At 53.2% G+C, this 112,560-nt stretch carries 116 protein-coding genes and 2 pseudogenes (1 of these 118 only partly in view); 62 read left to right on the top strand and 56 right to left on the bottom strand.

Annotated elements, in window-relative coordinates:
• From PU624_RS00590 to PU624_RS00580, 3 genes are all read right to left on the bottom strand, one after another.
• Positions 1-10, bottom strand: the 5' end (the start) of a protein-coding gene (locus PU624_RS00590) for a RipA family octameric membrane protein (RefSeq protein ID WP_283544945.1). It extends 677 nt beyond the left edge of the window; the window shows 10 of its 687 coding nt (coding positions 1-10); the start codon lies at positions 8-10; the stop codon falls past the left edge of the window.
• Positions 11-103: 93 nt separating this feature from the next.
• The gene (locus PU624_RS00585; RefSeq protein WP_283544944.1) at positions 104-259 is read right to left on the bottom strand and encodes a hypothetical protein; all 156 of its coding nucleotides are present in this window, start codon (positions 257-259) and stop codon (positions 104-106) included.
• A gap of 89 nt (positions 260-348) precedes the next feature.
• Entirely contained in the window at positions 349-573 is a 225-nt protein-coding gene (locus PU624_RS00580; RefSeq protein ID WP_283544943.1) for a hypothetical protein, read from the bottom strand.
• A gap of 231 nt (positions 574-804) precedes the next feature.
• On the opposite strand from PU624_RS00580, the gene PU624_RS00575 reads away from it, so the two are divergent.
• Both PU624_RS00575 and PU624_RS00570 read left to right on the top strand, forming a co-directional pair.
• Complete coding sequence (locus PU624_RS00575) at positions 805-1,113, top strand: hypothetical protein (RefSeq protein ID WP_283544942.1); 309 nt, start codon at positions 805-807, stop codon at positions 1,111-1,113.
• A 182-nt stretch (positions 1,114-1,295) separates the two neighbouring features.
• Positions 1,296-2,399, top strand: a complete 1,104-nt coding sequence (locus PU624_RS00570; RefSeq protein WP_283544941.1) for a diguanylate cyclase — start codon at positions 1,296-1,298, stop codon at positions 2,397-2,399.
• Positions 2,400-2,426: 27 nt separating this feature from the next.
• On the opposite strand, the gene map is transcribed toward PU624_RS00570, so the two are convergent.
• Together map and PU624_RS00560 are read right to left on the bottom strand one after the other, a co-directional pair.
• Positions 2,427-3,212 carry a type I methionyl aminopeptidase gene (gene map / locus PU624_RS00565; RefSeq protein ID WP_283544940.1) on the bottom strand — a complete coding sequence of 262 codons (786 nt, stop codon included), beginning with the start codon at positions 3,210-3,212 and terminating at the stop codon, positions 2,427-2,429.
• Entirely contained in the window at positions 3,209-3,454 is a 246-nt protein-coding gene (locus tag PU624_RS00560; RefSeq protein ID WP_283544939.1) for a ParD-like family protein, read from the bottom strand. The genes map and PU624_RS00560 overlap by 4 nt, the downstream gene beginning before the upstream one ends.
• 324 nt (positions 3,455-3,778) lie before the next feature.
• Between PU624_RS00560 and PU624_RS00555 the strand changes: the two genes are divergently transcribed.
• Complete coding sequence (locus PU624_RS00555) at positions 3,779-4,798, top strand: alpha/beta hydrolase (RefSeq protein ID WP_283544938.1); 1,020 nt, start codon at positions 3,779-3,781, stop codon at positions 4,796-4,798.
• Between the two features lie 226 nt (positions 4,799-5,024).
• Here PU624_RS00555 and PU624_RS00550 read toward each other — a convergent pair.
• Positions 5,025-5,921 (bottom strand): annotated as a pseudogene (locus tag PU624_RS00550) (LysR family transcriptional regulator).
• 100 nt (positions 5,922-6,021) lie between these two features.
• On the opposite strand from PU624_RS00550, the gene PU624_RS00545 reads away from it, so the two are divergent.
• The 6 genes from PU624_RS00545 (at position 6,022) to PU624_RS00520 (ending at position 10,996) form a co-directional block, all read left to right on the top strand.
• Positions 6,022-6,852 (top strand): SDR family oxidoreductase, encoded by an 831-nt coding sequence (locus PU624_RS00545; protein ID WP_283545170.1) that lies wholly within the window; start codon positions 6,022-6,024, stop codon positions 6,850-6,852.
• Positions 6,853-7,092: 240 nt separating this feature from the next.
• On the top strand, positions 7,093-8,136 hold the full coding sequence (locus PU624_RS00540) for a catalase family peroxidase (protein ID WP_283544937.1): 1,044 nt from the start codon (positions 7,093-7,095) through the stop codon (positions 8,134-8,136).
• On the top strand, positions 8,136-8,711 hold the full coding sequence (locus tag PU624_RS00535; protein WP_283544936.1) for a cytochrome b: 576 nt from the start codon (positions 8,136-8,138) through the stop codon (positions 8,709-8,711). The genes PU624_RS00540 and PU624_RS00535 overlap by 1 nt, the downstream gene beginning before the upstream one ends.
• A 55-nt stretch (positions 8,712-8,766) precedes the next feature.
• Positions 8,767-9,357 carry a TetR/AcrR family transcriptional regulator gene (locus PU624_RS00530; RefSeq protein ID WP_283544935.1) on the top strand — a complete coding sequence of 197 codons (591 nt, stop codon included), beginning with the start codon at positions 8,767-8,769 and terminating at the stop codon, positions 9,355-9,357.
• Between the two features lie 197 nt (positions 9,358-9,554).
• Positions 9,555-10,238, top strand: a complete 684-nt coding sequence (locus tag PU624_RS00525) for a hypothetical protein (RefSeq protein WP_283544934.1) — start codon at positions 9,555-9,557, stop codon at positions 10,236-10,238.
• 182 nt (positions 10,239-10,420) lie between these two features.
• Positions 10,421-10,996 carry a DUF308 domain-containing protein gene (locus tag PU624_RS00520; RefSeq protein ID WP_283544933.1) on the top strand — a complete coding sequence of 192 codons (576 nt, stop codon included), beginning with the start codon at positions 10,421-10,423 and terminating at the stop codon, positions 10,994-10,996.
• 113 nt (positions 10,997-11,109) lie between these two features.
• Here the strand turns inward: PU624_RS00520 and PU624_RS00515 are convergent, their stop codons facing one another.
• On the bottom strand, positions 11,110-11,958 hold the full coding sequence (locus PU624_RS00515) for a LysR family transcriptional regulator (RefSeq protein ID WP_283544932.1): 849 nt from the start codon (positions 11,956-11,958) through the stop codon (positions 11,110-11,112).
• Between the two features lie 129 nt (positions 11,959-12,087).
• Here PU624_RS00515 and PU624_RS00510 point away from each other — a divergent pair.
• Together PU624_RS00510 and PU624_RS00505 are read left to right on the top strand one after the other, a co-directional pair.
• A pseudogene (locus tag PU624_RS00510) lies at positions 12,088-12,834 on the top strand (SDR family NAD(P)-dependent oxidoreductase).
• 114 nt (positions 12,835-12,948) lie between these two features.
• Positions 12,949-14,406, top strand: a complete 1,458-nt coding sequence (locus PU624_RS00505; RefSeq protein WP_283544931.1) for an MFS transporter — start codon at positions 12,949-12,951, stop codon at positions 14,404-14,406.
• Positions 14,407-14,598: 192 nt separating this feature from the next.
• On the opposite strand, the gene PU624_RS00500 is transcribed toward PU624_RS00505, so the two are convergent.
• Positions 14,599-15,432 (bottom strand): oxidoreductase, encoded by an 834-nt coding sequence (locus PU624_RS00500; protein ID WP_283544930.1) that lies wholly within the window; start codon positions 15,430-15,432, stop codon positions 14,599-14,601.
• Positions 15,433-15,536: 104 nt separating this feature from the next.
• On the opposite strand from PU624_RS00500, the gene PU624_RS00495 reads away from it, so the two are divergent.
• Positions 15,537-16,457 (top strand): AraC family transcriptional regulator, encoded by a 921-nt coding sequence (locus PU624_RS00495; protein WP_283544929.1) that lies wholly within the window; start codon positions 15,537-15,539, stop codon positions 16,455-16,457.
• Positions 16,458-16,545: 88 nt separating this feature from the next.
• Here PU624_RS00495 and PU624_RS00490 read toward each other — a convergent pair whose 3' ends face one another.
• A complete protein-coding gene (locus tag PU624_RS00490) occupies positions 16,546-16,953 on the bottom strand; it encodes a VOC family protein (protein WP_283544928.1) in 408 nt (135 codons plus the stop codon).
• Positions 16,954-17,323: 370 nt separating this feature from the next.
• On the opposite strand from PU624_RS00490, the gene PU624_RS00485 reads away from it, so the two are divergent.
• Both PU624_RS00485 and PU624_RS00480 read left to right on the top strand, forming a co-directional pair.
• A complete protein-coding gene (locus PU624_RS00485; protein ID WP_235765159.1) occupies positions 17,324-17,794 on the top strand; it encodes a GNAT family N-acetyltransferase in 471 nt (156 codons plus the stop codon).
• Positions 17,795-17,989: 195 nt separating this feature from the next.
• A complete protein-coding gene (locus tag PU624_RS00480) occupies positions 17,990-18,508 on the top strand; it encodes a GNAT family N-acetyltransferase (protein WP_283544927.1) in 519 nt (172 codons plus the stop codon).
• A gap of 104 nt (positions 18,509-18,612) precedes the next feature.
• Here PU624_RS00480 and PU624_RS00475 read toward each other — a convergent pair whose 3' ends face one another.
• Positions 18,613-19,017: a tautomerase family protein gene (locus tag PU624_RS00475; protein WP_283544926.1), complete on the bottom strand. Its 405-nt coding sequence runs from the start codon at positions 19,015-19,017 to the stop codon at positions 18,613-18,615.
• 370 nt (positions 19,018-19,387) lie between these two features.
• Here PU624_RS00475 and PU624_RS00470 point away from each other — a divergent pair, with 370 nt between their 5' ends.
• From PU624_RS00470 to PU624_RS00460, 3 genes are all read left to right on the top strand, one after another.
• Positions 19,388-19,636, top strand: coding sequence for a hypothetical protein (locus tag PU624_RS00470; protein WP_283544925.1), 249 nt, complete (start codon positions 19,388-19,390; stop codon positions 19,634-19,636).
• A 353-nt stretch (positions 19,637-19,989) separates the two neighbouring features.
• Complete coding sequence (locus PU624_RS00465) at positions 19,990-21,534, top strand: methyl-accepting chemotaxis protein (RefSeq protein WP_283544924.1); 1,545 nt, start codon at positions 19,990-19,992, stop codon at positions 21,532-21,534.
• Positions 21,531-21,851 (top strand): hypothetical protein, encoded by a 321-nt coding sequence (locus PU624_RS00460; RefSeq protein WP_283544923.1) that lies wholly within the window; start codon positions 21,531-21,533, stop codon positions 21,849-21,851. Before PU624_RS00465 ends, PU624_RS00460 begins: the two co-directional genes overlap by 4 nt.
• A 58-nt stretch (positions 21,852-21,909) precedes the next feature.
• Here the strand turns inward: PU624_RS00460 and PU624_RS00455 are convergent, their stop codons facing one another.
• Positions 21,910-22,902 (bottom strand): threonine ammonia-lyase, encoded by a 993-nt coding sequence (locus PU624_RS00455; RefSeq protein ID WP_283544922.1) that lies wholly within the window; start codon positions 22,900-22,902, stop codon positions 21,910-21,912.
• 52 nt (positions 22,903-22,954) lie between these two features.
• Here PU624_RS00455 and PU624_RS00450 point away from each other — a divergent pair, with 52 nt between their 5' ends.
• From PU624_RS00450 to PU624_RS00440, 3 genes are all read left to right on the top strand, one after another.
• Positions 22,955-23,293, top strand: a complete 339-nt coding sequence (locus PU624_RS00450) for an ArsR/SmtB family transcription factor (RefSeq protein ID WP_283544921.1) — start codon at positions 22,955-22,957, stop codon at positions 23,291-23,293.
• Positions 23,294-23,753: 460 nt separating this feature from the next.
• Positions 23,754-24,293: a hypothetical protein gene (locus PU624_RS00445; protein WP_283544920.1), complete on the top strand. Its 540-nt coding sequence runs from the start codon at positions 23,754-23,756 to the stop codon at positions 24,291-24,293.
• Positions 24,274-24,681 (top strand): hypothetical protein, encoded by a 408-nt coding sequence (locus tag PU624_RS00440; protein ID WP_283544919.1) that lies wholly within the window; start codon positions 24,274-24,276, stop codon positions 24,679-24,681. The genes PU624_RS00445 and PU624_RS00440 overlap by 20 nt, the downstream gene beginning before the upstream one ends.
• Before the next feature lie 284 nt (positions 24,682-24,965).
• Here PU624_RS00440 and PU624_RS00435 read toward each other — a convergent pair whose 3' ends face one another.
• On the bottom strand, positions 24,966-25,256 hold the full coding sequence (locus PU624_RS00435; RefSeq protein WP_136198939.1) for a Bor family protein: 291 nt from the start codon (positions 25,254-25,256) through the stop codon (positions 24,966-24,968).
• 458 nt (positions 25,257-25,714) lie between these two features.
• Positions 25,715-26,452: a metallophosphoesterase gene (locus PU624_RS00430; protein WP_283544918.1), complete on the bottom strand. Its 738-nt coding sequence runs from the start codon at positions 26,450-26,452 to the stop codon at positions 25,715-25,717.
• A 414-nt stretch (positions 26,453-26,866) separates the two neighbouring features.
• On the opposite strand from PU624_RS00430, the gene PU624_RS00425 reads away from it, so the two are divergent.
• Together PU624_RS00425 and umuC are read left to right on the top strand one after the other, a co-directional pair.
• The gene (locus PU624_RS00425; protein ID WP_283544917.1) at positions 26,867-27,244 is read left to right on the top strand and encodes a S24 family peptidase; all 378 of its coding nucleotides are present in this window, start codon (positions 26,867-26,869) and stop codon (positions 27,242-27,244) included.
• Between the two features lie 2 nt (positions 27,245-27,246).
• A complete protein-coding gene (umuC, locus tag PU624_RS00420) occupies positions 27,247-28,509 on the top strand; it encodes a translesion error-prone DNA polymerase V subunit UmuC (RefSeq protein ID WP_283544916.1) in 1,263 nt (420 codons plus the stop codon).
• Between the two features lie 11 nt (positions 28,510-28,520).
• On the opposite strand, the gene PU624_RS00415 is transcribed toward umuC, so the two are convergent.
• The 12 genes from PU624_RS00415 to PU624_RS00360 all read right to left on the bottom strand — a co-directional run bounded on the left by PU624_RS00415 (position 28,521) and on the right by PU624_RS00360 (position 40,394).
• Positions 28,521-29,045, bottom strand: coding sequence for a YagU family protein (locus tag PU624_RS00415; RefSeq protein WP_283544915.1), 525 nt, complete (start codon positions 29,043-29,045; stop codon positions 28,521-28,523).
• A 36-nt stretch (positions 29,046-29,081) separates the two neighbouring features.
• Positions 29,082-29,780, bottom strand: coding sequence for an L-ribulose-5-phosphate 4-epimerase (gene araD / locus PU624_RS00410; protein WP_283544914.1), 699 nt, complete (start codon positions 29,778-29,780; stop codon positions 29,082-29,084).
• Complete coding sequence (locus PU624_RS00405) at positions 29,777-30,637, bottom strand: L-ribulose-5-phosphate 3-epimerase (protein WP_283544913.1); 861 nt, start codon at positions 30,635-30,637, stop codon at positions 29,777-29,779. Before PU624_RS00405 ends, araD begins: the two co-directional genes overlap by 4 nt.
• On the bottom strand, positions 30,634-31,290 hold the full coding sequence (gene ulaD, locus PU624_RS00400; RefSeq protein ID WP_283544912.1) for a 3-keto-L-gulonate-6-phosphate decarboxylase UlaD: 657 nt from the start codon (positions 31,288-31,290) through the stop codon (positions 30,634-30,636). Before ulaD ends, PU624_RS00405 begins: the two co-directional genes overlap by 4 nt.
• Positions 31,287-32,768 carry an FGGY-family carbohydrate kinase gene (locus tag PU624_RS00395; RefSeq protein WP_283544911.1) on the bottom strand — a complete coding sequence of 494 codons (1,482 nt, stop codon included), beginning with the start codon at positions 32,766-32,768 and terminating at the stop codon, positions 31,287-31,289. The genes ulaD and PU624_RS00395 overlap by 4 nt, the downstream gene beginning before the upstream one ends.
• The gene (locus PU624_RS00390) at positions 32,765-34,060 is read right to left on the bottom strand and encodes an MFS transporter (RefSeq protein WP_283544910.1); all 1,296 of its coding nucleotides are present in this window, start codon (positions 34,058-34,060) and stop codon (positions 32,765-32,767) included. Before PU624_RS00390 ends, PU624_RS00395 begins: the two co-directional genes overlap by 4 nt.
• Entirely contained in the window at positions 34,057-34,542 is a 486-nt protein-coding gene (locus PU624_RS00385) for a NanQ anomerase/TabA/YiaL family protein (RefSeq protein ID WP_283545169.1), read from the bottom strand. The genes PU624_RS00390 and PU624_RS00385 overlap by 4 nt, the downstream gene beginning before the upstream one ends.
• A 10-nt stretch (positions 34,543-34,552) precedes the next feature.
• The gene (gene yiaK, locus PU624_RS00380) at positions 34,553-35,551 is read right to left on the bottom strand and encodes a 3-dehydro-L-gulonate 2-dehydrogenase (protein ID WP_283544909.1); all 999 of its coding nucleotides are present in this window, start codon (positions 35,549-35,551) and stop codon (positions 34,553-34,555) included.
• 251 nt (positions 35,552-35,802) lie between these two features.
• Complete coding sequence (locus PU624_RS00375) at positions 35,803-36,633, bottom strand: SMP-30/gluconolactonase/LRE family protein (RefSeq protein ID WP_283544908.1); 831 nt, start codon at positions 36,631-36,633, stop codon at positions 35,803-35,805.
• Positions 36,634-36,647: 14 nt separating this feature from the next.
• Complete coding sequence (locus PU624_RS00370; RefSeq protein ID WP_283544907.1) at positions 36,648-37,748, bottom strand: ABC transporter substrate-binding protein; 1,101 nt, start codon at positions 37,746-37,748, stop codon at positions 36,648-36,650.
• The gene (locus tag PU624_RS00365; protein WP_283544906.1) at positions 37,745-38,845 is read right to left on the bottom strand and encodes an ABC transporter permease; all 1,101 of its coding nucleotides are present in this window, start codon (positions 38,843-38,845) and stop codon (positions 37,745-37,747) included. Before PU624_RS00365 ends, PU624_RS00370 begins: the two co-directional genes overlap by 4 nt.
• 22 nt (positions 38,846-38,867) lie before the next feature.
• Positions 38,868-40,394, bottom strand: a complete 1,527-nt coding sequence (locus PU624_RS00360; protein ID WP_283544905.1) for a sugar ABC transporter ATP-binding protein — start codon at positions 40,392-40,394, stop codon at positions 38,868-38,870.
• A 319-nt stretch (positions 40,395-40,713) separates the two neighbouring features.
• On the opposite strand from PU624_RS00360, the gene PU624_RS00355 reads away from it, so the two are divergent.
• From PU624_RS00355 to PU624_RS00335, 5 genes are all read left to right on the top strand, one after another.
• Entirely contained in the window at positions 40,714-41,526 is an 813-nt protein-coding gene (locus PU624_RS00355; protein ID WP_283544904.1) for an IclR family transcriptional regulator, read from the top strand.
• Between the two features lie 366 nt (positions 41,527-41,892).
• Positions 41,893-43,041, top strand: coding sequence for an efflux RND transporter periplasmic adaptor subunit (locus tag PU624_RS00350; protein ID WP_283544903.1), 1,149 nt, complete (start codon positions 41,893-41,895; stop codon positions 43,039-43,041).
• A gap of 1 nt (position 43,042) precedes the next feature.
• A complete protein-coding gene (locus tag PU624_RS00345; RefSeq protein ID WP_283544902.1) occupies positions 43,043-46,204 on the top strand; it encodes an efflux RND transporter permease subunit in 3,162 nt (1,053 codons plus the stop codon).
• A complete protein-coding gene (locus PU624_RS00340; RefSeq protein ID WP_283544901.1) occupies positions 46,204-47,637 on the top strand; it encodes an efflux transporter outer membrane subunit in 1,434 nt (477 codons plus the stop codon). Before PU624_RS00345 ends, PU624_RS00340 begins: the two co-directional genes overlap by 1 nt.
• A gap of 213 nt (positions 47,638-47,850) precedes the next feature.
• Entirely contained in the window at positions 47,851-48,432 is a 582-nt protein-coding gene (locus PU624_RS00335; protein WP_283544900.1) for a TetR/AcrR family transcriptional regulator, read from the top strand.
• A gap of 1 nt (position 48,433) precedes the next feature.
• On the opposite strand, the gene PU624_RS00330 is transcribed toward PU624_RS00335, so the two are convergent.
• Together PU624_RS00330 and PU624_RS00325 are read right to left on the bottom strand one after the other, a co-directional pair.
• Positions 48,434-48,997 carry a TetR/AcrR family transcriptional regulator gene (locus PU624_RS00330; protein WP_283544899.1) on the bottom strand — a complete coding sequence of 188 codons (564 nt, stop codon included), beginning with the start codon at positions 48,995-48,997 and terminating at the stop codon, positions 48,434-48,436.
• Positions 48,998-49,156: 159 nt separating this feature from the next.
• Positions 49,157-49,405, bottom strand: a complete 249-nt coding sequence (locus PU624_RS00325) for a hypothetical protein (protein WP_283544898.1) — start codon at positions 49,403-49,405, stop codon at positions 49,157-49,159.
• Positions 49,406-49,919: 514 nt separating this feature from the next.
• Here PU624_RS00325 and PU624_RS00320 point away from each other — a divergent pair.
• The gene (locus PU624_RS00320; protein ID WP_283544897.1) at positions 49,920-50,456 is read left to right on the top strand and encodes a GNAT family N-acetyltransferase; all 537 of its coding nucleotides are present in this window, start codon (positions 49,920-49,922) and stop codon (positions 50,454-50,456) included.
• A gap of 16 nt (positions 50,457-50,472) precedes the next feature.
• Here the strand turns inward: PU624_RS00320 and PU624_RS00315 are convergent, their stop codons facing one another.
• A complete protein-coding gene (locus PU624_RS00315) occupies positions 50,473-51,639 on the bottom strand; it encodes an EAL domain-containing protein (RefSeq protein WP_283544896.1) in 1,167 nt (388 codons plus the stop codon).
• A 606-nt stretch (positions 51,640-52,245) separates the two neighbouring features.
• Here PU624_RS00315 and PU624_RS00310 point away from each other — a divergent pair.
• Positions 52,246-53,196: a D-2-hydroxyacid dehydrogenase family protein gene (locus PU624_RS00310; RefSeq protein WP_283544895.1), complete on the top strand. Its 951-nt coding sequence runs from the start codon at positions 52,246-52,248 to the stop codon at positions 53,194-53,196.
• A 136-nt stretch (positions 53,197-53,332) separates the two neighbouring features.
• Positions 53,333-54,016, top strand: coding sequence for an O-methyltransferase (locus PU624_RS00305; protein WP_283544894.1), 684 nt, complete (start codon positions 53,333-53,335; stop codon positions 54,014-54,016).
• 190 nt (positions 54,017-54,206) lie between these two features.
• On the opposite strand, the gene PU624_RS00300 is transcribed toward PU624_RS00305, so the two are convergent.
• Positions 54,207-55,562, bottom strand: a complete 1,356-nt coding sequence (locus tag PU624_RS00300; protein ID WP_283544893.1) for an MFS transporter — start codon at positions 55,560-55,562, stop codon at positions 54,207-54,209.
• A 38-nt stretch (positions 55,563-55,600) separates the two neighbouring features.
• Positions 55,601-56,533 carry an SMP-30/gluconolactonase/LRE family protein gene (locus PU624_RS00295; protein ID WP_283544892.1) on the bottom strand — a complete coding sequence of 311 codons (933 nt, stop codon included), beginning with the start codon at positions 56,531-56,533 and terminating at the stop codon, positions 55,601-55,603.
• Positions 56,534-56,871: 338 nt separating this feature from the next.
• On the opposite strand from PU624_RS00295, the gene PU624_RS00290 reads away from it, so the two are divergent.
• A complete protein-coding gene (locus PU624_RS00290) occupies positions 56,872-57,189 on the top strand; it encodes an ArsR/SmtB family transcription factor (RefSeq protein WP_283544891.1) in 318 nt (105 codons plus the stop codon).
• Positions 57,186-57,713 (top strand): rhodanese family protein, encoded by a 528-nt coding sequence (locus PU624_RS00285; protein WP_283544890.1) that lies wholly within the window; start codon positions 57,186-57,188, stop codon positions 57,711-57,713. The genes PU624_RS00290 and PU624_RS00285 overlap by 4 nt, the downstream gene beginning before the upstream one ends.
• Before the next feature lie 127 nt (positions 57,714-57,840).
• Here PU624_RS00285 and PU624_RS00280 read toward each other — a convergent pair whose 3' ends face one another.
• Positions 57,841-58,710 (bottom strand): EamA family transporter, encoded by an 870-nt coding sequence (locus tag PU624_RS00280; RefSeq protein WP_283545168.1) that lies wholly within the window; start codon positions 58,708-58,710, stop codon positions 57,841-57,843.
• A 68-nt stretch (positions 58,711-58,778) separates the two neighbouring features.
• Here PU624_RS00280 and PU624_RS00275 point away from each other — a divergent pair, with 68 nt between their 5' ends.
• Positions 58,779-59,300 carry a MarR family winged helix-turn-helix transcriptional regulator gene (locus PU624_RS00275; RefSeq protein WP_283544889.1) on the top strand — a complete coding sequence of 174 codons (522 nt, stop codon included), beginning with the start codon at positions 58,779-58,781 and terminating at the stop codon, positions 59,298-59,300.
• A gap of 22 nt (positions 59,301-59,322) precedes the next feature.
• On the opposite strand, the gene PU624_RS00270 is transcribed toward PU624_RS00275, so the two are convergent.
• On the bottom strand, positions 59,323-59,841 hold the full coding sequence (locus PU624_RS00270; RefSeq protein WP_283544888.1) for a GrpB family protein: 519 nt from the start codon (positions 59,839-59,841) through the stop codon (positions 59,323-59,325).
• Positions 59,842-60,204: 363 nt separating this feature from the next.
• Here PU624_RS00270 and PU624_RS00265 point away from each other — a divergent pair, with 363 nt between their 5' ends.
• The 6 genes from PU624_RS00265 to PU624_RS00240 all read left to right on the top strand — a co-directional run bounded on the left by PU624_RS00265 (position 60,205) and on the right by PU624_RS00240 (position 64,996).
• Positions 60,205-60,765 carry a fasciclin domain-containing protein gene (locus PU624_RS00265; protein ID WP_090965204.1) on the top strand — a complete coding sequence of 187 codons (561 nt, stop codon included), beginning with the start codon at positions 60,205-60,207 and terminating at the stop codon, positions 60,763-60,765.
• A gap of 61 nt (positions 60,766-60,826) precedes the next feature.
• The gene (locus PU624_RS00260) at positions 60,827-61,375 is read left to right on the top strand and encodes a sigma-70 family RNA polymerase sigma factor (RefSeq protein ID WP_283544887.1); all 549 of its coding nucleotides are present in this window, start codon (positions 60,827-60,829) and stop codon (positions 61,373-61,375) included.
• Positions 61,372-62,049 carry an anti-sigma factor gene (locus PU624_RS00255; RefSeq protein ID WP_283544886.1) on the top strand — a complete coding sequence of 226 codons (678 nt, stop codon included), beginning with the start codon at positions 61,372-61,374 and terminating at the stop codon, positions 62,047-62,049. Before PU624_RS00260 ends, PU624_RS00255 begins: the two co-directional genes overlap by 4 nt.
• 115 nt (positions 62,050-62,164) lie before the next feature.
• The gene (locus tag PU624_RS00250; RefSeq protein ID WP_283544885.1) at positions 62,165-62,605 is read left to right on the top strand and encodes a GNAT family N-acetyltransferase; all 441 of its coding nucleotides are present in this window, start codon (positions 62,165-62,167) and stop codon (positions 62,603-62,605) included.
• 302 nt (positions 62,606-62,907) lie between these two features.
• Positions 62,908-63,456 (top strand): GNAT family N-acetyltransferase, encoded by a 549-nt coding sequence (locus PU624_RS00245; RefSeq protein ID WP_283544884.1) that lies wholly within the window; start codon positions 62,908-62,910, stop codon positions 63,454-63,456.
• A gap of 115 nt (positions 63,457-63,571) precedes the next feature.
• The gene (locus PU624_RS00240; RefSeq protein ID WP_283544883.1) at positions 63,572-64,996 is read left to right on the top strand and encodes an alpha,alpha-trehalose-phosphate synthase (UDP-forming); all 1,425 of its coding nucleotides are present in this window, start codon (positions 63,572-63,574) and stop codon (positions 64,994-64,996) included.
• A gap of 61 nt (positions 64,997-65,057) precedes the next feature.
• On the opposite strand, the gene PU624_RS00235 is transcribed toward PU624_RS00240, so the two are convergent.
• Positions 65,058-65,513 (bottom strand): MarR family winged helix-turn-helix transcriptional regulator, encoded by a 456-nt coding sequence (locus PU624_RS00235; RefSeq protein ID WP_283544882.1) that lies wholly within the window; start codon positions 65,511-65,513, stop codon positions 65,058-65,060.
• A gap of 76 nt (positions 65,514-65,589) precedes the next feature.
• On the opposite strand from PU624_RS00235, the gene PU624_RS00230 reads away from it, so the two are divergent.
• Positions 65,590-66,669, top strand: coding sequence for an FAD-dependent oxidoreductase (locus PU624_RS00230; protein WP_283544881.1), 1,080 nt, complete (start codon positions 65,590-65,592; stop codon positions 66,667-66,669).
• A 604-nt stretch (positions 66,670-67,273) separates the two neighbouring features.
• On the opposite strand, the gene PU624_RS00225 is transcribed toward PU624_RS00230, so the two are convergent.
• Positions 67,274-68,749 (bottom strand): FAD-dependent monooxygenase, encoded by a 1,476-nt coding sequence (locus PU624_RS00225; protein WP_283544880.1) that lies wholly within the window; start codon positions 68,747-68,749, stop codon positions 67,274-67,276.
• Between the two features lie 90 nt (positions 68,750-68,839).
• Here PU624_RS00225 and PU624_RS00220 point away from each other — a divergent pair, with 90 nt between their 5' ends.
• Positions 68,840-69,400: a TetR family transcriptional regulator gene (locus PU624_RS00220; protein ID WP_283544879.1), complete on the top strand. Its 561-nt coding sequence runs from the start codon at positions 68,840-68,842 to the stop codon at positions 69,398-69,400.
• Between the two features lie 150 nt (positions 69,401-69,550).
• On the opposite strand, the gene PU624_RS00215 is transcribed toward PU624_RS00220, so the two are convergent.
• Positions 69,551-70,270 carry a helix-turn-helix transcriptional regulator gene (locus tag PU624_RS00215; RefSeq protein WP_349372152.1) on the bottom strand — a complete coding sequence of 240 codons (720 nt, stop codon included), beginning with the start codon at positions 70,268-70,270 and terminating at the stop codon, positions 69,551-69,553.
• 69 nt (positions 70,271-70,339) lie between these two features.
• On the opposite strand from PU624_RS00215, the gene PU624_RS00210 reads away from it, so the two are divergent.
• Positions 70,340-70,738, top strand: a complete 399-nt coding sequence (locus PU624_RS00210; RefSeq protein WP_283544878.1) for a VOC family protein — start codon at positions 70,340-70,342, stop codon at positions 70,736-70,738.
• A 176-nt stretch (positions 70,739-70,914) separates the two neighbouring features.
• On the opposite strand, the gene bla is transcribed toward PU624_RS00210, so the two are convergent.
• The gene (gene bla / locus PU624_RS00205; protein ID WP_283545166.1) at positions 70,915-71,793 is read right to left on the bottom strand and encodes a class A beta-lactamase; all 879 of its coding nucleotides are present in this window, start codon (positions 71,791-71,793) and stop codon (positions 70,915-70,917) included.
• A 164-nt stretch (positions 71,794-71,957) separates the two neighbouring features.
• On the opposite strand from bla, the gene PU624_RS00200 reads away from it, so the two are divergent.
• On the top strand, positions 71,958-72,827 hold the full coding sequence (locus PU624_RS00200) for a LysR substrate-binding domain-containing protein (RefSeq protein WP_283544877.1): 870 nt from the start codon (positions 71,958-71,960) through the stop codon (positions 72,825-72,827).
• 5 nt (positions 72,828-72,832) lie between these two features.
• Here the strand turns inward: PU624_RS00200 and PU624_RS00195 are convergent, their stop codons facing one another.
• Complete coding sequence (locus PU624_RS00195) at positions 72,833-73,759, bottom strand: LysR family transcriptional regulator (protein WP_283544876.1); 927 nt, start codon at positions 73,757-73,759, stop codon at positions 72,833-72,835.
• Between the two features lie 81 nt (positions 73,760-73,840).
• Here PU624_RS00195 and PU624_RS00190 point away from each other — a divergent pair, with 81 nt between their 5' ends.
• Together PU624_RS00190 and PU624_RS00185 are read left to right on the top strand one after the other, a co-directional pair.
• Complete coding sequence (locus tag PU624_RS00190; RefSeq protein ID WP_283545165.1) at positions 73,841-74,794, top strand: MBL fold metallo-hydrolase; 954 nt, start codon at positions 73,841-73,843, stop codon at positions 74,792-74,794.
• A gap of 280 nt (positions 74,795-75,074) precedes the next feature.
• Entirely contained in the window at positions 75,075-76,316 is a 1,242-nt protein-coding gene (locus tag PU624_RS00185) for an MFS transporter (protein WP_283544875.1), read from the top strand.
• 104 nt (positions 76,317-76,420) lie between these two features.
• Here PU624_RS00185 and PU624_RS00180 read toward each other — a convergent pair whose 3' ends face one another.
• Positions 76,421-77,632, bottom strand: coding sequence for an MFS transporter (locus tag PU624_RS00180; protein WP_283544874.1), 1,212 nt, complete (start codon positions 77,630-77,632; stop codon positions 76,421-76,423).
• A gap of 177 nt (positions 77,633-77,809) precedes the next feature.
• Here PU624_RS00180 and PU624_RS00175 point away from each other — a divergent pair, with 177 nt between their 5' ends.
• Positions 77,810-78,430, top strand: coding sequence for a TetR/AcrR family transcriptional regulator (locus PU624_RS00175; protein ID WP_283544873.1), 621 nt, complete (start codon positions 77,810-77,812; stop codon positions 78,428-78,430).
• A gap of 153 nt (positions 78,431-78,583) precedes the next feature.
• Here the strand turns inward: PU624_RS00175 and PU624_RS00170 are convergent, their stop codons facing one another.
• Both PU624_RS00170 and PU624_RS00165 read right to left on the bottom strand, forming a co-directional pair.
• On the bottom strand, positions 78,584-78,931 hold the full coding sequence (locus PU624_RS00170) for a hypothetical protein (protein ID WP_283544872.1): 348 nt from the start codon (positions 78,929-78,931) through the stop codon (positions 78,584-78,586).
• Positions 78,932-79,386: 455 nt separating this feature from the next.
• Entirely contained in the window at positions 79,387-79,893 is a 507-nt protein-coding gene (locus PU624_RS00165; protein WP_283544871.1) for a GNAT family N-acetyltransferase, read from the bottom strand.
• Positions 79,894-80,055: 162 nt separating this feature from the next.
• Between PU624_RS00165 and cybB the strand changes: the two genes are divergently transcribed.
• Both cybB and PU624_RS00155 read left to right on the top strand, forming a co-directional pair.
• Positions 80,056-80,580 carry a cytochrome b561 gene (gene cybB, locus PU624_RS00160; RefSeq protein WP_283544870.1) on the top strand — a complete coding sequence of 175 codons (525 nt, stop codon included), beginning with the start codon at positions 80,056-80,058 and terminating at the stop codon, positions 80,578-80,580.
• A gap of 82 nt (positions 80,581-80,662) precedes the next feature.
• Positions 80,663-81,013: a DUF3147 family protein gene (locus PU624_RS00155; protein ID WP_283544869.1), complete on the top strand. Its 351-nt coding sequence runs from the start codon at positions 80,663-80,665 to the stop codon at positions 81,011-81,013.
• A gap of 77 nt (positions 81,014-81,090) precedes the next feature.
• On the opposite strand, the gene PU624_RS00150 is transcribed toward PU624_RS00155, so the two are convergent.
• Entirely contained in the window at positions 81,091-81,579 is a 489-nt protein-coding gene (locus PU624_RS00150) for a DinB family protein (protein WP_283544868.1), read from the bottom strand.
• A gap of 61 nt (positions 81,580-81,640) precedes the next feature.
• On the opposite strand from PU624_RS00150, the gene PU624_RS00145 reads away from it, so the two are divergent.
• The 4 genes from PU624_RS00145 to fetB all read left to right on the top strand — a co-directional run bounded on the left by PU624_RS00145 (position 81,641) and on the right by fetB (position 84,599).
• Complete coding sequence (locus PU624_RS00145; protein ID WP_283544867.1) at positions 81,641-82,300, top strand: DUF1345 domain-containing protein; 660 nt, start codon at positions 81,641-81,643, stop codon at positions 82,298-82,300.
• A 190-nt stretch (positions 82,301-82,490) separates the two neighbouring features.
• The gene (locus tag PU624_RS00140) at positions 82,491-82,979 is read left to right on the top strand and encodes a hypothetical protein (RefSeq protein ID WP_283544866.1); all 489 of its coding nucleotides are present in this window, start codon (positions 82,491-82,493) and stop codon (positions 82,977-82,979) included.
• A 185-nt stretch (positions 82,980-83,164) separates the two neighbouring features.
• A complete protein-coding gene (gene fetA / locus PU624_RS00135; protein ID WP_283544865.1) occupies positions 83,165-83,833 on the top strand; it encodes an iron efflux ABC transporter ATP-binding subunit FetA in 669 nt (222 codons plus the stop codon).
• Complete coding sequence (gene fetB, locus PU624_RS00130) at positions 83,820-84,599, top strand: iron efflux ABC transporter permease subunit FetB (RefSeq protein ID WP_283544864.1); 780 nt, start codon at positions 83,820-83,822, stop codon at positions 84,597-84,599. The genes fetA and fetB overlap by 14 nt, the downstream gene beginning before the upstream one ends.
• A 209-nt stretch (positions 84,600-84,808) precedes the next feature.
• On the opposite strand, the gene PU624_RS00125 is transcribed toward fetB, so the two are convergent.
• On the bottom strand, positions 84,809-85,015 hold the full coding sequence (locus PU624_RS00125) for a hypothetical protein (protein WP_283544863.1): 207 nt from the start codon (positions 85,013-85,015) through the stop codon (positions 84,809-84,811).
• A 402-nt stretch (positions 85,016-85,417) separates the two neighbouring features.
• Between PU624_RS00125 and PU624_RS00120 the strand changes: the two genes are divergently transcribed.
• The 3 genes from PU624_RS00120 to PU624_RS00110 all read left to right on the top strand — a co-directional run bounded on the left by PU624_RS00120 (position 85,418) and on the right by PU624_RS00110 (position 88,971).
• The gene (locus tag PU624_RS00120) at positions 85,418-85,633 is read left to right on the top strand and encodes a YdgH/BhsA/McbA-like domain containing protein (RefSeq protein WP_283544862.1); all 216 of its coding nucleotides are present in this window, start codon (positions 85,418-85,420) and stop codon (positions 85,631-85,633) included.
• Between the two features lie 253 nt (positions 85,634-85,886).
• A complete protein-coding gene (locus tag PU624_RS00115) occupies positions 85,887-87,623 on the top strand; it encodes an ABC transporter permease (RefSeq protein ID WP_283544861.1) in 1,737 nt (578 codons plus the stop codon).
• Positions 87,624-87,633: 10 nt separating this feature from the next.
• The gene (locus PU624_RS00110) at positions 87,634-88,971 is read left to right on the top strand and encodes an ABC transporter ATP-binding protein (protein WP_283544860.1); all 1,338 of its coding nucleotides are present in this window, start codon (positions 87,634-87,636) and stop codon (positions 88,969-88,971) included.
• Between the two features lie 82 nt (positions 88,972-89,053).
• On the opposite strand, the gene PU624_RS00105 is transcribed toward PU624_RS00110, so the two are convergent.
• Positions 89,054-89,557, bottom strand: a complete 504-nt coding sequence (locus tag PU624_RS00105; RefSeq protein ID WP_283544859.1) for a hypothetical protein — start codon at positions 89,555-89,557, stop codon at positions 89,054-89,056.
• Positions 89,558-89,800: 243 nt separating this feature from the next.
• Between PU624_RS00105 and PU624_RS00100 the strand changes: the two genes are divergently transcribed.
• From PU624_RS00100 to PU624_RS00085, 4 genes are all read left to right on the top strand, one after another.
• Complete coding sequence (locus tag PU624_RS00100) at positions 89,801-90,112, top strand: hypothetical protein (protein WP_283544858.1); 312 nt, start codon at positions 89,801-89,803, stop codon at positions 90,110-90,112.
• Between the two features lie 160 nt (positions 90,113-90,272).
• Positions 90,273-90,911, top strand: a complete 639-nt coding sequence (locus PU624_RS00095) for a TetR/AcrR family transcriptional regulator (protein ID WP_283544857.1) — start codon at positions 90,273-90,275, stop codon at positions 90,909-90,911.
• The gene (locus PU624_RS00090; protein ID WP_283544856.1) at positions 90,908-91,090 is read left to right on the top strand and encodes a hypothetical protein; all 183 of its coding nucleotides are present in this window, start codon (positions 90,908-90,910) and stop codon (positions 91,088-91,090) included. The genes PU624_RS00095 and PU624_RS00090 overlap by 4 nt, the downstream gene beginning before the upstream one ends.
• Positions 91,091-91,285: 195 nt before the next feature.
• Entirely contained in the window at positions 91,286-91,549 is a 264-nt protein-coding gene (locus PU624_RS00085; RefSeq protein WP_502921567.1) for a hypothetical protein, read from the top strand.
• A gap of 188 nt (positions 91,550-91,737) precedes the next feature.
• On the opposite strand, the gene PU624_RS00080 is transcribed toward PU624_RS00085, so the two are convergent.
• The 6 genes from PU624_RS00080 to PU624_RS00055 all read right to left on the bottom strand — a co-directional run bounded on the left by PU624_RS00080 (position 91,738) and on the right by PU624_RS00055 (position 99,444).
• Positions 91,738-91,968: a hypothetical protein gene (locus PU624_RS00080; protein ID WP_090965277.1), complete on the bottom strand. Its 231-nt coding sequence runs from the start codon at positions 91,966-91,968 to the stop codon at positions 91,738-91,740.
• Positions 91,969-92,178: 210 nt separating this feature from the next.
• Positions 92,179-93,255, bottom strand: a complete 1,077-nt coding sequence (locus tag PU624_RS00075) for an ATP-binding protein (protein WP_283544854.1) — start codon at positions 93,253-93,255, stop codon at positions 92,179-92,181.
• Entirely contained in the window at positions 93,252-93,947 is a 696-nt protein-coding gene (locus PU624_RS00070; protein ID WP_283544853.1) for a response regulator, read from the bottom strand. The genes PU624_RS00075 and PU624_RS00070 overlap by 4 nt, the downstream gene beginning before the upstream one ends.
• A 188-nt stretch (positions 93,948-94,135) precedes the next feature.
• Positions 94,136-97,231: a multidrug efflux RND transporter permease subunit gene (locus PU624_RS00065; RefSeq protein WP_283544852.1), complete on the bottom strand. Its 3,096-nt coding sequence runs from the start codon at positions 97,229-97,231 to the stop codon at positions 94,136-94,138.
• A gap of 1 nt (position 97,232) precedes the next feature.
• The gene (locus tag PU624_RS00060; RefSeq protein ID WP_283544851.1) at positions 97,233-98,393 is read right to left on the bottom strand and encodes an efflux RND transporter periplasmic adaptor subunit; all 1,161 of its coding nucleotides are present in this window, start codon (positions 98,391-98,393) and stop codon (positions 97,233-97,235) included.
• Between the two features lie 160 nt (positions 98,394-98,553).
• Complete coding sequence (locus PU624_RS00055) at positions 98,554-99,444, bottom strand: GNAT family N-acetyltransferase (protein ID WP_283544850.1); 891 nt, start codon at positions 99,442-99,444, stop codon at positions 98,554-98,556.
• 600 nt (positions 99,445-100,044) lie between these two features.
• On the opposite strand from PU624_RS00055, the gene PU624_RS00050 reads away from it, so the two are divergent.
• The 3 genes from PU624_RS00050 to fhuE all read left to right on the top strand — a co-directional run bounded on the left by PU624_RS00050 (position 100,045) and on the right by fhuE (position 104,972).
• Positions 100,045-101,154 (top strand): SDR family oxidoreductase, encoded by a 1,110-nt coding sequence (locus tag PU624_RS00050; RefSeq protein ID WP_283544849.1) that lies wholly within the window; start codon positions 100,045-100,047, stop codon positions 101,152-101,154.
• A 194-nt stretch (positions 101,155-101,348) separates the two neighbouring features.
• On the top strand, positions 101,349-102,455 hold the full coding sequence (locus PU624_RS00045; RefSeq protein WP_283544848.1) for a tyrosine-type recombinase/integrase: 1,107 nt from the start codon (positions 101,349-101,351) through the stop codon (positions 102,453-102,455).
• A 294-nt stretch (positions 102,456-102,749) separates the two neighbouring features.
• Complete coding sequence (fhuE, locus tag PU624_RS00040) at positions 102,750-104,972, top strand: ferric-rhodotorulic acid/ferric-coprogen receptor FhuE (RefSeq protein WP_283544847.1); 2,223 nt, start codon at positions 102,750-102,752, stop codon at positions 104,970-104,972.
• 52 nt (positions 104,973-105,024) lie between these two features.
• Here the strand turns inward: fhuE and PU624_RS00035 are convergent, their stop codons facing one another.
• Genes PU624_RS00035 through PU624_RS00005 form a run of 7 tightly spaced genes read right to left on the bottom strand, consistent with a single transcriptional unit; the run spans position 105,025 to position 112,560 of the window.
• Positions 105,025-105,891, bottom strand: a complete 867-nt coding sequence (locus PU624_RS00035) for a VOC family protein (protein ID WP_283544846.1) — start codon at positions 105,889-105,891, stop codon at positions 105,025-105,027.
• Positions 105,892-105,911: 20 nt separating this feature from the next.
• Positions 105,912-107,051 (bottom strand): amidohydrolase, encoded by a 1,140-nt coding sequence (locus tag PU624_RS00030; protein ID WP_283544845.1) that lies wholly within the window; start codon positions 107,049-107,051, stop codon positions 105,912-105,914.
• Positions 107,052-107,062: 11 nt separating this feature from the next.
• On the bottom strand, positions 107,063-108,154 hold the full coding sequence (locus PU624_RS00025; RefSeq protein WP_283544844.1) for an alkylhydroperoxidase domain protein: 1,092 nt from the start codon (positions 108,152-108,154) through the stop codon (positions 107,063-107,065).
• On the bottom strand, positions 108,151-109,158 hold the full coding sequence (locus tag PU624_RS00020; RefSeq protein WP_283544843.1) for a putative FMN-dependent luciferase-like monooxygenase: 1,008 nt from the start codon (positions 109,156-109,158) through the stop codon (positions 108,151-108,153). Before PU624_RS00020 ends, PU624_RS00025 begins: the two co-directional genes overlap by 4 nt.
• Positions 109,155-110,774: a dipeptide ABC transporter ATP-binding protein gene (locus PU624_RS00015; protein ID WP_283544842.1), complete on the bottom strand. Its 1,620-nt coding sequence runs from the start codon at positions 110,772-110,774 to the stop codon at positions 109,155-109,157. The genes PU624_RS00020 and PU624_RS00015 overlap by 4 nt, the downstream gene beginning before the upstream one ends.
• On the bottom strand, positions 110,771-111,622 hold the full coding sequence (locus PU624_RS00010; RefSeq protein WP_283544841.1) for an ABC transporter permease: 852 nt from the start codon (positions 111,620-111,622) through the stop codon (positions 110,771-110,773). The genes PU624_RS00015 and PU624_RS00010 overlap by 4 nt, the downstream gene beginning before the upstream one ends.
• The gene (locus tag PU624_RS00005; RefSeq protein WP_283544840.1) at positions 111,619-112,560 is read right to left on the bottom strand and encodes an ABC transporter permease; all 942 of its coding nucleotides are present in this window, start codon (positions 112,558-112,560) and stop codon (positions 111,619-111,621) included. Before PU624_RS00005 ends, PU624_RS00010 begins: the two co-directional genes overlap by 4 nt.

Here is a 112,560-nt window from a genome sequence, read left to right as displayed (position 1 = left end):
TGATTTTCATCAGAAACCTGTGTTCGGGGAATTTTCTTTATTCTAATCAGCGCGGGATGAATTAACAGTAACTTTGGCGTTGAACCGGCTGCACGACACTGGCTTACCGGGACAGGAGACTTAACAGATTGCTTACCACTGAATCCGTTGCAAACGACTGTGCGGCAGTCTCTTCATCGCGACGCAGCTGCTGATAGCGCAGCAGGGCAGCATCCGCGTTATCGGCGTGCACCACGTCCCAGACCTTCTCAAAGCTCATGGACGTTAACGCGTCCTGCTGGCACTGCCGCGCAACGTTCACGGCCCTGAATTCATGAGCCTTCTTAAACACGCAATAGTCTGGCATGGTTATTTCTCCGCAGGATTGTCCAGCGCTTTAAACTGCTTAATGGCTTCATTGATATTATTGGTATCCACGGTCGCGATGCAGCGATCACCGTTGAAAACATCATAGCGGGCGTTGTGCAGCTGAAACAGCAGGTCTCTGCCGCGAAAGTGTATACGTTTCTGTTTAACGCCAATCCCATGCCGCCGTAATAATGCCTGTGACAGGCGATCGGTCTCTTTTATCATTCCTTCAGCTCCTCGGCAGTACGTGGTCACTGCCAGTAAACCTGATGAACATTAGTTTTATATTAAGAGATAACCCTGTTTTTAGCAGGGCTTAAGCGTGAGTTTCAGAGGATTTACCGGCCGTCCGGGGCGGGCAGATTCATCAGGCCAACTGATTAATGCCATTCGGTGCATTAACGGACCGCAAATGCGGTACACTTGCGCGGATAACTCGCCACAGGACACGCCGCTATGAACGATAAAAAGATGATTTCCATTGATCAGTTCAACGCTGATGAACGACTGGCCGTCGAGCAAACCTACAAGGGTCTGGCAGAGAAGTACCGTCAGCGAACCGGTAAAGCGCCCGACAGTAAGAAAGAGAAAGAATTTAATAGTGAAGCGCGTCAGATCGTTATGACCAGTAAAATGGAGAAGGAAAGAGCGCTGGCAGAGAAGGCGAAGAAAAAACCGCTGCGTAAAAAGAAGCCTTCTTCACTGACCGCCAGTGAAGTGAGTGATTTCAACTGGTCGGCATCGATTGTCAAAGGCCGCAGATAATCTCCAGATGCGCGCTGTCATTGCGCGCAACCCCTCTCACTCAGCTATCATTGGCTGAGCCATTTCTGCTTCAATAGCCAAAGAAAACATTAGTTACGCAATAAGAATATTCTGCAAATAATTCACCCTGTTTCATCATTTGCCGATAAACTGCCCTAACCCGTGGCTGCTTCAGTGTGCCTATGAATTATTACACTCCCGATGATGTTCAACTGAAGCGCCGATCGAAGCGATTTGTGCGCCGCATGTTTATGATGCGCCAGCTCGGTACCTTTCTCTGTTTTCTGCCGATTCTGTCGGTTCTGATGGAGATGGGCAAAAGCCCGGCGCTCTGCGCGCTGTTATTTACTAATGCCTTTGCCTGGCCCTATGCAGCCTACAGACTGGCATTGCGATCGCGTGACCCCACCGGTTTTGAACGCAAGAATCTGACGCTGGATGCCGCTTTTGGCGGCTTCTGGGTTGCCTCGATGGCGCTCAGTCCACTTCCCTCGATCATTATTATGGCGGTGCTGATCTCCGACCGTTACTCAGCGGGTGGCTGGGTTCAGCTGAAGTCTGCGCTGCAGGCCTTTTTGCTGGCCTTTATGCTGTTCTGGTTAGCGGAAAGGGCGCCCGTATTGCTGACTTTCAGTACCCGCACTGTGTGGCTCACCCTGCCGCTTGCCAGCGTCTATCTGCTGGCATTAAGTATCGTTTCCCACAATCTGACCCTGAGTCTGCGCAATAAAAATCGCGAGCTGGAACGCATTGCGCTGATGGATCCCGGTCTGAAAATCCCCAATCGTCGTCTCTTTGAGCGGCGGCTTGAAAGTGAGTTTTTGCGGACGCAGCGAGGCGAGGGTAAAGCCTGGCTGATGCTGCTGGATGTCGATCACTTCAAACAGGTTAACGACACGTTCGGGCATGAAGCGGGCGACTTTTTGCTGGCAGAGATCTCCGCACTGCTGCGTGACAGCGTCGGCCTGAAAGATATCCCCGCGCGTTTTGGCGGTGACGAGTTGTGTGTGATTGTGCGGGATGCGGATGAAACCAGCATTCTGCTGCTGGCAGAGCAGATCAAACAGGGGATTGCCCTGCTGCGGCTGCCAGCGTCATCCACTTTCCAGTGCTCGGTCAGTATCGGGATTGCACCGGCAAGTGATGCAGCATCGATTCATGAGTGGCTGAGATGCGCCGATGAGGCGCTTTATCAGGTCAAACGCGCCGGACGTAACGACGTTCAGGTGTGGCATGCCGGTACGCTGGAAACGCTGAGTGAAGTCAGGAGCAGGCAGAGAATGTAGCCTGAGACCGTATCTCAGGCTAAGGGGTTAAATCGCCGGGTAGTCGCCAGTGCCATCAGGCCACGGCGTCAGCAGATCAAAACCATTTTCGGTGACGGCGACGGTATGTTCCCATTGCGCCGAGAGCGAGCGATCTTTGGTGACGACCGTCCAGCCATCTGACAGGACGCTGGTTCCCGCTTTACCGGCATTAATCATCGGTTCGATGGTGAAAATCATCCCCGCCTTCAGCGGCATCCCTTCGCCCGGCGTACCGTAGTGCAGTACCTGAGGATCGGTGTGGTAAATCTCACCGACGCCGTGACCGCAATATTCACGAACCACCGAGAAACCCGCGCCTTCCGCTACGCGCTGAATAGCCGCGCCCACGTCGCCCAGTGTCGCGCCAGGACGGACGGTTTTGATCCCTGCAACCATCGACTGGTAGGTAATCTCAACCAGACGTTTGGCGCGTACCGACGGCGTGCCGACAAAATACATCCGGCTGGTATCGCCGTACCAGCCATCTTTGATGATCGCGACATCGATATTAACGATATCGCCATCCTTGAGTTTTTTGCTGGCCGGAATCCCGTGGCACACCACGTGATTGACCGAGGTGCAGGTGGTGCGGGTATAGCCGTGATAGCCGATGTTGGCGGGCGTCACCTTGAGCTCATTCACAATGAAGTCATGGCAGATATCATCCAGCTCTTCAGTTGTAATGCCGGGACGGACGTGCGGTGTGATCATCGCCAGCACCTGAGCCGCAGCCTGTCCGGCTGCCCGCGCCTTTTCAATCTCCGCTGCGGTATGAATTTTAACGGTGTTCATGACACGTCTCCTTGTGTAGTGAGGCTCTCTTTAGGGAGCATAGTGCGAATATCAGCGCTGCCTTCCAGTTCGAGCCGGATCAGCATCTGCGCCAGTTGGTGTTGGGTTTGCTGTGGATAGAGTTCAGCCAGCATGCCAAGTTTCAGCCAGTGTTCTGCCTGTGCGTTGATGGAGCGGCTCATCGCCTGACTGGCGATGCGCAGATTCTCATGCATCAGGTCGGAAATTTTTACGATACCCATGTGAGCCTTATATGAAACGTATGCGTTTTGTATATAGGTTAACGCCAGCGGGAAGTTTTGCAAGAGGAAAAACCTGCCTGCCCGCATTTTCACCACGCAGACGGCCCTGATACACGCGCAAATGCCTCACTACAGATTCGAAGATCCTTTAAATCATTGGCCGGTTAAGCCCTGCGTAGAGGCAGTCCGTGAGCGGGCTCCAAAAGAATCCATGACGATATATTAAATAGTTCGCTATTTAATAGTTTACAACTCGACTTTAAACAGGCATCTTAGCCAAACTAAATAGCGCGCTACCTAATAGCAAACACAAGGAAATCGATCATGAATGTGAAACTCACCGCGGGTGCTTTACTGTTAGCCAGCCAGATGACGTCAGCATGGGCCAGCCCTGCCGAAAACGCACCAGCGCCCACCGCTGGCGTGGCGTCGTTTCTTAACGCGCTGAACGGTAGCGGCGGAAAGCCGATGGAAACCTTATCCCCGGCAGAAGCCCGCGCGGTGCTGACCGGCGCGCAGAAGGGGGCCGTATTGCCGCCTGCCCAGGTCTCTGAAAAAGTCATTACGGCTCTGGGTAAACCGCTCACGTTGACGATAGTCAAACCTGCCAATGCCTCAGGCGTATTGCCGGTATTTATGTTTTTCCATGGCGGTGGCTGGGTGCTCGGTGACTTTCCTACTCATGAACGTCTGGTGCGCGATCTGGTTAATGAATCCGGCGCAGCGGCGGTATTTGTAAACTACGCACCTTCACCGGAAGCCCGTTATCCGGTCGCCATTCATCAGGCTTATGAGGCAACAAAATGGGTGGCCGAACACGGCGCTGATATTGGCGTGGATGGTAAACGCCTGGCACTGGTGGGGAACAGCGTGGGCGGGAATATGGTTGCCGCTGTCGCGCTGCAGGCCAGACAACACAAAACTCCGGCGATTCGCTACGACGTCATGCTGTGGCCGGTCACCGATGCCCGCTTTGATGATGCTTCTTATCAGCAATTCGCCAGTGGTCATTTCCTGACCCGAAACATGATGAAGTGGTTCTGGGATAACTACACGACCTCAGAAAATGATCGTAATAACATTCTGGCGTCTCCGCTGCGTGCAACCCAAGCCGAGCTGGCCGGGTTACCGCCAACGCTGATTCAGACTGCCGAGCTTGATGTCCTGCGCGATGAGGGTGAAGCATTTGGCCGTAAACTGGACACCGCCGGTGTGCCGGTCACCGTCACCCGCTATAACGGCATGATTCACGACTTTGGTCTGCTGAATGCCCTGAGTCACGAGCCTGCGGTGCGCACGGCCATCGGCCAGGCGTCTGAAGAGCTGAAGAAACATCTTCAGTAAACACCGCCCGACCTGCCTGATAAATGGAGAGTTCTGCTCCTGTTTCAGGCCGAAATGATGTGAACAAAATCAGCCAGGCAGGATCGGCTGATTTTTGCCGTAAGCGCCGTCCTGCCTCATCCTCCTTATATTTCAGCGGAAGACAGTCGGGCATAAAGCGAGAGGTTCAGCGCGCGCGGTGATCCCGATCATCTCCTGCTGCTGTTTATCGGGTAACTGGATTTGCTCAGTCGCGCGTAGTCGCCTTGATCGTGTCAACAAACAACCGTAACGCGACGGGCATATGACGGTGTTGCGAAAAATAGAGCGCAATACCCTGCGAAGCGATTGTCCACTCCTCCAGCAACGTCACCAGCCGCCGGGCCGCCAGACCGGACTGCGCATAGCACTCCGGCACATAGGCCACGCCTGAACCGGACATGGCTGCTTCTGCCATCAACGCACCACTATCGAGCGTCAGGCTGCCGGGCACATCCAGCGCAAACTGCTGCTCATTTTGCTCATATTCCCAGTGATACCGTTTACCGCCCGGCAGACGATGGCGTATGCAGATGTGCTGCATGAGATCCTGTGGATGCCGTATGGCGGGGTGTGAAGCCACGTAATCAGGCGATGCCACCGTCACAAAGCGCAACGGCCCGCTCAGAGCGATGGCCACCATATCTTTGGGCACATCTTCAGACAGCCTTATGCCTGCATCAAATCCCTGTTCAACAATATCCACCAGCTGACCCTGCGCGACTAAATCAATTTCAATGCCGGGATAGTGCCGGATAAATGTCGGCAGAATTTTTTCCAGCAGAAGGCTGATAGCGGCATCACTGGCGCTGATACGCAGCGTTCCATAGGGTTGGTGATTACTCGCGGTGACATCATTCAGCAACTCGTCCATATGAGTCAGCAGCGGCGTCATGCGGGCAATCAGCATTTACCCCGTTTCCGTCAGCGCCACGCTGCGTGTTGTCCGATGGAAAAGCCGCACGCCAAGCGCCGTCTCAAGACCTTTAATCGTGTGGCTGAGCGTTGAACGTTTAAGGCCGAGCACATCCGCCGCGCGGCGAAAACTGCGCTGGTCCGCAACCATTTTCACCGCCAGAAGTTCATTCCAGGACGGGCGTTTCATTGTTTAAAATTTCCCACCATCTCATGCCGGTTTGGGGAGATTATGCCATCAATCATCTGTTTTATGATGAACGCCGGTTCACTAAACAGAGAGAAAAATGATGAAAACCTGGCTTATTACCGGTGCATCCAGTGGCCTGGGTCGCCTGATGTGTGAAAGTCTGCTGGCGCGTGGCGATCGGGTCGTCGCCAGTGTCCGGCGTAAACACGCACTGGATGATATGCGCGCGCAATATGGCGACAATCTGCAGCTTATCGTGCTGGATATCAGCGAGACGGCGAGGATCAAACCTGCCATCGACTCGGCATTTGCCCGCGCGGGGCGGATTGATGTTGTGGTGAGTAACGCAGCATATGGCCTGTTTGGCGCAGCGGAAGAGTTGAGCGATGCACAAATTGAACGCCAGATTGCCACTAATCTCACCGGATCAATTCAGCTGATTCGCGCAGTCATCCCGTTTTTGCGGGAGCAGGGCGGCGGTCGCATTGTGCAGGTCTCTTCAGAAGGTGGCCAGATTGCCTATCCCGATTTCAGTCTGTATCACGCCACGAAATGGGGAATCGAAGGGTTTGTCGAAGCGGTCAGACAGGAAGTTGCGGATTTTGGCATCGACTTTTTGCTGGTGGAGCCAGGGCCAACGGCGACCCAGTTTGGTGCGGGCCTGGATATTGCGGATGCCTTACCCGTTTACCGCGAAACCGCTGCAGGAAAAATGCGGGCCGCACTGATGAGTGGGGACTTTGAGATTAAAGGTGATGCGCAAAAATGCGTGTCGGCGATGATCGCGGCGGCTGATGCTGACAGTATGCCCCTGCGATTGCCGCTGGGCAGCACGGCCTATGACCATATCGAAACGGCGCTGAACACGCGACTGGACGCACTGCGGGCGATGAAATCTGTGGCATACGGAGCAGACAGACAGGAGGAATAAATGGAGTAGTGTGGTGTTAGCGGCCACAGAGTAACGGGAGTATCCGCTTCAGATGAGAGGCGGACATCTGTTAAAGCGCACAGCAGGTTAAAAAAAGCAGAATCATTCTTTGACACATCGGCCTACCTACTAGTAGATTCATTGAGAGCGCTAAATCTATCCCGAATGTCATCCGGTTATCACACGCAAAGGGTGACGGGATGCACGTTGACTTCAGCTTCTGCAAGGGTGAGTGTATTGATGAATAAACCTTCTCTTACTGCACGTCAGACAATCCTGCGACTGGCGCTTATTGCAGGGGTCCCATTGCTGCTGACCGTCCTGATCCTGTGGGCAGGTGGGTGGCTGGAGACCAGTCGGCTGACGTCGGACAAACTGGTGACGGCGTTAGAAAAATCTGGCGGTCACCATCCGGGTTATCGCCGTAATCATGCTAAAGGCGTCTGTATCCTGGGCGATTTTTCTGCCAACGGTACTGCCAGTAGCCTGTCACGCGCGGCGCTGTTCGCCCCTGGCGTTACGCCGGCGGTGGGCCGTTTCGCTATCGCAGGCGGCAATCCAAATGCACCTGATTATGCGGTACCGGTTCGCAGTATGGCGCTGGCGTTTTATCAGAAAAATGGTGAGCAGTGGCGCACCGGCATGAATGCGATGCCGTTTTTCCCTGTGCAAAGTGTTCAGGGCTTTTACGCGCTCCAGACCGCCACGCTGCCGGATGCAAAAACCGGTAAACCTGACCCCGCCAGGATGCAGGCTTTTGTACGGCAGCATCCGGAGATCAAACCCTTCTTCGCCTGGGCAAAGCAGTATGTGCCCGCTTCCAGCTGGACCCGCGATCGATTTAACAGCCTTAACGCCTTTAATTTCATTGACTCCGAAGGTCACCCACACCTGGTGCGCTGGAGTATGGTGCCGCATGCTGACTATCAGCCGATGGATGAAAAAGAGAAAGAGGACACTGATTTCCTGCAACGCGATCTGCAGCAGCGGCTGGCGCAGGGGCCGCAGAAATGGGACCTGATTATTACCGTCGCTGGCGCGCGTGACAAAAGTAATGACGCAACGATTGACTGGCCTGCCGATCGTCAGAAGATCAATGCCGGAACGCTGACCATTACTAAAATGACGCCACAGCAGCAGGGTGCCTGTAACGACATTAATTATGACCCGCTGATATTACCGGATGGCATTACCGCATCGGACGATCCGCTTCTGAATGCCCGTTCATCCGCTTACGCCAAATCTTATAATGCACGCACCCATGAACAGGCAGGGGCTCACTGATGAAAAAGATCACCACTTTTCACCCGGCACTGCGCGTCATTCACTGGCTGATGGCGGCGGCGATTATGGCCATGCTGTTCATTGGCGTCGCGATGGTAGCCACGGTTTCGTCATTGCACGGCTTGCTGGTGGCCATTCATAAGCCGCTGGGTCTGATGATTTTAGTGCTGGTCATTGTGCGGCTCTGGCTGCGCTTCACCACCGCTACGCCAGCACTGCCGGCCACGCTGCCTGCCTGGCAGAAGTTGTCAGCACTTCTCTCACACTGGGCACTGTATGCCATGATGCTGGCTCAGCCGCTCATCGGCTGGGCGATGCTGTCGGCGGCCGGCTATCCCGTCACGCTGGGTCATCTGGTGCTGCCGCCCATTGTTCCGGTCAGCAACGACGCCTTTGTGGTTTTGCGGCCGCTTCACAGCTGGGTGGCTCTGGCGCTGTTCATGACCGTCATGCTGCATCTGGCCGCAGCGTTGTTCCACGCGTTGATTCTGCGCGATGGTGTCTTCAGGAGTATGGCGGGTTCACCTGAACGCCCCGCGCCAGGTGCGCTTGACAACCCGGCTGACGGTCAGTAGGTTCAGGGCCGTTTACAGATTTGCCGTTATTTTATCGTCGCTGCCGGGAGCATGCATGAGTACAGAACGTTCACAGAAAGCCGAAGAAATTATGCATCACACCCGTGGGTTGCTCACCTCTGGGGGTTACAACAGCTTCAGCTATGCCGATTTAGCGGAGCGGGTGCAGATTCGCAAATCCAGTATTCACCATCATTTCCCGGGTAAAGCGGATCTGGTTCAGGCGGTCGTAAGTGATTATCGTCAGCAGGCACGCGCAGGAATGGCGGCCACCAGCCAGCACTTCGCCGGTGATGCACTGGGCGAAATTAACAGCTATGTAAACTTCTGGGCGACCTGCATAAAAGAGAACAATTCGCCTTTCTGTATTTGCGTGATGCTGGCTGTTGAACTGCCGGTATTACCCAAAGAAGTGGCTCAGGAAGTCAGGGGTCATTTTTCCGATCTCACTGACTGGCTCACTGACGTGCTGGACAGGGGCGAGAAGAGCGGCGTATTTTTCCTGCGGGAAAGTGCCGCTACAGAGGCAAAATCACTAATGGCAACGGTGCATGGTGCGATTATTTCTGCGCGTGCTTTTAATAACGCTGACGTCTTCCTGCAAATTGTCGAACCGGTCATCGGGAGATTATTAAAAACCCGCTAAGGCCTTAAAGATATAAAGTCGCTATCAGGCGACGTTTAATTGTTGCCTGATTCGATATTCTTCCTGCCTTTAATGATATTGAATGTGCAATGGTTATGTGGCAGGGCTGTAAATTCGCCCGAAGAAAGTTAACTATTCAGAAAATACCTTAATTAAAGCTATTTCACTGCACTTGTATTCAGACGGAGAGGTTATATATGACGACTATTCGTGCTCTGCCTTCTATATCAGACCTGACAGCATTAAATAGTGGAAGGATAAATTATCGATCCCCGGATCCCATTGCCTCTGGTTTTCAGTCCCGGTTACAGAATCAGATCAGGCTTTCACGCTCTGATGCCTTAAATCAGCCAGCCGTTCAAAAGCCGCTTATCAGTATGTCACCACGCCGGGCAGACATCGACTCAATGCTCGCTCAGTTGCTCGCCAGCAAAAAAATGTTATTACAGCCAGCCCGGTCCGTTCCTGTTTCAGGAAAAACAGTCAGGGTAGACGTAGCACAATGCAATATGACTGATAACGCGCACGTTGAAACGTCTGATATCAGTCATGCAGAGTATGGTCATGAACCTGCCGTGGGTTTATGTGAAAAAGCACACAAAAAACACCCTGAATTAAGATCTGATCCTTACTGTTATTCTCTTGTTTCCGATTTTCCAGTTACCTGCCCGCAACCCGCTGTGGTTTTGGCTCCCTTAACCAGCATTTATATCTGGATCGCACCTGAACTCGTCCGGGCGCCCGTACCCTATAACCGTGGCCAGCCTCTGCGGATACGCAGACTTCGTCCGTTAAACAAAATGGGTTACCGGCAATCGGGCCAGCATCAGAACCGGGAGCGCTACCTCAAAGACTCAGGAGATAGTAACCGATTCTTTTAACTTCACTGTAGTCCGGTCTGCTCAGGCTCTGTTGCCGGAGACCATGATTTCCAGAAATAAATACCTCTGATTATAAAGAACATGCATTGATTTAATTCTCTGACTGAATGCGTGCGGCCTTTAATCAGGCGGCTAACCCCATCTTAACGTTTTGTGAAATGAATATTAATCCGGAGAGTGAAATGCAAACCAACACATTAAAAGCCCACAGTCAAAATCAATGGCTGCAGTCTTATTATTATATCCGTGCAGCTGTATCTGTTATCTGGATTGCACTTGCGATATTCACTGGCAGGCATAATCCCGTTATTGGCGCGGTTCTGCTTGTTCTCTATCCCGCCTGGGACGCGCTCGCTAATTATCTCGATGCCAGCAAATCAGGCGGACTGGCTGTAAATCCTCCTCAAAGATTCAACTTCATCGTTAGCCTGATTGTCGCGGCGGCGATTATATGGGCGCTTACCGTCAGTATGAATGCCACCATAAAAGTCTTTGGGGTATGGGCCATATTTTCTGGTGTGCTGCAGCTTTCGGCTTCCATTCGTCGCTGGAAACACTCCAGTGGACAATGGGCAATGATTTTAAGTGGCGCGCAATCTGCATTAGCAGATCTGTTTATGTTTAAACAGGCAAGTGGTGATATGGCTCTGGATGTCACCACGGTTGCACCCTATGCGGCTTTTGGCGTCTTCTATTTTCTGATTTCAGCCATCACGCTGACTATTAAGAATGGTCGTAAAAACAGGGTTGCCTGCTGATCCATAAAATAACGATGTGACGGTCACTTTAACGGAAGGATCAGATGACGTTAATCACCGGCACCTGACCTCATCAGGCAGGCTGGTTATGGTCAGTCTGTCCTGCCAGGCGCTCAGGACAGCATCGTATCTGCGATATCCAGCAGGGCGCGCAGGCGATCCATATGGCGGAGATCCTGATGGTAGCCGACCCAGATATCCCGTGAAGGCGGAAAATCGGGCGTTGCAATGCGCTGCAGACCCGGTGTGGCATCACCCAGCGGTTGCGGCAGTACGGCAACGCCCATCCCACGCTGGCACATCTGCGCCTGAACGGCCCGGCTCGTGCTTTTAAAGGCCGGTCGCGACTGCGGAAACCGTTCCAGAAGCCAGGAGACATCAGGAAAGTGTGACTGTCCGGTATTCATCAGAATCAGCCCCACCGAAGAGGGCGCTGTCAGCAGCGCCTGAGCCGTTTCTGGCGTCCCGTAAAGTGCGTAGGGCACACTCATCAGACGGCGCTGGACAATATCCGGATCGGTGAAAGGGACGATACGAAACGCGATATCGGCATCACGGCGCGACAGATCGAGTAGCCGGAAACTGGCAATGACCTCCGGCACAATGGCCGGATGACGGCGCGCCAGTTCACCCAGCACGGGGGCCAGCACAGTGTTGGTAAACCATTCTGCGGCTGATATTCGCAATATCCCTTCTAACCGGTCGTGATTACCCGCCAGCCGACGCTCCATTGCCAGCGCGGAATTTTCCATCGCTTCTGCCAGCTTCATGACCCCATCACCGGCATCTGTCAGCACCAGACCGTCCTTTGTGCGCCGGAACAGCGACTGCTGCGCCTCATCCTCAAGCGCTTTGATGCGGCGTCCGACCGTCGGATGACTCACGCCCAGACTCAACGCTGCCTTGCCGAACGAGCCGTTTCGGATGACGGCAAGAAATACCTGAACATCTCCCCACTCCATACCCAGCACCCGCCGTTCAAAAATGAACACCCAATATACAAAAGTGTCAGTTCTCAAACAACTTTGCAGGTATCACCATAGCTTTTCCCATCCCGTCGCTTCAGGCGGCCATTACAGGAAGCTGAGTTTATGAACAGACTCGAAGGCAAAGTTGCCCTCGTCACCGGGGCGTCAAAAAGTATCGGCGCGGGGATAGCCCGACAGCTTGCCGCTGACGGTGCAGACGTTGTCATTAATTACGTCTCAGACAGAAACGGTGCTGAGAAGGTGGTTGCGGAGATTGAAGCCGCCGGTGGAAAGGCGATAGCCGTTGCGGCGGATGTCACCCGCCAGCCAGAGGTTGAGACGCTTATCAACACCACCCTCGAATTTTTCGGGCGGCTGGACATTGTGGTGAACAATGCCGGGGTTTATCAGTTCGCCAGCATCGAGGAGAGCACTGAGACGCTCTACCGCAGGCAGTTCGATATTAATGTTCTGGGGCCGCTACTGGTCAGCGCCGCAGCCGTGCCGCACCTGGGTAAAGGTAGCAGCATTATCAACATCAGTTCGTTCGTCACCCGCGTCTTTATTGCTGAGAGCGCCATCTACAGCGGGGCCAAAGGCGCGATTGACGCCATTACCGGTGTGCTTTCAAAAGAGCTGGGCCCACGGGGGATTCGTGTTAATGCGGTCAATCCCGGCCTGATCGAGACCGAAGGAAGCCATCGCGCAGGCGCGATGAACTCAGACTTCCAGAGATGGAATGAAGAGCAGACGCCGCTCGGCCGTATTGGTCAGGTATAGGATGTGGCACCGATTGTCTCCTTTCTCGCCTCAGACGAGGCTGCCTGGATCACTGGTGAGGTGATTCTCGCCTCTGGCGGGATGCGCTGACCGGTTCGTCGTGTCGTTTCTGCCGGGCGGCGGCCCCGTTCTGTCAGGTTACCTGCACATTCTGTGATTACCATTCGCCCTTTATCGGGGGCGACGTTCCATAAGGAGTGACCTATGTCGGCACTTAGCATCCCGCAAGCCGAGCCACATCGCTGGGCGATGTTTGTCATTTTACTGGTCGGGGCATTTTTGCCGCCGCTCGATTTCTTTATCGTCAACGTGGCCTTGCCTGCTATTCAGCAAGACCTCAGCACCTCTTCCTCTGCGGAACAGCTGGTGATTTCATCCTATGCTGCTGTTTATGCCGTGACGTTAATTACCGGCGGCCGGCTGGGAGATATTTATGGTCGCGGGAAGATGTTCTTTCTCGGGCTGATGGGTTTTGCTGCAGCATCCTTGCTGTGCGGTTTTGCCTGGTCACCCTGGGCACTGATTGCCGGACGCATCTTACAGGGCGCGACGGCCGCCATTATGGCTCCCCAGGCACTGGCTTCCGTACAGGCCATTTTTCCTGAAGCGGAGAGACCGTTAGCGCTCAGTATCTATGGTGCCGTGTTTGGTCTGGCCTCGGTGATCGGACAGGTGCTGGGCGGTATTCTGATTTCTGCCGATCTGTTTCATCTGGGCTGGCGGGCTATTTTTCTCGTTAACCTGCCGGTGGCGCTGCTGGTCATTCTTTTTGGCCTGCCGCTGCTGAAAGAGACACGGGCGCGGGCGGCGCAGCGGCTTGACCCTGTCGGCACACTGCTGGCCACATTAACGCTGAGCACGCTGATTGTACCGCTGATCGAAGGCCGTGAAGCGGGATGGCCCTGGTGGACGTGGATGTGGTTTCTGATTTTCCCGCTGCTGGCCACGCTGTTATGGCGCTATGAGCAGCGGCTCAGTCACAAGGGGGGATCACCACTACTTAATCCGGACGTTTTACGTGCACCGGGGCTGGGCCAGGGACTGGTCATTGTTTTACTGTTTTATTCTATCGGCGCGTTCTTTATGCTGTTTTCTGTCTATCTGCAGGGTGCCTTACATTTAAACGCGCTGAGTGCAGGCACGGTTTTCCTGCCCTTTGGCGTTGGTTTTCTGATCGGTCCGTTACTGACACCCTGGCTGAGGCGATTTACCGGTAATTACCTGAGCGCAATCGGGATGGGATGCGAAACCGCAGGCCTGGCAGGCCTGGGATGGTTGATTGCCACCACGCTGACGGGCAGTCAGCCCGCTATGCTGCCGCTCGCCCCGCTTCTTTTTGTGACCGGGCTGGGTCAGGGACTGGCGATGCCAACCCTGGTGCGGATGGTAACCGGCCAGGTTGCGCCACAATTTTCAGGGATGATCGCTGGCGTAACCAGCGCCGCCTTACAAATCAGCACTGCGCTAAGCGTCGCCCTTATTGGCGGTATTTTCTACAGCATGCTGGATAACGGTCACAGCAGTGAAGCGATCACTCATGCCTTTATCATCGCGCTTCTGACGATGGCCGCTTGCCTGGCTATCGGGGCAGCGCTGAGTATCCGGCTCATCCGTCGCGCCTCCGTTCGCTCAGCGAACCCGGCCCGCTTCTCCCACCGGTAATACAACACGCTCAGCTGGCTGCGACATCCCGAAGGATGCGGCAGCCAGCTGATAACCCGTTAATGTTCAACTGGATGGTGCCCGACCTCTGAATCCAAATCTGCTCCATTCTCCTGTCCGGAACGCCAGAGAAAATGGCCGTTGGTGTCAACGGCCATCCCCGGTCAGGCTGTTTGTTCGGACGCAAACGGTTCAGTCATCGGTTGAACGGGTAAGATTTTCCCACTGATCGATCTCCTGACTCATGGCTGCCAGTTTTTGACGAACCAGGCCCAGGGCATCACTGCCTAACAACAGATGCGCGGGTGGATTCGGGTTTTCCAGCAACGCCAGCATGGCCTGAGCCGCCTTTGTGGGATTGCCGGGTTGTTTCCCGCTTTTTTCCTCCCGGGCCTGACGAATAGGTTCGAACAGGGTGTCATAGTCCGCAATAGTGCGGGCGCTGCGTACCATTGAACGTCCCGCCCAGTCAGTGCGGAATGAGCCGGGTGCCACGGCAGTGACGTGTATGCCGAACGGAGCCAGCTCTTTGCCGAGCGTTTCTGAAATGCCCTCAAGCGCAAACTTACTGCCGCAGTAGTAGCTGATGCCGGGCAGGGTAATAAATCCCCCCATCGACGTAATATTGATGATATGCCCGCGACGGCGTTCACGCATACCCGGCAGGACCGCTTTGATCATTGCCACTGCGCCAAAAACGTTCACGTCAAACTGATGGCGCATCTCTGCCAGAGAGGACTCTTCCAGAATCCCTTCATGGCCGTAACCGGCATTGTTCACCAGCACATCAATCTGACCGACCGTGGACTCAATCTCCCTGATGACCTCTTCAATACGCTCAAAGTCCGTGACATCCAGCAGGCGGCCCACGGCACGCTCTGCATTGAGCGCTTCAAAAGCCTGCAGTGCTTCGCGGTTTCGCACGGTACCGATGACCCGGTGCCCGGCATGGAGGGCTTCACGCGCCAGTGCCAGACCAAAGCCACTGCTGACGCCAGTAATTAAGATTGTTTTAACAGATGACATAAAAGAACTCCCATGAACCGTAGAGATTGCATGGTATTCTCAATGCTGTTGTGTTTTTAGGCCGTATCTTCTCGTTTTCTTGCCTGATCTTATGAGGTGCCGTAATGACCGGAATGATTGCCCTGATCAAAGCCCTGGCGCCGCATGAGGGATACAACCTGACGGCGTTACCCGGTGTGCGGATTCTGCGCGCCGATCGTCCTCTTGCCAGAACACCGGTGCTTTATGATCCGGGCATCGTGATTGTCTGTCAGGGCAGCAAACGGGGTTACTTCGGCCAGCAGACCTACTTATATGATGAACAGCACTACCTGGCGGTCTCGGTTCCTGTGCCGTTTACTATGGAAACCGACGCGTCCGCGGAGCATCCTCTGCTGGCTATTTATATGCATCTGGATTTTCAGCTTGCCGCTGAACTTATCCTGCAGATCGATCAGCATGATGTTTCACATTCTCCCGCCGCGCCGCAGAGTATGATGTCGAGTCAGATGGACGACACAGTAAAGGGAGCGGTGCTGGGTTTGCTTGAAGCCCTGAACAGTCCGCTTGAAACTGCGATACTCGGACATGCGCGGCTGCGCGAACTTTATTTTCGTGTGCTGACGGGTGAACAGGGCAACGCCATGCGTGCCGCGCTGGGCCTGCAGGGACAGTTCAGTAAAATAGGGAAAGTGGTAAAGCACATCCACGCCACCTATGCGCAGCCATTAACGCTGACGCAACTGGCTGGCGAAGCGGGCATGAGCGTCCCGACCTTTCATCTTCATTTCAAATCCATCATCAGGATGCCGCCGATGCAATATGTGAAATCGGTGCGCCTGCATCAGGCGCGCATGCTGATGGTTCGCCAGCAGATGACCGCTGCAGCAGCAGGCTACGCTGTGGGCTATGAGAGCGCATCGCAGTTTAATCGTGAGTTTAAACGTCTGTTTGGTTTGCCCCCGGCGGAGGAGATCAAACGCATGCAGCGTCATTTCTCTGTTCCGCCCGTGCAGGAATCCCCGGTCTTTGTTTCATCGCATTGAGGGTTGTAAGCTGGAAACGCAGAATTCAGGGTTAAGTTTGTAGCCGCTGAAAATCCTGAGATTTCACCAGTCAGGTGACATTTACTCCCTAATCTGCTTCGGGAGAATAATGCTGACAAACGCATGCCAGCTTATGTCCGTCAGGATCCCGCACATAGGCTACATAAAAGTCAGGACCGTAAGCGGTTCGTGTGCCTGGGGCGCCTTCATTCACTCCTCCCGCAAGGAGGCCAGCTGCATGGAAGCGTCTGACGAGTTCCGCACTATCGGCTTTGAGTGCGAACAGGGTCCCGTTTCCTGCTGTCGCGGGATGACCGTCAAAGGTAGGGCAAATACAGAAGCTGAACCCCTCGTCCGGATTATTTTCATCTCCCCACATGACCCAGCTCTCTGTCCAGGCTGGCAGTCGTGAATATCCCAGAACGGTCAATACAGCGTCATAAAACTCCACGGAGCGCTTAAAGTCGTTTGTCCCAATCGTGATATAAGCCAGCACCTGATGACATCCTCTCTGCCGTTTATCTGAACAGATATTATACCGGTCAGTGCAGCAATGCGTTACTTACCCTGATGCGCCCGTTACCTGAACGTCCGCTATTGTGCAAAAACTACGAAAGTCCGCTTTGTGCCAGAAGCAGACGTTTCTAACGTCTGCATGCTCTAATCCTTGAATAATAGATTTCACTGCATATTAATGCAGACGCCCCGAAGTCATCAGGCGTGTTTCTCAGGGTTGGGACAGGGGAATATGCCGGAAACGGCCCGCCCGCGCAAGAAACGCGCTGAGGGCCTCTGTGGGGGTGCGGCCAAGAGATGTTATGGTAAATCTTAGTGGCTAGCAGTTACAGGACAAACAAGGAGAAGCTATGAAGGTCAGACTCGCAACACCAGTTGAGGCGGAAGAGTGTTGGCACATCAGGAACCAGGCTATTCGCCATGGATGCAAGTGCAGTTACGATGCTGCGGTTATTGACGCGTGGACGCCAGCAGCAATGCCCGAAGGTTACAGGAGAGTTATCGCAGCAAATCCTTTTTTCGTCGTTGATGGTCCTGATAACAGACCGGTGGCGACAGGTTTCTTGGATCTTTCTGCAGGAAGCGTTGAGGCTATTTTCACTTTGCCAGAGCACCTCGGCAAAGGTTTTGGCGGACTGATTATTGATGCTATCAAAGAGGAAGCGCGTAGACAGGGGTTTGAGAAATTAACTTTATCCTCAACGCCTAATGCACAATCTTTCTATGAAAAACATGGATTTACTCTCGTCAAAGAAAGCCTCTATCCATCAGCGCTTACCCAGACGGATCTGCGTTGTATGGATATGGTTAGTAAGTTATAGAAGCAATCCCGCTGTCGCAGGCAAAAGCGATAGCGGTTCGCCGCCGGGATGTTATGTCTAATGTGGCAAACTCCACGGTCGCCATCATTTTAACGTCCGCTTTGTGCCAGAAGCGGACACTGTTTACATCGTGCCAGGGTGATTTATGTGAAGAAGTAAGCGAAAGTAATGCCTTTAGGTAAAAAGGAGTGTCGGATGAACTTAGAAACTGCGCGTTTAAGGCTTGAGCCCTTTCATGACTCACACTATGAAGGCTTAAGGGTAATGGAAACCGATTCCGGCGTGATGCGGTATATCAGCAACGGCATTGTTAAAACACCAGAAGAGACCTGGGAAAGTATCAGGCGTATTCAGGCAAGATGGCAGAAATATGGATTTTCGTGGTGGGCTATTAAAGAGAAGGCGTCCGGTGCCGTGGTTGGGGCAGCATGCCTCCAGTACCTGGCAAACGTTGAAGGTGCCCCCTTAGAGATTGGCTGGCGACTCGTCCCGGAACACAATGGCAAAGGCTATGCAACAGAAGCGGCTAAAGCGATTATTGATTTCGCAGCAGAGCAGATAGGCGCGACCTATTTAGTGGCGGTTGCCGACCCTGAAAATGCGGCTTCTCAACGAGTGATGCAGCGATTAGGCATGACTTACAAAGCAATAGAACAGCATTATGATGTGCCTTGCGTAGTTTATGAACTTAGCATTCAGCCCGCTCAATTATAATGAGAATATGAACACAGGGTCCGCTTTATGCCAGAAGCGGACATTGCTTCTTAAGTCCACAATCAAAATGTGCCACATTAACGGTGATAGAAAAGAAATTTTGGTTAGTAAAACTCATCTTTATGCTGATATCTGTATTCTTGCGTTATCCCTGTGTATCCATATGAAGCAGCTTTACAATCAATAACATGCACATTTGACTGAGGATGTAGGTTACCAATAGCTTGTTCCATAGCGTTGTAAATTGATTTTTGATACGCTGATTTCTGATCTTTGCTACAAGTTTCATCCACGACAGTAACTTCAAGTCTAAACGAATTTTTCCCCCATTCAGCCAGACTCTTGCCATCAATAAACCAGTCATCATTGTCCACATGTCTTACTATGACCATGGTTTCGAAGCTGTTTTTCTTCAATATCTCGCATGTGATTTGAGTAGCTAAAAGTACACACTTTTTGGTTAATTTTTGATCCTTGCAACCAGACAATGTGAGCGTTATTCCAGGCATAATGATTCCTAAATTGTTTGATTCTTAGCTTGATTAATAAACGTGTTGCCGAATTTTTTGAACGATACGAGATGACTAAGATGGCATAATCGAAAACGTGAGGGCAACTTACGTCCGCTTCTCGCTCAAAGCGGACGTTGTGCCGCCAGGCTAACAAGTCTGACAAAATGCTGAAAAGTTAGCTGCAGAACTCCTTATCTCACCATCCAGTCTCACCCTGAATGATTTTCTGCTGAATATTTCTTAACTCATCAAACAGCTCGTCCAGAGTTTTGCTGGGTATGCCCACTGCGAAAATCATCTCTTCAGGTATGCCTGCATTTCAGCTTTCACCGGTCCGATCCGCTTTGATGAGAAGGATGATTACCCTGTGTTCATCCTGACCAATGCTACCTACGCGATTGATGAATCCTCCCAGCTCAACCTGCTTCAGCAGGTGGCTGATTGTATCCTGGCGCTGGCCCAAATCGGACACCATGATACCGCCTTGTTTCAACGGAGTCAGAAGCGTCAGATGCTGCGCAAAGGTCAGTCCGGGCAGTTTCAGGTGCGGCTGATCCAGCTCATGGGATGGGAAATGGTTAACCTCGTCAATGGCCCCCGAAAAGAGAAAAACTGATACAGGGTTTTGGCCGCACAAACCTGCACTTCGCATGCGACAAACAAAATACATCGACAGCAATTAAATTGCGCACAATTTATTTTTGGCTGAGTCTGGAGTTTTCAGCTGTTGCCGCCGATATTCCTCACACTGATATAAAACCGGGAAAAATGATAAAGGTTCGACGCGACTGGCCAAGGTTTGATTAACAGATCATCCGGTTAGCGAAAGGGCTTTTAGCATGCGGGAAACGCAGTCAGACACCCAACAGAATCATTTGCCTGTCGGGGAGGCGCAGCAGCAGGCCTGACTGAACATCGCAATGCCTTTACCCGAATACACACAGCAGCATTACTGCATAACGAGAAAATATGAAAATATCTACCCAACTGATCGCAGGCTTTGGCCTGCTTATCCTCCTGTTTGTTATCTGCACCGGGACTGCATTGCATGCACTGAACCGGGCCCGTACAGGTATGGACGTTATCGTAAACGTCAAAATGAAAAAGTATCAGATTGCAGAAGATATGCTCGGTGAAATAAGACAGATGGCCATCGATGTGAGAACACTGGGACTGCTGACCGATCCTGGCGCAATGAAACCGGTATCAGAGCGCATGAAGGAAACCCAGGCGCAGTTTACTGCCAACCGTCAGGCCCTGGGTAACCTGCTGGAGAAGGACTCACTTCCGGCCGGTCGCACAGCATTTAAAAGGCTGACTGACACGGAAACATCCTTTTTTGCTACCTTCGCCAGGGCCAGCCAGCTCGGTCTGGCCAACCGTGATAAAGAATTTTTTGAGTGTCTCACAAAAGAAGTACAGCCCATTCAGGACACAATGCTGAGTGATCTGCTGGTCGTGACCGGAATACAACAGAAAACCAGTACTTCTGAGGTGGCGAAGAACAGTGCTTCAGTATCGCAGTCATCTCTCATCCTGATGTTACTGGCTGGCGCATCCATTATTGTCAGCGTTGTTGCCTGTGCTGTCGTTATCAGGGTGCTGATGCGCCAGCTGGGTGGTGAACCCGCGCAGGCTCAGGCGCTGGCATCGGCCATTGCGGCAGGTGACCTGACAACTCCAGTGATACTTCGCCAAAACGACTCAACCAGCCTGCTGGCCTCCCTTGACGGCATGCAGGCAAACCTGCGCGGTCTGGTGTCACAAATCAAGGATACCTCTGCCTCCGTTGCGCTGGCCGCCGACGAAATCTCACAGGGTAACACCGAGCTGTCTTCACGCACCGAGCAGCAGGCTGCCGCCCTGCAGGAAACTGCTGCCAGTATGGAGCAGCTTTCAGCCACCGTAAAAAGTAACGCCGCCGGCGCCCGGCAGACGGCTGAGTCGGCACGCGAAACGGCGCAACTGGCCCGCAGCGGTGAGTCTGACGTAAAACATATGTCAGACACCATGCATGATATCTCCGTGAGTGCCACGAAGGTGCGTGACATCACCTCAGTTATCGAGAGCATCGCGTTCCAGACAAACATCCTGGCGCTGAATGCAGCAGTTGAAGCTGCTCGTGCGGGTGAGGAGGGGCGCGGCTTTGCCGTGGTCGCCGGTGAGGTCAGAACGCTGGCGCAGCGCAGCGCTACGGCCGCGAAGGACATCAAGACATTGATTGAGCAGGCCGTTACACAGGTAGAAAGCGGCGTCACGGTGGCATCATCAACCGGACAGAGCATCCTGAAAATTGTGGGTATGGTCGGTGAACTGGCCGAATCGATGGACGAGATTTCCCTGGCCTCCTCTGAGCAGATGCAGGGCATTTCGCAGGTGAGCATTGCCGTGAGCCAGATGGACGGCGTGACGCAGAACAACGCAGCGCTGGTTGAAGAGTCGTCTTCCGCTTCGCAGTCGCTTTCAGAGCAGGCCCATGCCCTGCGAACCATGGTGGGAACATTTAAAGTATGAGTCACGACGCAGACAGCGAGCAGAATTCAGTGGAAATGTATAAGACACTTCACGCCCTGAAGGAGGGCGTGGATTTCATGGTAAACCAGCTGATTCGGGGTAGTTACCTGACGACCTCCACTTTTGCCAACAATCTGGTTCATCTGAACAGGGCCTTTGAACCCGTGCAGGCGCTGATGGCGGTGCCCGGCGTCATGGCCATGCTCCTTCGGGAAGACGTCCTGCTTGCCGCCGACCTGATTGCCACCGGCCGGGCAATTGCAATGATGAATAATTTTCTGGTCTGCGTAATCGGTCAGAAGGCTGAAGGACTGTAGATGGAAACCGGGACAATGGTTTAAGCAGGTTTCCTGCTTGAATCTTCGCTGCGTGTCGTCAGAGTGTGGCCTCATTCACTAATTTCAGATAACGGTAACCCGATATATTTCTGCCGCTCACTACGCAGACGACCTTACGTCCGCTCAGTTCTTTTGCATAAAGAAGGACTGCCGCAATTGCAGGTGCTCCCGAAGGTTCAATGACATGGCTGTGCTGATTAAGCATCAACAGCATCGCTGCTTTGATTCCGGCTTCTGAAACAAGGAGAACACGATCAACGCGGTCGCGTACCAGGGGCCAGGTCATGGCTTCAGGCTCAATATAGCCACTGATGCCTTCGGCGATTGACGGGGATAATTCAACCGGGATCGTTTCGCCAGTCTCTTTCCAGTGTGCAAAGGTCGGGCTGGCTTCACTTTGTATGGCCCACACTTCGGCTGCAGGGTTGATAGCTTTGACGGCCGTCGCAATACCTGACGCCAGCCCGCCGCCGCCAATATTCACGAGAATGACCTCAGCGTCTGCCCAGTCTTCCATTATTTCCAGACCGACGGTGCCGGCTCCGGCTATCATCTGCTCATTATCGTAAGCAGAGACAAATGTTGCACCAGACTCCTCTGCGGCCACAATCGCGGCCTGTCTTGCCTCTTCAATATTTTCAAAAAACGTAACCTGAGCACCATAGCTTTTCATTGTGGAGACCTTAATAGGGTCTGCTGAACAGGGTAGAAATATGGACACCGGTACGCCTGCTGCGTGACCCGCGCAGGCAAGCCCCAGTCCATGATTTCCCGCCGTCGGGGCAATGACACCGGCAATGCGCTGGTCTGCGTCGAGACTGGCCACGACGTTTGCAGCCCCCCTCAGTTTGAAGCTGCCCGTATGCTGAAGATTCTCCATCTTGAGCCTGACCTCTGCTCCGGTAAGAACAGACAGTGCTTGCGAAGGTTCCAGCGGGGTTCTGCAAACCGTTGTTTTGATGCGCGCGGAGGCAGAATAAATCGCCTTGAGCGTGACACTGTCCATTGGTCTTTGAGTGTGGTTTGTCATAATATGTCTTCAGAATTCATATAGGAAAATAACTATATAGGAGATTGGCTATATGGACAATCCTGAGACATCAATGGCTGACCTTTTCCGCGCCCTCGGCAATGAGCACCGGCTCGTGATGGTGGGGTGGCTTTCCGATCCCAGGTCACATTTTCCGGAACAGCAGGATGGCGATCTGGTTGAGGATGGGGTGTGTGTCGGGTTTATCACCGAAAAGATTGGTCTCAGTCAGCCGACCGTGACAGGCCATCTTCAGATTCTGGCTAAGGCCGGTATAGTGACATCGAAACGTATCAAGAACTGGGTGTTCTATAAACTCGACCGTCAGCGGATGGATGAAGCAATCGCAATGCTGTCGGGATATGGGAAGCTTGAGACGGGTTCACATTAACAGGCCATACCCGGGCAGAATATGCATAACGAAGGAAGCAAAACCGGTAAGCATGTACATTTGGTTGATGGTGTCCCCGCCCTTCAGATGGATATAGTAAATCAACATTATCTGTCGTCATCTTATGCAAAAGTGCATTTTAAACTTCAGAACCCCCCCTGGCTGGCAACCATCCTGTAGGTCAGGGGGGGTTCCTTATAGCAGGCATTTACCTGCGTGCCATTCTGCTTTGGGTCAGAAGCGGACGCTGCTAACTTCATGTTAAGTTGAAGTGCGGGAAACAGGTCACCTCGAACAGCCCACAGCGCAAGATGTCTCTTTGCTTCCGGATCGGTTCTCTTTGGCAAAAGATTGAAAGCCTGAGGCTCAGATAACATAAAAAGCAATAGGCAGAAACAATTAAAACATTGGCTGTTTTTGCCGATAGTTCCAGTTAAATTAATCCCGGGTTTCTAATATAATGAAAAAATATTTATCTTTTACTATCCTGAGTATCTCTTTATTAAGTGGCTGCTCAGCCTTTAATTATTCCGCGCCGCTTTATAAAGACCCCGTCGGTGAAAAAAGCAATCTGGCTCGAATCCGTTTTGTTGGGAATGTAACCGGCACATCGATATCGACCAAAGAGAACAGGGAATATCAACAGTTAGTGCCGCATACTTCATTTGGTTATTATAATGACACCCGAGATATTGGTATGCCTAAGATAAGTTATCGCCAGGATGATTATAAGAATTATTATTTTGAAGTGTATGCAAAACCAGGTCAGACTATTTTCCATATTCTCACAGACAATACCGATCAGGGAAGTTGCTCAATGTCAGCGTTAGTTAATCTTGAGGCTGGAAAAGATTACGACGTGAATTTTGATGCCCATGAACAGTTTACTAAATGTGTTTTCCACTTTAGTGAAATTGTAACCGATCCAGCTACAGGAGTGAAAATCCTTAAAGCTACACCGTTTAAAAAGGAGGATTACTTTGCAACTGAATTCAATTAAAGTAATCATTTATACTTTAATGCTGGCTTTATCTTTCGTGCAGGGCTGTATGTCTGGAGGCGTGCGCTCACATAATCTTCCGGAGACATTTTCTGAAAAAAAACCTCTTAGCAGTTGGTTAATTGCTGGAAAAACAACTAAACGGGAAGTCCTGAACCGTTTTGGGCCACCCAATTATCCTGAAAACTTCAGTGAAGCCCTGAGCTGGCATTATATCTGGAGTCAACAAAGCAGACTCGTAATAGTTCCGCTTTCGCCGAAAATACTCGGTCATGAACAAATGCTTACTTTATCTTTTACCGAGGATGGTCATCTGATTAATTATAAACTTGATGAGCAGAGCCCTCATCTTCAGAAAGGTGATGATCCTAAAGGGGTATTTTTTTAAACACCCCAACTAAAGGCGTCTCCATCATAGCAATTGACCTGCTACCCTCTACTTGATGCAACGCGGACTTACTGATGTCCGCTTATCGCTCAAAGCGGACTGACATGCCTCAACAGCTTACCACTGCTTTTACCAGGCTGGACGACGTTGCATGAACTCGTTTCGGGTAATGTCGTCAGCTGACAAGCCGCGCAGCGCTGCGACAGCAGAATTTGATAGTTACAATAGACTAATGCGATTTAATAACAGGCAGGATTAGGCCGGCGAACCGGCCTGAGGCATTATCAGATGGCGCAATAAACGCGCGCTTCACGTGGCGTGTAGATACCAAACGTCACCACGCTCAGTAAGCCATTAACAAACGTCTGCTGCACTTCAACCCGACTCACTTTTTCCGGGCCGCCGCACACCTGCGCCGCATCAATGCTCTTACGCTGACCGATACCTGAAACAAAGAACGGCTGGCTGGTGGTTTTCGTCGCCGCGCCAACCTGATTCTGTTTCATTACGAAAGTCTGCTGCGCACAGCCGGTTAAACTCAGAGCTAATAACGCCGCAACACAAAGCTTGTTCATAAATATCCTTATCTAAAGAAATGAAAAAAATAAATGCTGAGTGTAATCATCACTCAGCCAGCAATCAGGTTATCGGCAGCGAAAGCGGAAACATGAGAAAGATTTTTAAGTACGCCTGACGGATACGCTTTGTTGAATAGTACAGCAATAAAAAAAGCCCCTGCACAGCAGGAGCTTTTTATGTTTACCGCAGCGTTTCCGCTTAGCGAGTCAAAGCGCCGAAGAATTCTTTGACGCCATCGAGAAGGCTTTTGAATGCCTGTTCTTTTCGCCCGCCGCACCACCAAAGCTCTATCCCAGCTCACGCAGCAGCGACTTATGCTTCTCGCTCATAGCGGTCCCTGGCCTGCCGTCAGTCCGCTTTGTGCGAGAAGCGGACATCGCTCCCGCAACATTATTAGTTAATCACAGCGGACATCGCCGTTTTCTATGAGGTCTATGCGTTTTCTGAACGTCAGCTAGAGGCAAACGTAATGACTGGTAAGAGAGTTACTGACGTAGCGGTGAATCATCAACGCTGGCGGGTCATTTGCAGGAGGGGCGTTAACTGTTCCAAACCAGACAGGATTTGCCGGGCAGACGGAGCCACAAATGTAGGCAGGTATGCCCGCAAACGTACCAGCTATTGATCTGTGGACATGGCCTGTAGAAATGGCGAGTAATCTGGCCGGGGCGCGTCTAATCAAATCTTCCATCTCAGATAGACCTCTGCACATTGTTTCGTCCAGCGTTGGTATGCCAGATGCAAATACGTGATGGTGCAGGAACAGTAATGACGGAGGGCTGTCTGTGTCGCTAAGTTGATTATCCAGCCATTTCAGATGGTCAGTCACACTGCCGTAATCTTTATAATCAATCGTCGAATCCAGACCAATCAGACGAATACCACCCATGTTATGGGTAAAGTGCAGGGCTTCTTCCTGGGCATCGTACGCCCACCTGTTCTCATCCCAAACAGAACGCATCAGACTTCGGTCGTCTGAATTACCTGGCAGGATCAAAGAAGGGTAATTTTGCTGATTCAGGCGGTCAGCTATGTGTTTATAACCTTCCTGCCAATGCCCATCCGTAAGATCGCCAGTAATTATCAGTACGTCCGGTTGCAAATGCGTAAGCCAATTTAGTACCTGGTCGAACCGCAACAGATGATCATTTTCGGTTGATGCGTGAATATCTGAAACCTGTGCTATCAGCATAAAGACCTCATACGATTACTGTTGAGAACAAGGCGGTTATTGATGGCCATGAATCCGGTTTTAAATTTCATGTTTTTAACCACTATGACAGCAATGGATAGATTAATTAAGATCAGTAATTCAATGGTTATGGTGAATCAGGCTGGCAGCAAAGACGGTCGGAAATTCACAATGAATCGTTAAGTTCAATTCCGACTGCTCATAGCGAATGTTAGCAGGGATGTGTAAGGCCTGCTCTTCGCCCATAGCAGACCTCGCACGATCCCAATATCCGCTTTGCCCCTGAAGCGAGCTTTGCACCCGTAACAACGTATACTGATATCAGGCATAACAAATCTGTCTGCGTTCCAGATACGCAGGCTTCACAAGATTCACTTCTTCAGGCTCAAAAGCTGGTCAGAATGGAGCATTTCAATGGCTTTTCAGAGTCCCGCCCAGAACTACACCGAAACGCGCCTGAACCTGGGCGATCTGGTGCATCTGTCGCCATATTCCACCTATCTGATGCGCAGCGAATGCAACTGTCCGGCAGCCGGAATTGTTAAAGGGTCCGTGCTGGCGATCGATCGGGCGCTGACGCCAGTACACGGCCAGCTTATCGTTGCGGAGTTCGACGGGGAGCTGACGCTGAGACGCCTGCTGCTCAATCCGGTTCCCGCCCTGCAGGCGCTGGACGCGGACGAGACGGTCACGCTGCTTGATGTGAACCAGACGCTTCCCGTGTGGGGTGTTGTAGCATACGCCCTCACGGATGTCGCAGGCGTGGGGTTCAACGGCCCGGCAGGAGAATAGCCATGTTTGCGCTGGCCGATGCCAATAACTTTTACGCCTCCTGTGAAACCGTATTCAGGCCCGACCTGCGCGGTAAACCCATTGTCGTGGTGTCGAACAACGACGGCTGCGTCATCGCGCGTTCAGCGGAGGCAAAGCGCATGGGCATCAAAATGGCCGCGCCGCTGTTTAAAAATGAGCGCTTCTTCCGGGAGAACGGCGTGCACGTATTCAGCTCCAACTATGAACTTTACGGCGACATGTCGGCACGCATGATGGCCATCCTGGGCGAGATGGCCGCAGGACAGGAAGTCTATTCCATCGATGAGTCATTTCTGGACGTTACCGGCATTGGCAATCTAATCCCGCTTGAGACGTTCGGACAGCAGATGCGCGAGCGCATCCGGCGCGAAACCGGGCTGATCATTGGCGTGGGATTCGCGCCGACTAAAACGCTGGCCAAACTTGCCAACCACGCGGCGAAGAAGTGGACACAGACGAACGGCGTCGTGGACCTGTCAGACAGAAACCGGCAGCGAAAACTGCTGCACCTGACCGATGTCAGTGATATCTGGGGGATTGGTCATCGCATAAGTAAGCGCCTGAATCAGCTGGGCATAACTACCGCCCTGCAGCTGGCGGACAGCAACGTCAGCATGATACGAAAAAGCTTCGATGTGATTGTCGAGCGCACGGCACGTGAACTGAATGGCGAGTCCTGCCTTGCCCTTGAGGATGCGCCGCCACCGAAGCAGCAGATAGTGGTAAGCCGAAGCTTTGGCCAGCGAATTACACAACCGGAAGAGATGCAGCAGGCCATCGTGACGTATGCCACGCGGGCGGCGGAAAAACTCAGGGAGCAAGACTCGCGCTGCCGCCATATCAGCGTCTCAGTCGCCACCGGCAGGCAAAGCGATGCGCCGCAGTATTCGAATACGGCATCCTGTCTCTGCGACTATCCGACCAATGATACGCGGGACATTATTGAATCAGCGCTTCGTGGTCTTGGCACGGTCTGGCGGGAGGGCTTCCGGTATGCCAAAGCAGGGGTGATGCTGGGGGATTTTTACCCGTCAGGCATGACGCAGTTCGACCTGTTCAGCGAGCAGCAGCCGCGCGCGAACGCAGACGCGTTAATGGCTGCCCTGGACGGTATTAATCGCTCAGGTAAAGTAAAAGTCTGGTTTGCGGGGCAGGGAGATCGCGACAGTTCATGGCAGATGAAACGTGAAATGCTGTCGCCTCGTTACACCACGAGATTAAAAGATATCCCGGTCATAAAGTGAGCGCACCACGATTACGGCCAGTCAGCCTGCCGTGAACGCACCTGCTCGCAGAGGGCACGTCTGAACATCTCAATCGTCCACATCCAGAGAATATGCCCCAGGGTTTCCGACACGACTTCCGCTACCGGCAGGTGCCATAACGCGGGTGCCCAGCCGTTGATCGGCAGAATCACGCCGTGAAAGGCCAGCGTGATAACGATGGCGAACGCGACGCCCTGCCCCAGGGTGATAGCAGGAACGATCTCTGCGAGTGCGCAATAAAGCAGCGCGAAGAAAATCGAGAACAGGTGATGTACACCGGCAACGCCCCAGTTCACTACATGACCGGAGTAATGATAAACCATGCTGCTGACATTGAACCCCATATCCTGCAGCATCTCAGCTGGTGGGATTGCCCTGTCAGGCGTTCTGGGCGGCAGGGGATTTTCGGTTCCCCACTTAACAAAACTGGCGACATTACCGCCGCAAAACCCCGCCCACAGCGCCAGACCATAACGCCGGTCGGCGGGGGACGTGAGATGTAAGAACCCTTTCATAGAAAACGCCCCCTGCTGAGTCTGATAAAAACGTGCCTACTGCCCGTAATAGGCATTCGCCCCATGCTTTCTGAGAAAGTGCTTGTCCAGCAACGGCTGCTGCATCCGGGTGATGTCGGGGGAGAGCTGACGGGAGAAAATCCCCATATAGGCAATCTCCTCCAGCACCACTGCATTGTGCACTGCGCTGTCGGCGTCTTTGCCCCAGGCAAACGGTCCGTGAGCGTTTACCAGTACGGCGGGAATGGAGGCCGGACTGATCCCCCGCGAACGGAAGGTTTCAATAATCACTTCGCCTGTATTGTGTTCATAATCCTGAGCGATCTCGGCTTCGGTCATTAGTCGGGTACAGGGGATTGTGCCGTAAAAGTAGTCGGCATGGGTGGTGCCCCAGGCGGGGATGTCCTGACCCGCCTGCGCCCAGATGGTGGCGTGGCGCGAATGGGTATGCACAATACCGCCGATATCCTCAAAGGCGCGGTAGAGCGCCAGGTGCGTGGCGGTATCCGATGAGGGCTTTTTGCTGCCTTCCACCACGCGTCCGCCTTCCAGTTCCACGACGACAATGTCGTCCACCGTCATACCGTCGTACTCCACGCCAGACGGTTTAATGGCGATCAGTCCCTGCACGCGATCAACGGCGCTGACGTTGCCCCAGGTAAACGTCACCAGCTTATGGCGCGGCAGTGCCAGGTTAGCGGCCAGCACCTGCTCTTTCATTGCTTTTATGCTCATATCAAACCTCCTTCCTGCATTTTCTGTTCAATCCAGCGCCGGGCGAGAACGATTTCGGCAACCGGTTCTTCGGCTTTCTCCGTCCACATTTCAATCAGGAACGACCCGCGATAGTTCAGTGCTTTGAGGGTGCGGAATACGCCGACAAAGTCCACGCAGCCCTGACCAAAGGGCACATCACGAAACTGTCCGGGTGAGCTTGCGGTCACGGGTTGCGTATCTTTCAGATGAATAGCGGCGATGCGGTCAATGCCGAGAGTCAGTTCTGCGGTCACATCGTTGCCCCAGGCGCTGAGATTGCCGACATCCGGATAGACGGAAAACCACGGTGAAGCCTGCTGCTGCTCCCAGACCTTCCATTTGCTGATCGCATTCATAAACTCGGTGTCCATGATCTCAACTGCCAGCATCACCTGGGCTGCCGCGGCCCGCTGAACTGCGCGCGACAGCCCTTCCGCAAAGCGCGCCACGGTACTTTCATCGTGGGGTTCGTAATAGACGTCGTAACCCGCAAGCTGAATCGTGCGGATCCCGACATCCTTTGCCAGCTGAATAGCCCGATCGATCAGATCGTCTGCGCGCTGGCGAATGGCCGGATCGTGACTGCCAAAGGGAAAACGGCGATGTCCCGACAGGCACATGGAGGGAATGGTGACGCCGGTTTCAATCGTGGCGTTCACCAGCGACATGCGCTGCTCTTTACTCCAGTTCAGGCGCGCCAGGCGTGCGTCGGTTTCATCCACCGACATTTCCACAAAATCGAAACCACAGGCTTTTGCCAGCGCCAGTCGCTCAGGCCAGGTGAGGTTAGCGGGCAGGGCTTTCTCGTAAATTCCTAACGGATGCTGGTGTTTCATACGGTTCCCCAGATGCTGGCAATGGCCTGATGAAATTCTGCTGCGCGCTGGATGCCGCTGGCGGGATCGCTGAGGGCGCGTCCGGCGATAAACGCCTTAACGTCAACGTCTTTGAATTGTGAGAGGTCCTGCGGCGTAATCCCGCCGGTGATAGAGAGGGCGAAACCCATATCTGACAAGGCCTTCATGGTGTCCAGATCGTGCTGATTCCACTGCTGCCCGCTGGCCTGCGCATCCCGGCCACGGTGATAAATAGCCTGTTTCAGCCCCAGCTGCCGCCATTGGCGGGCATCTTCCAGCGTCCAGTTGCCAAACAGTTCGATCTGAATATCCCCCTCGTGCTGCTGCGCGACGTCCAGCGCACTGGCAAAGGTCGCCAGCGGGGCGGCACAGATCACCGTCATCCAGCTTGCGCCCGCCGTAAAAGCCATGTCGGCCAGCGTGCCGCCGGCATCCGCCACTTTGTAGTCAGCCACCAGCGTTTTCTCGGGATGCTGGTGGCGCAGACGACGCACGGCTTCCACCCCGCAGCTCAGGCACAGCAGGGTACCGGCTTCAATGATATCCACATGCGTGTGAAGCTGTTGGGCGGTGCTCAGCGCCGCATCCAGCTCGGTGTGATCCAGCGCCAGCTGGAGTAAGGGCAGGCTCATGAGGTGGCTCCTTGTGCGTCACTCAGGACGCGGATCAGATGCTGATAACGCTGATACTTCTGCTGATAACGGGCATGTCTGGTGCTGTCTGGCTGCCAGGTCACGATATCCGGCGCAAGAGCCTGCTGCGCCTGATGCAGCGAGGCGTAAGCGCCGGTGCCGGTAAGCGCCACCAGTGCCGCCCCCAGACAGCCGCTTTCGCTGATCTGTGGCACTTCAACCGTCAGGCCGCTGGCATCGGCGAACATCTGCATCCAGGGCGCAGAGCGCGTGGGGCCACCGCTCAGACGCAGGGCGGTGACCTCGGGAAAGCGTTGCAGAATGCGGTTCAGATGCGTCAGGTGAGAAAACACCACACCTTCATAGATGGCCTGCACCAGATGGGCGCGCGTATGACCCGCCTGCAGGCCAAAGAAGCTGCCGTGCAGATCGGCGCCTGCGTTGGTGCCGTATAAGAAGGGCAGAAACAGCAGCGCGGTGCTGGCGGGTTCCAGATCGGTGACCCACTGATTCAGCAGGCGATAGTCGCTGATGCCCCACAGTTCACAGAACCACTCCAGGTTGGCCGCCGAGGTCGGGCTGGCTTCATGGATCAGATACTGGCCTTCGATGGCATAGCGGCCATAAACGTAGGGATAGTCCGCTTCATCGCTGATGCAGTCGGTAATGCCGCTGGTCACAGACCAGGTACCCATCACCGCGTTCAGACGCGTTGCGTCATTCAACCCCGCACACAGGGCAGTGGACATCACGTCAAACAGACCACCGACTACGGGCGTGCCGGGCAGCAAACCGCAAGCGGCAGCAGCCTGCGCGGTCACATAGCCGGCAATCTGCGTCGAGCCGATGATTGGGGGCAGTGCAGGCACGATTTCGCTGATATCCAGCCTCTCTGCCAGCGCGGGCGACCAGTCGGCAGCCTGCATGTCGTAAAGATTGGATTCGGAGATATTGGTTTCTTCGCAGGCCAGCTCACCGGTCAGACAGAAACGCAGATAGTCGTGGGCCATCAGCACGCTGCCAATTGCGGCATAGCGCTGCGGCTGATGCAGCTTCAGCCAGCGCAGGAGTGAAACCGGATGGCCGGTCCACAGCGTCTGTCGGGTCAGCGGGTAAAGCTGCTGTGGCATGCCTTCCCGCTGCCACTGCTGCACCAGGCTCAGGGCGCGACGATCGGATGATAAAATGCCATTTCCCAGCGGGTTACGATCTTTATCCAGCAGGAACAGCCCTTTGCCCTGCGCAGAGATGCCTAACCCTGTGACGTCGGCGGCATCCAGACCGCTGCTGGTCAGCACCTCGCGAATCACTGCCGCCGCCTGTTGCCACAGTAGCGCCATATCACGTTCGGCATAACCCGGCTCTGGCACGAGCACCGGCAGGTTTTGCCGCGCCACGGCCAGCTCGCGACCCTGCATATCGTACAATCCGGCTTTAATGAAGGTGCCGCCGCAATCCAGTCCCAGCCAGTGTTTCATAAGGCCTCCCGTCTGGCAGAGTCACAACGGGCAGGCAGCGTCATGGCCAGCACCGCAGCCAGCGCCAGCGAAATAGCCAGGCTGTAAACCCCGGCATCTTTGCTGTAAAACGCAATCAGCATGCCGACCATATAAGGCCCGCAGAAGCCGCCCAGGTTGCCCAGCGCGTTGATCAGACCACGCGCTCCGCCTGCGACCTCGGCATTGAACAGGCGCGGCGGAATACTCCAGAACACGCCCGCCGCAGACTGAATAAAGACGCCACAGCCTACCAGCGCGGCATAGGACCACCAGATATGCGCTTTCAGCAACACGGAGAGCGCCATGCACAGCGCAAAGCCAGCCAGCGGCAGCGCCACAAACAGCTTGCGCCGTCCGGTCGCATCCGACAGAACCGAAAACAGAAACATGCCAAAGATCGCGCCAACGTAAGGAAGAATGGCCAGCATACCGACCTGTTCGACATTGCCGTGCGTCAGCTCTTTCAGGATGGTCGGCAGCCACAGGGTGTAGCCGTAAATGCCCGTCTGGTAGAAGAAATTCACCAGGATCAGCCGCCACATCACGGGCTCGCGCATGACCCGACGCAGAGAGGCATTTCGCACGTTCTGCCCTTTGATCATCAGCTGCTCGTTATGCAGCGTCGTGATGAGGTACTGCTTCTCAGCGGGAGAGATCCAGTTCGCTTCCTGCGGCCGGTTACTGATGGTGAAATGCCACAGCGCCATGACCACCAGCGATAAAGCGCCTTCCACGTAAAACAGCATGCGCCAGTCCCAGTGGGTAATGATCCAGCCGGAGAGCGGCGCGGTAATGATCCCGGCGATGGGTACAAACATGATCACAATGGCATTGGCCCGGCCGCGCTCGGCATCCGGGAACCAGTTGCCAATCATGGTCAGCACCACTGGCAGCATGCCGCCTTCGGCGATACCCAACGCGAAGCGCAGCGCCAGCAGCTGATACTGACTGGTGGCCAGACCGGTGAGCATCGAGATGATCGCCCAGGCCAGCAGCGACCAGCCGATAAAACGTTTGCCGTTGCCATAGACGGCCAGCTTGCCGCCCGGCACCTGCAGGAACAGATAACCAATGAAGAAAATGCCGCCCGCCAGTCCGGCCATGGAGGCGCTGATACCCAGTTCGGCATCCATGCCACCTGGCATGGCAAAGGCAATATTGACCCGATCCATATAAGAAATGATGCAGGTGATGAGGATGGGCGGAATGATCCGTAACCAGCGCAGGGAAGGGATCTTCTCACGATTAACGGCGGTCGATGTCAGACTCATGGCGTCCTCCTTGCCTGAACCAGGTCGCGGGTGGGGATCTTAATCACCACTTTGCGAATCGGCCCCGGCGTACCCACCGCGCAGTTCGGGCGATGAATATCCTGCGGAAAAAACACGGCGAAGGTGCCTGGCAGCATGCGCACCAGGGTCTCCTCCGGCGCGTGCTGGTAGAAGATGATGTCGCGTTCGCTGTCGTAAGGCTGATGCACCGGTAAATCCAGCGGCTGCGTGACAACGCCGATCACTTCTTCGCCAGCCACCAGATACTGCACATCGATATGCAGGCGATGCGCTTCCGGGAAGTTCTCCTCCAGCCTGGCGGTGTGCAGATCCAGCACCTGCAGGGTCCAGCCCGTTTCGCTGTCCTGATAGCGTCCCGCCGCCATGTTGGTCAGATCGTGGCGATGGAGGCAGGCGAGCGCCTGTGCTATCGCCGGGGGATAGTGACGCGGGTCGGTGTTCGCAATATGTCCGGTGATCATCATTTTCTCCTTACAGCGCCTGAATGCGCGCCCAGATACGTTCATCCACAGGAATGCCAAGACGCTGGTTCTCAGCTCGCAGCGGTGGAAACTTATCGCCGGGCAGCCGAATTGCCTGCTCGCTGTCAGCACGTTCCGCGTTGATAACGGATGCACGGATGCGGTCGAGTTTGTGCTGGCGAGTGTCGCCATCAATCAGCTTGTCTACATCAATCGCGATAAAGACCTGGGAGATGCCGAATTCATCGCCGTTGTCGTGGGTGACTTCGGTGACGGAGGCGCCGTTGGAGAGAAGGGTGGCCAGCATGTCGAGCACCACCGACAGCGCGGAGCCTTTCCAGTAACCCATGGGTAAGATGCGGCGGTTTTGCTCAAGCGTGGCCGGGTCGCGGGTGTAGTGACCGTCATCATCAAACCCGCCATCGACCGGCAGACTTTTACCGGCCAGACGATTCACTTCCAGCATCCCGTAGGAGAACATCGACATCGACATATCCACCATGGTGATCGGCTCACCCGGCACGGCGATGATCAGCGGGTTAGTCCCGATAGCGCCGCTTTTCGCGCCCCAGGGCGGCATCACGGCAATTGAATTCGTCCAGCAAATGCCCACAAACCCTTTTTCCGCCGCCTGCCAGCCGTAACTGCCGCCGCGCATCCAGTGATTGGCATTTCGCAACGCCACCAGCCCGATACCGTGCTCAGATGCCACGGCCATGGCGCGATCCATCATGCTATGCGCAGTGATATTGCCGATGGCACGCTGTGCATCCCACTGCTCGATCGCCCCCAGCGACAGGACTTTCTGCGCATCGGCATCGGGAACGATATGGCCCGCGTCCAGTTGCTGAATAAAACGCGGGAAGCGATTTACGCCGTGGGAATAGACGCCGTTGAGACTGGTTTCGGTAAACATGTGCGCACAGGCTTCAGCTTTTTCCTGGGGCACGTTACGACTGGTGAGTACGCGGAGAAACTCCTCATACAACTGCTGATAGCTGATTCTCATACGACTGATACTCCCGGCGTTGCCTTGAATTTCATAATGTGGAATGTCATTTCAACTAAATGCTATGGGGAAAAATGGCGCCAGTCAAAGAAATGACCTGAAAAATATTTAATACAAATCAGTAAGTTATATTTATCGGTGGCTTTTGTGATCTCAGGCTTTTTTGCCAGATTTTGCCCGCAGAAGGGCGGTCAGCTCCGGCCGAGCTGACATGACTGATTACCTGTTCTCACGCTTCCTGCCCAATCGGTTTAGCGCAGGATTACCCGGTAGAGTGAGGTATTGGCCGTGATATAAAGTTCATTGTTATCGGGTCCGCCAAGGGTGCAGTTGGATACCGTCTCGGGAATCGGGATTTTGCCTTTACGCGCCCCGTGAGGGTCAAAAATAATGACCCCGTCAGCACAGCTACAGTAAATGTCACCGTTGGCATCCACACAAAATCCGTCCGGAAAGCCCGGTGTGACATCGGCAAAAAATTGCCCGGCTGAGAGTTCCTGTCCCTCCACCCGGTAAACCCGGAGCTGATGGCGTCCCAGCGTCGGAAAATCCACCACCGACATATCGGCCACATAAAGCAGGCTTTCATCGGGTGAGAATGCCAGTCCGTTCGGGCGCTGCAGATCGCTGGCCGCAATACTGAGCTGCCCGCTACCGGGATCATAGCAGTAGAGATAGCAGCCAATCACCTGACTGGGCGCCAGATAGCCTTCGTGATCGTTAACGATTCCGTAAGGCGGGTCGGTAAACCAGATCGTGCCATCAGAACGGATCGCCAGATCGTTGGGCGAGTTAAAGCGTTTGCCCTCAACTTTATCGATCAGCACGCTGACCGAGCCGTCTGCTTCGGTCCGGCTGATCGCCCGACGGCCATGCTCGCAACTGACGACACGTCCCTGACTATCCCTGGCATTGCCGTTGGCATAGTTAGAGTGATGACGCCAGAGGCTGAGTTCACCGTTGCGGTGCCAGCAGTACATGCGGTTGCCTTTTACATCGCTGAATACCACCGCATCATGCTGCGGGAGCCAGACCGGGCCTTCGGCCCAGATGGCAGGGGAACACAGTTTTTCTACCTGCATGCTGCTGGCCTCCGTTACTTCACGCCCCAGATGGTTTTGTAATGATCCTGATAACCGTTTGAAGGATCGTAATTATTCTGCGGTCCGCCATCCTGGCTGATATTTTCCTGGGTAATCAGATGTGCGGGCGTCACATAGCCCGAAGAGGGCTGACCGGCGAAGGCGCGGTTAAACTCATCCAGCAGTTGCCAGCCGTGCAGTTTCAACGGTTCAGCCACGGTAGCGACCTGGCTTTCCCCATTGCGAATGCGCTGGAAGGCTGAGATTGATCCATCGCCTGCGGAGATATTGTAAGGCGCGTTATTACCGCCTTTGCCTGCGGTTTTCAGCGCCGGGGCCATAAAGTCGAAATAGAGATCGTTAATGGCCAGCGAATACTGCCAGCGGTCGCCGTACTTCTGTAACAGGCTGAAGGTCAGCGACGGCATACGGTTAGAGGTATCGGCCAGCGGCGTATCGATAAAATCGATGACTTTACATTCGCTGCATTTCTCAATTTCCTGCTTCATCGCATTGGCTTTATCCAGCGCGATTTTGTACAGCGAGTCGGTAAAGATAATGACCTGAGCTTTGCCGCCCGATTTCACCACGGCGTACTGTGCCGCCAGGCGGGCAACGTCGTTTGAGTCCGAGGTAATGTTATCCGTAATGCCGTACTGCTTAATCGGCCCCGGTGAGGGTTCCGCATGCCATGCCATCAGCACAATCTTTTGCTGCACGGCTTTTTTGAGCGGCATTTTGGCGACGTTCGGGTTCCAGCCGCCAATAATGATGCCGTCCGGGCGCTGGGCGATAGCCTGGTTCAGTGCGGCAAGCTGATCCTTCACCGATCCCGCGCCGTCCAGCGTATCCAGCTTCCAGCCCGCGACTTTTGCCGCCTCGCTGAGCCCTTGCTGAACGCCCTGCACGCCGCCATTTTTCATATCGGAGGCGATAAAAATCAGCTTCTTATTGGCCTGGAGCTTCGGACCTGTAGTGGGGCCGTCCCAGGTCGTGGCGCCGGACGTGGCTTTGGCGACGGCCGCAGTAGCCTGTTCCAGATAGCTGTCTGCGTGAGCGGGCAAAGAGGCTACCAGCATGGCAACGAGAGTAAGACCAGATACCGGATTTTTCATAATGAGTTCCCTGGTGTGATGGTTTTTTGCTGTGGGTCAGGTGTGGTCGCTGGCGTGCTCTGACTGCGCACGACGGCTTTTTGGTTCAGCATACGGCGACGCTGGGCGTAGCCGGCAAGGGTAATCGACAGCAGCAGCGTCGCACCGTTAAACAGCGGCTCAACCCAGAAGGCACCGCCGAATTGCTGGATACCGGCTATACCGATAGCCAGAATCGCAATCCCGACCACCGTGCCCCAGACGTTAACCCGGCCCGGACGAATGGTGGTGCTGCCAAGAAAGGCGCCAACTAAGGCGGGCAGCAGGTAATCCATGCCGACGCTGGCCTGGCCGACGCCCTGTTCAGCGGCAATCAGCACGCCGCTGAAGCCGGTAATGACACTGGAGGCGATAAAGGAGCCAATCACATATTTGTTAACGGCAATCCCGTTGAGCCGCGCCGCCACGGGGTTGCCGCCCACGGCATACATGCATCTTCCCAGCGGCGTATGCTCTGTGATCAGCCATAACACCAGCGCCAGGCCCAGCACGTAGAAGGCGCCGATCGGGATGCCAAAGATTTCGGTGCTGTGCAGCGCGCTGAAGGCGTCCGGCAGATCACCCACAATCTGTCGGCCTCCGGAGTGCCAGAGCGCAATGGCGTACAGCACCGTGCCGGAACCCAGCGTAGCGACAAAGCTGTCAATGTCTGCCAGCGCCACCAGAATGCCGTTCAGCAGGCCATAGAGCGCTGACAGGACCAGCACGGTGAGCACCGCCATCTGCCATGAGAATCCATATTCTACCTGCAGCGTAATGGCCAGAATGTGCCACAGCACGATACCGAAACCGACGTTCAGGTCGATTTTGCCAACAATCATCGGCAGGGTGGCCGCCAGCGCCAGCAGAGCAATTTTCGCTTTACTGGACAAGATCGCCTGCACGGTCAGCATCGAGGCAAACGTGGGGGAGAGGGCCGAAAAGATTAACGCCAACAGCACGCACAACAGCAGTAACCCGTAACGGGTGAGGATCTGCATCGACCACGGCGCAAAGCCGTGCTGAGCCAGGCTGACCCGCTGTTCGAGTGCGGTGGATTTCACCGAGGTTTTAGACATATTGTTTCTCCTGACTGCCTGTTCAGACGGTAGCTAATGGGGCAGCAGAACTGGCGGAGGCCAGCTCCAGTAAACCTGCAAAGGTAACCTGTTCATTTCTCAGTTCACCGACCACCTGGCCCCGGTTAAACACCAGGGCGCGGTTGCAGATGTGAGCAATTTCTTCAAGGTCATTGGAAATCACCAGCACCGCCACGCCGTCAGCGAGGGCTTTATTCAGCAGGTGATAAATTTCTTCACGGGCGCCGACGTCTACACCCGCAGTGGGATCTTCGAGGATCAGCAGCGGCGCGTTGAGATGCATCCAGCGTGCCATCACCACTTTCTGCTGGTTGCCGCCGGACAGGGCGCTGATATCCAGGTTAACGTCTTTGGGACGCACATCGAACAGCTGGACTTTCCACCAGCTGGCCCCGATCTCAGCGCGACGGCCGTAATGGGAGAACAGCCGATGACCGCTGGCACAGGGATTAACAAACAGGTTCTCGCGCACGCTCATCGACATGACCAGGCTTTCGCCCGTGCGGTCGCCCGCCACAAACGAGATGCCTGCGGCCATCGCATCACGTGGGGAACGCGAGTGGCAGGGTTTGTCGCGGAAGATCACTTGCCCGCGGGTGGACTGCTTAAGACCAAACAGCATCCGGCCAATCTCTTCCTGGCCGGCACCGCGCAGTCCTGCCAGCGCCAGCATTTCGCCGGGTTGCAGGCTGAAAGAGACAGGGCCGACTTCATCGATACACACCTGATCCAGCATCAGCACAGGCGGACGCGCCTCGGGCAGGGCAAGACGCTGATTGCTTTCCAGCGCTTCGCCCACAATCATCTCGACCAGGTCGTGAAGCTTGTAATCTGCCGTTACACCCTCCGCCACGCGTTTGCCGTCACGCATCACGCAGATACGATCGGCAATCTCAATCACCTCATCCAGGCGATGTGTCACATAAATCATGCCGACGTTGCGGCTTTTCAGGCGTTCAATCACGCTAAACAGATGACGCACGTCATTGGCAGGCAGCGAGGCGGTCGGTTCATCCAGCACCAGCACTTCCGCGTTCACTGCCACCGCACGGGCAATCGCCAGCAGCGACTTCTCCGTGCGCGACAGTTCAAAGACGCGTGCATCGGGATCCAGCTGAATACCCACTTCTTCCAGGGCCAGACGCGCGCGTTCACGCACCGCCCGCCAGTTAACCAGACCGAAACGGCGGCTGAATCCCATGACCAGCGCCATATTTTCCGCCACGGTCATCCACTCAATCAGTCCCAAATCCTGATGTATAAACGCAATGGGTTGAGTGGTTGCGGTTTTCAGCGCGGCGGCGGATGCTGTGACATTGCCCTGAAAGGTTATCTGCCCTTCATCGCTGGTGTACACGCCAGCCAGCACTTTGATCAGCGTGGATTTACCTGCGCCGTTTTCCCCCAGAAGTGCTACCACTTCGCCGGGGAAGACCTCCAGGCTCACATCGTTAACCGCGGCGTTACCGCCGAAGCGTTTAGTGATATGGCTGAGTGTAAGAACCGGTTTATCCGGATGAGGTTGCATTCCTGCCTCCCGTGACGCCTGGTGAGTATCGGCAGCAAGAGCGGCGACCGCTCATTGCTGATTTCAACATGTGAAATAGCATTCCAAAAAATACTATTCCTGACGCGGGGGAAAAGCAAAGAAGCAGCATGGATATTTCTGCAGCAGAAACAGCAGGTTAAAATATTGTTTTGAATTTGTGATGAACGGCGCATTTCTGTCAGGACGTAACCGACGTGTCCAGCCACACTAAAAAAGCTTAAGATTCCCTGCAGGTATGTCATGAGTTAACATCATGCGTTAGCGGGTTCAGGCAGTAAAAAACGGAGAGGACAGGTGGATGGCGGTGAAAGTGGATAAAGAAAAGGATATGAAGAGCGAAAAGCCATCAGGGACACAGAGCCTGTTTCGTGGCCTGCATTTAATTGAGTTGCTGAGTAATTATCCTAACGGTTGCCCGCTGGCCCATCTTTCTGAACTGTCCGGAATGAACAAAAGCACCGTGCACCGCCTTCTGCAGGGGTTGCACAGCAGTGGATACGTGACCCAGGCACCTTCCCCCGGAAGCTATCGCTTAACCACCAAGTTTATTTCAGTCGGTCAGAAGGCGCTGTCATCGCTTAATATTATTCACGTTGCCGGACAGCATCTGGAAAAACTGAATCTGGATGTCGGTGAAACCGTGAACTTCTCCAGCCGTGAAGATGACCATGCTGTACTCATTAATAAATTAGAGCCGACGACGGGCATGATGCGCACCCGCGCCTATATCGGTCAGCATATGCCGTTGTACTGTTCGGCAATGGGAAAAATTTTTCTGGCCTGGGGCAGCGAAGAGTACCTGTTTAAATACTGGCAAACCCATCAGGATACGATTCAGCAACTGACAAGAAATACCATTACCACGCTGCCTGAGATGCAGCAGGAACTCAAAGATATTCTTCAGCAGCGCACCGCGATGGATCGTGAAGAAAATGAGCTTGGCGTCACCTGTATTGCGGCACCTGTATTTGATATTCAGCAGCGCGTGCCTTATGCGGTGTCGGTCTCGCTGCCGACGGCGAAGCTGCAGCTGATTGGTGCGAAAAACCTTACGGCGAAAGTGGTAGCAACAGCCCAGGCAATTTCGGAAGAACTCGGCAGTAAGGTCTGATTAAAACAGGTTACTTACTGGCATCACGATTCTTATACCCGTTGTCAGGATGACTCTCAGGTACAGTGATTAACTTTGAGGTTGTTGGGTGAGTAAATCCAACTTTTGAAAGGCAAATTTCCATCCTGACTAAGGGGATGAAGCACTGCCATTCAGTAAAATAAATTTTACTGTTCCTGATGTAATGCCCCTGTTTTGTGCGGTCAATATTATTCAGGCCCTCTCTTCCATGATGAAGTGTGATTCTACTGTCACACCCCGATAGTTTTTATTTTCAGACACCCTTCTTTTCGTTTTGCTGACATACATTCTGTTGCTGATTTATTAGACTGCCATCTGAGAATGAACGTTCATTACAGGGTGTCTATGAGAAACTTTCAACGCAGTATGATCGCCGGAATCGTGATGGTTGTGGCGGCCTGTGATCAAGGCAGTCATCAGCCAGAGGCAAACATGACGACAGAGGTGGGTGTAAAAACACTACAAACCCAATCTGTGACGCTGGATAGCCAACTGGCCGGGCGGGTAACGGGCAGTATGACGTCAGATGTCAGGCCACAGGTGGATGGCATTATCCAGAAACGGCTGTTTACTGAGGGCGATGAAGTTAGAGCCGGGCAGGTACTTTATCAAATCGATCCTGCCAGCTATCAGGCCAGTTACGATCAAGCCGTAGCGCAGCTTAAAAATGCGCAGGCGCTGGTGAAAAGCAGCAAATTAAAAGCCGAACGCTATGCGGCGCTGGTTAAAGAGAATGGTGTGTCACGGCAGGATGCCGATGATGCGCAGGCAACGTATCAGCAGAATGTCGCCTCGGTCGATCAGTACCGCGCGAGCGTTGAAAGTGCCCGTATTAACCTGAATTACACCCAGATAAAAGCCCCTATCAGTGGCCGCATCGGAATCTCCTCGGTGACGCCGGGTGCACTGGTCACAGCCAGTCAGACCACTGCGCTGGCTACGATTCGCGCCCTTGATCCCATCTATGTCGACCTCACCCAATCCAGTGTGCAACTGCTGAAACTGAAGCGCCAGCAGGCCTCGCTGCAGCAGAATACCGATGCCGTCCCGGTGACGGTGAACCTCGAAGATGGCACCGCCTATGACCATCCCGGCAAGCTGGAGCTGACCGAAGTCGCCGTCGATGAAGCGACCGGGACAGTCACGCTGCGCGCGATCTTCCCGAATCCGCAGCATGAACTTCTGCCTGGCATGTATGTGCGTGCCAGTGTCACCAATGGCGTGAAAAGCGATGCCATCCTGGCGCCGCAGCAGGGGATTACCCGTGATGCGAAAGGCAATGCCACTGCGCTGGTGGTGGATGACCAGAGCAAAGTTGAAAGCCGGGATGTCGTGGCCGATCGCGTGATTGGCAACAAATGGCTGATCACCTCAGGGCTCAGTCGTGGTGACAGGCTGATTGTTGAAGGAACCGCGAAAGTGCAGCCTGGCATGCGCGTCAAAGCTGTTGAGGTGACGCCAGACAGTCAAGCCACGACCGGCGAGGGCAAATAATATGCTGGCTCAGTTCTTTATTCGTCGTCCGGTTTTCGCCTGGGTCATCGCCCTCGGCATCATGATGTTTGGCATTCTGAGCATTAACAGCCTGCCGGTGGCGCAGTATCCCGATGTCGCCCCGCCGCAAATCAGCATCCAGGCAACCTACACCGGCGCCTCTGCCGAAACGCTGGAGAGCAGCGTGACTCAGGTCATTGAACAGCAGCTTACCGGGCTGGATGGTCTGCTCTATTTTGATGCCAGCAGCACCGCATCCACCGGGCAGGTGAAAATCACGGTGACCTTTAAACAGGGGACCGATCCCGATATCGCGCAGGTTCAGGTGCAGAACAAGGTTCAGCAGGCGGAGAGTCGCCTGCCGACCGCCGTTACCTCACAGGGTGTGACGGTGCAGAAAGCGCAAAGTGACTTTCTGCTGATTCTTGCGCTGTACGATAAAACCAATAAAAGCAGCTCATCCGATGTCGCTGACTATATGGTGAGTAACATGGAAGACAGCCTGGCGCGTGTTCCCGGCGTCGGGAGCGTGCAGGTGTTCGGGGCTGAATATGCGATGCGTATCTGGCTCAATCCCGTCAGGCTGGCAGCTTATTCGCTGATGCCTTCCGATGTCACTACGGCGCTTGAAAGTCAGAATACCCAGGTCTCCTCGGGACAACTGGGGGCACAGCCTGCCAGCAAAGAGCAACAGCTGGTGGCAACTGTCCGCTCGCGTTCCCGACTGCAAACGCCTGAACAGTTCCGCAATATTGTGCTGAAAAGCCAGACAGATGGTTCAGTCGTGCGGCTGAGTGATGTCGCACGCGTTGAAATGGGCGATGAGGATTACAGTTCCAACGTGCTGGCGAACGGTCATCCGGCATCCGGTATTGCCGTGCAGCTGGCGTCAGGTGCCAACGCGCTCTCCACCGCAGAGCAGGTAAAAGCGAAAATTAATGAGTTCCGCAGCAGCATGCCTGCGGGCTATGAGATCGCCTATCCGCTCGACAGCACCGACTTCGTCAAAATCTCGATTGAAGAAGTGGTGAAAACGCTCATCGAAGCCGTGATTTTAGTGGTCATTGTGATGTTTGTGTTCCTGCAAAACATCCGTACGACGTTAATCCCGGCGATTGCTGTCCCGGTCGTGTTGCTGGGGACCTTCGGCGTGTTATCCCTTTTTGGCTATTCAATTAACACCCTGACCATGTTCGGTATGGTGCTCGCCATCGGTTTACTGGTCGATGATGCGATCGTCGTCGTTGAAAACGTCGAACGCGTCATGCGCGAAGAGGGATTGCCACCGCGTCAGGCCACGGAAAAATCGATGAAGGAGATTACCGGCGCACTGATTGGTATCGCGATGGTGCTCTCAGCGGTGTTCCTGCCGATGACCTTTTTCAGCGGATCAACCGGTGTGATCTATCGTCAGTTCTCGATCACCATTGTTTCCTCGATGGTGCTGTCGGTTATTGTGGCGCTGACGCTGACCCCCGCACTCTGTGCGACGCTCCTCAAACCGCATAATCACGAAAGCGGCAGCAAAGGCTTCTTTGGCTGGTTCAACCGCAGCTATGAACGTGTCCAGGCTCGTTATCAGAAGGGGGTTGGTCATGTGGCAAACCGTTCAGTGCGTTATCTGCTCTTATATGGCGTGCTGCTGATAGGTTGTGCGGTGCTCTATATGCGGCTACCGACGGGCTTCCTGCCGACCGAAGATCAGGGTTACATCATGGTGCAGTATCAGCTGGCCCCGGGTGCCACGGAAAACCGGACGCGTGAAGTGCGTCGCCAGGTTCAGCAGTACTTTGCCACCCAGGAGAAAGCGAACGTTAACGTCAGCATGCTGGTGAACGGCTTTAGTTTCGCCGGGAATGGCCAGAACGCCGGTATTGGCTTTATCGCGCTGAAGAACTGGAGTGAGCGCAAAGGCAGCGAGAACAGTGCGGATGCCATTGCAGGCCGCGCAATGGGAGCCTTGTCGGGCATTCGCGATGCGCAGATTTTTGTTCTGACGCCGCCGCCGGTTTCCGGGCTGGGTCAGTCGAATGGCTTCACGTTTGAACTGCAGGCACGCGGTGCGACCAGCCGTGACGAACTGCTTAAAATGCGCGATCAGCTGATTGCAGAAGCGAATAGCGATCCCGCTCTGAGTGCCGTGCGCGCCAACTCACTGCCGAGCCTGCCGCAGCTGGATGTCACGATTGATGACGCCAAGGCGCAGTCGCTGGGTCTGACCATCAGCGATATCAACAGCACTCTGAGTGCCGCGATTGGTGGCAACTACGTCAATGACTTCACCGATCGTGGTCGTGTGAAAAAAGTCTACATGCAGGGTGAGCAGCAGTTCCGCAGCAAGCCTGAAGATATCGATCAGTGGTATGTGCGCGGCACGGATAGCAGCAATAACACCACCATGGTGCCGTTCTCATCCTTTGCCTCAATGAACTGGGCGTATGGTCCGGATGTTCTGTCACGTTATAACGGTCTGGCATCTTACGAAATTGAAGGGTCGGCTGCCTCCGGGAAGAGCTCCGGGGACGCCATCACCGCCATGGAAAAACTGGCGGCGAAGTTGCCCGCTGGCAACACCTTCGCGTGGAGTGGGCTCTCTTATCAGGAGAAACTCTCGGGCAACCAGGCAATGTCGCTGTATGCCATCTCACTGATTGTGGTGTTCCTGTGTCTTGCCGCGCTGTATGAGAGCTGGTCAGTGCCCTTTTCGGTCATGATGGTTGTGCCTTTGGGTGTTATCGGTTCGTTACTGGCGGTTACGCTGCGGGGACTGGAAAACGACGTCTATTTCCAGGTCGCGCTGCTCACCATTATCGGATTGTCGGCGAAGAACGCCATTCTGATCGTGGAATTTGCTGAAGAGCGATATCGCAAGGGGGAGAGCCTGATCAGTGCGGCAACGCATGCAGCAACGATGCGTTTACGTCCCATCATCATGACCTCGCTGGCATTTACCGCTGGGGTATTGCCGCTGGCAATCTCTACCGGCGCTGGCGCGAACAGCCGCATCGCCATCGGTACCGGTATTATCGGCGGTACCTTAACGGCGACCCTGCTGGCCATCTTCTTAGTCCCTCTGTTCTTTGTGCTGGTCCGCCGTCTGTTCCCGGCGAAACCACATGACGAAACAGCGTCTGATGAATCCGCAGCGAAGGTGGAAAAATAATGACTATGTCGTCTGCAAAACTTTTAGCACTGTTTTTGCCCGGTTTCCTTGCGGGCTGCGTTTCGCTCGATCCGCATTATGCACGTCCTGATAATACCGTCGTTGCCGCAACCCCGGCCGGTGAGGCTTATCGCAACCTGCAACCGAATGCGACGAACTATCGCGATATCAGCTGGCAGGCGTATGTGCAGGATCCGCAGCTTCGGCAGGTGGTGGCCATGGCGCTGGATAACAGCCGCGATTTGCGTGAAGCCGTCGCGAGTGTGAAATCTGCACATGCGCAGTATGGCGAGCAGCGATCGAATCTCTTCCCTTCACTGAGTGCCGATGTGAGTGGCACTCGCTCACGAGCGCTGACGGGAGAGGGCAATCAGACCGCGCTGGGCAACAGTTACTCTGCGGAGGGCAGTGTCAGTTCATTCGAGCTGGACCTGTTCGGTAAAAATCAGAGCCTGTCCCGCCAGCAGTTCGAAACCTACCTGGGCACGCTGGAAGGTGCGCGAAGCACGCGCCTGACGTTGCTCTATAACACTACAGATTACTGGTTACAGCTGGCAGCCGATCGCAGCAATCTGGAGATTGCGAAGGAGACGGCAGAGAGTGCGCGGCAGTCACTGGAGGTCACGCGCAAACGGCTGCAGAACGGCGTCGCATCCATGGTGGATGTCGCGTCTGCAGAAACCACCTGGCACTCTGCGCAGGCGGATGTCGCCAGCTATACCACCAGCGTGGCGCAGGATAAGAATGCACTGGACCTGGTGGTGGGTAAAAGCGTGCCTGAAAATCTGCTGCCAAAAAACATTGAGTCTCTGGGGCAGGCGTTGCGAGAGGTGCCAGCGGGGGTGTCATCAGAAGCCCTGAATAATCGTCCTGATGTCCTGCAGGCTGAACACAATCTGAAGGCGGCGAATGCCAATATCGGTGCAGCACGGGCAAACTTCTTCCCGAGTATTTCGCTGACGGCAAGCGGTGGCGTTGGCAGTGCCGATCTCTCTTCACTGTTCAAAAACGGGGTGGGAATATGGTCATTTGCGCCCAGCATCTCGCTGCCGATCTTTAAAGGGGGCTACAACATCTCTTACCTGAACTACACCAAAGCGCAAAAAGAGTATTACGTGGCGGTGTATGAGAAGTCGGTGCAGACGGCGTTTCAGGAAGTCGCCGATGCGCTGGCGCGTAAAGGCACCATTAATGACCAGCTGACCAGTCAGCGTAACAATGTCGCGGCTTCACAGACCTATTATCATCTGGCGGAGCTGCGCTATCAGCGTGGTGTGGACACTTATCTCAATGCCTTAACCGCACAGCGAACGCTCTACACTGCCCGAACCAGTCTGGTCAGCGTTGAGCAGGCCTACTATCAGAACCTCAATACTTTTTACAAGGTGCTGGGCGGCGGTACGGCGCTGCCGGAATCGGAACTGAAAATGTAGTCCGGATGCGCACGCCGGTGTGCGTGCGCATTCCCGCTAAAGCGCTGCAACATGCCGCGCCTGAATGATGCATACACTACCGGGTGTTGGGAGCTATGAGCCGGACATGACCGTCAGAAGGTAAGGCAAATATTCCCTCCCACTCCTGCCTCGGGTACCATACCAATCATTAAAATATAACGATGATATTGCGGTCAGTTATCAGGAGTTTCTTTGAGTAAGTCAGCAAATGATGATTTCCAGGCGCAGCGTCAGCAGCAGATCATTTCGGCGGCGAAAAACTGTTTCAGTCGCTCCGGCTTTCATGGTGCAAGTATGGCCGATATCAGTCATGAATCAGGTTTAGGCGCAGGTCAGATTTATCGCTACTTCAGCAGCAAAGAATTAATTGTCAGTGAAACCATAAAAATTATCGCCGAAAGCTGGCGGCTGTTTTTAGTAACAAACTTTCAATTAAAAATCAGCACGTCAGAGATTATTGATACGGAGTCTGAATTCTGGCAGGCGTGGTCATTCAGGGATCGCTGCTTGCTGCTTGAAATGTATTCGGAGGCATCACGTAATAAATCCGTACGCGAGTTGCTTGCGCAGGAAGAATACCGGCTTATTGCGGAACTGGATCGCGTATTTCAGCAACACATGCCCGAAGCGGGTGCTCAACAACGAAGTGACCGTATTCAGTTTTTGCTGATGCTGGTCGATGGGGTGGCCTGTCGTACGTTCGGGGATAAACACCTGGATCAGCAGGAGTTAGCGCGAATCAACAGCACCCTCACAGGGCATCTGTTTTCCTGAGTTACGCGACACTGTGCTGATTAATGTCGTGGCTGATGGCATCCAGGAAGGTCATAAAGCTGCCATCGATTTCTCGTTGTTTCATACAGCGGCGAATCGTCATGCCATCGATGATGAGTGACATGACATAGAGGCGCGTCTGAATGATCTCAGCATTCAGTGCTGGATTCAGCGCCTGTTCCTGAGTAATGAAATTCTCTTTCAGTGCCTGCCAGGCATCATAAATAATCTGCCGAATACCTTCATTACGTGTGGCTTCTGCAGAGATATCAATGAGCAGTACAATACTTTGTTCAACTTCGATTGACACAACGTCGTGCGCAGAATGTGTCACTTTCCCGGTATGAGCAAGATTGTCGAGATCATCTTTCAGTAAATTAATCATTCGTTGCACAACGTCTTTTACCAGTGCTTCGATAATCGCTTCTTTATTTTTATAATATTTGTAAATAAGGCCAACGCTGACATTTGCCTGTCGTGCAATACTCTGAACCGAGGTCTGATTAAAGCCTTTCTGTCGCATGCAATATTCTGCTGCTTCAAGGATCTCTTCACTACGGTTCATGATAATACTCACAATATAAAAATATTACTTTACCGCCTTTTGCGCTGCATGGCTATACGTCGCAGATCCGATCCGGCCAGGCGTGACGCCATAGCATGGCATTCCCTGAACTGAGACCGGCTGCTGAAGCGTAAGGTGCAGAGCTTCTGAGCGAAGCCGTTATGCGTTGTCCGCAGCAGACAGCAAATTCTTACTCCGGTAGGCGCTCCATTCCGGCCAGCAACGTTCAGGATTGATATCAAAATAACCCCGGCATTCGGCCATTGTGAAGGCAACATCACGTGGCACTTCGATACAGGTGGCATTATCCCGGATGCGGCTGACTTCATCCTCTGTTAGCGGGCTTCCTTTCTCGTTCTCTTTTTTCATAAGCAGTGGGATAAGGGCAGGGATATAAACGATGCTCATTAGCCATTTACCTTGTTGTTGAAAGTCCACGCCGGCAGGAGAATATCAACATGCGGCCTCCCCGTGATGCGGTAAGGCAAATCCCGGAAGTGACTTATTTCTGAAATAGTGCGATTCATAGTGGTTCCAGTGCCGCAAGGCCCCTTAATAAATTGATGTTGTCCTGACAGGCAGGGTAGAATTCCTTTCATTACTGCTTCCGTTTTATTCTTATTCTCTCGTCATATTTTCGACAAAAATCACGATATCTTCAGCCGGATAGGCAATATTTTTCAGATTGACTTAAGTCATTATGGGCAGGCTGTCTTCAGGTGTTGCGGGGCGGTGTAAGGACTATTATTGCAGAACAGCAGGAGTGTCGATTAATTTGACTTACCGGGTCTGAAGTCCGATGAAATTATGGATGTCGCGTTGCCAACAGGCTGGTCAGGCGAGAAATTAATGTCGTGACGTGCGTCGGTTAACGCGATAAAACATCCGGGTTGGAATATTAAATCAAATTCAGGAGCTTCCTTTGCAGCCAGACACTCTGCGGTTGTTTATACGCCCGGTCACGCCATCAGATGCCGATGATCTTTTCAGAATCTATGGCGATCCTGCGACGAATACGTTCAATCCCGCCGGTCCGCATCCGGATATTCACCATTCTCAGGCTGTTCTGTCACGCGCGCTCAGCCACTGGAAATCCCATGGTTTCGGCACCTGGGCTATCTCGCTCCGGGAAAATCCTGACAGAGTCATCGGTTTTGGCGGGTTGAGCATCAGACATTTTGCCGATATCACAATCAACAATCTGGGTTATCGGTTTTCTACTGAAGCCTGGGGAAAAGGGCTGGCGACGGAGTTTGCAAACTATGCCGTCAGTTACGGATTTGATGCGTTAAAACTGCCAGAGATATCTGCCGTCGTGAGAGCGAATCACCTGGCTTCACAAAACGTTCTGATCAAAGCCGGACTCCGGCATGTTCAGGATATTCATGATGTGGAAAATGCCCCGGCAAGCATGCTGTTTACGCTGAGCCATGATGAATGGCATCAGAAAACTGGGTGAGGCGGCTGTATCAACGTTAGTTATTGCCATCACGGCTGCTCAGTTTGACACCAAAGACGCAGAAACCCAGTAACTCTTTTGCCTCATCTTCCACTCGCGTCACCATAACAAGATCCGATGAACCGTCAGGCAGTACCACTTCATAAGGAGGATACGGAAGTCCTTTTTTACGGAACTCCTGCAACCAGAGTAACTTGTCAGCCTGAGACGGGATCACTTCATAAATATATTTATGAATAAGGTCATGCGGGGTCCAGCCGACCCTTTCGGCAAACGTGTCACTTGCGTCAACAATCACCAGCTCTGGATCAAGAAAGCAAATGGATGTGCCGGGAACCGCATACATGGATGATATCTGATGGGCTCGCTGATCGAGAGACAGCCGCGCAACCCGCCGGACAAACCCCTTGTCAGTGGCTGTGGTGAGCATTAATCCGCTTTCGGCAGCTGAAATCGGACGCCCGAACAGATAGCCCTGCGCATATAAGCAGCCAATGCCCCGTAACATTTCAGCCTGCTCATCCGTTTCTACACCTTCGGCAATGACATCCATATCCAGGCTGCGGCCCAGCCCGACCACGCTGGAAATGATTTTCCGGCTGTCCTTTTTGTCCAGCATGGATCGGATAAAGCTGCTATCAATTTTGAGTGTGTTTACAGGTAACTGGATCAGCCAGGCAAGGCTGGAATAGCCTGTGCCAAAGTCATCCATCGCGATCGTACAGCCCATTTCTGACAAGGCTTCAATCTCCGTCCGGGCGGTGTGGATGTCATTCAGCAGGGCCGTTTCAGTGATCTCAATCTTTAACCTGCACAGATCAAACCGGGCCTGAAGGGCAGTGTTTCGGATGGTTTCCGTGAGATACCTGCCATTAAGCTGCGACGGGGAAACATTCATCGACAAAAATTGTTGTTCAGGCCACGCAGCAGCGGCTCTGAAACCCTGAACCATAAGGCTGAGCATCAGTTCGTCCAGCAGGCCGGTTTGCTCCATGGCCGGAATGAAGTCTGCCGGAGGCGTGATCGTCCCTTCCGGCGAAATGTGCCGCGCAAGCATTTCAAATCCCATCACACGCTGATCTTCCAGAGAAACTATCGGCTGGAAAAACGGATGAAATTCTCCTCTTATAATTCGCTGCAGCAAACGTTCGCGCGGCTCGTCATTCTTCACGCCATGTATCATTTTATTCCTGGAAAGACCTGATATTCAGCCGGTTAACAGAAAGATTCTGCAGGGCTTACGAATGGTAATATTCAGCAACATTTTCAGAGAATGACTTTTTTAAAGTGATAACCCGACTATTTAGCGCGTTATTGCTTCAGGAGCTGAATATATTAAGACTTATTTAACATTGCCGATTCAGTAATATTGTAATGTCATTAATGTCAAATTATAGCGTCTGACCCGGAATGCCGTTTCATGTTAATTATCGTTATCGGCTAAGGCTCACTTTTCATTACATCGTAATCGCAGGACGTTTAATTGAGCATCCCAACACATTCTGACATTGGGGTAAATTCGGGAAAAAGAATCTCAGTGTGGGTGTGCAGTTAGCCCCGTACAAAACGTTGATGTGATATCCGATTCGATGCTGGCAACCTGTGGCGATTACGGGGGAGTATCAGGGGCCGTCAGCCAGGATGGTAAAGCGGGTTGAAGCTCACGCACGAGGGCATTCATATCATGTTGTAAAATATCGTGAACGAGAGCGAGTTCTGGCGTCGTTGGCGTGGTACAACTTGACTGAAAATTAAGCGTTTGCGTAAGTTACCGTTAATGAGGGTTTTGATGGCCATTCATATTGTGATCCCCGATGATTATCAGCTTGCAACTCAGCAGCTGGATTTCCTGCAGCAGGATGAAAACTTCCAGTGTTCAGCATTAGGAGACCTCAGCAAGGATTCGATGGCTGATCATCATTTATCCTCTGCAAAGGCATTAATTCTTATCCGGGAAAGAACCGTGATTGATGAGGCCTTTCTGCGACGCACGCCAGAACTTAAATTAATCAGCCAGACGGGAAAGTTAGCCAGAAATGTCGATATTGATGCCTGCACGCGGGCAGGTGTTGCCATTGTGGAAGGGACGGGATCTCCTGTTGCGCCTGCTGAGTTGACCTGGCTGTTGATCATGGCCTCCCGCAGGAAATTAGTCTCGTCGGTGAATGCAATGGCTCAGGGACACTGGCAAACAGAAATCGGCTCGGCGGTTCACAATCAGGTCATCGGCATTCTGGGCTATGGGAAAATAGGTAAACGTATCGCGTCTTTTGCAGCCGTTTTTGGCATGCAGGTGCAGATATGGGGAAGTCTGCGAGCACAGGAAGAGGCGCGTGCTGACGGATGGCGGGTTCCTGAAAGTCGCGAGCAATTTTTCGCCACCAGTGATGTGTTAACCGTACACCAAAGGCTGGTGGCAGCAACCGAAGGCAATATCACGCCTGCCGATCTCGCGTTGATGAAAACGGAGGCGTTATTCGTGAATACCAGCCGTGCTGAGCTTGTTGCTGAAGGCGCGTTGCTGAACGCCCTGAAAGAGGGACGGCCCGGATTTGCGGCACTGGACGTTTATGAAGAAGAACCGATTTACAACACGCAGCATCCTTACCTGCAGATGCCGAATGTGCTTTGTACGCCGCATCTGGGATATGTCGAGAAGGCCAGCTATGAACTCTATTTCAGAACGGCGTTTGATAATGTTGTGCGTTACTTTAATGGCGATAGGTCACATGTGATCTGAATTGCCAGGATTACACACTCTTAAGTTAATGCTTTCAGCCCAATAACGGCGTTGCAGGTGCCTGAGTCTGGCTGTCAGGCACCTGCAACAAAAGGCGTATAAGCTCTTTCAGAGCCTTTATGGAGAATAAAAGCAAATGAGAACCCCTGCTTATCCCGCGCAGGATTCAGATAAATGGGCACAGGTCGATGCCTGGTTTTCTGAGAAACTCGCGCCACAGGATCCCGAGTTGATTAATGCGCTTAATAACAACGCACAGCAGGGATTACCCACGCACGATGTCTCCGCTTTACAGGGAAAAATGCTGTCCCTGTTTATTCAAATGTCACGTGCTGCCCACGTTCTTGAAATAGGCACGCTTGGCGGTTACAGCACTCTATGGATGGCCAAAGCTCTGCCGCCAAAGGGAAGCGTAACGACCATTGAGTTCAATAAACATCATGCTGAGGTGGCTCGCCAGAATATAAGCAATGCCGGGCTGAGTGAACGCGTCAGTCTGCACATCGGCGCTGCGCTGGACGTCTTACCCACTCTGAAAGGTCCCTTTGACCTGATTTTTATCGATGCCGATAAAGTGAATAATCCGCATTATCTGGAATGGGCAATCAGATTATCGCAGCCAGGTACTGTCATCGTCGGTGATAACACGGTGCGCGGCGGCAGCGTGATCGATGATGAAAGTCGTAATCCCAACGTCACAGGCCTGCGAAAATTTATTCAGATGATTTCTGAAGACACGCGGCTGGATGCCACAGCGATTCAGACCGTGGGTGAAAAAGGGTGGGATGGATTCGTGATGGCTGTCGTCAGGGCGGTATAAATCGTCTAAAAAAACGCCTCAAAATCTCACACTCTTCATTGCCCTGACGCGGCTTATCCTGAAGCTGATTTACTGATGGAATGCAGTGATATTAAGAGTCTCTGATCTTCGCTTCCGGGCGGGCCGGATAGCAGCCCGCAATGCTGCCGGCGAAAGCAAAAAGGCGCCGGGGCGCCTTTCACCTCTGCTGTCACACGCCTTTGCCATAAGGGTCTTTGACCAGTGCCACGGCAAGTGCGCCCACCAGCAACACGGCGGAAACTGCCAGCAGCGCCCACATAAACTCACCGCTCGTCTGGCGGATATAACCAATCAGGGAAGGGCCGACAAATCCGCCCAGGTTGCCGACAGAGACAATCATCGCTAATCCGCCTGCGGCTGCGCTTCCTGTCAGAAAACCGGAAGGCAGAGCCCAGAATGAAGCCTGAAAGGCCAGGATGCCGCTCACGGTGAAACAGAGCGCAATCATCTTCATGACGGGTTGATCCACGACGGCACTCGAAGCCAGTGCAAGCGCGGCGATAACCAGCGCTGCGCTAATCCAGCGAATGCGGTTTCCGGATGCATTGGCCCGCTGTGCCCAGAACAGCATCCCGACTGCGCCACAGATATAAGGTAACGCCGTCAGAAAGCCGGTGGCGGTATGACTGACGCCCATCTGTTTAATGATCTGCGGCATCCAGAGGCCCACACCAATAGAACCGACAATGCCGCAGAAGTTAATGAACGCAAGCAGATAGAGCAGGGGATTTCGCAGCGCATCACGCATGCTGGAACCGTGCGCCTTTTCAATCTTCTGCTGTTCATTTTCCAGCCGCCTGCTCAGCAATGTTTTTTCCGTGTCGGTTAACCAGTTAGCTTTCGCCGGATGATCGTTCAGGAAGAACAGGCAGATGATGCCCAGGATAACCGCCGGGAAACCTTCCAGCATCAGTAACCACTGCCAGTTTCGGATATGTTCATGCCCGGTGATTTGCATCAGCATCCCGGATAAAGGGGCACCGATGATATTCGCCACGGGGATGCCGACTAAAAATGCCGCCGTAATTTTTGCGCGCCAGGTTCCGGGAAACCAGTAAGTGAAGAACAGGTAAATACCGGGTGTGAATCCTGCTTCCGCGACGCCCAGACAGAAACGGGCAAAGGCAAAGCTGGCGGGACCGGTGACGAAGGCCGTCGCCATGGAGATGATTCCCCATGAGATCATGATGCGGGCGATCCAGATACGGGCGCCGACTTTTTGCATGATCAGATTGCTGGGCACCTCAAACAGGAAATAGCCGATAAAAAACATGCCTGCCCCGAAGCCGAACTGCTCAGCCGTGATGCCCAGATCGGCATTCATGCCCAGTGCAGCGAAACTGACGTTAGTGCGGTCCAGATAACTGACGACGTAACAGATGAAGATAAACGGCAGGATACGGCGAAACGCTTTACCTGCCGCCAGTTCGCTTTGTTCATAATCCGTTTGACTCATTTCTTCACGGGGGCCGGACACAGCCTCCGGCTCAGCAGGTGAGCCCGCGCTTACAGAATGCAGATTCATGGGTGCCTCCGCTGCGTTCAGAAAACGCAGAGTTATTCTTAGAGAAAATCAGTGGAAATAAAGGGCAGTGGGTGGCCTGGTGTTTTCATTGAGCAGGTGAGAATGCTGCCGCTGACCGATTCGGTAATAAAAAGCTGCTGCAAATTTTCACCGCCAAAACAGAGGTTGGTGCTGGAGCGTCCGACAGGGCTGGTGAGAATTTCTGCGGGCTCAGCCAGATCGTTAAGCAGCCAGACGCGGCCCAGACCTGGGTTTGCAATCAGCAACTCACCGTTCGCGTTGATAGCCAGCCCATCAGGACCGCTGGGACCGTGTGAAGTAAAATACTGACTGACTTTGCTGACCGAACCATCGCGCTGCAGCGGCACACGCCAGACTGAATTGCCACGCGTCATCGCGACATAGAGCGCTTTTTCATCTGGCGACAGAACCAGTCCGTTCGGGCTGGGGCAGTTGGCCAGCAGCATATCCAGTCTTCCGTCCTGGCTGAGCCGGTAAACACGTCCGGTTGGATCATGGAGTCCCGTTTGTCCCTGATCGGTGAAATAGAGATTGCCGTGGCTATCGGTCGTTAAATCATTAACACCACGAAAACTCTCGCTATTACGACGAGCCAGCCATGGCGTCACGGTTTGCGTTTTGAGGCAAAGTTTCATTATCCCGTGACGATAATCCGTAATTAAAAGCGTATCCGGATCGACGAGTTTCATGCCGTTGGGTTCGCCGTCGTATTGCACAATGAGCTCCCAGTTGCCCGTCATATCGACACGGAATATACGGCCATAGGGTATATCGGTCAGATAGAGACAACCTGATGGATGCCAGACCGGCCCTTCCAGGAACGAGTCGGTCAGTTGCCCCCCGCGATTTGCGACCGCCCAGGCATTATTGCTATCGGGTAAGCGGAAACGGTCAGGCAGGCGGGAGAAAATCGACGTCTGCCTGACATCTGCCTGTGTCAGATACATCATGAAATGCGTTCCTTCTGGGTGGTTTTTTCAAAAACAGACATAGCGTATCTCGCAGCTTGTTTTACAGAGTGAAACAGGGTTGTACATAATGAAATTACTATATCCACGATATTCACGATGACGCTAGTGTTGCGAGCTTGTTTGTTATGTAAACAAGATGTGACTCACAGTTCGGCAACATCCGGTTCCGCGAAAAGGCAGGGGAAGCAAATCGGGAAATTAAGCAGTGAATGCACGCTGCCTGTTTAGCAGCCCATACGACCTGCAAAAACAGTTATTGCATCCGGCCTCTGCTTATTTTAGGGTTATCTTAATTTAGATAATGCTAAAGTGATGAAATGAAAAACAGTCAGCTTGTTCGGTTGCAGGAAAGCGCGTCGCTGGCAACTACGTTGCTAAAGTCGATGAGTAACAGCCATCGACTGTTAATCCTCTGCATCCTTATCGAAAAACCCGGCACATCGTCAGGGGAGCTGGCCCGGCAGAGCGGTCTGACGCCTTCTGCCACGTCTCAGCATCTGGCGAAAATGAAAGAGGACGGTCTGATTGAGTCTTCGAGGGTGGCGCAAAGGGTGAACTATTTCATCAAAGACGACGCGGTCAAAAAAGTGGTGTCCACGTTAAAAGAGATTTACTGCCCGGAGGATTTTAAATGAAGCCTGAAACCTTATCGCCACTGCAAGCCAGTCAGCTTCTCGAACAGGGAGCATTGCTGATTGATATCCGCGATCGTACGGATTATCTGAGGGAACACATTCCGCAAGCGATCTCTCTGCCGCTGACAGAAATCACCAAAGGTAAAACTGTCGAAGGTTCAGGCCAGCAGTCGGTAATTTTTCATTGTCAGGCCGGGATGCGAACCACTCATCATGCTGACGAACTCATGAAGGCTGTCAGTTCCGGGAAAGTGTTCCTGATGTCAGGCGGCATTAATGCGTGGAAGGGTGCCGCACTCCCGACGACTGAAGATAAAAAACAGCCACTCCCCGTCATCAGACAGGTTCATATCACCGCAGGCATGCTTATTCTCCTGGGGGTGATCCTGGGTTATGCCGTGGATAGCCGGCTATTTTTGCTCTCAGGTTTTATCGGCGCAGGGTTAGTTTTCTCCGGCGTCACCGGTTTTTGCGGGATGGCGACTCTGCTGCAAAAAATGCCCTGGAACAGACCAGTGCAATAAACGTCCGTCTTTATGCTGGCACTCCTTGTCTGGAAAAGGTTTGAGCACTTCGCCTGGTTTACGGGTGAGGTTGGTTTAAAGAGAAAAACGACCGTCACCCTGTGCAGAGCCGGACACTAAAGAGCACTCATGAAGAGGCAGATGTGCGCTGCACGATGAGTACGCTGGTCAGCACGATAATTAATCCACAAAATGCCGTGCCGCTGAATGCCTGCGAAAGGATGATCCAGCCCAGCAGCACGGCGACCAGCGGGCTGAGTAATCCTAAAGAAGCGACTGCTACACCTGGAAGACGCGTGATGCCACGAAACCATAAACCATAGGCAATAAACGCGCCTGCCATGCTCAGCCAGGTGTAAGCAGCGTACTGCGAAGATGTCAGAACCGGCAGTGGAGTATCAATCAGCCATGCTGCAGGTGCCAGCATGATCCCGCCCAGAATAAGTTGCCAGCCTGTCAGCGCCATGACGGGTAAATTAATCTGCCAGCGACGGGTAAGCCACACCCCGGAGGCCATAGATCCGGCACCCAGCAGAGCCGCCGCAATCCCCACGGGATCAAACACTGTTTTCGGTGAGATCAGTAAAACGGTCATCCCTGCCACGCCCGCAAGCGCAGCCCATAACGTGACTTTTGCTGGCGCACGACGGTCTATCGCCCAGTTAAGTCCCATCACCAGAAGCGGCTGAACAGCCCCCAGCACTGCGGCCAGGCCACCGGGCAGACGCTCGGCTGCCACGAACAGCAGTGACTGAAACAAGCCGATATTGAGGGCACTGATTATGACCAGTCGCCCTGTTTCACGGAAGGCGGGCAGACGACGTGTCAGCAGCAATAGCAGGATGCCGGCAGGGAGTACCCGGATGAGTGCCGCCGTAAAGGGCCGATCTGGCGGCAGAAACTCTGTGGCCACAATATACGTAGAGCCCCAGATAGCAGGGGCCAGAGAGGTCAGCAATACGTCACGCCAGTAGGAAATCGACAGTGAGGAATCCATCATTTTGCCTTTATCTTCAATTCAAGATAAAATTATCCTGCCGATCAATTAACTTGAAATCAAGATAAATGCGCGATTTTACTGAATCCCCCCGTGATGCCGTTGACGTCATCCTTGCGCAGTGGCTGCAGGAGCGTCCCGATCTGGATTGCAGCCCGATGGGTCCGCTGGGAAGGCTTAAACGTTGCACTGCTCTGATTGAGCAGCAGCTGGAAGCGAGCTTTGCAGAGTCGGGATTAAGCATGTGGGAGTTCGATATGCTGGCGACACTGCGACGGTCTGGAGAACCCTTCAGCCTGAGTCCGACAGAGCTGTTTTCGGCGCTCATGGTGACGTCGGGCACCATGACACATCGTCTCAAACGGCTGGAGTCCAGAAGTCTGATCAGCAGGCAGGTGAATGCGAATGATGCCCGTAGCATGCTGGTTCAGTTAACGCCGGAAGGACTGGCACTCATTAACCGCGCCGTCGAAAAGCATGTGGCTAATGAGAAACAGATACTCTCAGGGATTTCACCCAGTGCACTCAAAGAACTGGACCAGCGCCTGGCAGATTTGCTGCGAACGCTTGAGGGTTTTGCCCGGAAATAAGTTATGCCACACGGCGCGCCACTTAGTTCCTGTCATGCCCTTCAGTGAGTGCGAGCTGCAGGTGACGTTCGATAAACTTTGCTTTTAGCGCGCTGTAGCCTTGCGCATCGTTGTTACAGAGCAGTGCTGCGGCGTGTTTTACCTCCGCATACGCGGCTGCAATATCACTGTTTTTCCTGAGATAATCACGAAAGGCTAAATGCCTGACTAACTGTTCATCGCCAGAGGCAAAGGCATGAACATGATGACTGCGGCGATCGCTTCCCTTAATGAAATACCTGCGCCCCGGTATGCCGTTCTCACCGCGAGCAACGTATCCGGCGCTGCTCATGGCTGAGTGATACTTATCCAGTTCGCCAATAGTTGAGACCTCCAGCAGTATGTCGATCACGGGTTTTGCCGACAGGCCATGCACTGCTGTACTGCCAATGTGATGAACAGTCACCGCGACTTCACCGAGCACATCTTTTAACAGCAAACTCTCAGCGCAGAAGGCTTCTGACCATTTTTCATCGTATGGCACCACAGCGATTGTCCGCATAGTTAAGTCCAGTTTTCCAGTAATCGGCTATTTCAATATAGCCTTTCTCCGCGTTGATAAAGGCCTTGTTAATGGCCTTAACCTGCCGGAGCTGCTGGTAATCTGACGACGACCTTAACGCTTCGTCAGGGAGAGGCTGCCAGCATGGTGGCATCGCTGTCAGCCCGGCACACCTTTACGTGAATCAGTATTTAAATACCTGGTTATGGTGCATTTTGCCCGGTGGCGCTCATGACATATCGGTAAGCCTTAAATCCCCCGCTAAAAAAATTTAAAATTTTTTGCATCCGTTTTGCCTCCTCATTCGTATTAACAGATAAGGGCACTCTGGCCCTGTCCGTTAACTCAATAGGGGAAGTGAAAATGAAACCATTCCTGCCAACTCTGATTTTTTCAGCATTAGTCTTCAGCGGCGCCTCTTACGCGGCCAGCATGAACAGCGACACGGTGATGGTCGGTGGTGCTGCCATGTACCCGTCGAAAAATATTGTTGAGAATGCTGTTAACTCCAAAGACCACACCACGCTGGTGGCCGCCGTTAAAGCCGCTGGTCTGGTCCCGACACTGGAAGGTAAGGGACCGTTCACGGTTTTTGCACCAACCAATGCCGCGTTTGAAAAGCTGCCTCAGGGCACGGTCGACTCCCTGCTTAAGCCAGAGAACAAACAAAAACTCACCAGCGTCCTGACCTATCACGTGGTCGCAGGAAAACTGGATATGAAGGCGCTGGAGAAAAAAATCAAAGCCGGTGGCGGCAAAGCTGAGCTCAAAACGGTCAATGGCGAATCGCTGTGGGTGATGGCGAACGGCCCGCACAACATTCAGCTTAAAGATGCCCAGGGCAATGTTGCCAGTATCACAACCTATGATGTGAACCAGAGCAACGGTGTGATTGACGTCATTGATACCGTACTGATGCCATAAAGCGTTACCTATACTGAGTGTGGCCACAGACTACGTGGCTACACCATTTACAGGGAAGCCGATGACAAAAAATGTGCCTCACATTCAGGCCGACTTAATGAACCAGATAGCCTGTGGTGATAAAGCTGCTCTTGAGCAGCTTTATCGCGTCCTGTCGCCCCGACTTTATGGGATCATCCTGCGGATGGTCAGACGCCGGGACTGGGCGGAAGAGATCCTGCACGACACCTTCATCCATATCTGGCAGTCGGCAAACTATTACGACGATAAGCGCAGTGAACCGCATATCTGGCTCAGCCACATCGCCAGAAACCGGGCGATTGATTTCCTGAGAAAACATGAGAACCGTTGCTGTTCGGTAGATGAAATCAGCGAAGCGGAAGCAGGATTCCAGATGCCTCTCGTTTCTGATGAAAGTCATGCGGAGGCGCGCCGCCTTCAGCACTGTATGGCGCACTTACCTTCAGAACAGCGACAGAGCCTCTCGCTCGCCTATTATCGCGGCCTCTCGCAGAGTGAGATTGCGCTCTCCATGAGCCAGCCTGAAGGTACGGTGAAAAGCTGGATCCGTCGCGCGTTAATCCATCTTCGGGAGTGCATAGGCCTATGACTGCTCAGGAACACCATGATCTTACTGCGGCGGAATATGTGCTGGGTCTCACCGACGATGTGACCCGCCACCGGCTGGATAAACGCCTCAATGACGACTCAGCATTTGCTGCGGAAGTGCTGCACTGGCAGAAAGCGTTCAGCGGCATTGATCTGCTCACCCACGCCGTGATCCCGCCTGCGGCGGTCTGGCCACGGATTGAGCAGAACCTTAAACGGAACGCTGCCGCCTCTGGCCCGACATCAATCCGCAGGCAACCCGGCTTCTGGCTTGGCTGGGGTCTGGCGGCAGCAATGGCTGGCGTCCTCATTTACAACCAGGTGATTAAGCCGGATGCCCCGCATTCCCTGCAGCCGATTGCCGTGCTCAGTGGCGCACAGCCGAATGCACAGTTTGTGGTGAGTCTGGATAAGTCAGCGTCACTCATTCAGGTCTCCGCGCTGAACATCACGCTGCCAGAGAATAAAGCCCTGCAGCTCTGGCTGATTCGGGGCAGTGCTGCGCCACAATCACTGGGACTGATCGATCACACCGACAGTAACGCTTTCCGTTTACCGCCGGGCGAGTTGAATAATCAGACGGTGCTGGCGGTAAGTCTGGAGCCAGTGGGGGGTTCGAAGCTCAGCGGACCATCCGGGCCGGTGATTTTCCAGGGCAAAGTCACTCTGCTCTGATCGTCAATGGTGCCGGTTCAGGGGGCTGAATTCAGCGGGAAAGGGGAGTGGGCGCTTTTCACAGGGCAAGCCGCCATTCCCCTGCCTTCACTCAAACAGGGGGAATGAAAAAAGAATGGAAATCCGGGAAGCAAATGCGTCTGATGCGGCAGGCATCAGTGAGCTGATATACAGGGTGTCGATGCAGTGTAACTTTTCAGAATTTGAGCCGTGCCCGCAATGGTTTATCGAGAGCATAAAACCCGATGCGCTTAAACCCTTTATCGTTGCAGATGACTATCTCTGGCTGATTGCCGTGGAAAGAGGTGAGATTACAGGTGTACTCACCGTTTTCGAAGGCAATTTAGTAAAATACCTTTTTGTGCAGCCGAAATTTCAGCGTAAAGGTGTAGCGCGGGCGCTCTGGCAACGGGTGACGCCCGCGCTGCGTTCAGAAATCAGTGTACGGTCCTCACTCTTTGCCGTCCCTTTTTATGAGAAAAAGGGATTCAAGAAAGTCGGGGAGGTTAAATTTTTCAACGGCGTATCATCCCAGACAATGATTGCTCAACGCTGAATTAAAGAAGAGATTTTTACGTTCTCATTTGCTGCACTACAACGGCCCGGCCACGCATCTTTCAAACCCACTCCGGGGGCAGGTGCACCTGGGCCCGTCACTCCTCTTCACTTATCACCGCGTGCATTTCCGGTATTCAACTCGCTGACTTTTCGCGTCATCCCCGCTTGGTAATGCTACAGGGGCGGATGCTTTGCAGCGTTTTTACATTACATCTGCCTCTTTTTACGCCTTTTTTACAGGCCGATCGGTTTAATTGAGGGCATCGGGTGCTGATGCACCTATCTTCAGGGAAGCCGTGGATGAAATGCATTAACAAGCCCCATTCCATACCGGGATGCAGCGATGCTGCAGTAGCTGATCTTGCTGAGCAGCAACGCCTTCGCCTTATTTCGCCCCGCAAATGGTTCAGAGATGCCATTGAGGCCAGCACCGATCCGGCACTGCTCAACTATCGGCTGATTTCCCAGTGGCTGAGCGAATCTATACCGGATACCCGCTCTCTGACTCTGGCGCTGAACAATAGTCTCTGTTTTGGACTTTACCGTAATGGCCGGCAAATCGGTTTTGCCCGCGTCGTGACCGATATGGCAGAGACCTGGGTAATCCGGAATCTGTTCATCTCGCCAGAATATCGTTTTATCGGCCTCGGCTCATGGCTGCTGCACTGTTGTCTGTCTCACCCTGGTGCCAGGGGCTGCCGGAGCATCATTGCGATGGGTGAGCCCGTGCCGGATTTCTTCGAACGCAACGGATTTATGGCTTTTCCCGCACTGCCTGGCGTCTACGTGACGACGTTGCACGAAGGGGTTTACGACCCGGTTTGTGCCAAAAGCGCGAGCAGGCATTAAGCCCGGGTGCACGCTTATGAGCGGTTTTCTCCAGTTTATTATCCGACCTCCGATGAATAGCGGCTCGCTGCCTGGCAATGTTGCCTCTCCGCAGCGGGCTCTTAAGGAACACACCATGTCAGGCCTTATCCTTGTTTCTCATAATCAATGTCAACGATCGACGCTTACTGCCGTTTATGAAGGCATCCTTTCCCGTCAGGGAGGCGTGTGGATTAGCTGGGATGGTGAAAGCAACGTGATACCTCAGGATGCGTCAAGACCTTACGCCGTGCAGCAGGCAGGCCAGTATGAAACCGTGACCTTCCCGTATACGCCAGGCGAACTGAATGAGGGTTACCACAACTATATTCACAAAGGGCTCTGGCCTGTTTTTCATCAGCGTCCTGACATGGCCCGTTTTTCCACCAGTGGCTATCAGGAATATAAAAACATCAATAAGGCCTATGCGCGCGCCATCTGCGAAAATGCGACGCCTGACGATACTATCTGGATTCAGGACTATCACCTGCTTGGCTGTGCTTCTTATATTCGTGAAGAAGGGCTGACCAACTCAGTAGGTATTTTTCTGCATCAGCCATTCCCGGCTGGCAGAATGTTTGAAACCATTCCCGAATGGCGCTGGTTCACTGACTCATTACTGTGTTGTGACCTGATTGGCTTCCAGACCGTGCAGGATATGAACAACTTCCTTGTCTGGCTGGAGAGCGAATTCCGTCTGGAGCATCTGGACGCCCAGAGCTTCCGCATTCATGGACGGGTTATCCGGGTGGGTGTGTTTCCGGTCGGGATTGATCTTGACGATGTGCAGTGCCTGCGCGAGAGCAACAGCTGTGCATATATGGAGATGCAGTGCCGCGACAGTCTGCCAGAAAATACCGTACTCAGCGGTGGCCATCTTGATGAGAGTTCAGGTCTGCCTTACCGCATCAGCACCCTGGAAGTACTGCTGCGCAGACATGATTGCTACCAGAAAAATATCACGCTGTTGCAGCTTGCGCCGCCGGCCGCCGGGCACGCACACGATGCGTCTGAACTCGGCCATGAACTGGAAGCACTCTGTGGTGAGCTGAATGGCGTGCATGGCACAATGAACTGGTATCCGGTGAACTATCTGACGCACGCCTACAGCCGGGAGGAGCAGGCGGGTATCTACCGTGCGTCGCGTGTTGCGCTGGTGACGCCGTTAATGGCGGGCATGAGCCTGATGGCGAAAATGTATGTCGCCCTGCAGGATCCGAAAAATCCCGGCGTGCTTATCCTCTCGCAGTTCGCCGGTGCCGCCGAGCAGATGGAGGGTGCCATCATCGTGAATCCTTACGATCCTGACGCTATGGCCAGTGCGGTGCATCGCGCCCTGCAGATGCCGTTACACGAACGGCGGTGTCTGCATGCCCGTCTGATGAAAGGCCTGCATATGCACAACAGCCATCACTGGGCGGAGTCATTTTTGCGCATGCTGAAAGCTGAGGCGGTTGTTCCGGAAGTCCTGCCGCCGCCGGTGTTTTTTCCGCGACTGAGTAGTAGCCGGGCGAGGTACTGAGTTTCCGTCAGTACCACGAGCCGTTCAGAAAGCGGGTTTGCAGAAGATAAAGCTCACCGCATCACGCTTTAAAATTCCCCCCTGACTGTCGCAATCGCTCGTTGATAGCGATCAGTTCAGGGAGGTCATCCGGCGTGAGTAAGTCGAGAAAATGTCGTCGCACGCTTGCAGCATGCACCGGTCGGGCTTTGTCGAGGAGCAGGCGACCTGCGTCAGTAATGCCTACCGAAATACCTGACGAACTTTTGCGGTTTCGCTGCACAAGCCCCCGTGATGACATACGTGAAAGCTGATGTGAAAGCCGCGACTTATCCCATTCGATATATTCCTGCAGTTCACGCTGAAGCAGTTCTGCATGCGGACTCTTGCTCAGCTCCATCAGGATCATGAAATCCTGATCGGACAGTCCGGTGGCTTCACTGATATCCCTGGCGATCCGCCCCGTGATAAGTGCGGCCAGCCGGCGGTATCCACGCCATGCCAGCCACTCTTCGTCTGAAATTTCCGTGGTATGCATTATTTACTCGACTCCGAGGTTGATATGTCAACTTTGTGGTTATAGAGTATACGCTTTAACGCCTGAGAGAAAAACCATGTCGGACAGACTCACTATTGCCATCGTTGGCGGAGGCCCTGCAGGCCTCACTGCGGCAGTCATACTTCAGAGAAATGGCTTTGACGTCACTCTGTTTGATGAAGAGTCTGGCGATTCTGAGCGGAGTCAGGGTGGATCACTGGATTTGCATGCTGACAGCGGGCAGGAGGCGCTGCGCCGGGCGGGACTTCTCCAGCAGTTCAGAAATGTAGCGAGGCATGAGGATCAGAAAAGCCGGATGCTGAACTACCGTACCGGAGAAATCGAGGGCGACATGCCTGGGCCGGAAGGTGAAATGGATAAACCTGAAATTGACCGCGGCGAGCTAAAAACGCTTCTACGAAACGCACTCACCCCAGAAACCCTCCAATGGGGTCATAAGCTTCATTATGTGGACTACGGCCTGGAAAAAAATCATGGGCTGATGTTCAGAAACGGCAGGCGCTATGAAGCGGACATTGTCATTGGTGCCGATGGGGCCTGGTCGCGGGTCAGATCTTATCTGACGCCGGAACGCCCACGTTATACCGGCATAACGTTCTTTGAGGGCTGGATAAATGAACCCTCCGGCCATATCAATCGCATTGCAGGAAAAGGAACGGCTTTCAGCTTTGGCGGCACGGAGGCGCTGGTGACACAACGTAATGGAGGAGGACGGATTTGCGTTTATGCGGCCATGAAGCGTGATGCTGATATGATCGATCAGATTGTCCTGCGGCAGGACATAACCGCCTATGTGCGCAACAGTTACAACGGCTGGGATTCTTCCCTGCAGGCAGTCATCAACGCGACCGGCGACTATGTCAGGCGTCCGATCTATAGCCTGCCCGTGGATTTTTGCTGGGTGCCGCGTCCGGGCATTACGTTAATCGGAGATGCGGCTCACCTGATGCCACCTGTTGGCACAGGCGTTAACCTGGCAATGCTTGATGCTTCTGACATGGCACTGGCTTTATGCGAGGCGTCGCACCCGCTAAACGGTTTACGCTATGCGGAAACCCTCATCATGGAACGCGCCCGCGACATAATGCCTGCCGCACTATCCGGTTTTCAGGACTGGTTCTGCGAAAAAGAGTAGCCTGAAAAAATTAAGATATGAAATAGCGGCCAGTTTCTGGTGTTCCGGTTACAAATTTCAGTGACTGCCTGTAGCGACGTCATTCTTAATACGAAACAACTGACTTCCTGCTGAAGAGCGGTCAGATTTGAATTATCACTTCAGGTCTCATCCGCTTCCGGATGCGGGCCTGAGAATATGACAATCCTCCTGCCATAAAGATACCTGGCAACCGGGACATCTCCATTCTGGGTTGAGTTTCCCTTTTTCATCTTCCCCACTGTACAAATTATGCAATGTAAGCCTTGCAGGGCTCAGACCGTTTGCGATCCTTTGCGGGCATCGTGTTTTGCTACGATAAATATCGATATTATGAACGTGTGGATCACTACGCGTTTCAAGCGCGGCAGCAGAGTAGAGAGTAAACCAGGCGGAGAAAACCCCCACTATCGTCTTCTCTAATTTAAGTAATCCTGAATTCTGAATAAGCTTCATAGACATTTGTTCCTGGATTGATCATTTATTCAGGAAATACGCAACCGCATTAATTTATAAGACACTTTCAGTGCTTATCTCTGCTGCCGAAGCAAAAAGGGGAGTATCCTGGCCGGAAATCTTTTGGTCTTCAGACTATAAAGCCGTCGGGTCTGACCAGAATAGTTTGATTATCAGCTAAGCCTGTCAGCGAACGCCATGATGATGATTCTTCACACGGGAATAACTCATGACCAAATCTGTAAAAGCACTCCTGACCGAGAGCATAAGAGTCTGGTCCACCTAATCTGACGTACTCAGTGTCGAATAAATCGAGAGTGGAAATAGTTTTACCGCAGTAAATAACCCACAGATGCGGAAATCTGGTGCCTGGCTGACAGAGTAATTTTTCAACTGTCCTGTTTCGGGCATACTCATAACGCATGTGAAGTTCATTACAATCAATAATGTCATTGAAATAACCGGCGTTGCCCGGGGATTTTATCTGGAAACGCGCATCAAAATCCGTTCTGAGCCAGGCCTGTTTGCCGTTTCTTTCCGCCACCGGCAGCCTTTCCGTTTCATAGGTCTCAAGCAGGGATTCATCATCTTTCCCTGCTAAAACATGCGCGATTTTCCAGCACAGGTTATGGGCATCGGCAATGCCCGTATTGGCGTTAAATCCCCCCCAGGGTGGCATGACATGCGCTGCGTCTCCCATCAGAAAAATTCGATCTCTGCGGTAGACATTAGCCACTTTGACACGCGTATTCCAGGGGGAGCGAGCTAATACTTTAATTTCACAATCTTTACCGATAGCGCTGCGCAGAGCGGATATCAGTGCGTTGTCATCCCATTGTTCCGGATGACATTTATCAGGATCATAATCCAGATGAAAAGACCAGCGCGTCGTATTATTCATCGACAGGAACAGACCCTTAACAGTGTCATTGCTTACTTCGCACTGGCTGAATGTTTTACCGCATACATCATCAGTCAGGTCTGCTTCAAAAAAAATGTTCAGGTAGTGTCTGCTGGCTTCAATACCTTTTCGCTGAATACCTGATGCGCTTCGGATTGAACTTCGCGCGCCGTCTGCGGCAAACAGAAAGCTGGCATTGATTTGATGCAATGCCCCCTCAGAATCCCTGACTCTGGCGGTGACTCCGCTCTTATGCTGGCTAATTTCGATGAGTTCCCAGCCAAAATGTATATTTTGTTCTCTGTCCAGCAACGCTTCATAGAGCACTGGCTCAATCAGCGTCTGAGGACAGGCGGTTAACATGCAGGGTGACGGATCCGCTTCAGAGTGTAAGCGCTGAACGTCAGCTTCACTGAGCGACAGTGAATCCAGCATTGATTTGCCGCTCCTTGCTCCCCCAAATGTGCCTTGCTTCCATGCCTTCAGTGCCTGTTTTTCGATGGCTTGCTGCAGTCCCACACTGCGATACAACTCCATCGTCCTGGCTGAAAACCCTCTCGCACGAGGCAGCATCGACAGCGTTGGATTTTTTTCAATCAGGATGAATGGCACATTGTTCTGGTGCAGAAAGAGGGCCGCAGAAAGTCCCACAATGCCCCCTCCAGTGATTAAAACCCCTGTTTCATTCAGATGCTCATTTGACATAATACCCTCCGTTTTTGAGTCCGGGATAACAAAACATGGTAAGCTTATCACTGATAAATTAGAACTTATCACTGATAAGCTGGGAGATCTATGAAAAAAATTTTGAGCGCTGACCAAATCGTTACGGAAGCATTGATGTTGCTGAATGAAGCAGGAATTGATGGCATCAGTACGAGAAAAATTGCGAAGCAGCTGGGCGTAGAGCAGCCGGCTCTGTACTGGCATTTCAAAAATAAAGACAGGCTACTGCAAGCCATGGCCGAAGCCGCCATGCAAACTCACTGGAATTTTCCCTTGCCTGAAGAGGGTCAGGACGTAAAAACATGGCTTATAAACAATCTGAAGTCATTTCGTCATACTTTGCTTCTCTACCGTGATGGTGCCCGCCTCCATGCTTTTCATGTGCCTGGTGACGACAGCGGACGGCTTGAACAGAAGATAAGCTTTCTGGTGGGGCAGGGGATCGATGAAAATGATGCGAAACTCGCGTTGATGACAGCATCAAAATTCACGGTTGGTTTTGTCCTTGAAGAACAACAGGAAGGCTCGCTGACGGAATTGAACAGGCGTAGTCAGTTCTTTATAGCCGATAAAGAACATATGTATGAACGAGGTCTTGAACTGATATTGAGTGGAATTATTTCTGAATAAAAGGGCATTAAATAAGCATCAGAAATTCCTCAACATAGACAGGGGTGGTTTTTTTCATTTCCCGGTGTGAAAGCCACTTCCTGTTAAACTATTTTTCCGCTTAAATTTAAGACAATTAATATTGAAAGCGTCAGACGTTAAATCGGTTTTCTACAGGATGTCGGGCTGTGAGGTCTGGGTGGATCGCCATCTTTGCCATTGAAGTTTCAGGCTTTTCCTGTCTGTGCGGATGCTGTCATTCATGACAATAATTTTCACTATTTGGCTTATACGGAAATGCCTGAAATCCTTCTTATTTTCGCACCAGGCTATAAGCAAGCTATGTGAAAAGTCGTATCCGAGGACGATGGGCCAGATAACTCTTTCAGAAATATTTCCATCTGCAGCGCGATATTTTATAAAAATTTTACGTTCATTGCGTATTGCCGCGCGGATTTCACGTGTGTCAGATTTACTGATTTCCCGGTTATCAGGTTTAATAGCAACCGTTGACTCAGTCAGTAAATCCATAAGTTTTTTCGGAATGACCGATGTGATTTTAGCTAATACATCATTCGCATTATGAGCAAGGGTGGCATCAGGCAGTTGTTTAACGAGTTCAATGCCTAAAAAGACAGCCTCAAGCTCTTCCGCAGTAAACATCAAGGGTGGCATATCATAATCTGAACTCAGCACATAGCCTGTTCCCGCCTCTCCCGCCACAGGAATGCGTTGCCCAGCCAAATCCGCCATATCTCTGTAGACAGTACGCTTAGATACCTCAAGCTCCTCTGCTAACTTAGCCGCTGTAACGGGAAAGTGATTTCTGCGAAGTATCTGAATTATCTGGAAAAGTCTGTCTGCGCGCCTCATTTTTTTTCCTGTTGCCATAACGGTGTCAGTAGGGTTGAACGATGATAGCTACTGACATCATTTATGCCATCGTTCGGAGAGTAAGCAATGAAATTAGCTTCAGTAAGACTGATTGTAAAAGACATGGCCAGGGTCGTTGAATTCTACGAATTTATCACTGAATGCCGCGCCCAGTGGCTTGCCCCTGTTTTTGCTGAGATTGTCATGCCAGGTGCTGCAATCGCTATTGGAAGCGAAGAGACCGTCCCGCTTTTCAGGGCGGGATGTGCAAAGGCGGCCTCTAATGAAACCGCCATAATCGAATTTTACGTTACCGATGTAGACCATCATTTCAACAGGTTACGAGTGCAGGGTATTGAATTTGTTCACGAACCCAAGGTCATGCCCTGGGGAAACCGGACACTGCAATTTCGCGACCCGGAAGGCACGCTCGTGTCACTGTTTACGCCTGTCACTGACAGCGCGATTGAAAGATTTAATCGCTAAGCAAAGCTGCTTAAGCCACCCGGCAAAGGCGCGTCTGGATATTTCGTCATCCATGTTGCCTGACATGTCTGGCAGGAAATACGCCAGGTGAAGTTGTCCGGATGAAGCGTTCACGGCTCAGGAGGCGAAAGCCAGATAATCGGCTCACGCTGAGCCGATTATCTGCGGAAGACGCGTTATTTACTGATGGCATCTGTGACCAGTTTTGCCGCGCTGGCCAGAACATCTTTGCGCGCGGTTGCGTCTTTAACAGGTTGGGTGAAGTAAGTTGTGAGAACGATGGGGGCGTGATGCTTTGGCCAGATGACGGCAATGTCATTCGTTGTGCCATAGTCACCACTGCCTGTTTTATCTGCCACTATCCAGTCAGCCGGCAGGCCCGCTTTAATACTGTTTACACCTGTAGTATTGCCCTTCATCCATTCTGACAGCCGGGTTCGCTGCTCTTCTTTAAGAGCGGATCCCAGAACAAGTTTGCGAAGCGTGTCAGCCATCGCTAAAGGGGTCGTGGTATCACGCGCATCACCCGGCATGGCCGTATTAAGCTCCGGTTCTTTTCTGTCCAGACGGAAAGCCTTATCGCCTGCTGTTCGGGCAAATTGGGTTGCCTGCTGCGGGCCACCCAGATAGGCGAGTAATTTATTCATCGCGGCGTTGTCACTGTATTGCAGCGCCGCAGCACTCAACTCAGCAACGGTCATGGATGAGCCGATATGCTTCTGGGTGATGGGGTTGTAATTAACCATGTCACTTTTGTTTATATGAATTTTTTTATCAAGCAAAGCAGGATCACTTTCATTTTTCTTTAATATCGCTGCAACCGCCATTACTTTACTTGTACTGCACAGTGGGAATCTTTCATTGCCACGCCATGAATATGTTGAACCATCGGAGGTGTCAATGACCGTTACGCCGAGTCGTCCACCTGATTTATTTTCCAGTGTCTCAAACTGGCTTTTTAACGTCTGCTGGTCAAAAGCAGCATAGGCTGATAATGAACAACCTGTTGCGGCGAGCAGTAACATACTGGTCAGGCTTGCTTTAAAATTTATCATCATGAACCACCTTATTCTGAAATAAAAAAACATCATGGGGGTAAATTAAAATTCGCGGGAATAACTTCGCACCCCTTAAATTACGTGCTCCAAAATAAATGAATTTCGCTTTAAGAAAAAACGGTATAAATTGATGACAGTCATAAGAATTTCTGGGGTCTGATGTGAAAAGTGATATCCCGCTCAATGCGCTGCGAGCTTTTGAGGCTTCTGCCCGCCACCTCAATTTCACGAGGGCTGGCATGGAGCTTTTCGTCTCTCAGGCGGCGGTCAGTCAGCAGGTCAGGCTGCTTGAAGAACGATTAGGGGTGGTTTTGTTCAAAAGGCTTCCCCGGGGCCTTGAGCTGACCGACGAGGCCCGGCTACTTTTCTCAAAAATTTCTGAAGAATTTCATCGTATTGAAAAGGCGTACCGTCAGTTCGAAGGAGGAAAGGTCAGGGAAGCACTGTCGATTTCCTGTGTAGGCACGTTTGCGCTGGGCTGGCTTTTACCGAAAATTGAAGACTTCCAGCAGAGACACCCTGCTATCGAACTGAGTATCCAGACAAATAATAACGTTGTAAGCCTTGCCGGAGAGGGTGTCGATTTTGCTATAAGATACGGTTCTGGCAACTGGACTTCATCGCATAACGCACTTCTTCTGGATGCGCCGCTTACCCTGTTGTGTCGGCCTGAGACCGCAAAGAGACTACTCAAACCTGGCGATATTTCTGGCGAGACTTTATTACGTTCTTATCGTATTGAAGAGTGGGATAACTGGTTTGCTGCAGCAGGTATCCCTCCGTTCAGAATTAATGGACCTGTTTTCGATTCTTCACGCCTTATTATTGATGCCGTCATGATTACCGGTGGCGTAGCACTGGCTCCGGATGTCATGTTTCAACCGGAAATAAAACAAGGCTTGCTCGCCAGACCTTTTGATATTTACGCCGGTCAGGATGGGTACTGGTTAACGTGGCAGAGAGCCAGAAAAATGACCCATTCGATGCACATATTCCGCGAATGGATTAGTCAGCAAATAATGACCCCGTAGTTGACTCAGGTCCGATCTGTCATCACGCTTCGCAGCTCCTCTCTGAGCCAGCGAAGCGCCATATCGTTATCAAAACGTTTATGCCAGAGCAGCGAAAGGGCGATCTCCGGTGTTGCCACCGGCACAGGACTGCAACATAAACCGTAATGGGCGATCCAGTCATCCGCCAGCCCGGCGGGAACTGTGGCTAACGCGGGCGTGCGCGCCAGCAGTGGCGGCAGAGAGGAAAAATGCGGCGTGACGTAGCGAATCGAACGTGCTTTTCCTGAAGCCGCAAGCGCGTCATCGATAGCGCTCCATATCGCCCCACGATAAGAGACCAGCAGATGATCGTGTGCTACGTAATCCTCCACCGTCAGCGGCGCAGGCAACGAAAGTTGTTGCGGGTGCCACAACGTACAAAAGTTATGTGACACGATCTTCTCACGTTGCAGCGTGGCGGGCGTGCTGTCGCCCACTGAAATGGCGAGATCAATCTCGCCACGTGCGACCAGCTCCGCATCCCGGAAGGGATCGCTGGCCGTAATCTGAAGTGTTATGCCCGGTGCGGTGCGCGTAATGTGCGCATACAGTTCTGGCATGAGCCAGCGTTCAACCCAGTCGCTCATTCCCAGCCGAAAAACATGCGTCGCCTCCGAGGGCGTGAAGGAGGCGGGCTGAAAAAGTACATTCTGCATCTGCGCCATTAAAGGGCCCAGCTCCGCGATCAGCGCTTCCGCTCGCGGGGTCGGCTCCATGCCCTTCGCCGTGCGCACGAAGAGTGGATCGCTGAACATGATCCGTAACCGGGCCAGAGCATTACTCACCGCAGGTTGCCCCAGATGCAGCTTTTCTGCTGCACGCGATACGCTGCCTTCCCGCCTGAGAACCAGCAGCACCGTCAGCAGGTTCAGGTCTATACGATGAAAATCATTTTCTCTGATAGTGAGCATCAGTTTAATCAATTTGAGTGATACAAGTTGCGTCAGGATACTGCCACCCACGTTGTGATGAAACTTTAGGAAGAGGAAATGATGAAAATTTTACTGATGCTGGTCGCTTCACTTATCGCATTCAGTCCGGTCCATGCGGCCGTTCAGCCGTCTGCACTGGATCAGCAGGCGCCGGGTTATTACCGCATGAAGCTGGGCAAACTGCGTATAACCGCCGTTTCCGACGGCACGGTCACGGTGCCCCTCAATTCATTACTGACCAACATTTCGCCGGACAAACTCAGCAAAGCGATGGCCAGAGATGCGATGACGCCGCAGGCCGAAACCTCCATCAATGCCTTCGTTATCGATGATGGCAAAAAGCGCATCTTAGTCGATACCGGAGCGGGTGAGCTTTTCGGCCACAATGGCGGACATCTGCTGACTAACCTTGCCGCAGCGGGCTATCCGGCAGCGTCGATCGATGCTGTACTTCTGACCCACATCCATGCCGATCACTCTGGCGGTGTGATGCGTGCGGGCAAGCCTGCTTTTCCAAACGCTGAAGTTTACGTGGATAAACGGGATGTCGATTTCTGGCTTAATCCGGCTAACGCCAGCCGGGTGGAGGCCAGCCAGGCACATACTTTTGCAGAATCTGAACGGACGCTTCGCCCGGTTATCAACGCCGGGCTGCTCAAAACGTTTATCGCGCCAGCCACCTTACCGACAGGGATTCGTGCAGAGTCGACAGCCGGCCACACGCCGGGCAGCGTACTTTATCGCGTAGAGAGTGAAGGACAGACACTGGTGCTCTGGGGCGATATCGTCCATGCCAAAGCAGTACAAATGCCCGATCCTGAAGTGGCTATCCACTTTGATGTTAATCAGAAGCAGGCTATCGCTACACGTGAGAGGGTACTGCAACAGGCTGCCGACCAGGGCTACTGGGTGGCTGCCGCGCATATCGCTTTCCCTGGCCTGGGCCATGTTCAGCATGAGGGTAACGCCTATCGCTGGGTGCCCGCTAATTACAGTGCGCAGCTGGGGAAGTAGGTTTTAAGCTAAGCAGTGGGCGGAAAGCCATATTGTTGTCGCTTCGCTATGGTCAGGTTCTCTCTTTAATACGGAAAAGAATGCAGCTAATGTAGGGAAGCGGTGGTTAAGAACGTTCGTTTTTGCTGCACTGCTTTGGCATGGGCACATGCGTTCAGCATTGCTTTGTCGTTTATTGCGCACAAGCGCACATTACACGACCAGGACGTTAGCATAATTGAATTTGCTGAGGGTGTGTCTGCGCTGGGTGCTTCAGATTTCAATATTGGAATAGACTTCAATGAACTCGCTGAAAATTAAAAATTTCCGCATACTACTTGCCTCTCTTTTCATCTCGAAATTGGGCGATTATGCATATGAGGTCGTTTTCGTATTTATTGTGCTCGAAAACACGCATAACAATTATCTTCTGACGGGCTGCGTCTATTTTTTTCGTTTTATTCCTTTTCTTTTTTTTGGCCCGGTTGGGGGCTGGATGGCAGATAACTGGCGTATCAAAAATAACCTTCTTATTAGTGAATGGCTTCGCCTGACGGTGACATTACTACTTTTCATATGCAGTCTTTATGATCTAATAAATATTGTCATCCTCATCATTGCGTCTGTTTCAACAACTATTGGTCGCGCTATTTTCCAGCCCAGCTTTCAGACTGCAGTGCCCGGAACAGTACCCTCTGAAAAGCTGGGCAGTGCCAATGGCATCTCGCAGATAGCTGAAGAAACTGCGTCTGTGGCAGGTCCTCTTATTTGTTCAGTCATAATTTCACTAGCAGACAAGCCCTGGGTGCTGATGTTCAATACATTAACGTATGCAATTTCAATTGTAATACTGTCTACTTATTCAGATAATCGAGGGATTAAAACGTCGGCGTTCAGATTTAAACAAGTATACAAGGAGAATCTTTCCTGCATAAAAAGTTTGTTTCAGGAAGCCCGCGGTTTATTTATTACTATTTTAGGTTCCTCTGTCTGCATTCTCTTTACCGGATCAATACTTCGTTTCATCATTCCTGCTGTAACTGTCAGTCAGGGTCGTGGGGAGGTTTTTACAAGCTGGATTTTTTCTCTTATGGCAGCAGGCACGATTACTGGCGGTCTGCTCTATAGTCGGTTGTCTGGCACGGTTTCACCTATTAAAGTCATGCGCAATAGGTTCTTTTACGGAATCTTACTGGTGTTGATGTCATTTGCCGCCCGCTATTCGTCTGAATCTCTTCTGCCGATAGCTTTCGTTCTGGGTATCAGCGGTGCATTCGTTGATATCTCTCTTGTGACAGTCATACAGTCCTGGTCTGTTTCTGAGAACACTGGCAAGATATTTGGCACGTTTTCTACTCTGGCTAATACCGCTGAAGCGCTTTCTGGTCTCCTATCCGGGCTGGCCGCCGCTGCGAGTCTGATGGTGGCTTTTGCAGGCATGAGTTCACTCATTGTACTAACCGGCATTATCTCGATGGCTTGTCTTCGAGATAAAATACCAAAGGATATTTCAGAAAGAGGCGAATCAGACAGTTCATTTTAAAGAGCGTCCATAGTGGCGGTTTAAATAATTGAGGTTTCTTTGGCGAAACTCAGCTGAAGCGGCTTATGCCATAAACGGGGTATCCATTCCGGATGCCCTCACATTCACTCTTTTACTGAGCTGCCTCTGGCGCCGGGCCTGAAGGCCTGTTGTTTGGCACTCCAGGCGATGATGAACGCAAAAGTCATAAAGGCCAGCAGCACCCAGGGAAAGGATCCTGCACCGGCGTTATTAAGAAGCAGACCGCCAATGACGCCGCCGCTGGCGATGGCCAGATTCCATGCCGTGGTCACCATCGCCTGAACGACATCGACATAGTTGCCTGCCGAATCGGCGGCGGCCGTCTGCATCTGAGTTGATGCACCACCAAACGACCATCCCCATACAATGACGGCCACAAACACCACAACCTGTTCCCGCATGTCCGCTGTCAGCGCCACAGAAACCGCCGCCAGTGCCGCAAGGCTTAGCAGAACCAGAGAGCGCAGATGGCGATCCACCAGCATGCCGGTAATCCAGATGCCGGCCAGTGCCGCAAGACCAAAAATCAGCAGGATAAGCCCGACGCTTGCGGCCAGCCCCGACAACTGCAGGAATGGTCCGATGAACGTATAAAGAATGTTGTGCGCCGTCATCCATAAAAAGATAACCGCGAGTACAGGCCTGACGCCGGGCATCCGGAAAACCTGCCATACCGGCAGGCGTCGGTCAGCCTGCTGTCCCGGCAGATCAGGAACTGCAATCCATGCCCAGATAAAGAGAATCACGGCCAGAGCTGCCATGATCCCAAATGGCACTCTCCATCCCATCATGCTGCCCAGCCATGCGCCTGCCGGGGTTCCTAGCGACAGAGCAACCGGTATCCCGACCATCGCAATCGCCAGAGCGCGGCCCTGCAATTCAGCCGGAACCAGGCGGCGCGCATACCCCGCCAGAATTCCCCATGCAAGTCCTGCCGCTACACCCGACATGAATCGGGCCGCCATCGTCAGCCAGTAGCTGGACGAAAGGGTGGTAATGGTGTTGAAAATCAGGAAGGTCCCGACGGCAAGCAGCAGCACTTTTTTACGTCGCCACCCACTGGTCAGCACCGTCAAAGGGATCGCCGCGAGCAGCGATCCCAGCGCATAAATGCTGACCAGCTGACCTGCCATCACCTGAGAAACGCCAAGACCCGCGCCGATTTGCGGAAGCAGACCCGCCGGAAGGGTCTCCGTCAGGATGGCGATAAAGCCTGTCATGGCAAAGGCCAGCAGGGAAGCCAGGGGCAGACCCCGTTGAGTTGTGGTTTCACTGAATGCGGTATTGGCGTGCACGTTGGAACCTTTTTAAGTTTTGTAGCGTTTAAATATTTGCGAAGACCCGTCTGATAACGGGCTGCCTGATATATATCGATCGATATATATATTCGAAACTATAGGCCGTCCTGCGGCTTGTCAAGCACATATGTATCGATTAGTATTTATATCCGGTCAGCGAAAACAGGAGCGGATATGGCACAGATGGGACGTCCACGGACATTTGACAGGGATGAGGCAATTCGCCAGGCGATGGCGCTTTTCTGGCAGCACGGCTACGAGTCAACCTCGCTTGCCATGCTCAAGTCGAACCTCGGTAACGGCATCACCGCACCGAGTTTTTATGCCGCGTTTGGTTCGAAAGATGCGCTGTTTGAAGAGGTGGTTGAATGCTATATGGCGACTTACGGCCAGGTTAATGATTGCCTGTGGGACGACACGCTTGCACCCCGTGATGCAATTGAACGGGCACTGCGTGCTTCCGCCAGAATGCAGACAGAGCAGGGGCATCCCAGCGGTTGCCTGATTGCGCTATCCGTAAACACCTGTTCGCCTGCGAACGAGCACATCCGTAAGATACTGACAGCGCAACGCGATCGTACCCGGTCAGGCTTTTTACGATGTGTGACGAGAGCAAAAGAACGGGGACATCTGGCTTCCGGGACAGACGTGCGGGCGCTGGCGGTAACTCTCCATAGCTTTGAGATCGGCCTGTCAACGGAAGCACGGGACGGGGCAACGGGTGATGAACTCAATGCGGCGGTATCATCTGCAATGAAAGCCTGGGATGCTCATGCGCTGAGCGGTGTTGATTAAAAGAGAGTGACGGGCAGGTTCAATGGGGAGTATGTGCCTGTCAGAGGGGGTCACCCTGCTGGTAAATGCGTTATCTGAACCAAAAGGGCTCGGAAAAGAAGGGAAGGTTTACACGTCAGAAAAAGCCCGCACGGCGCGGGCATTCAGAACGCCTTACAATCCCACCAGCGTAATCTGCTTCTTAATCGTCAGTGCTTTATACAACGCTTTCGCCAGGCTGCCAGATTCCACCTCCCGGTGAGCGCCATCCGAATCGGTCCAGAACGATTTAATGCGAAGTATGGTGTTAATGCTGGTCACGCGCTCCATCTCCAGCACCGCCAGCACAGGGTGGCGCATTTCGCCGAGTTCCTCTGTCGTATCCGCTTCAATGACCGCGGCGCGGGATGCCTGACTGTCAAAGATAACGTGGCAGCGTGCGCCATTCAGGTTAAGAATGTCGATGACTTCATAAAGGCACTCAACAGCTTCTGCACTGTAGGTTGCGGGCACATTTAACATAGCAAATCCCTCTGACGCAAAACGTAGTGAGCAGCCAGCATAGGCGAACTCTAATCAGAGGAGAAGTTACTGTTTTTGAATGAGAAATGTAGATCTCTAAGGTTACGATAACGCGCGTTATCTTAACTCCAGTTTAGGGTGGCACTATTTATAAGCGAAGCGTGTGTGAGTCCTGGCGACAGGCCGTGGATTTGACTTAAATAAAGTCCAGCATAAGGCAGACTAATCGTTCCAGCGAGGAATGTATTTACACAAGCATGCAGCGCCTTAGCAGCGTGCTTTCGACATTTTACAGAATGAACATTAGGTTAAGATTAGGATTTATCGCTGTCTGAAATAACCCCTCTCTGACACGGATAGTGCTGGCGGCTCAGGAAGCCAGTGTGTAAAGAGCCTGATTTGCGTCAGAGTCGGTGGGATAAAACACTTATCGGATCTTCAGCATCAGGGCTTGTTTACCTGCATGTTACCGAGTCCCGCCTCATCAGAAACTCGTCATAAAACACCCCATTAACACAGAGCGCTCCGGTATCGGTCGCCCATTCGGTGAAACCGGCAGAACGATAAAGCGCACAGGCAGCCTGATTTGTGGTAACCACCGATAGCTGCAGGGTTCTGACCTCTTTTCCAGCCTCAAGTGCTGCCGCTATAAGCCCTGATGCCAGCCCGGAACCTCTCATCTCCGCCCGCACATACATTCCCCATAGTGTGGCAACATGACTCAGTTTGGGGGCGGTATTAAACTGTAAACCCATTATGCCCAGCAGGGTGTTATTCAGGTCGAATCCCCCAAACACAACATTGTTTCGCAAACGTTCAGCGAAGAATTGATCGGGCTTCAGGCTCCACTCTTCCCAGGAAGCTCCGAACGCTTCAGGATGAAGACGCAACGCTTCCAGTCTGACTCTTCTGAAATCGTCCACATCACTTTCGTTAAGGCGGCGTATCGTAAATGTGTTCACGTCTGATTCCTGAAGTTGTGGAATTTTAGTCTGGTATTGTGGTTCAGATTAACCAGAATGATTACGTAACCAGACCTGTCATGAATAAAAAGTAAACGCCTAATAATCATCTAATAATTTGCTGGTATAGTGACGCAAAAAAATAGTGACGGGAGTTTATCTATGCTGAAGAAATACAGAGGTTCGCAAATCCTTTTTCACTGGCTGACGGTTTTGCTGATCATTGTGGCCTACGCCACGATTGAGCTGCGCTGGATGGCAGACAAGGGAACCTGGCAGCGCAATGTGGTGATGATCACGCACTTCTCCGCAGGCTTCTGCGTGATGATGTTAATGATGGCTCGTCTTTTTCTGCGCACCCGGACAAAAACTCCGCCGATCACACCACCTGTTGCGCGCTGGCAGACGGGGATTTCGCACCTGGTGCATACACTGCTTTATGCACTTTTTGTCGTCTTACCGATTCTTGGGCTGAGCTCGCGTTACCTGCGTGGCAAGGACTGGGCGCTGTTCGGGATAAACATGCCGGTTGCGACGATTCCGGATCCCGCCACGGCCAGTATGCTGATTGACTGGCACGAAACTCTGGCCCCGTTAGGATACTGGTTAATTGGTCTGCACGCGGTAGCGGCGTTATTCCATCACTATTTTATGAAAGATGACACGCTGCGCAGGATGATGCCGTAACCGGGTGATTCAGAAACCAGAGCGGGTAATCGTTAATGTTCCGGTACCCGTCTGTCGGATAAACAGGAATTAAGGGAAAATCATGCTCTGGTTACTATCGAAATACGCCATCACGGCTTTTATGGTTGTACTGATATCAGAAGTCGCTAAGCGCAGCGATCGTCTGGGCGGCCTGCTCGCCGCCTTGCCTATGGTCACCGTGCTGGTACTGATCTGGATGAAGCTGGAAGGGCAGACTCAGGAAAAAATCAGTGCGCATGCCTGGTACACCTTCTGGTATGTGATCCCGACGCTGCCGATGTTTATTCTGTTTCCCTTCCTCTATCAGCGCGCCGGCTTCTGGCTGACACTGCTAATCGCCTGTGCGATTACTGTCGTTCTCTTCGCGCTCTGGGCGCTGCTTCTGAAACGCTTTGGCATCATGCTGATGTAGTTCAGCAGTCAGTGCCCCTGATGACGCCCCGAAACGCTTTAGGCAGAGGTGAAATGATGATCCTGAGAACGTGCGACTCAGTGATTATGATCCCGCAGAAAAACGGTCAGCACATCTTTCGGCGGAACACTGCCGCATTCCGAGAGTAGCCAGCCGACCGCCCCACGATGGTAAGTACCATGAAGAAGCACATGATTCAGCATATCTGAGGCACTCATTCTCCCGTCACCCCCATCGACAAAACGGAACGTAATCGTTTCTGCTAAATCGGCCGGCGTCATGGAAGTCAGGTGGTTAATATACCAGTGGGTGCATTCGTCCATTCTGGCCTCCAGCTCCTGAACCGTCGGCGTTTCGGGCGTATTGAGCGCAGTGTACCCGTGCGATTGTCCCGTAATATTCGCTTTGAAAATCGTGTCGGTGACAAAGATATGATTCATTAATCTCAGCATCAGGTGACGTTTTTCTGCATAAGCCGTTGCGCTGACCTCTTTGATACTTTTCAGCGTTTCGGCATCGATCCATCGTTTGTACTTTAAAAGTGTAAGAATTGATTCTTTGTCCATGATTTGCACCTGATTTTAGCTACAGTAGACATCACTCCGATTAAACCACAATGGTTTTACGATGCCGACATCTTTAACTTCGACGCTTTATGCGCGCCTGCGTCTGCTGCTCTCTATCACAGCCGGACTGATTTGCTATTTTTTGATCTCTGATAAGCTTGGGCAGATGCAGCGTTTGTTGATTAGCTGGAACGTCTGGGCCTGGCTCTATCTCGGTATTCTCTGGTTTCGCATGCTGCGCACCGATGCAGCTGGGATCAAGCGGATTGCCCAGCAACAGGACCAGAGTGCCGCGCTGGTACTGGGGATGGTGATCGTCGCCTGTATGGTCAGCATTGTGGCTATCCTGAGCGAACTACCCACGCTGAAAGGGCTCTCCGACACCCCGCGACTGCTGCATCTGTTGCTGACAGCAATGACGTTGATTGCCTCGTGGGCCATGCTGCCCAGCGCGTTTGCGATGCATTATGCCCATCAGCATTATCTTTATCGGAATAACGATGTGAGTCCGCTGATCTTCCCGGACAAAACAAAAAATCCCGGTTACTGGGACTTCCTCTACTTTTCATTCACGATCGCCGTCGCCTCGCAAACGGCGGATGTCGCCACCGGTACGACAGAGATGCGTAAACTGGCACTGCTGCAGTCTGTAATCTCTTTTATTTTTAATCTGGCTATTCTGGGTCTGTCGGTGAATGTCGGGGCAGGATTGCTGAATTAAGCTGTTTTGTCATAAACCCATAGCCGGGTTTGTTTAACCCGGCATGCCAGGCTGTAACCCTATGGTCACTTATCGTGATTATAACAATGTGTAATAAGGTGTTAACTGCCTCTTCAACAGACACTCGCTGCCGTGTAAGTTCCTGAGTGTCTTACGCTTGTTATCCCGTAATCCGATAAGGAGAAAGAGAGTGAAAGCAACCGCAATGGTCACGACCAGCCTGTTAATGCTGATGAGCAGTGTTCATGCTGAAGGTCTGACGACATCGGCAGATGGTAAAAATCTCAACGTCAGTTTCGGCCAGCCCACCATTAAACAGGTGCTGCACTACCGTAAAATGTATGACAAAAAGCCGTTCCCCGATGCTGAGATTTATTACTACGATAACGGCACCTATAAGATCATTTCTCAGGGCGAAAACCACTACGGCGTTTACGTCATGCAGGGTAAGTTTGATGATGAAACCTTCACCGTGCGTTTTATTTCCCTGCCTTCTGCTGACTGGGGCAATAAAACCGCCTTTCACCAGTTAACCTTTATCAAAAGTGACAGGCAGAACGTCTTTATTCAGAATGCGATTGTGGACACCGGCGAGGCCATCGCGCAGCAGAACGGCACCTATACGCAGGAAAAGAACACCGTCACGAACCCTGTTTCCACAAGCTGGAAAAACAAATAATGATCGGGTGGCAGCGGGTCTGCCACCCTGTTTTAACTACTCCGCTTTTCGCGCAGGGCTAACCCAGTCATTTTCTGACTCAGAAGTTAACCAGGACACCGGAATACCTTATCTTATGTCTCGCAGTGCCTGGTGCTGCCAGATACAAAACCCCAATCACTCTTTAAAGGTCCTGAGGCGTAAATATGGACAATGTATTACCCCTGCTGGATGTGCAGGACGTCGCTTTTTCAGTCGGGGACCGTCAGCTACTGCGCCCGGTATCCCTGCAGTTACATCAGGGCGATAGCGTGTTACTCACCGGTCCATCCGGCAGCGGAAAAAGCACCTTCCTGAAAATCCTTGCTTCCCTCATCACGCCGATTTCCGGGCGAATTCTCTTCAGGAGCAGTGACATCGTCACGCTGAAAGCCGAAGAGTATCGCCAGCAGGTGTCGTACTGTTTTCAGACGCCGCAACTGTTCGGTCAGACGGTTTATGACAATCTGGTGCTGCCCTGGCAGATTCGCCGCCTGAAACCTCAGCAGAACAAAATGGTCGCTGCGCTGGAAAGCGTAAACCTCTCACCGGACATGCTGAATACACCGGTTGAACAACTGTCTGGGGGAGAAAAACAACGCGTCGGGCTGCTCCGAAATCTGCAGTTTATGCCTCAGGTATTGTTACTGGATGAAGTCACCAGCGCCCTTGATGAAGAGAACAGACTGGCCGTGCTTTCATTGATTCACCGGATCTCAGCGGAAGAGAAGGTGGCCGTGGTGCGGATCAGCCATGACGTTAACGATATTCAGCAGGCTGAGCAGGTGCTTCGCCTTGAGCCACCCGAAAAGGAGAATGCACGTGAATCAGCATAATATCAGTGACACCTCTCTGATGCTGTCGCTGACGCTGGTCGTTATCGCGCTGCTTATCAGCCAGAAAGAAGAACTCGGTATGGGCAAGGATATTATCTGGAGTGTCTGCCGGGCGATTATTCAACTGATTATTGTCGGCTTTGTGCTGAAGTCGATTTTCGACATCAATAACAGCTGGCTGACCGTGTTGATGGTGCTGTTTATCTGCGTGAATGCTGCGCTCAACGCACGCAAGCGCGGCCGGAATATCGACAATGCCTTTGCGATATCCTTTGTCGCTATCTTCAGTGGTACCGTCATCACGCTGACTATTCTGGTGCTGAGCGGCGCCATAGCATTTGTGCCGATGCAGGTTATTCCCATCTCAGGCATGATCGCCGGTAATGCCATGGTCGCGGTAGGGCTCTGTTACAGCAATCTGAACCAGCGTTTCAGTGACAATCACCAGAGAATCATGGAGATGCTCAGCCTGGGCGCATCGGTGAAGCTGTCGTCGGGACGCATTATCGCTGACAGTATCCGCACCGCAATGATTCCCACTGTGGATGCCGCCAAAACTGTCGGGCTGGTCAGCCTGCCGGGGATGATGTCCGGACTGATCTTCGCAGGAATCGATCCGCTCAAGGCGATTAAGTATCAGATTATGGTGACGTTTATGCTGATCGGGACCGCCAGCCTGTCAACGATCATCGCGGTCTACCTGTCCTACCGCCGGTTTTATAATGGCAGGGCGCAGCTGAAAATGGCGGATAATAAGGTGGACTGAGACTTTAATTGACAGAGTTACAGACGAGATAGCCCGTAAAAAGGACAAGTCAGAAATGGAAATCAACAGCATCGAACAGGGGCGATGGTGAACTTAACGGAGAGGGTGTGACTGCTGAACGTGTTTAACATCCTCGCCTTAGCCAGCAAAAAGTCGTCAGTCCAGAACGACTGATAATAGCATTACGTAAGAAAAAATTAATTTAGCAACTATATAAATGTTTCATTCGGGGTCGTATTTTTTATCAGAAAACGGCTGCCGACCTTTTCTATTATCGCGTTCTTGCCTTTCCACTCGTTAAACAGCACAAAGAACTCATCGGCGCTGATATCAAAATCAATAAGTATGCCTTTATAATTCCCGCTGGTTAACTTAAGACGTGCATCATTCAGGGTATAAGCCTTCACTGTTTTCATGATGAGCCTGCAATCAGTAATGACATGAGTGGAACAGATTCATACCACGTTATTATTTTAATAACACCTGTAAGGATGTAAAAATAATTGATGTTTCATTACAGTTAATGAACCGCTAATTTTTCGCGAGTCCATATCGGTATTGCGGGTGACCGTTTTCACCGGTTCAGAATGCTTTCGCGCGGTACAGCGATGATCCTGATATCCCGGAATAACTGCCTTTGCATCCTGGACTCAGGGTAAAGTATTGATAGTATTACTTATTTTATTTCATGCACACAAAAGATTTACGGTCGGCAGCAAGCGCAGCACATTTCGTTTACAGGGTCATAATGAGCTTGATTATTATTTTCTCGTCGCAGGTAATATTTTTTCTAACCCCCTATGTGAAGGATGATGATCATGAAAACTGTAAAAAAACTGTCATTTGCTGCTGTCGCTGCACTGTCTATGATCTCCTTTAGCAGCCTGGCTCAGACGATTTCTGTCACCTCATTAACCATGGACGGCGCGCAGGCAAAAATTGCCGCTCAGGCCCATGCTCAGAATGAGCAATATAAAATTCTGGAAGCCAGCACCAATAACCGCGTGCACATGACGGCTGAGCTTTACAAATAAAATTGTCGCGTCCGATGGAAGCTTCACTAAAAAAAGATGGCAACGCAAATGCCGATCACTTCAGATGATCGGCATTTTAATTTTATTTTCACCCATCCTGTTTTCCCTCTCTCAAAAAAACCGGCCCTAACCTGTTGTAACAAAAAATTAATCTAAAAAGCGTTTTGGTCAACGATGCGTTTAATCTGCCTGCCTGATAATCCCAGCCTTGTATCTATTTTTGCACTCCAGCGATCGGTTAAAGAGAGAGCCTATGAACTTCAGGTTTACAATGCTTGCTGCCAACAGGCGTTTAATGCCCAACGCCTGGGATGTTGTGGCATTCCCGCTCATCATCGGCCTGATAGCGATGGCGGCGGTGGGTTTTGATCAAACGTTGTTGCCGATTGAAAGTTTAAAAACCCAGGTTATTTCGCTTAACCCTGAAAATTTACCCGATTACGCGCTGCGAACCACGTTGCGCATGCTGGTGGCTATGCTGGCCTCACTGGTATTTAGTTTGATCTACGGCACGCTGGCCGCCAAAAGTCGTCGTGCTGAAAAAATACTGGTACCCATTCTCGATATCCTGCAATCCGTTCCGGTGCTGGGCTATATCTCTTTTACCGTGACCTTCTTTATTGCACTGTTTCCGGGGCAGGTGCTGGGCGTCGAGCTGGCGGCGATCTTCGCTCTGTTCACCAGCCAGGCCTGGAACATGACGTTTAGCTTCTATCAATCGTTACGCACCGTACCTGAAGATTTGGCCGAAGTTTCCCGCAGTTTCCATCTGACAGCCTGGCAGCGCTTCTGGAAACTGGACGTGCCTTTCGCGGTTCCGGGGTTGGTCTGGAACATGATGATGTCGATGTCAGGTGGCTGGTTCTTTATCGTGGCCTCCGAAGCGATCACCGTAGGTAATAATGCCTATACGCTGCCCGGCGTAGGGGGCTATCTGGCTCAGGCTATCCTGCATAAAGATATTTACGCCGTCGGCTGGGTGTTGCTCACGATGGTAATTGTGATTCTGGCTTATGATCAGCTGCTGTTCAGACCGCTTGTGGCGTGGGCTGACAGATTCCGCATGGAAAATACCCGTTCCGAACGCGCGCCGACCTCCTGGGTACGCGACCTGATCCGCCGAACTTGGCTGATTCAGCAGTTTATGAAACCGATCCGTCTGCTGTTTTCCTCGGTTGCGCGTATCAACTGGCGTTTGCCTGTCAGCAGGCCGTTGTCGCCGGAAAATAACAGCAAAAATACCTCACGCCTGGCTGACTTTTGCTGGGGGGCGCTGGTCATTGCCGTCACACTCTATGTCGGCTACCGGGTAATCGCCTATATGCAGGGCCAGATCACCCTGGACGATGTCAGACATGTCTTTACTGCGGGCCTGATTACACTATTACGCGTGACCCTGCTGATTATCATTTCATCTCTGGTATGGGTGCCTTTAGGGGTGATGATCGGCCTGCGGCCTGCGCTGGCCGCAAAAATCCAGCCTGTTGCCCAGTTCCTGGCTGCCTTCCCGGCAAATCTGATGTTCCCGGTCTTCGTGATAGTGATTGTCCATTTCGATCTTAATCCGGACATCTGGCTTTCACCGCTGATCATACTGGGCACGCAATGGTACATCCTGTTTAACGTCATCGCGGGCACCACGGCTTTTCCCAACGACTACAAAGAAGCGGCGGCGAATTTCCATATCCGTGGCTGGCAATGGTGGCGTCAGGTGATGCTGCCGGCCATTTTCCCTTACTACATCACAGGCGCTATCACCGCGTCGGGCGGGGCGTGGAACGCCAGTATCGTGTCGGAATTTGTGCAGTGGGGAAGCACCCAGGTTAAAGCTCACGGCCTGGGCGCCTATATTGCGCAGATGACGGTCGCCGGGGATTTTCCAAAAATCATCCTGGGCATAGCCGTCATGTCGCTGTTTGTCACGCTGTTCAACCGTCTGCTGTGGCGACCTTTATACAAATTTGCTGAATCAAAATATCGCGCGAACTAGGGGATTTCTGATGACAAACAGCCAGGCGTTGCAGAACGCAGACGTACAAAAAATAAAAGCAGAAGATAGCGCAGCGGTCCTCTCTGTGAAGGGAATTAAACACGGCTATGCGACGAATCATGAAGAGATGCTTATTCTCGATGACGTCAATCTCACCCTGAAGGAAGGGGAGATCGTGGGGTTGCTCGGGCGCTCGGGCTCCGGCAAATCCACCTTACTGCGCATTATCTCGGGTCTGATCAGCCCCGGTGCAGGTTCGGTTGATTATCTCGGCAAGCCGCTGAACGGTCCGGCCAAAGGGGTGGCAATGGTATTCCAGACCTTTGCGTTGTTTCCCTGGCTGACCGTCTTACAGAATGTGGAGGCGGGACTGGAGGCGCTGGGTGTTAACGCGTCGGACCGCAGAACGCGCGCCCTGGCTGCCATCGATCTCATCGGTCTGGATGGTTATGAAAACGCCTACCCACGGGAGTTGTCCGGCGGCATGCGTCAGCGCGTGGGATTTGCGCGCGCGCTGGTGGTTGACCCGGTGCTGTTGCTGATGGATGAGCCTTTCTCCGCGCTCGATGTACTGACCGCTGAAACGCTGCGTACTGACTTACTCGATTTGTGGAACGAAGGGCAGATGCCGATGAAGTCGGTGCTCATCGTCACGCATAATATTGAAGAAGCCGTCTTTATGTGTGACCGGATTCTGGTGTTGTCCTCGAACCCTGGACGGGTGATGGCCGAAATCCAGGTGCCGTTTAAGCATCCGCGAAATCGACTGGATCCGGCATTCCGCCGTCTGGTCGATGAAGTCTATACCCGGATGACGGCCAAATCGGTTAATGATCCTGTGAAAAAGAGCCTGACGTTAGGCACCCGCCTGCCTCAGGTATCGACCAACATCATCGCCGGTCTGATCGAAACGCTTGCGGCAGCACCTTATCACGGCAGGGCGGACATGCCGGATGTGGCCCGTTCACTGCATCTCGAAGTGGATGAATTATTCCCGATTGCGGAGGTGCTTCAGGCGTTAGGATTTGCCGATGTCAGCGAAGGGGATATCGTCCTGACTCCGCCTGCGCGGATCTTTGCCGGATCAGATACCCAACCGCGAAAAGTGATGTTCGCCTCTCACCTGTTGCGCTACGTTCCCCTGGCGGCGCTGATAAAAAATGTCCTGGATGAACGTCCCGGACATCGTGCGCCACGTTTGCGCTTTGAACAGGAGCTTGAAGATTTCCTCTCTGACAGTGCAGCTGAAGAGACGCTGAACAGCGTGATTAACTGGGGACGCTACGCTGAGATATTTTCCTACAATGACCAGACTGAGATCTTCAGCCTGGAGGATGTGGAGTTCTGAGTTTTAACGGAACAGTGACGGCTGTTCATGCAGTATACATGTGGGCCTGAAGGGACTCAGGCCACGAGCAGCGTAATGACGTTTAGTCTTTAATTATGGCGTTAACAATGCTCATACCTGCCGCATTGCTTCGTTTAGTCACGCGAACTGTTCCGCCAGCAAAATAATTGCCCACGGGTTCACAGACCTTTATCCGTCTTTGCAGGTCCGGGTCGTTAACCTCAACACCCGAACAGTCGTTACGCCCGCCGCCCGAAAACTCGCTATAAGCGGTATACGTGCTGAGGGTGCCGGGAAGTAACCAGATAACCGTGGTCAGCAGCATATAGCTAAAAAAGGTCATGATCAGAACGGACCCTCCGAGCAATTTAGCGTTGTCCTTGATGCCGTTGACAGACTCTCCCTTGCCCCATTTTTTTATGATCATAAAAAGAGCCAGTCCCAGCGGCAGGACGGCAAACCATAATGCGTCGAGCACAGGTTCAGTCAGAAAGGTATTGCGATCGATTTCATTGCACCACACAAAAAAAATCAATATGCAGCCCAGCGCAGCGATGATTATCAGCGCTGTCGAATAGCTTTTCATCAGTAACTCTCTCCCTGAGTCAATATTAAGGACATGGCGTGGAATAATCCCTCAACCGGCAGGTGTCCCGGTAAAGGATATATCAGGCGGAAGATTATCACGCCGGACTTTCTACAGACAAAGGCCATCCTCTTTTAATCGTCCAGTGGGCGTTATATGACGAACCGGAAGCCCGATGACGAATCCTTTATACCGCAATGTCATGTTAAGGTTAAAATCCTTCCACAACGTGAGGATAGCGAAATGATTGTCAGAACATGGCACGGATGCGTACCGGTCAGGCATGCAGAAGGCTTTGCAAATCATCTGCAGAAGACGGGAACAGAACATTCACAAGGGACGCCAGGAAATCTGGGCGCTTTTGTACGCAGAGAAACGCAGGGGGAATGGGAGCATTTTTTCCTGGCGACCTACTGGGAAGATTTGGAGGCAGTAAAAGCGTTTGCAGGTGAACAGTATCAGATTGCCGTGACCTATCCGGACGACGAGCAATTTGAGCTGCTATCTGATCCTTACGTTTTTCAGCATAACGTTCAGACTGTAACGCCCCTGTAGTTTTTCCCGCCGCCGCAAGAGGGCGGCTATTAATCATCTGGCCGCCCGCTGAACAGAAACACCTGAGTAAAAGATCATGCCGTTTAACGCAGGGTTCTCAAGAATGCTTTCAATTGTAGATTGATCGATCTACAATCAATTTTCAGCACAGGAGAATCTCATGAAAGCAGCAGCAGGCAGACCCAGAGAGTTCGATCCCGAGGCGTTCCTCGATACAGCACTCGATTGTTTCTGGCAAAACGGATACCAGGCCACTTCCATGGCAGACCTTAAAAAAGCATCGGGTCTGGCAAGTGCCAGCATCTATAAACTTTATTCGGATAAGCGCGCTATTTACCTCGCGGCTTTGCAGCGCTACATGGATGAAGGTATTTCAAGAACAGTGAAGCGAAGTGCAGAAATGTCACCAGAAGCTGCACTGCGGGAAATGCTGGAATTTGTGGCTCAGCTTTCATCTGCGCCTGCTGGAGAGAGAGGTTGCTTTACTATCGCGGCAGCCAGTGAACTTTTGCCGGGTGACGAAGCGGTCAGAGCGAAAGTATCCTCAAAATTCAATCATATTATCAACGAATTAGAGAGCATCTTAATAAGAGGGCAGCAACAGCAGATCTTTCGTCAGGAGGAAGATGCGAGGGTAATGGCATTAAGCATTTTCATGATGCTGGAAGGCATGAGGATATATGGCAAACTTCAGCCAGATATAGACGATCTCAGAAAAAGTAATGACTTTATTGTCAGGTCGGTACGGGGCATTACGCATAGCGGAGCCGGGAATACTGCGGTTAAGGCATCCGCATGATCGAGGTGGGCACCATCGTTCGTCGCCGGAAAAGAAGAAGAACCATGACTGTGCTTGAATATGAAGATGGCAGGGTCTTATGCGGCTGGATCGATAAAGGCCGTTTTTTCAAAAGACGTTTTAATCTGGCTGAATTACACATCTGCGTGCCCTGTTTAAGCTTCTGGGCCCTGATGTAAAAGTGTCATGCTGGTCTGTTTTGTTGACGGGTTCATTAAAAACAGTCACTTCTGCTCTGAGCAAAAAACAACCGTCAGAATTGACACTTTGTAGCCCCTTATTCAGAGCATTGCTCCCGATCGCCCTGCGTTAACTTATCCTCCTCAATTCTGGAGGGAATCATGAATAACAGCAAAATTGTCGTTTCTCTGGCTATGGCCATGACGCTTCTTTGGGCTGGCGCTACCGAAGCTAAAACAGCGAAGCAATCCGATGACCAAATCCGTCAGCTTATCATCGAAGACTCAATCGCAGCCTATCCTGGCGTGTGTGCCTGTCCTTTTAACGCTGCCCGTAATGGCAGCAGCTGTGGCGGCCGAAGCGCATGGAGCAAGCAGGGTGGTTATGCACCGATCTGTTATAAAAAAGAAGTTTCAAAGGAAATGGTCGAGGAGTGGCGTAACAGCCATGACGCGTAAAGAATCAGGGGGTGATTTTATAACGCGATAATCTGAATTTTCAGCTAATGGTCTTGCCTGAATAGTTCAGTTATTAAATCGGAATAGCATCGTTAATTAACGGTCAGCACGCATAAAATACCGGACAAATACATTGTCCGGTAGTCGGGTATTTTATATCGGCACTACTATCGGCACTACCGTGCAGCTTAGTTCTGTGCTGGCTGAGCCTGCTGGTTTTTCTCAGCTTCTTTATGTTTCTTCTTCGCCATATGGTGACCGACTGCACAGCCCGCTGCCGCTCCGGCGACACCATGATGAGCAACATGACCTGCCACGCCGCCTACTGCAGCTCCTTTCAGACATCCTTCGGCATTAGCCTGTAAATTTACTGACAGAAACAGGCCGGTAGCAATAACGATAACTGATAATTTTTTCATCACTTAATATCCTGGTAGTCATAGTTGCACGTTGAACTCATCAGAGCATAGCCACTCTTTTGGGCATTTAACTTGCCGGGATACAGGAATCACGATGTTAGTTACCAGTGGTTACGCTTTTCGCGTAATAAGCAGAACAGTTGGCGCGTTTTTAATCAGATGTTAATCCGAAATCATTTAAGAACGCATTCAGGCAGCATTTATTACTCTTCAGCCAGGCTGGCTGACTTTAGCCTGCGGAAGCCAGAAAGAAAATCGGGTGCCATTAAGTTCGTTTTTTTCACAGGAGACTTTTCCACCATGGGCCAGCACTATCGCTTTGACAACCGCCAGACCTAAACCTGTCCCGCCACTCAGGCGGGAACGAGAATCATCGGTGCGCACAAACGCATCCCATATCGTCCTGGCAAAAGCCTGATCGATTCCCGGTCCCTCATCGTCTATATGCACCGCGACGCCTTCTGCATCCTGCTCACAGGAGATCATGACGACACCCGGGATTGAATAACGACGGGCATTTTCCAGAAAGGCCAGCAGCACCTGCCTGAAGCGTAAAGTATCGCATTCAATGATGGCGGGATTAACTTTCAGCACGAGTGAGTGGTGACTGGCTTTGAAGTCCTCTTTCACCAGTTCAGCTAACGATTCAATCTCACTTTTGATATTCACGCGCTCATAGTGAATAGGCAGATGTCCCGACTGGGCCAGACTCAGCGTGCGGAGATCTTCAATTAACCGCGTCAGGCCATCGGTCTGATGAATCAGATTAACGAAGAGCTTATGATCGGGCGCAAATATGCCGTCAGCTAAACCCTGAAGTCTCCCGCGTAATATCGTCACCGGGGTTCTTAATTCATGTGCGATAGCAGCGTTCCAGGTCCGGCTATCGTTTGACAGGGTTTCAAGGGTTTCCGCCATGCGGTTGAAGTCTTTGACCAGCGCATTAATCTCACCGATTTTTATTACGCCTTCACTGGCTCGTGCACTCAAATCACCTTCCGCGACGCGTTTTGCACTGTGAGTCAGCGACTCCAGAGGAACGATCATCTGCCGCGCAAACCGTGCAGAAAAAAACACCGAAACGGCTATCGTCAACAGCGTAGTCACCAGCAGGGTAATCCAGTCGCTGGCTGTCCCCTGGTCGAGATCGAGCGGAACAAGCTGACCTGAAAATAATCCAATAACGGTCGGATAAAGTGAGTAGGTGGCAAACGAGGTCAGGAAGGAATAGATCGTAACTTTGACGATGAGCCAGTTCAGCTGCCCGCTTAGACCACGCTGCTTCATTTACTCTCTCCCAGGCGATATCCGAAGCCCCTCACATTTTGCAGCAGTCCTGATACCCCCGCGTCATCGAGTTTCCTGCGTAATTTACTGATATGGCTGTCAACGGTTCGCGGTAACGTGTCACCTTCCGGAAAACACGCGTCCAGCAGTTCATCCCGGCTGAAAACCCGGTTAGGTTCGCGCACAAAATGGGTGATCAATCTGAACTCGGTTGTGGTCAGGCGGGGGGCGATATCCGTCCCGTCAGGTTTAACCACCACGCTGTGCTGCTGCAGGTTAATGGAAAGCGATCGGGTAGAGTAAATATCTTGCGAACGCGTGATAACCTGGGTACGTCTCAATACGGCCTGAACCCGTGCCACCACCTCAGCAGGATTAAACGGCTTAACGACATAATCATCGGCCCCAATACGGAGTGCGGAAAGTTTATCCACATCATCGTCGTTGGCCGTAAGCATAATGACCGGGGTATTTCCGCGCCGACGCACTTCGGCCAGTACCTGCCAGCCATCCATCACCGGCATGCGGACATCCAGTATGATCAGCTCAGGTGAGGATGTCGCACAAAACGCCAGGGCTAACGCTCCGTTTTCCGCATGACTTACCGTGTAACCGGCATTCTGCAGATAGGCGGTTAATATTGCGGCTATTTCAACATCATCTTCGACGATTAAAATCACGCTGCTGTTCATCCTTATCCTGTCTTCGATCTGTATCGACCCGGACGGCGACGGTGCAGATCTGATTCTGAAAGACCGCCGCCGGGCTCGTACTAAAAGAGTGTTAACGTCGCCATGGCTTCAGGGACGTTGTCATGATGATATCAGGTCCGTGAAACAATAAATCAGACGAGATACGCGCTGGGCGCGCAGTTTGCATATCATTTTTCATGCGCACTCAGCCTGTTGCGCAGTGTCATCACGGTGACAAAAAACAGCGGAACAAAAATAACGGCCAGAACCGTAGCGCTGATGATCCCCCCGAAAACGCCGGTGCCGATGGCATGCTGGGTTTCGCTGGCGGGTCCTGAAGCCATGATCATCGGGACGACGCCCAATCCGAAAGCCAGCGAGGTCATGATAATCGGCCGCAGACGCATTCTGGCCGCAGTGATTGCCGCTTCACGCAGGCTCTTGCCCTCCTGGTGTAACTGTCTGGCAAACTCGACAATCAGCACGGCGTTCTTAGCTGATAGCCCAATCACCGTAATCAACCCCACTTTAAAGAACACGTCATCAGACAATCCGCGAATCATCACGGCGGCGACAGCGCCCGCGATCCCCAACGGAATCACCATCAATACGGAGAGCGGAATGGCCCAGCTCTCATATAACGCGGCTAACACCAGGAAGATCACCAGGACAGAGAGCGCCATCAGCATAGGTGCCTGTGCAGCAGACAGCTGCTCCTGCAACGACTGGCCGGTCCATTCAACTGCGAATCCCGGCGGCAGCTGTCTGGCCAGCGCTTCCATCTCCTTCATGGCATCACCACTTGACACACCCGGCGCAGCACTACCGGAGAGCCTCATCACGGGATAGCCCTGATAGCGGACCTGCTGGAGTGGGGCTGACGACCAGACCGGCGTTACAAAGGTCTTCAGCGCCACCATCCGGTTTTCACTGCTTCGGACATACAAATTGAGGATGTCATCAATCTGCATACGATCGTTCGCCTCTGCCTGAATAATCACCTGCTGCATCCGGCCTTTATTCGGGTAATCGTTGACGTAGAGTGACCCCATGGCGGCGGAGAGCGTGTCGCTGATGCTGGCGAACGAAACGCCCATGGCATTGGCCTTTTCACGATCAATATTCAGCCGGACCGTCGTCCCCGGCGGCAAACCGTCCGGATACACCTGGGTGACTTTGTTGCTTTTCGCGGCAAGCTGTAAAAGCGTATTCTGTGCGGCTTCCAGCGCCGCATAACCCTGATTCGCACGATCTTCAAGTCTCAGCGTAAAGCCCGATGTGTTTCCCAGCTCCTCGATGGCTGGGGGCATCATCGTCATGATGGTGCCTTCCGGCGAGTCGCGCATGGCCTGCCCGACAAATTCAACTTCACCCCGGGTCGTGTTATTGCCGCGTTCTTTACCCTCTTTCAGTACGGTGAAAGCCAGTGCGGTGTTCGCCCCGGCACCGGAGAAGCCAAAGCCAATGATGGATTGATTGGTAGCGATGGCGGAACGCGAATTCAGAGCTTCCTCATATTTTTTTACCACCGCCAGTGTCCGCTGCTGAGTGGCCTCTGCCGGTAGCTGAAACGCCGTCATGAAATAGCCCTGATCTTCTTCTGGCAGAAAAGCGGAGGAGAGCTGACTGAATGCCAGCCCGGTGCCTGCGCACAGGGCAATAAATAACAGCATCATCCGGCCAGAGCGCTTGAGAGTCACGCCTGTCCAGCCCGAATAGCGGTTTGTCAGTCGATCAACGCCGCGGTTGAACAGGCCGAAAAAACCGCGCCGGGCATGATCGGAAGGCATTTTAAGCAGCGTCGCGCACAGTGCGGGCGTCAGGGTCAGGGCCAGCAACGCGGAGAACAGAATCGCGGTCGCCATTGAGAAGGCAAACTGCCGGTAGATGATGCCGACTGAACCGCTGGCGAAACCCATGGGGATAAAGACTGCCGTGAGAACCAGCGTAATGCCGGTGATGGCACCCGTTATTTCGCGCATCGCTTTAGACGTTGCCTCGCGTGGCCCGAGGTTTTCCTCACGCATGATGCGCTCAACGTTTTCAACCACGACAATTGCATCATCAACGATGATGCCGATGGCGAGCACCAGTCCAGACATTGTGAGAACATTGACGGAGAAGCCAGCGAGCAGCATGACGGATAGCGTGCCCAATAAGGCAATCGGCGCGACAATGGCGGGTATGAAGGTATAGCGGATGTTCTGTAAGAACAGATACATCACCACGAACACCAGCACCATCGCTTCGAGAAGGGTGTGGATCACCTTCCCGATTGAGAGCTTTACGAAGGGCGCCGTATTGAAAGGGATCGCGTATCGGATGTCCTCCGGCATCGACAAACTCAGTTCCTGCATCCGGGACGTGACCGCTGCTGCGGTCTTTACCGCGTTGGCACCGGGCGCCAGCATAATCGCTGCACCGGTTGAGTTCTGACCATTTTCACGCATCAGCATGCTGTAGCTCTGGGAGCCGGCCTCCACTTTTGCCACGTCAGAGAGTTTGACGCTGGAGCCATCCTGATTCGCGCGCAGCACAATGCGGCCGAACGCTTCCGGCGTGGTTAACTGACCCTCCACCGTTAAGGGAAGGGTAACCATCTGACCGGGCAACGCGGGCTCGTCACCGACCCGTCCCGGGGCGATTTGCGCATTCTGTTGGGTGATGGCGGCAGAAATATCACTCATCGTCAGATTCAGTGAAAGCAGTCTGGCCGGATCAACCCAGATGCGCAGGGCACTTTCCGCGCCGAACAGCTGAACGCGTCCTACGCCAGGCAGCCTGCGCAATTCTTCAACCACGTTTCTGGCCATGTAGTCACTTAACGCTTCGCTGTCTGTTTTCCCGGCTTTAGAGGTCAGACTGATAATCATCAGGAAGCCGGTGTCGGCAGATTCAACCTGAAGTCCATTCTGCCGTACCGTCTGAGGCAGGCGGGATTCCACCGTCTTAATACGATTCTGAACATCAACCTGCGCCAGTTCAGCATTTGTGCCCGGTTTAAACGTGACCGTAATGGTCGCCTGACCCGAGGTGTCAGTGGATGATTCAAAATAGAGCAGATTTTTAACGCTGGAGAGTTCGCGCTCAATCAGGCTGACAACCGTGTCGTTCATCGTCTGCGGCGACGCGCCTGCCCATGTCGCAGTGATGGTGACATTCGGCGGTGCCACTGAAGGATAACGGGCCACCGGCAGTTTGGGGATCGCAATGATCCCGAACAGTATAATGAACAAGGCGACAACCCAGGCGAAAACCGGGCGCATGATGAAAAACTGAGCCATTTTACTCTCCGGCCTTCATGGTGAGATTGGCAGGTGTGGCAGTTGAAATCACTGCCGCGACTTTCATGCCGTTGCCCAGCTTATCCATGCCCTGGACAACAACACGGCTGCCGGCAGGTAAGCCTTCGGCAATGCGGTAGGCGCCATGGGTTAATTCCCCGACACGGACCTTGATCTGGCGAGCCTGTTGCTGGTCGTCAACCACCCAAAGCACGGCGTTTCCTTGCTGATGCGAGACCGCCAGCTGGGGAACCAGCAGCGCATCCTCATAATGCCGACGCGGGATCTCAACCCGCACAAACATGCCGGGCAGGAGTTCACGATTAGGATTACTCACCTGGATGCGCACCATCACGTCGCCCGTCGCGGTATCCACGCTCATGCCGGAAAAAAGAATCCGGCCCGGCTGCGGATGGACAGCGCCTCCGGGTAACAAAACGTTGACCGGCACGCCTGCAGCGGCGTCCTGATGAATCGCCGCCTGCTGGCGAAGCTGGTGGTAAACCTCAGCGGGCTGGTGGACGTCCACATAAATGGGGTCTGTCTGGTAAATACGAGCCAGAGGCGTGCTGTCGCTGGCTGTGACATAAGCGCCTTCAGAAACCAGAGCCTGATCAATGCGTCCGGATATCGGTGCCTCTACGGTGGCAAAACTCAGATCAAGCTCTTTGCGCCTGAGCGCGGCGCTGGCCTGCGCGACATCTGCCGCCGCCTGGCGGGCATTCGCGATGGCCTCATCAAAACTTTGACGGCTCACTGCACCTGTTTTCATGAGTGGCCGCAGACGCGCCGCCTGCTGCTGAGCCTTGTCATTGGCGGCCCTGGCACGCAATAAACCGGCCTGGGCACTGGCCACTTCCGCTTCAAAGGGGGCCGCATTAATCTGGAAAAGTGGCATTCCCTTTTTAATTTCTGCGCCCTGTTCAAACAAACGGCGCTGAATAATACCGCTGACCTGCGGCCGTATTTCTGCTGTGTGCAGCGCATTAACGCGACCCGGAAGCGTCTCGTTGACCGATAAAACCTGTGGCTGGATCACCGCAATGGCAACCTGAGGAGCAGGGGCTTCGGCTTCCTTAATGGCTTTCTCATCGCAGCCCGTCAGCGCGGCAATCAGGGCAACCAAAAATAAAGGCAGCGAAAAGTGTTTGAGGGACAACATGGGTTTCTCGTCTCAAAGAGTGATGACCCATGTTATCGGACACGCGTTTATTCGCCGTTGAGGGTGTGTTGAGATTGTGTGTAGAAGCGAAATTTATTTACTTTATTGTATTGCCAGCGAAAAAAGGGCTGGCAATCCAAAAATCTGACCGTATTCACTTTCAGAACAGCGTACGGCCTGAGGGCATAATATCGCACCACTGTTTTTTGTAATGCCAGCCTGGGTTGTAGGCCCCCAGAGAAAAAATAAATTTTTTATCTGATGACGCAGCTAACCCTCTGGCGTGCTGGATATTCTCCCAGAGCAAAACAGAGCCAACCCCCATCGATTTAAACCGGGGATCTATCCCGCCATTAAAGTCTTCGAAGTAATACCATGTTGGGCACTCAACTTTATAATTGAGATCAAACGCGCAGGGTGAGTCATTGATGAATAAGACTTTGCCGAAAATCATGTCTCTGAACGTGGTGAACGTCTCAGTCAGGATGGCGGTGTCAGTACACTTAAGGCTGTTTTGCCAACGCAAATCGAACAGGTGCTGATAGATAGCGGAAAGTTCAGCAGGAGAAAAAGAGGTCACATCTTCGACTGTTCCGCCCGCTTTTCTGAATCGCCGGACCTCACCGGCACGTTTCTTAGCGGTTTTCACGGAAAAGTCAGACTTGATGTGAGCCATTTTCTTCTTAAACAGGTTGTGACGGATGCTGTTAAAGATGACGCCCTGAGAATGGGGCGATAAGCGCTTAGTTTTAAATGGAAGAATGACTTTTTCACCCGCCTTAATCGGGAGGATAAGATCATCAAAAACAAAGGGAAGATGGGATTTTTTATATTCCAGCGAGCCATTGATAGAAAACACGGCGGCAATGGGTTGTCCATGCCGCCTTTTCATGTAGTAGTGAATCCGGACGCCTTCACGCTGAGCAAGATAAGCGAGAACGCGGGGATGGGTGCAAACACTCCCCCCAAATGCAGCGTAAATTTGAGCGTATGCGGATGACGTACACGCTTCCCAGCCGGTATTTTTAAGTTTTAAATGTGTTGTAAACATGCCTGTCACCTGAAGTGTAACGCGAGAGTCCGCCTGAGAATCTGTGCGGAAATATTTCATGACGGGCAAGGGTGTAATTGATGGATATTAAACAAGGGGTAAACAAATGCAGGGATTTATACTATAAATCCTCTTTGTTTAGCTTCTACACATGTTATACACAAAGTCTGAACTGACTCTCCATAAATAAGTGCAGGAAAAACGTCATTTATTAAAATAATAATAAGTTCATGAAAAAAAGTTTAAATAAAGCTTGATCCCAAATGGCAAAAATTGTTCAAATCAGCTCGTGGAGTTTGCAGGGCATAAGGATATTTAAGAATTGTCCTTTGCGCATGGAATATAAACAGAATCTAAATGAACAAGTTTAAAGAAAAATCTGCAGTGTTGTTGAGCCTGGCGATAGTTATTAGCTTTATACTGGTCTGGTTTACGGCCTGATAGGTGATTAAGTCAGTAGCGAGGGTTTATATTCAAACCTTAATTTAACCTTAAGCTCACCATAAATAATGTAACCAAAATAACTTTTTAATTGTTTTCCTGTTCGGGAAGCGTTCTGTTAATGCTTTCCTTTGATCAACCAGATTAAATGGCACTATCATGAAAAAAATCCTTATTACCGGTTCTACAGGTTTTTTAGGCGGAGCTGTCGTAGCAAATTTATTACAGAACAGCGTTAAGGATCGACTGCTGCTGCTGGTCAGAGGCGAAACGGTTGAGGAAGGGTTAAACAGGCTTAAAGCAAACCTGAGGAACTTTGGCCTGAATGAGTCTGCAATCAACACGATAGCACCTGAGAATATTATTCTGGGTGATCTGGCGTTAACGGAAAACTTTATTAATGACTCACGGCTTGATGATGTGACTCACGTCATTAACTGTGCCGCTGTGGCCTCATTTGGTAACAATCCCACGGTCTGGAAAGTCAACGTCGAAGGCACATTCCAGTTCGCGGAACGGATGAGCCGCGTCGAAGGGTTAAAGAAATTTATCCACGTGGGAACCGCAATGTCATGTGCGCCGGAACCCGGTTCACTGGTCACGGAGGGCAGACTGGACTCCAGTCGTGATCAGCATGTCGTCGAATACACCTGGAGTAAGGCAACGATTGAAAAGCTGATGACCGAAAAGCTGCCGGGGCTGCCACTGGTTATTGCCCGACCGTCGATCGTAGTGGGCCACTCCGATCAGGGTTGTCTGCCATCAGCCAGTATTTTCTGGGTATTCCGCATGGTGCTGGCATTAGGGAAATTCACCTGCGACCTGGATGATCGTATTGATGTGGTTCCGGTTGATTACTGCGCCGATGCGCTGGTTCTGCTGCTCGACGCAGAAGACGTGATCAATGAAGTCATTCACATTTCTGCCGGAACACACAGTAGTGTGACGTTCGCCGAAATTGATGAGGCGATGGCCAAAGCATCCGGAAGCAGGGCGCTGGGTGTTGATTACCAGAAGGTTTCGTACAAACAACTTTCTGACAGCCGGAGAACGTTTAAGGATCTTTTCGGACCCTGCAACGAACGGATCATGCTGCGCGCCATGAACCTGTACGGACATTTCTCAAACCTGAACGTGGTGTTCGATAACTCCAAACTGCTGCAGCTTGGCATGAACAAGCCTTCCCGGTTCACCGATTATCTGGACCGCTGTGTAGTGACGACGCGTGATTCAACCATTGCTGAACTGATGGCCGTTGATTTTAAGTAGTCCGTCTGAAAGCCCGGGAAGCAATCCCGGGCGATTCCTCAATAAAATCCCCCAAAAAGCACCAGCATCCTTCATCGAAAACCTCCTCAGAATTCCCTGAAACGCGTCTTAATGACTCCAGACTTATTAGGTCTGGAGTCACAGATAATCTGGGGTTAGAATGGCCCGCTTTGCAGTAACAAACAGGTATCGATGTGACGATAACATTGACTCAGACCGCCGACCGTTCAGCGCATGTTGGTCGCCATGTACTGATCTGGCTGGAGCAGGTAAAAACGGCCTCGCTTGGCGAGCTGGATAATTTTGGTGATGAAGGCACGGTAGAGCAGGTGATGAAGGTCTGGGTAAAACTGTCGTTGCTGATCAGCCGGCGGCGTCCGGAGATCGCCATCTCTTCTTTATTGAAGCATGTCCTGCCCAACATCGGATCGCAGCCACTCAAAACGCTGAACCGTTTACGCCTCAACCGGCTCTACAACATCCTGATCGCCGACGGTAAAAAAGAGGAGGCACGCCGGGTATTCGCGTTAACTAAACAGTTCCTCGCCTGGGCGGAGATGCAGGGCTATCTCGATCATTCACCCATCGCCTCAATGAAAAAACGGGATGTCGCGGGTCGCGCCACGCCGCCGCGCAGCCGGCAACTCACCGATGCAGAAATCTGGGTCTTCTGGCACGGGCTGGATAACTGGGCGCTATCGGAGCAGGCACGCTGGGCGCTGCGTTTATGCCTGGTCAGCGCCCGGCGGCCGGATGAGATTGTGCAGGCGCAGAAAGCCGAGTTCGATCTGCAGTTAGGCTTGTGGATGCAGGGCACACGTAATAAATCGCAGCGGGAACATGTGCTGCCGATTTCGCCGCTGATGCGTCAGTGTATCGAAGCGTTGCTGCGCGCCGCCGATCCCGATTCGCCCTGGCTGGTGCCCGCACCACGCGATCCCCAACTGCCGCTGTCAAAAGGTGCGCTGAATCAGGCATTGCGCCGTATGATCCGCGCCCCGCGCGGGCTGGGGCTGGAGGCTTTTACCCCGCGCGACCTGCGCCGTACCGCGCGATCCAAGCTTTCTGCGCTCGACACGCCGAATGATGTTGCCCGAAAGATCATGAACCATGCGCTGGAAGGCATCGACCGGGTATATGACACCCATGACTATCTGAGCCAGATGCGCAGCGCGATGAACACCTTTTCAGATGCGGTTGAGCAGATTATTGAATGTGACAGTTATCATCTGCTTCGACATCGCTATGATGGTGAGACGCTTGCCCTGGATGAGCTCTCTATCATGGCGATGTCGCGCTAACTAGCGGTCAGCAGACTCGCTGACCTAAAACTCGCCTCTTTCCCGCTCTTTCATTGCGGAGGGCTGTTACAGCCAGACCTCTCCCTGAAAAATTTCGTATTAACCATTAACAAAATCTTGCATTGATAATCGCAATGCGTATATTTCTCATTTGCTTTAAATGTTAATCACACCCGCGCGAAGGCGCTCACGGAAAGGTTTTGATTCCTCAAACCTTAAGCAGGGCAGCGATGCTCGCAGGACGCAGGGTCGTGACAGTGGCAGCATAAAAACATAAAGATAATTGAGGAATTAATGAACGCTTTCGATCTTCAGTACCCCAGGGTTAATCGCACGCCTGCTCTCCAGCGTCCGTTCCGCTTCTCCTTACTGGCTATGTTCGTCGCCTCATCACTCATGCATAACGTTGCTCATGCCGCTGAGACTCAGACACCTGCTCCGGGCGATGATCAGACCCTGACCGTCACGGCTTCAGCCGATGATTCCGTGACAACGTCACCCGAGACCGATTACAGTGTGCCGGTGACCCGTGCGGGCACGAAAATGCTGGGCACCGTGCGGGATGTGCCGCAGTCAGTCAGCATCGTAAGCAAGCAGCGAATGGCCGATCAGCAACTTCAGTCGCTGAATGATGTGCTGGCGAATACCACCGGCATCCGCGGCATCAGTGGGGACATGGACCGCACTAACTACTATGCGCGCGGCTTTATGATCGACAACTACATGGTCGATGGTATTCCTACCGCCTTTGCCCAGCGCTGGAACCTGGGTGATGCGCAGACCGATATGGCCCTGTATGAGCGCGTTGAAGTGGTGCGCGGGGCGACCGGCCTGTTGACCGGCCCTGGCAATCCGTCAGCCGCCATCAATATGGTGCGCAAACATGCAGACAGCAAAGAATTTGGCGGCACCGTCTCCGCCAGCTACGGCAGCTGGAACAAACAGCGTTATGTAGCCGATCTTTCTGCGCCGCTCAGTGAGTCCGGCAATGTGCGTGGCCGCCTGGTGGCAGGCTGGCAGGATAACAACAGTTTCATCGAACGCTACGGTGCAAAAAAACAGTTCATCTACGGCGTGGTAGACGCTGACCTGACTGACTCTGCCACGCTGTCAGTCGGCTACGAGTTCAGCCAGGTCAATACCGATTCCACCATGTGGGGCGGCGCACCGCGCTGGTACACCGATGGCACGCAGATTCATACCCGTCGCGGCTACAACACGGCCCCGGACTGGGCCTATAACGATAAAGAGAACCGTAAACTCTTTGTGAACCTAAAGCAGGACTTCGATAACGGCTGGAACATCACGCTGAATGGTGCACACAACGAGATGCGTCTGGACAGTAAGCAGATCTATCTGGATGGTTATTTCGATCGGAATACCGGCGCGGGCGTCTCTTCCTATGCTGACTATCCGGTGGTGGGCGGAACCGGTTATAACACCGGTAAACGCAAAGTGGATGCAGTGGATGCCTTTGCCAGCGGCCCGTATGAACTGCTGGGTCGGCAGCATGAGCTGATGGTGGGCGTCAATTACACCCGCCAGGATAACAAGTACTTCAGTACCTTTGAGAACATCTCATCAGCGTCGCTGGGTAACTACAACGATTTCAACGGTCAGTATCCGGAGTCTGCCTGGACACCGCGTCTGCCTGCGAGCGACACCCAGCTGGTTCGTCAGAAATCGACCTACATGGCGACCCGCCTGTCACTCGCCGATCCGCTGCACGTGATTCTCGGCGCCCGTTACACTAACTGGAATCGCGAAACCCTGACGGGCGAAGCGGAAGAAAACAACATCACCCCGTATGGCGGGCTGATTTATGACTTCGCCGAAAACTGGTCGGCTTACGCCAGCTATACCTCGGTGTTCCAGCCACAGGATTATCGCGATGCCAGTGGCGCTTATCTGTCGCCGGTCATCGGCAAAAACTACGAGGCAGGCCTGAAATCGGACTGGATGGACAGTCGTCTGACAGCCTCGGTTTCCGTATTCCGCACCGAGCTGGATAACGTGGGTGAAGCCACCACTCAGACGATTCAGGGTTCAGGCGACGTTGCCTACATTGGCCGTAAAGGTGTGGTGAGCCGGGGCGTGGAGTTCGAAGTTAACGGCGCATTAACCGACAACTGGCAGATGACCTTTGGCGGCACGCGCTATATTGCGGAAAACCGCGATGGCAGCACCTTTAACCCGCAACTGCCGCAGACCAGCTTTAACCTGTTCAGCAGCTATCGCCTCCCGACGCTACAGCAACTGACGCTGGGTGGCGGCGTGAACTGGCAGACCCACGTCTGGAGCGACGTCGGCGGGCCGGAAGGCAATGGCACCTGGCGCGCCCGTCAGGGCAGCTATGCGCTGGTTGATCTCTTTGCCCGCTATCAGGTGAACAAAAATCTGTCGCTGCAGGGCAACCTGAACAATCTGTTCGATAAAGAGTATGACACCAACGTGGCCAGCTCGGTGGTTTACGGCGAACCGCGTAACGTCTCGGTGACCGCCAGCTACACTTTCTGATTAATCCTTTTGATCAGGCAGTCTGTGAAAAACGCCTCGGTTGAGGCGTTTTTCACAATATTCCACGCCCGACTCCGGTAAAACGCAGCGCCAGGTTAAAACCCTCTGCCGCCTCCACCACGATCGCCTCAGCCTGCTCCTGAAAGGCAATATTTCCCGCCAGCAGCGCGCGCTTCACCTGGGCGAGATCCTCTGTTTCAAAACCCAGCGCGACCATGCGGGCGCTGCCATCGTAGTCTTCGGGTAGCGGGCCAAATCGCGGCTGTGCATATTCTGCCGAAGCAAAGCGCACCGTGGCGGCACCGGCGCGCAGGACAAAGGCACCTTCGGGACAGGCAAGCACTTTCGCGGCACCAAACAGTCGGCTATAAACCTGGGCGGAGAGCGCCGGATCCTGCGCCACAACCACAAACTCACTGATGTTCCTGACGCCATTGGGATGACGCTGCCAGGCAGGCTGCCATACCGCTTCGGGCGTCAGATGCTGGCAGAAAAAGCTGCGACCATTGGGTATCAGCGAAGGCCGCAGCCGCACGGTGCGAAAATGCGCTTCACTGACCGAACCGTCGGGCAGGGTGACAGGACGATGAAAAGCGGCGGGGGGATCGCCATCCAGATCCTGCCGTTGCAGGTGCTGAAACGCACTCTCCGCATCGCTGCTTTTCCATACCAGCCCGCTCAATCCCAGCGGCGATTGCCAGAGATCGGCGCGCTGGCTGCCTTTGCCGGGTTCATAGCCCAGCAGCTCAAGGTAATTCTCACCAAAGATCGCCAGGTGATTACTCGACCCCAGCGAGTGATGCCCCCGCTCAGTGAGCTGAAAGCCGAGCCGCCGGAAACGCGCGCTGGCGCTGTCGAGCTGGTCGGCCACGTTAATCACCGCGTGATCCAGAATCGGTTGCGGAACCGGAACAGACATATCAGCACTCCTCTTTTTCGTCATTGCGCCGCCACAATCTGCAGCGCGCGCGGCACCAGCTGCGTGAAGTACGCTACCGCCGGGCCGATCAGCGCTTCATCCGGATCGAAGGCGGCATGATGCAGGCCAAATTCACTGGCACTGCCGATGCTGACAAACGTGCCCGGCACCTGTTGCAGATAGAAGGCAAAATCTTCTCCACCCATCTGCGGTGACGCAGCATGCTCCGCCAGGTAGCCACTCTGTCGGGCAACCTCCAGCGCCACATCTACCCACCCTGGCGTATTAATCAGGGCGGGCGGCCCCTCGGTCCACTCCAGTTCAGCGGTCGCGCCAAATCCGGCGGCGATACCCTGAATCAGCGATCGGATGCGATGCGGGATCTGCGCCCGGATCTCACCGTTGTGGGTGCGGACGGTGCCCTCCAGCTCAACGCTTTGCGGCAGCACGTTCCAGGTGTTCCCGGCGGTGAAGCGCGTCACACTAAGCACCACCGTCTCCAGCGAGCTGAAGACCCGACTCGGCAGGGTCTGCAGGGCGGTCACGATATGGCTGGCAATCACGATCGAATCGATGCCCTCCTGCGGTCGCGCCGCGTGCGCGCCTTTGCCTTCAACGCGGATCACAAAACGATCGACGTTGGCATAGAACGCGCCCGCACGGCTTTGAAGCGTGCCCAGCGGCAAATCGGGTGCGTTGTGAAGGCCAAATATCGCCTTTACTCCTTCGAGCGCACCGGCATCAATCAGTTGACGCGCACCGTTAAAGGTCTCTTCAGCGGGCTGAAACAGAATCCGCACCCGGCCCGGCAGCGTGGCTTCCTGCTGTTTCAGCTGCAGGGCGACGCCCAGCATCACGGCACTGTGAACGTCGTGACCACAGGCGTGCATCACGCCCGGCTGCTGTGAGCGCCACGGGCGATCGGTGATTTTATCAATCGGTAACGCATCGATGTCGGCGCGCAGGGCGATCAGCGATTCGCCATGACCGATTTCTGCCACTACGCCGGTTTTCAGCCCCAGCGGCAACAGCCGGATCCCGGCCTGCTCCAGCCAGCGGGTAATACGTTCAGTGGTAGCAAATTCATGATTCGAAAGTTCGGGGTGCTGATGCAGTTCGCGACGCCACTGCACCAGTTGTTCAGTTAAAGGCAATGTCATGTTTATCCCTGTTATTCCGGCAGAAAAGGTTCGCCCAGCGTCAGCATCAGGCGATTGGCCCAGGCAAAGAAGGCGGTGGACTGAATCAGGTCGAGCAGGGCGAGCGTATCCAGGCCCTGCTCGCGGAGTGCAGAGATCTGCAATGGTGTCGGTTTAGCCGGGGTCAGTGACAGCGCTGCTGAAAAGGCGATGATCGCCTGCCAGCGCGCGCTGTGTCCGTGGGATAACACTGCGCCGGGCGCGACATTCAGCAGTTTCTGCACTGCGTCATCCTGCTTTGAAAGCTGGCTGGCTTTGCGGGCATGCACCGAGGCGCAATAAATGCAGCCGTTGACCTTACTCACCACGGTGGCGGCCAGTTCGCGCTCGGCGCGTGGCAGCCCGCCAGCGGTGTAGAAAATGCCTTTATCGGTCAGGGTACGCTGCTCCAGCAGCGGCAGGTTGCGCGCCAGCAGGCGGAAATAGTCAGAATCGGTGTGGCCGAATTTTGCCAGTTTCGCCTGCTCATTCTCGCTGAATTCCGCCAGGGGTTTCGCAGGCAGCCACGGCTCCCAGCCGAGTTCCTGTTGCGTAAAGGCGGTCAGCGCCGTTTTGCCGCTGGCGGTTTTTAATGCCTCGTGCCAGTGCCCGGCGACGACGGGTGCAGCTTCGCCCGATGCGTCATCGCCCTGCAGGCTACGCAGGCCCGCCAGTAACCGGCTCTGAAAACTGACGAACGCCACCAGCTGCGCCAGCGTGACGATGCCGCGCGGGCTCCAGCCTGTCTGCTTCAGGGCGTCCAGATGTTCGGGTGCTGCGGTAACCGGATCAAAGGTCAGGCGATGGGCAAAGGCTTGTGCTGCCTCGATTCGCGCACTTTGCGGCAACGTTTCCTGAGGCTGGTAATGTGCCTGCAGGCCGGGCTGAGCATGCCAGCCAGCCACCTTTGCGGCCAGCAGACGACGCTCAGCTAAGGGAAAATCGTCATCGCCCTGTTCAAATAACACGTTGTAGCTACCCTGGGCATGAAGCGTCGCGGCGTGGCGTGTCTGGCGCGCGTGGGCCAGTCCGGAATCGGGATCGATATCCGCCAGTGTGGCGATCAAATCGTCAGTTTGACTCATGAAATTCTCCTGTGAGATTCGCCAGCGGCACGAAGCGCGGGCGCAAGATGTCCGGCAATCAGTTCAATCGAGCGCAGCGTGTCGGCATGCGAAGGCTCTACTGAATGCACCTGGAATGAGATGTCGGTGACGCGCGACAGCACGCTGTCCTGCGCCAGCGAGTGTGCGACCTGATCGATGCCGCCGACATGGGCATCAAACCGGGCCAGCAGGTCATCAAAGCGCTCCCCGCGCACTTCGCCACGGTACTGCGCGGCCTGCTGCCGGATGCCCGGCTCAGCGACCTGACGGGCATAACTGTCTGAATCCGCCACGAACGCGGTGCGTGAGGCGAGAATACGCGGCGCTATCCCTGCTGGCAGTGCCGCGAGATAGGCATCGATCAGCGGATTCTGGATCGCATCGAGCGGCAGTTCAGCATGGCCCGTAGGCCGCGGCTGGGTGCGTGACAGCATCAGCCCATGCCCGCCCTGGGCGGCACGGATTGCGCCCTCAACGGAGAAGGTGGCGATCCACACCCGTCCGGCCAGCTGCGGCGCGGCAGGATAAAGATGATTATCAGGATGACCCAGCGAGTCACCGCGCCAGGCGCTGAGCAACGTATGCAGGTTGTCGGCAAAGGCCGCGCCGCGCTCGGCAAACATCAGGCCAAAGGGGAGGAACGAGTCCGGCGTGCCGCCCGAGCCCAGCCCGATCTCCAGTCGGCCATCTGCCAGCAGATCCAGTACCGCGGCATCTTCCGCCACCCGTAGCGCATTCTCCATCGGCAGGGTAATGATGGCGGTGCCGAGCCGGATGGTGCGGGTCTGCGCCGCGGCGTGCGCCAGGTAGACCAGTGGCGACGGCAGCCCGCCCTCATCCTCATGAAAGTGGTGCTGCGCAATCCACGCATTATCGAAGCCGCAGCGTTCGGCATGCTGAATCTGCTCGGTGGCCAGCTGATAGCGCTGTTTTGCCGGGACCTTATCCAGCAGCCGGGTAAAAAATCCGAGACGTCGGCTCATGCTGACTCCTTGTGGGTTAACGGAACGAGCGGAGGAATGGCGTCAATTAACTCGCGCGTGTAAGGGTGCTGCGGAGCGCTGAATATCGTGACAACGTCACCTTGTTCCACCGCTTCGCCCGCCTTTAACACCGTGACGCTGTCGGCAATCTGCCGCACCGTGGCCAGATCGTGCGTGATAAACAGATAGGTCAGACCCAGCTCAGCCTGAAGCTGCAGTAGCAGATCCAGAATTTGCTCCTGCACCGTGACATCCAGCGCCGAGGTCGCCTCATCCAGCACCAGAATCTCCGGCTCGCAGATCAGCGCCCGCGCCAGGGCGACACGCTGCCGCTGACCGCCGGAAAGTTCATGCGGCTGACGTGATAGCAGGGAGAGTGGCAGCGCCACACGCGTGGTAATCGCTTCCACCCGCTCACGGCGCTGGCTGCGGCTCAGCCGGTCAAAATTACGCAGGGGTTCTTCAATAATCGAAAAGAGTGTCTGACGGGGATCGAGCGAGGCGAATGGATTCTGATAGACGAACTGAATCCTGCGGCGCAGCTGACGCAGCGCTTCACCACGTAATCCGTTAACCACAATGCCATCCAGCGTCACCTCACCGCTGTCGGCGGTTTCAAAACCCATCACGATGCGCGACAGCGTGGTTTTGCCTGAGCCGGATTCGCCCACCAGGGCATGTGTAGTGCCGCGTGCTACCTGAAAACTCACCGCGTTCAGCGCCTGTAAGCGCTGCTGTTTGCCCAGTGAAAAACTTTTCATTACGCCGGTTGCGCGGATGGCGAGCGCGGAGAAACGGGTGGCCGCAGATTTAACTCTGGCGGGTCGCTGTGGTGCCGCATCATTCAGTAACTGGCGGGTATAAGGATGAGCCGGGGCGCTGATAACCTGGGCGGTGCATCCTGATTCCTGAATCTCGCCGTGGCGAAACACGATGATGCGATCTGCGCGTTGCGCCGCCAGTGCCAGGTCGTGAGTGACGAACAGCACGGCGGTACTGGATTCGTGCCGCAGGTTGTCCAGCAGATCGAGAATGCGCTTTTGCACCGTCACATCCAGCGCGCTGGTTGGTTCATCGGCAATGATTATCTCCGGCTGCAGGGCAAGGGCAATGGCGATCAGCACCCGCTGTTTCATCCCGCCCGACAGCTGATGCGGATATTGCTTAACCCGCTGCTCCGGATGGCTGAGGCCCACGCGGGTCAGCAGATCAATCACCCGTTGCTGACGCTGCGCTGCCGTTAATCGCAGATGCAGTCGCAGGATCTCTTCGACCTGTTCACCCACGGTTTTAACCGGATTGAGTGAGTTGCCCGGATCCTGCGGCACCAGACTGATACGCGCCCCGCGCAGGGTGTCGAAGCGCTTCTGTGACCACTGACTGATATCCTCGCCGTTGAGCAGGATTTCACCCGCGTCGCGGCGGCCATTTTGCGCCATCAGGCCCATTATGGCCTGTGCGGTGGTGGTTTTACCGGAGCCGGATTCGCCGACCAGTGCCACCATCTCACCGGGATGCAGTTCGAAACTGACGTTATGCACCACCGGCTGCCACTGGTTACCGCTGCGATAGCTTAACGTCAGATTGTTGACCGCGAGTAAGGGCTGAGCGCTCATCGGCGTCCTCCTGAAAGTTGCTGGCTGATGCGGTTAGCGGCGAGCACCACAGCGACCACCACCACACCAGGAAACGTCGTCAGCCACCAGGCGGTAGCCAGATAATTACGCCCTTCAGCGATCAACAGCCCCCATTCCGGCACCGGCGGCGGCGTGCCGTAGCCGAGGAAGCTCAGCGTCGATAACGCCAGAATTGCCTGTCCAAACTGCAGGGCGGCGTAGGCAATGACCGGCGTCAGTGCGTTGGGCAGAATGTGACGCCACAGCACGCTGAAAAAGCGGCCGCCGCTGCCGTACGCTGCTTCGACATACTCGCTGTGACGGATGCGCACCACCTCCGCACGCGCCAGGCGGGCAAAGCTGGCGATGGAGGCGATGCCCACCGCTAATGCAGCATTGAGGGTGCCGAAGCCCAGTAAAATCAGCACGCTCAAAGAGAGTAATAACGCCGGAATGGCCAGCAGTACATCCACGGCGCGCATCACGATGGATTCGGTTTTGCCGCCAGTCGCCCCGGCAATTACGCCCAGCGCCGTCCCTGCCACCAGTCCGATCGTGACCGCCATCACGGCGGCAGAGAGCGAATGTGAGGCGCCATAAACAATACGCGCAAACAGATCGCGCCCAAGCTGATCGGTACCGAGCCAGTGCCCGGCCTGCGGAGCCAGCCGCTGAGCGCCCGCGGTCCCCTCAATCGGGTTGATTGAGGTAAAGAGGGTCGGGAACAGGGCTGCCAGCACGGCCAGCAGCATGACCAGGACAGCCAGCCACAGGCCAGGCTCGAAACGGAAGTGATACCGTCTGGCTGCCACGGATTGCCGCGCGGCAGCGTAATCAACCAGACTCATGATGCACCCCGTAACAGTTGTAAGCGCGGATCAAAAAGCGGCATTAACAGATCCACCAGCAGATTGATCACCACAAAACCCAGTGCGGAGATCATCACCACGGCCTGTAATACCGCCACATCCTGATTGTTCACGGCCTGCTGCGTCAGCTGACCCAGACCGCCCAGGCCAAAGACCGTTTCGGTAATCAGTGCACCGGCAATCAGTTCCCCCAGCAGCAGGCCCGCCACGGTGAGCACCGGCAGCATGGCGTTGCGCAGGATGTGCCGCCACAACACATATTGTTCGCTGGCGCCTTTAGCGCGCGCCACCGCCACGAACGGGCGGGTTGAGACTTCATCGATGCTGCGCAGCAGAATCTGTGCCAGCGGGGCAGAGATCGGAACTGAAACCGTAATGATGGGCAGGATCAATCCCTGCCACGGCGAAGGATTGATTACCGGGATCCAGCGCAGCTGGAACGAGAAGAGCTGAATCAGGGCGATGCCGAGCCAGAAGGTCGGCACCGAGATAAACAGCGCGGGCAGCGACTGCAGCAGATTACGCAGCACGCGCAGGGCAGGCAGTCTTGAGAGGGTCGCCAGCACAAAGGCCAGCAGTGTCGCCAGCACGAAGCCGCACAGGGCCAGTCGGAGCGTGCCGGGCAGGTTGCTGGTGAGCAGCTCACTCACCGGCACGCCCGCCTGTACTGAATAGCCGAAGTCGCCGTGCAGGATCGCCACAAGGGTATGCAGATATTGCTGCCACAGCGGGCTGTCCGCGCCGTAAATCTGACGCATCTCAGCAATCTGCTGCGGGCTCAGGCCAAGATCCGGATTCTGAAACTTGATCAGTACCGCATCGCCGGGCAGCACCTGCAACAGCACAAATGACAGGGTAAACGCGGCCCAGAGTACCAGCAGGCCCAGGCTGGCGCGTTGCAGCAGATAGTGGCGCAT

Origin of the sequence: Pantoea sp. Lij88 (genome assembly GCF_030062155.1) — a bacterium.
In the GTDB taxonomy this organism is placed as follows: Bacteria; Pseudomonadota; Gammaproteobacteria; order Enterobacterales; family Enterobacteriaceae; genus Pantoea.
This window is presented reverse-complemented; position numbering and strand designations above follow the sequence as displayed.

Bases quoted from the DNA above. Each gene is read 5' to 3' on its own strand.
- PU624_RS00585 (WP_283544944.1), bottom strand. From the start codon at position 259: ATGAGCTTTGAGAAGGTCTGGGACGTGGTGCACGCCGATAACGCGGAT.
- PU624_RS00580 (WP_283544943.1), bottom strand. From the start codon at position 573: ATGATAAAAGAGACCGATCGCCTGTCACAGGCATTATTACGGCGGCAT.
- PU624_RS00575 (WP_283544942.1), top strand. From the start codon at position 805: ATGAACGATAAAAAGATGATTTCCATTGATCAGTTCAACGCTGATGAA.
- PU624_RS00570 (WP_283544941.1), top strand. From the start codon at position 1,296: ATGAATTATTACACTCCCGATGATGTTCAACTGAAGCGCCGATCGAAG.
- map (WP_283544940.1), bottom strand. From the start codon at position 3,212: ATGAACACCGTTAAAATTCATACCGCAGCGGAGATTGAAAAGGCGCGG.
- PU624_RS00560 (WP_283544939.1), bottom strand. From the start codon at position 3,454: ATGGGTATCGTAAAAATTTCCGACCTGATGCATGAGAATCTGCGCATC.
- PU624_RS00555 (WP_283544938.1), top strand. From the start codon at position 3,779: ATGAATGTGAAACTCACCGCGGGTGCTTTACTGTTAGCCAGCCAGATG.
- PU624_RS00545 (WP_283545170.1), top strand. From the start codon at position 6,022: ATGAAAACCTGGCTTATTACCGGTGCATCCAGTGGCCTGGGTCGCCTG.
- PU624_RS00540 (WP_283544937.1), top strand. From the start codon at position 7,093: ATGAATAAACCTTCTCTTACTGCACGTCAGACAATCCTGCGACTGGCG.
- PU624_RS00535 (WP_283544936.1), top strand. From the start codon at position 8,136: ATGAAAAAGATCACCACTTTTCACCCGGCACTGCGCGTCATTCACTGG.
- PU624_RS00530 (WP_283544935.1), top strand. From the start codon at position 8,767: ATGAGTACAGAACGTTCACAGAAAGCCGAAGAAATTATGCATCACACC.
- PU624_RS00525 (WP_283544934.1), top strand. From the start codon at position 9,555: ATGACGACTATTCGTGCTCTGCCTTCTATATCAGACCTGACAGCATTA.
- PU624_RS00520 (WP_283544933.1), top strand. From the start codon at position 10,421: ATGCAAACCAACACATTAAAAGCCCACAGTCAAAATCAATGGCTGCAG.
- PU624_RS00515 (WP_283544932.1), bottom strand. From the start codon at position 11,958: ATGGAGTGGGGAGATGTTCAGGTATTTCTTGCCGTCATCCGAAACGGC.
- PU624_RS00505 (WP_283544931.1), top strand. From the start codon at position 12,949: ATGTCGGCACTTAGCATCCCGCAAGCCGAGCCACATCGCTGGGCGATG.
- PU624_RS00500 (WP_283544930.1), bottom strand. From the start codon at position 15,432: ATGTCATCTGTTAAAACAATCTTAATTACTGGCGTCAGCAGTGGCTTT.
- PU624_RS00495 (WP_283544929.1), top strand. From the start codon at position 15,537: ATGACCGGAATGATTGCCCTGATCAAAGCCCTGGCGCCGCATGAGGGA.
- PU624_RS00485 (WP_235765159.1), top strand. From the start codon at position 17,324: ATGAAGGTCAGACTCGCAACACCAGTTGAGGCGGAAGAGTGTTGGCAC.
- PU624_RS00480 (WP_283544927.1), top strand. From the start codon at position 17,990: ATGAACTTAGAAACTGCGCGTTTAAGGCTTGAGCCCTTTCATGACTCA.
- PU624_RS00475 (WP_283544926.1), bottom strand. From the start codon at position 19,017: ATGCCTGGAATAACGCTCACATTGTCTGGTTGCAAGGATCAAAAATTA.
- PU624_RS00465 (WP_283544924.1), top strand. From the start codon at position 19,990: ATGAAAATATCTACCCAACTGATCGCAGGCTTTGGCCTGCTTATCCTC.
- PU624_RS00460 (WP_283544923.1), top strand. From the start codon at position 21,531: ATGAGTCACGACGCAGACAGCGAGCAGAATTCAGTGGAAATGTATAAG.
- PU624_RS00455 (WP_283544922.1), bottom strand. From the start codon at position 22,902: ATGACAAACCACACTCAAAGACCAATGGACAGTGTCACGCTCAAGGCG.
- PU624_RS00450 (WP_283544921.1), top strand. From the start codon at position 22,955: ATGGACAATCCTGAGACATCAATGGCTGACCTTTTCCGCGCCCTCGGC.
- PU624_RS00445 (WP_283544920.1), top strand. From the start codon at position 23,754: ATGAAAAAATATTTATCTTTTACTATCCTGAGTATCTCTTTATTAAGT.
- PU624_RS00435 (WP_136198939.1), bottom strand. From the start codon at position 25,256: ATGAACAAGCTTTGTGTTGCGGCGTTATTAGCTCTGAGTTTAACCGGC.
- PU624_RS00430 (WP_283544918.1), bottom strand. From the start codon at position 26,452: ATGCTGATAGCACAGGTTTCAGATATTCACGCATCAACCGAAAATGAT.
- PU624_RS00425 (WP_283544917.1), top strand. From the start codon at position 26,867: ATGGCTTTTCAGAGTCCCGCCCAGAACTACACCGAAACGCGCCTGAAC.
- umuC (WP_283544916.1), top strand. From the start codon at position 27,247: ATGTTTGCGCTGGCCGATGCCAATAACTTTTACGCCTCCTGTGAAACC.
- PU624_RS00415 (WP_283544915.1), bottom strand. From the start codon at position 29,045: ATGAAAGGGTTCTTACATCTCACGTCCCCCGCCGACCGGCGTTATGGT.
- araD (WP_283544914.1), bottom strand. From the start codon at position 29,780: ATGAGCATAAAAGCAATGAAAGAGCAGGTGCTGGCCGCTAACCTGGCA.
- PU624_RS00405 (WP_283544913.1), bottom strand. From the start codon at position 30,637: ATGAAACACCAGCATCCGTTAGGAATTTACGAGAAAGCCCTGCCCGCT.
- ulaD (WP_283544912.1), bottom strand. From the start codon at position 31,290: ATGAGCCTGCCCTTACTCCAGCTGGCGCTGGATCACACCGAGCTGGAT.
- PU624_RS00395 (WP_283544911.1), bottom strand. From the start codon at position 32,768: ATGAAACACTGGCTGGGACTGGATTGCGGCGGCACCTTCATTAAAGCC.
- PU624_RS00390 (WP_283544910.1), bottom strand. From the start codon at position 34,060: ATGAGTCTGACATCGACCGCCGTTAATCGTGAGAAGATCCCTTCCCTG.
- PU624_RS00385 (WP_283545169.1), bottom strand. From the start codon at position 34,542: ATGATCACCGGACATATTGCGAACACCGACCCGCGTCACTATCCCCCG.
- yiaK (WP_283544909.1), bottom strand. From the start codon at position 35,551: ATGAGAATCAGCTATCAGCAGTTGTATGAGGAGTTTCTCCGCGTACTC.
- PU624_RS00375 (WP_283544908.1), bottom strand. From the start codon at position 36,633: ATGCAGGTAGAAAAACTGTGTTCCCCTGCCATCTGGGCCGAAGGCCCG.
- PU624_RS00370 (WP_283544907.1), bottom strand. From the start codon at position 37,748: ATGAAAAATCCGGTATCTGGTCTTACTCTCGTTGCCATGCTGGTAGCC.
- PU624_RS00365 (WP_283544906.1), bottom strand. From the start codon at position 38,845: ATGTCTAAAACCTCGGTGAAATCCACCGCACTCGAACAGCGGGTCAGC.
- PU624_RS00360 (WP_283544905.1), bottom strand. From the start codon at position 40,394: ATGCAACCTCATCCGGATAAACCGGTTCTTACACTCAGCCATATCACT.
- PU624_RS00355 (WP_283544904.1), top strand. From the start codon at position 40,714: ATGGCGGTGAAAGTGGATAAAGAAAAGGATATGAAGAGCGAAAAGCCA.
- PU624_RS00350 (WP_283544903.1), top strand. From the start codon at position 41,893: ATGAGAAACTTTCAACGCAGTATGATCGCCGGAATCGTGATGGTTGTG.
- PU624_RS00345 (WP_283544902.1), top strand. From the start codon at position 43,043: ATGCTGGCTCAGTTCTTTATTCGTCGTCCGGTTTTCGCCTGGGTCATC.
- PU624_RS00340 (WP_283544901.1), top strand. From the start codon at position 46,204: ATGACTATGTCGTCTGCAAAACTTTTAGCACTGTTTTTGCCCGGTTTC.
- PU624_RS00330 (WP_283544899.1), bottom strand. From the start codon at position 48,997: ATGAACCGTAGTGAAGAGATCCTTGAAGCAGCAGAATATTGCATGCGA.
- PU624_RS00325 (WP_283544898.1), bottom strand. From the start codon at position 49,405: ATGAGCATCGTTTATATCCCTGCCCTTATCCCACTGCTTATGAAAAAA.
- PU624_RS00315 (WP_283544896.1), bottom strand. From the start codon at position 51,639: ATGATACATGGCGTGAAGAATGACGAGCCGCGCGAACGTTTGCTGCAG.
- PU624_RS00310 (WP_283544895.1), top strand. From the start codon at position 52,246: ATGGCCATTCATATTGTGATCCCCGATGATTATCAGCTTGCAACTCAG.
- PU624_RS00305 (WP_283544894.1), top strand. From the start codon at position 53,333: ATGAGAACCCCTGCTTATCCCGCGCAGGATTCAGATAAATGGGCACAG.
- PU624_RS00300 (WP_283544893.1), bottom strand. From the start codon at position 55,562: ATGAATCTGCATTCTGTAAGCGCGGGCTCACCTGCTGAGCCGGAGGCT.
- PU624_RS00295 (WP_283544892.1), bottom strand. From the start codon at position 56,533: ATGATGTATCTGACACAGGCAGATGTCAGGCAGACGTCGATTTTCTCC.
- PU624_RS00290 (WP_283544891.1), top strand. From the start codon at position 56,872: ATGAAAAACAGTCAGCTTGTTCGGTTGCAGGAAAGCGCGTCGCTGGCA.
- PU624_RS00285 (WP_283544890.1), top strand. From the start codon at position 57,186: ATGAAGCCTGAAACCTTATCGCCACTGCAAGCCAGTCAGCTTCTCGAA.
- PU624_RS00280 (WP_283545168.1), bottom strand. From the start codon at position 58,710: ATGGATTCCTCACTGTCGATTTCCTACTGGCGTGACGTATTGCTGACC.
- PU624_RS00275 (WP_283544889.1), top strand. From the start codon at position 58,779: ATGCGCGATTTTACTGAATCCCCCCGTGATGCCGTTGACGTCATCCTT.
- PU624_RS00270 (WP_283544888.1), bottom strand. From the start codon at position 59,841: ATGCGGACAATCGCTGTGGTGCCATACGATGAAAAATGGTCAGAAGCC.
- PU624_RS00265 (WP_090965204.1), top strand. From the start codon at position 60,205: ATGAAACCATTCCTGCCAACTCTGATTTTTTCAGCATTAGTCTTCAGC.
- PU624_RS00260 (WP_283544887.1), top strand. From the start codon at position 60,827: ATGACAAAAAATGTGCCTCACATTCAGGCCGACTTAATGAACCAGATA.
- PU624_RS00255 (WP_283544886.1), top strand. From the start codon at position 61,372: ATGACTGCTCAGGAACACCATGATCTTACTGCGGCGGAATATGTGCTG.
- PU624_RS00250 (WP_283544885.1), top strand. From the start codon at position 62,165: ATGGAAATCCGGGAAGCAAATGCGTCTGATGCGGCAGGCATCAGTGAG.
- PU624_RS00245 (WP_283544884.1), top strand. From the start codon at position 62,908: ATGAAATGCATTAACAAGCCCCATTCCATACCGGGATGCAGCGATGCT.
- PU624_RS00240 (WP_283544883.1), top strand. From the start codon at position 63,572: ATGTCAGGCCTTATCCTTGTTTCTCATAATCAATGTCAACGATCGACG.
- PU624_RS00235 (WP_283544882.1), bottom strand. From the start codon at position 65,513: ATGCATACCACGGAAATTTCAGACGAAGAGTGGCTGGCATGGCGTGGA.
- PU624_RS00230 (WP_283544881.1), top strand. From the start codon at position 65,590: ATGTCGGACAGACTCACTATTGCCATCGTTGGCGGAGGCCCTGCAGGC.
- PU624_RS00225 (WP_283544880.1), bottom strand. From the start codon at position 68,749: ATGTCAAATGAGCATCTGAATGAAACAGGGGTTTTAATCACTGGAGGG.
- PU624_RS00220 (WP_283544879.1), top strand. From the start codon at position 68,840: ATGAAAAAAATTTTGAGCGCTGACCAAATCGTTACGGAAGCATTGATG.
- PU624_RS00215 (WP_349372152.1), bottom strand. From the start codon at position 70,270: ATGGCAACAGGAAAAAAAATGAGGCGCGCAGACAGACTTTTCCAGATA.
- PU624_RS00210 (WP_283544878.1), top strand. From the start codon at position 70,340: ATGAAATTAGCTTCAGTAAGACTGATTGTAAAAGACATGGCCAGGGTC.
- bla (WP_283545166.1), bottom strand. From the start codon at position 71,793: ATGATAAATTTTAAAGCAAGCCTGACCAGTATGTTACTGCTCGCCGCA.
- PU624_RS00195 (WP_283544876.1), bottom strand. From the start codon at position 73,759: ATGCTCACTATCAGAGAAAATGATTTTCATCGTATAGACCTGAACCTG.
- PU624_RS00190 (WP_283545165.1), top strand. From the start codon at position 73,841: ATGAAAATTTTACTGATGCTGGTCGCTTCACTTATCGCATTCAGTCCG.
- PU624_RS00185 (WP_283544875.1), top strand. From the start codon at position 75,075: ATGAACTCGCTGAAAATTAAAAATTTCCGCATACTACTTGCCTCTCTT.
- PU624_RS00175 (WP_283544873.1), top strand. From the start codon at position 77,810: ATGGCACAGATGGGACGTCCACGGACATTTGACAGGGATGAGGCAATT.
- PU624_RS00170 (WP_283544872.1), bottom strand. From the start codon at position 78,931: ATGTTAAATGTGCCCGCAACCTACAGTGCAGAAGCTGTTGAGTGCCTT.
- cybB (WP_283544870.1), top strand. From the start codon at position 80,056: ATGCTGAAGAAATACAGAGGTTCGCAAATCCTTTTTCACTGGCTGACG.
- PU624_RS00155 (WP_283544869.1), top strand. From the start codon at position 80,663: ATGCTCTGGTTACTATCGAAATACGCCATCACGGCTTTTATGGTTGTA.
- PU624_RS00150 (WP_283544868.1), bottom strand. From the start codon at position 81,579: ATGGACAAAGAATCAATTCTTACACTTTTAAAGTACAAACGATGGATC.
- PU624_RS00145 (WP_283544867.1), top strand. From the start codon at position 81,641: ATGCCGACATCTTTAACTTCGACGCTTTATGCGCGCCTGCGTCTGCTG.
- fetA (WP_283544865.1), top strand. From the start codon at position 83,165: ATGGACAATGTATTACCCCTGCTGGATGTGCAGGACGTCGCTTTTTCA.
- PU624_RS00125 (WP_283544863.1), bottom strand. From the start codon at position 85,015: ATGAAAACAGTGAAGGCTTATACCCTGAATGATGCACGTCTTAAGTTA.
- PU624_RS00120 (WP_283544862.1), top strand. From the start codon at position 85,418: ATGAAAACTGTAAAAAAACTGTCATTTGCTGCTGTCGCTGCACTGTCT.
- PU624_RS00115 (WP_283544861.1), top strand. From the start codon at position 85,887: ATGAACTTCAGGTTTACAATGCTTGCTGCCAACAGGCGTTTAATGCCC.
- PU624_RS00110 (WP_283544860.1), top strand. From the start codon at position 87,634: ATGACAAACAGCCAGGCGTTGCAGAACGCAGACGTACAAAAAATAAAA.
- PU624_RS00105 (WP_283544859.1), bottom strand. From the start codon at position 89,557: ATGAAAAGCTATTCGACAGCGCTGATAATCATCGCTGCGCTGGGCTGC.
- PU624_RS00100 (WP_283544858.1), top strand. From the start codon at position 89,801: ATGATTGTCAGAACATGGCACGGATGCGTACCGGTCAGGCATGCAGAA.
- PU624_RS00095 (WP_283544857.1), top strand. From the start codon at position 90,273: ATGAAAGCAGCAGCAGGCAGACCCAGAGAGTTCGATCCCGAGGCGTTC.
- PU624_RS00090 (WP_283544856.1), top strand. From the start codon at position 90,908: ATGATCGAGGTGGGCACCATCGTTCGTCGCCGGAAAAGAAGAAGAACC.
- PU624_RS00085 (WP_502921567.1), top strand. From the start codon at position 91,286: ATGGCCATGACGCTTCTTTGGGCTGGCGCTACCGAAGCTAAAACAGCG.
- PU624_RS00080 (WP_090965277.1), bottom strand. From the start codon at position 91,968: ATGAAAAAATTATCAGTTATCGTTATTGCTACCGGCCTGTTTCTGTCA.
- PU624_RS00075 (WP_283544854.1), bottom strand. From the start codon at position 93,255: ATGAAGCAGCGTGGTCTAAGCGGGCAGCTGAACTGGCTCATCGTCAAA.
- PU624_RS00070 (WP_283544853.1), bottom strand. From the start codon at position 93,947: ATGAACAGCAGCGTGATTTTAATCGTCGAAGATGATGTTGAAATAGCC.
- PU624_RS00065 (WP_283544852.1), bottom strand. From the start codon at position 97,231: ATGGCTCAGTTTTTCATCATGCGCCCGGTTTTCGCCTGGGTTGTCGCC.
- PU624_RS00060 (WP_283544851.1), bottom strand. From the start codon at position 98,393: ATGTTGTCCCTCAAACACTTTTCGCTGCCTTTATTTTTGGTTGCCCTG.
- PU624_RS00055 (WP_283544850.1), bottom strand. From the start codon at position 99,444: ATGTTTACAACACATTTAAAACTTAAAAATACCGGCTGGGAAGCGTGT.
- PU624_RS00050 (WP_283544849.1), top strand. From the start codon at position 100,045: ATGAAAAAAATCCTTATTACCGGTTCTACAGGTTTTTTAGGCGGAGCT.
- fhuE (WP_283544847.1), top strand. From the start codon at position 102,750: ATGAACGCTTTCGATCTTCAGTACCCCAGGGTTAATCGCACGCCTGCT.
- PU624_RS00035 (WP_283544846.1), bottom strand. From the start codon at position 105,891: ATGTCTGTTCCGGTTCCGCAACCGATTCTGGATCACGCGGTGATTAAC.
- PU624_RS00030 (WP_283544845.1), bottom strand. From the start codon at position 107,051: ATGACATTGCCTTTAACTGAACAACTGGTGCAGTGGCGTCGCGAACTG.
- PU624_RS00025 (WP_283544844.1), bottom strand. From the start codon at position 108,154: ATGAGTCAAACTGACGATTTGATCGCCACACTGGCGGATATCGATCCC.
- PU624_RS00020 (WP_283544843.1), bottom strand. From the start codon at position 109,158: ATGAGCCGACGTCTCGGATTTTTTACCCGGCTGCTGGATAAGGTCCCG.
- PU624_RS00015 (WP_283544842.1), bottom strand. From the start codon at position 110,774: ATGAGCGCTCAGCCCTTACTCGCGGTCAACAATCTGACGTTAAGCTAT.
- PU624_RS00010 (WP_283544841.1), bottom strand. From the start codon at position 111,622: ATGAGTCTGGTTGATTACGCTGCCGCGCGGCAATCCGTGGCAGCCAGA.
- PU624_RS00005 (WP_283544840.1), bottom strand. From the start codon at position 112,560: ATGCGCCACTATCTGCTGCAACGCGCCAGCCTGGGCCTGCTGGTACTC.